General features: G+C 58.0%; 89 protein-coding genes and 14 pseudogenes (2 of these 103 cut by a window edge). 60 read left to right on the top strand and 43 right to left on the bottom strand.

The window, feature by feature from the left end; genetic code table 11:
* The 8 genes from virB5 to ASB66_RS23875 form a co-directional block, all read right to left on the bottom strand.
* Nucleotides 1–286, bottom strand: partial view of a pilin minor subunit VirB5 gene (virB5, locus tag ASB66_RS23910; RefSeq protein WP_060716607.1) — the 5' end (the start) only. It extends 383 nt beyond the left edge of the window; only the first 286 of its 669 coding nucleotides appear in the window; it begins with the start codon at nt 284–286; its stop codon lies off the left edge, out of view.
* Nucleotides 287–302: 16 nt separating this feature from the next.
* Nucleotides 303–2,672, bottom strand: coding sequence for a type IV secretion/conjugal transfer ATPase VirB4 (virB4, locus tag ASB66_RS23905; RefSeq protein WP_060716575.1), 2,370 nt, complete (start codon nt 2,670–2,672; stop codon nt 303–305).
* Entirely contained in the window at nt 2,672–2,998 is a 327-nt protein-coding gene (locus ASB66_RS23900) for a type IV secretion system protein VirB3 (RefSeq protein ID WP_060716574.1), read from the bottom strand. Before ASB66_RS23900 ends, virB4 begins: the two co-directional genes overlap by 1 nt.
* Nucleotides 2,995–3,360: a pilin major subunit VirB2 gene (gene virB2, locus ASB66_RS23895; RefSeq protein WP_060716573.1), complete on the bottom strand. Its 366-nt coding sequence runs from the start codon at nt 3,358–3,360 to the stop codon at nt 2,995–2,997. Before virB2 ends, ASB66_RS23900 begins: the two co-directional genes overlap by 4 nt.
* A gap of 24 nt (nt 3,361–3,384) precedes the next feature.
* Complete coding sequence (locus ASB66_RS23890; protein ID WP_060716572.1) at nt 3,385–4,092, bottom strand: type IV secretion system lytic transglycosylase VirB1; 708 nt, start codon at nt 4,090–4,092, stop codon at nt 3,385–3,387.
* 603 nt (nt 4,093–4,695) lie between these two features.
* Complete coding sequence (locus ASB66_RS23885) at nt 4,696–7,206, bottom strand: two-component system VirA-like sensor kinase (protein WP_060716571.1); 2,511 nt, start codon at nt 7,204–7,206, stop codon at nt 4,696–4,698.
* A gap of 239 nt (nt 7,207–7,445) precedes the next feature.
* Entirely contained in the window at nt 7,446–8,702 is a 1,257-nt protein-coding gene (locus tag ASB66_RS23880; protein WP_060716570.1) for a cytochrome P450, read from the bottom strand.
* Nucleotides 8,699–9,514 (bottom strand): aminotransferase class I/II-fold pyridoxal phosphate-dependent enzyme, encoded by an 816-nt coding sequence (locus tag ASB66_RS23875; RefSeq protein ID WP_158544235.1) that lies wholly within the window; start codon nt 9,512–9,514, stop codon nt 8,699–8,701. The genes ASB66_RS23880 and ASB66_RS23875 overlap by 4 nt, the downstream gene beginning before the upstream one ends.
* Before the next feature lie 495 nt (nt 9,515–10,009).
* Here ASB66_RS23875 and ASB66_RS23870 point away from each other — a divergent pair, with 495 nt between their 5' ends.
* From ASB66_RS23870 to ASB66_RS23855, 3 genes and pseudogenes are all read left to right on the top strand, one after another.
* Nucleotides 10,010–11,908 (top strand): potassium transporter Kup, encoded by a 1,899-nt coding sequence (locus ASB66_RS23870; RefSeq protein ID WP_060716569.1) that lies wholly within the window; start codon nt 10,010–10,012, stop codon nt 11,906–11,908.
* A gap of 418 nt (nt 11,909–12,326) precedes the next feature.
* A complete protein-coding gene (locus ASB66_RS23860) occupies nt 12,327–13,067 on the top strand; it encodes an AcvB/VirJ family lysyl-phosphatidylglycerol hydrolase (RefSeq protein WP_081088911.1) in 741 nt (246 codons plus the stop codon).
* A gap of 432 nt (nt 13,068–13,499) precedes the next feature.
* Nucleotides 13,500–13,820: pseudogene (locus tag ASB66_RS23855) on the top strand (transcriptional regulator TraR); the annotation flags it as partial.
* Nucleotides 13,821–13,955: 135 nt separating this feature from the next.
* Here ASB66_RS23855 and ASB66_RS23850 read toward each other — a convergent pair.
* The 5 genes and pseudogenes from ASB66_RS23850 to ASB66_RS23825 all read right to left on the bottom strand — a co-directional run.
* Nucleotides 13,956–14,105: pseudogene (locus ASB66_RS23850) on the bottom strand (IS66 family transposase); the annotation flags it as partial.
* A gap of 433 nt (nt 14,106–14,538) precedes the next feature.
* Nucleotides 14,539–15,030 carry a tRNA (N6-threonylcarbamoyladenosine(37)-N6)-methyltransferase TrmO gene (gene tsaA / locus ASB66_RS23845; protein WP_081088910.1) on the bottom strand — a complete coding sequence of 164 codons (492 nt, stop codon included), beginning with the start codon at nt 15,028–15,030 and terminating at the stop codon, nt 14,539–14,541.
* Between the two features lie 399 nt (nt 15,031–15,429).
* Nucleotides 15,430–16,062, bottom strand: coding sequence for an HAD family hydrolase (locus ASB66_RS23840; protein ID WP_060716566.1), 633 nt, complete (start codon nt 16,060–16,062; stop codon nt 15,430–15,432).
* Nucleotides 16,063–17,878: 1,816 nt separating this feature from the next.
* Entirely contained in the window at nt 17,879–18,487 is a 609-nt protein-coding gene (locus ASB66_RS23835) for a hypothetical protein (protein ID WP_060716565.1), read from the bottom strand.
* Between the two features lie 843 nt (nt 18,488–19,330).
* Nucleotides 19,331–19,639: a transcriptional repressor TraM gene (locus ASB66_RS23825; RefSeq protein ID WP_060716563.1), complete on the bottom strand. Its 309-nt coding sequence runs from the start codon at nt 19,637–19,639 to the stop codon at nt 19,331–19,333.
* Nucleotides 19,640–20,197: 558 nt separating this feature from the next.
* Between ASB66_RS23825 and ASB66_RS23820 the strand changes: the two genes are divergently transcribed.
* Both ASB66_RS23820 and ASB66_RS23815 read left to right on the top strand, forming a co-directional pair.
* The gene (locus ASB66_RS23820) at nt 20,198–20,452 is read left to right on the top strand and encodes an antitoxin (protein WP_060716562.1); all 255 of its coding nucleotides are present in this window, start codon (nt 20,198–20,200) and stop codon (nt 20,450–20,452) included.
* The gene (locus ASB66_RS23815) at nt 20,449–20,772 is read left to right on the top strand and encodes a type II toxin-antitoxin system RelE/ParE family toxin (protein ID WP_060716561.1); all 324 of its coding nucleotides are present in this window, start codon (nt 20,449–20,451) and stop codon (nt 20,770–20,772) included. Before ASB66_RS23820 ends, ASB66_RS23815 begins: the two co-directional genes overlap by 4 nt.
* A gap of 14 nt (nt 20,773–20,786) precedes the next feature.
* On the opposite strand, the gene ASB66_RS23810 is transcribed toward ASB66_RS23815, so the two are convergent.
* The 3 genes and pseudogenes from ASB66_RS23810 to ASB66_RS23800 all read right to left on the bottom strand — a co-directional run.
* Nucleotides 20,787–21,419 (bottom strand): TraH family protein, encoded by a 633-nt coding sequence (locus tag ASB66_RS23810; RefSeq protein ID WP_060716560.1) that lies wholly within the window; start codon nt 21,417–21,419, stop codon nt 20,787–20,789.
* A 13-nt stretch (nt 21,420–21,432) separates the two neighbouring features.
* Nucleotides 21,433–22,113: pseudogene (locus ASB66_RS23805) on the bottom strand (conjugal transfer protein TraB); the annotation flags it as partial.
* Nucleotides 22,094–22,510, bottom strand: a pseudogene (locus ASB66_RS23800) (MobA/MobL family protein); the annotation flags it as partial. The pseudogenes ASB66_RS23805 and ASB66_RS23800, both read right to left, overlap by 20 nt.
* A 284-nt stretch (nt 22,511–22,794) precedes the next feature.
* On the opposite strand from ASB66_RS23800, the gene traC reads away from it, so the two are divergent.
* The 6 genes from traC to ASB66_RS23770 all read left to right on the top strand — a co-directional run bounded on the left by traC (nt 22,795) and on the right by ASB66_RS23770 (nt 28,206).
* Nucleotides 22,795–23,091: a conjugal transfer protein TraC gene (gene traC / locus ASB66_RS23795; protein ID WP_060716558.1), complete on the top strand. Its 297-nt coding sequence runs from the start codon at nt 22,795–22,797 to the stop codon at nt 23,089–23,091.
* Nucleotides 23,066–23,311: a type IV conjugative transfer system coupling protein TraD gene (traD, locus tag ASB66_RS23790; protein ID WP_114386963.1), complete on the top strand. Its 246-nt coding sequence runs from the start codon at nt 23,066–23,068 to the stop codon at nt 23,309–23,311. The genes traC and traD overlap by 26 nt, the downstream gene beginning before the upstream one ends.
* The gene (gene traG / locus ASB66_RS23785) at nt 23,298–25,256 is read left to right on the top strand and encodes a Ti-type conjugative transfer system protein TraG (protein ID WP_060716556.1); all 1,959 of its coding nucleotides are present in this window, start codon (nt 23,298–23,300) and stop codon (nt 25,254–25,256) included. Before traD ends, traG begins: the two co-directional genes overlap by 14 nt.
* A gap of 136 nt (nt 25,257–25,392) precedes the next feature.
* A complete protein-coding gene (locus ASB66_RS23780; protein WP_060716555.1) occupies nt 25,393–27,267 on the top strand; it encodes a phospholipase D-like domain-containing protein in 1,875 nt (624 codons plus the stop codon).
* A gap of 262 nt (nt 27,268–27,529) precedes the next feature.
* Nucleotides 27,530–27,787, top strand: a complete 258-nt coding sequence (locus ASB66_RS23775) for a WGR domain-containing protein (protein ID WP_060716554.1) — start codon at nt 27,530–27,532, stop codon at nt 27,785–27,787.
* A gap of 140 nt (nt 27,788–27,927) precedes the next feature.
* Nucleotides 27,928–28,206, top strand: a complete 279-nt coding sequence (locus tag ASB66_RS23770; RefSeq protein WP_060716553.1) for an HU family DNA-binding protein — start codon at nt 27,928–27,930, stop codon at nt 28,204–28,206.
* Between the two features lie 301 nt (nt 28,207–28,507).
* On the opposite strand, the pseudogene ASB66_RS23760 reads toward ASB66_RS23770, so the two are convergent.
* Nucleotides 28,508–28,666, bottom strand: a pseudogene (locus tag ASB66_RS23760) (DUF736 domain-containing protein); the annotation flags it as partial.
* Nucleotides 28,667–29,197: 531 nt separating this feature from the next.
* On the opposite strand from ASB66_RS23760, the gene ASB66_RS23755 reads away from it, so the two are divergent.
* The 3 genes and pseudogenes from ASB66_RS23755 (at nt 29,198) to ASB66_RS23740 (ending at nt 31,836) form a co-directional block, all read left to right on the top strand.
* Entirely contained in the window at nt 29,198–29,953 is a 756-nt protein-coding gene (locus tag ASB66_RS23755) for a DUF4160 domain-containing protein (RefSeq protein ID WP_234614006.1), read from the top strand.
* A 71-nt stretch (nt 29,954–30,024) separates the two neighbouring features.
* A pseudogene (locus tag ASB66_RS26950) lies at nt 30,025–30,830 on the top strand (hypothetical protein); the annotation flags it as partial.
* 394 nt (nt 30,831–31,224) lie between these two features.
* Complete coding sequence (locus ASB66_RS23740; protein ID WP_060716550.1) at nt 31,225–31,836, top strand: ATPase; 612 nt, start codon at nt 31,225–31,227, stop codon at nt 31,834–31,836.
* A gap of 85 nt (nt 31,837–31,921) precedes the next feature.
* Here ASB66_RS23740 and ASB66_RS23735 read toward each other — a convergent pair whose 3' ends face one another.
* The 7 genes and pseudogenes from ASB66_RS23735 to ASB66_RS23710 all read right to left on the bottom strand — a co-directional run.
* Complete coding sequence (locus ASB66_RS23735; protein WP_060716549.1) at nt 31,922–32,239, bottom strand: DUF736 domain-containing protein; 318 nt, start codon at nt 32,237–32,239, stop codon at nt 31,922–31,924.
* Between the two features lie 221 nt (nt 32,240–32,460).
* Nucleotides 32,461–32,586 carry a hypothetical protein gene (locus ASB66_RS27060; protein ID WP_267967336.1) on the bottom strand — a complete coding sequence of 42 codons (126 nt, stop codon included), beginning with the start codon at nt 32,584–32,586 and terminating at the stop codon, nt 32,461–32,463.
* 318 nt (nt 32,587–32,904) lie between these two features.
* Nucleotides 32,905–33,844 (bottom strand): annotated as a pseudogene (locus ASB66_RS23730) (hypothetical protein).
* Nucleotides 33,844–34,146: pseudogene (locus ASB66_RS23725) on the bottom strand (zincin-like metallopeptidase domain-containing protein); the annotation flags it as partial. The pseudogenes ASB66_RS23730 and ASB66_RS23725, both read right to left, overlap by 1 nt.
* A 110-nt stretch (nt 34,147–34,256) precedes the next feature.
* Entirely contained in the window at nt 34,257–35,249 is a 993-nt protein-coding gene (locus ASB66_RS23720) for a tyrosine-type recombinase/integrase (RefSeq protein WP_060716547.1), read from the bottom strand.
* A complete protein-coding gene (locus ASB66_RS23715; RefSeq protein WP_060716546.1) occupies nt 35,246–36,184 on the bottom strand; it encodes a tyrosine-type recombinase/integrase in 939 nt (312 codons plus the stop codon). The genes ASB66_RS23720 and ASB66_RS23715 overlap by 4 nt, the downstream gene beginning before the upstream one ends.
* Nucleotides 36,181–36,930: pseudogene (locus ASB66_RS23710) on the bottom strand (site-specific integrase); the annotation flags it as partial. The pseudogene ASB66_RS23710 and the gene ASB66_RS23715, both read right to left, overlap by 4 nt.
* 3 nt (nt 36,931–36,933) lie before the next feature.
* On the opposite strand from ASB66_RS23710, the pseudogene ASB66_RS23705 reads away from it, so the two are divergent.
* Nucleotides 36,934–37,293: pseudogene (locus ASB66_RS23705) on the top strand (tyrosine-type recombinase/integrase); the annotation flags it as partial.
* A 331-nt stretch (nt 37,294–37,624) separates the two neighbouring features.
* Here the strand turns inward: ASB66_RS23705 and ASB66_RS23700 are convergent.
* The 4 genes and pseudogenes from ASB66_RS23700 to ASB66_RS23680 all read right to left on the bottom strand — a co-directional run.
* On the bottom strand, nt 37,625–39,385 hold the full coding sequence (locus tag ASB66_RS23700) for a ParB N-terminal domain-containing protein (protein ID WP_114386962.1): 1,761 nt from the start codon (nt 39,383–39,385) through the stop codon (nt 37,625–37,627).
* Between the two features lie 307 nt (nt 39,386–39,692).
* Nucleotides 39,693–42,528, bottom strand: a pseudogene (locus ASB66_RS23690) (Eco57I restriction-modification methylase domain-containing protein); the annotation flags it as partial.
* Nucleotides 42,489–43,796: pseudogene (locus ASB66_RS23685) on the bottom strand (PHP domain-containing protein); the annotation flags it as partial. The pseudogenes ASB66_RS23685 and ASB66_RS23690, both read right to left, overlap by 40 nt.
* A pseudogene (locus ASB66_RS23680) lies at nt 43,793–44,740 on the bottom strand (DinB/UmuC family translesion DNA polymerase); the annotation flags it as partial. The pseudogenes ASB66_RS23685 and ASB66_RS23680, both read right to left, overlap by 4 nt.
* Before the next feature lie 300 nt (nt 44,741–45,040).
* On the opposite strand from ASB66_RS23680, the gene ligD reads away from it, so the two are divergent.
* Both ligD and ASB66_RS23670 read left to right on the top strand, forming a co-directional pair.
* On the top strand, nt 45,041–46,102 hold the full coding sequence (ligD, locus tag ASB66_RS23675; RefSeq protein ID WP_060716541.1) for a non-homologous end-joining DNA ligase: 1,062 nt from the start codon (nt 45,041–45,043) through the stop codon (nt 46,100–46,102).
* Between the two features lie 57 nt (nt 46,103–46,159).
* Nucleotides 46,160–46,933 (top strand): SOS response-associated peptidase, encoded by a 774-nt coding sequence (locus ASB66_RS23670; protein WP_060716540.1) that lies wholly within the window; start codon nt 46,160–46,162, stop codon nt 46,931–46,933.
* Between the two features lie 345 nt (nt 46,934–47,278).
* Here the strand turns inward: ASB66_RS23670 and ASB66_RS23665 are convergent, their stop codons facing one another.
* Nucleotides 47,279–47,785: an FCD domain-containing protein gene (locus ASB66_RS23665; RefSeq protein ID WP_158544234.1), complete on the bottom strand. Its 507-nt coding sequence runs from the start codon at nt 47,783–47,785 to the stop codon at nt 47,279–47,281.
* A 5-nt stretch (nt 47,786–47,790) separates the two neighbouring features.
* The gene (locus ASB66_RS23660; protein ID WP_060716538.1) at nt 47,791–48,549 is read right to left on the bottom strand and encodes a GntR family transcriptional regulator; all 759 of its coding nucleotides are present in this window, start codon (nt 48,547–48,549) and stop codon (nt 47,791–47,793) included.
* 324 nt (nt 48,550–48,873) lie between these two features.
* Between ASB66_RS23660 and aepX the strand changes: the two genes are divergently transcribed.
* The 17 genes and pseudogenes from aepX (at nt 48,874) to ASB66_RS27215 (ending at nt 68,776) form a co-directional block, all read left to right on the top strand.
* A complete protein-coding gene (gene aepX / locus ASB66_RS23655; RefSeq protein ID WP_060716537.1) occupies nt 48,874–49,794 on the top strand; it encodes a phosphoenolpyruvate mutase in 921 nt (306 codons plus the stop codon).
* 59 nt (nt 49,795–49,853) lie between these two features.
* On the top strand, nt 49,854–51,041 hold the full coding sequence (locus ASB66_RS23650; RefSeq protein ID WP_060716536.1) for an aminotransferase class I/II-fold pyridoxal phosphate-dependent enzyme: 1,188 nt from the start codon (nt 49,854–49,856) through the stop codon (nt 51,039–51,041).
* 33 nt (nt 51,042–51,074) lie between these two features.
* Nucleotides 51,075–51,875: a phosphocholine cytidylyltransferase family protein gene (locus ASB66_RS23645; protein WP_060716605.1), complete on the top strand. Its 801-nt coding sequence runs from the start codon at nt 51,075–51,077 to the stop codon at nt 51,873–51,875.
* 32 nt (nt 51,876–51,907) lie between these two features.
* Entirely contained in the window at nt 51,908–52,864 is a 957-nt protein-coding gene (locus tag ASB66_RS23640; RefSeq protein ID WP_158544233.1) for an NAD(P)-dependent oxidoreductase, read from the top strand.
* An 11-nt stretch (nt 52,865–52,875) separates the two neighbouring features.
* Nucleotides 52,876–54,078, top strand: a complete 1,203-nt coding sequence (locus ASB66_RS23635) for a CDP-alcohol phosphatidyltransferase family protein (RefSeq protein WP_081088907.1) — start codon at nt 52,876–52,878, stop codon at nt 54,076–54,078.
* A 64-nt stretch (nt 54,079–54,142) separates the two neighbouring features.
* Nucleotides 54,143–54,586, top strand: coding sequence for a ParB N-terminal domain-containing protein (locus ASB66_RS23630; protein ID WP_060716533.1), 444 nt, complete (start codon nt 54,143–54,145; stop codon nt 54,584–54,586).
* Between the two features lie 13 nt (nt 54,587–54,599).
* Nucleotides 54,600–55,592 (top strand): ornithine cyclodeaminase, encoded by a 993-nt coding sequence (locus tag ASB66_RS23625; RefSeq protein ID WP_060716532.1) that lies wholly within the window; start codon nt 54,600–54,602, stop codon nt 55,590–55,592.
* Entirely contained in the window at nt 55,583–56,920 is a 1,338-nt protein-coding gene (locus tag ASB66_RS23620; protein WP_060716531.1) for an alanine racemase, read from the top strand. The genes ASB66_RS23625 and ASB66_RS23620 overlap by 10 nt, the downstream gene beginning before the upstream one ends.
* Nucleotides 56,917–58,002, top strand: a complete 1,086-nt coding sequence (locus ASB66_RS23615; protein WP_060716530.1) for a PLP-dependent cysteine synthase family protein — start codon at nt 56,917–56,919, stop codon at nt 58,000–58,002. Before ASB66_RS23620 ends, ASB66_RS23615 begins: the two co-directional genes overlap by 4 nt.
* Before the next feature lie 62 nt (nt 58,003–58,064).
* Nucleotides 58,065–59,021 carry a sugar phosphate isomerase/epimerase family protein gene (locus tag ASB66_RS23610; protein ID WP_060716529.1) on the top strand — a complete coding sequence of 319 codons (957 nt, stop codon included), beginning with the start codon at nt 58,065–58,067 and terminating at the stop codon, nt 59,019–59,021.
* Between the two features lie 130 nt (nt 59,022–59,151).
* Nucleotides 59,152–59,994 (top strand): MurR/RpiR family transcriptional regulator, encoded by an 843-nt coding sequence (locus ASB66_RS23605; RefSeq protein ID WP_147274076.1) that lies wholly within the window; start codon nt 59,152–59,154, stop codon nt 59,992–59,994.
* Nucleotides 59,995–60,259: 265 nt separating this feature from the next.
* Nucleotides 60,260–61,819: an ABC transporter substrate-binding protein gene (locus tag ASB66_RS23600; RefSeq protein ID WP_060716527.1), complete on the top strand. Its 1,560-nt coding sequence runs from the start codon at nt 60,260–60,262 to the stop codon at nt 61,817–61,819.
* Nucleotides 61,820–61,822: 3 nt separating this feature from the next.
* Nucleotides 61,823–62,785, top strand: a complete 963-nt coding sequence (locus tag ASB66_RS23595) for an ABC transporter permease (protein ID WP_060716526.1) — start codon at nt 61,823–61,825, stop codon at nt 62,783–62,785.
* Nucleotides 62,786–62,826: 41 nt separating this feature from the next.
* On the top strand, nt 62,827–63,642 hold the full coding sequence (locus tag ASB66_RS23590) for an ABC transporter permease (protein WP_060716525.1): 816 nt from the start codon (nt 62,827–62,829) through the stop codon (nt 63,640–63,642).
* Entirely contained in the window at nt 63,639–65,087 is a 1,449-nt protein-coding gene (locus ASB66_RS23585; RefSeq protein ID WP_060716524.1) for an ABC transporter ATP-binding protein, read from the top strand. Before ASB66_RS23590 ends, ASB66_RS23585 begins: the two co-directional genes overlap by 4 nt.
* 83 nt (nt 65,088–65,170) lie before the next feature.
* A pseudogene (locus tag ASB66_RS23580) lies at nt 65,171–67,852 on the top strand (ABC transporter transmembrane domain-containing protein); the annotation flags it as partial.
* Nucleotides 67,847–68,776, top strand: a complete 930-nt coding sequence (locus ASB66_RS27215; RefSeq protein WP_474368109.1) for an ATP-binding cassette domain-containing protein — start codon at nt 67,847–67,849, stop codon at nt 68,774–68,776. The pseudogene ASB66_RS23580 and the gene ASB66_RS27215, both read left to right, overlap by 6 nt.
* Nucleotides 68,777–68,950: 174 nt before the next feature.
* Here ASB66_RS27215 and ASB66_RS23575 read toward each other — a convergent pair whose 3' ends face one another.
* From ASB66_RS23575 to ASB66_RS23555, 4 genes are all read right to left on the bottom strand, one after another.
* The gene (locus ASB66_RS23575; protein WP_174084778.1) at nt 68,951–69,268 is read right to left on the bottom strand and encodes a hypothetical protein; all 318 of its coding nucleotides are present in this window, start codon (nt 69,266–69,268) and stop codon (nt 68,951–68,953) included.
* Nucleotides 69,269–69,418: 150 nt separating this feature from the next.
* Nucleotides 69,419–71,929: a S8 family peptidase gene (locus ASB66_RS23570; protein WP_060716522.1), complete on the bottom strand. Its 2,511-nt coding sequence runs from the start codon at nt 71,927–71,929 to the stop codon at nt 69,419–69,421.
* 3 nt (nt 71,930–71,932) lie between these two features.
* Nucleotides 71,933–72,919 carry an AAA family ATPase gene (locus ASB66_RS23565; protein ID WP_060716521.1) on the bottom strand — a complete coding sequence of 329 codons (987 nt, stop codon included), beginning with the start codon at nt 72,917–72,919 and terminating at the stop codon, nt 71,933–71,935.
* A 249-nt stretch (nt 72,920–73,168) separates the two neighbouring features.
* Complete coding sequence (locus ASB66_RS23555; protein WP_060716604.1) at nt 73,169–73,762, bottom strand: DUF6088 family protein; 594 nt, start codon at nt 73,760–73,762, stop codon at nt 73,169–73,171.
* Between the two features lie 280 nt (nt 73,763–74,042).
* Between ASB66_RS23555 and ASB66_RS23550 the strand changes: the two genes are divergently transcribed.
* Nucleotides 74,043–77,657 carry a DEAD/DEAH box helicase gene (locus ASB66_RS23550; protein ID WP_060716519.1) on the top strand — a complete coding sequence of 1,205 codons (3,615 nt, stop codon included), beginning with the start codon at nt 74,043–74,045 and terminating at the stop codon, nt 77,655–77,657.
* 319 nt (nt 77,658–77,976) lie between these two features.
* On the opposite strand, the gene ASB66_RS23545 is transcribed toward ASB66_RS23550, so the two are convergent.
* Entirely contained in the window at nt 77,977–78,915 is a 939-nt protein-coding gene (locus ASB66_RS23545) for a LysR family transcriptional regulator (protein WP_060716603.1), read from the bottom strand.
* A gap of 171 nt (nt 78,916–79,086) precedes the next feature.
* Here ASB66_RS23545 and ASB66_RS23540 point away from each other — a divergent pair, with 171 nt between their 5' ends.
* The 10 genes from ASB66_RS23540 to ASB66_RS26940 all read left to right on the top strand — a co-directional run bounded on the left by ASB66_RS23540 (nt 79,087) and on the right by ASB66_RS26940 (nt 91,598).
* Complete coding sequence (locus ASB66_RS23540) at nt 79,087–80,379, top strand: NtaA/DmoA family FMN-dependent monooxygenase (RefSeq protein WP_060716518.1); 1,293 nt, start codon at nt 79,087–79,089, stop codon at nt 80,377–80,379.
* Nucleotides 80,376–81,602, top strand: a complete 1,227-nt coding sequence (locus ASB66_RS23535) for an LLM class flavin-dependent oxidoreductase (RefSeq protein ID WP_081088904.1) — start codon at nt 80,376–80,378, stop codon at nt 81,600–81,602. Before ASB66_RS23540 ends, ASB66_RS23535 begins: the two co-directional genes overlap by 4 nt.
* A 10-nt stretch (nt 81,603–81,612) precedes the next feature.
* Nucleotides 81,613–83,100 carry a SidA/IucD/PvdA family monooxygenase gene (locus tag ASB66_RS23530; protein WP_060716516.1) on the top strand — a complete coding sequence of 496 codons (1,488 nt, stop codon included), beginning with the start codon at nt 81,613–81,615 and terminating at the stop codon, nt 83,098–83,100.
* Nucleotides 83,097–84,083 carry an ABC transporter permease gene (locus tag ASB66_RS23525; protein WP_060716515.1) on the top strand — a complete coding sequence of 329 codons (987 nt, stop codon included), beginning with the start codon at nt 83,097–83,099 and terminating at the stop codon, nt 84,081–84,083. Before ASB66_RS23530 ends, ASB66_RS23525 begins: the two co-directional genes overlap by 4 nt.
* Complete coding sequence (locus ASB66_RS23520; protein WP_060716514.1) at nt 84,083–85,024, top strand: ABC transporter permease; 942 nt, start codon at nt 84,083–84,085, stop codon at nt 85,022–85,024. Before ASB66_RS23525 ends, ASB66_RS23520 begins: the two co-directional genes overlap by 1 nt.
* On the top strand, nt 85,021–86,691 hold the full coding sequence (locus tag ASB66_RS23515; protein ID WP_060716513.1) for a dipeptide ABC transporter ATP-binding protein: 1,671 nt from the start codon (nt 85,021–85,023) through the stop codon (nt 86,689–86,691). Before ASB66_RS23520 ends, ASB66_RS23515 begins: the two co-directional genes overlap by 4 nt.
* A gap of 57 nt (nt 86,692–86,748) precedes the next feature.
* Nucleotides 86,749–88,344 (top strand): ABC transporter substrate-binding protein, encoded by a 1,596-nt coding sequence (locus ASB66_RS23510; RefSeq protein WP_060716512.1) that lies wholly within the window; start codon nt 86,749–86,751, stop codon nt 88,342–88,344.
* A gap of 87 nt (nt 88,345–88,431) precedes the next feature.
* Nucleotides 88,432–89,646: an acyl-CoA dehydrogenase family protein gene (locus tag ASB66_RS23505; protein ID WP_060716602.1), complete on the top strand. Its 1,215-nt coding sequence runs from the start codon at nt 88,432–88,434 to the stop codon at nt 89,644–89,646.
* Between the two features lie 72 nt (nt 89,647–89,718).
* On the top strand, nt 89,719–90,549 hold the full coding sequence (gene aiiB / locus ASB66_RS23500; RefSeq protein ID WP_060716511.1) for a quorum-quenching N-acyl homoserine lactonase AiiB: 831 nt from the start codon (nt 89,719–89,721) through the stop codon (nt 90,547–90,549).
* Nucleotides 90,550–90,674: 125 nt separating this feature from the next.
* Nucleotides 90,675–91,598 (top strand): hypothetical protein, encoded by a 924-nt coding sequence (locus ASB66_RS26940; protein WP_234823948.1) that lies wholly within the window; start codon nt 90,675–90,677, stop codon nt 91,596–91,598.
* A 218-nt stretch (nt 91,599–91,816) separates the two neighbouring features.
* Here ASB66_RS26940 and ASB66_RS23490 read toward each other — a convergent pair whose 3' ends face one another.
* From ASB66_RS23490 to ASB66_RS23475, 4 genes are all read right to left on the bottom strand, one after another.
* Nucleotides 91,817–92,221, bottom strand: coding sequence for a hypothetical protein (locus tag ASB66_RS23490; RefSeq protein WP_045023498.1), 405 nt, complete (start codon nt 92,219–92,221; stop codon nt 91,817–91,819).
* Between the two features lie 96 nt (nt 92,222–92,317).
* The gene (locus tag ASB66_RS23485) at nt 92,318–93,310 is read right to left on the bottom strand and encodes a hypothetical protein (protein ID WP_060716510.1); all 993 of its coding nucleotides are present in this window, start codon (nt 93,308–93,310) and stop codon (nt 92,318–92,320) included.
* Nucleotides 93,311–93,312: 2 nt separating this feature from the next.
* Nucleotides 93,313–93,813: an RES family NAD+ phosphorylase gene (locus ASB66_RS23480; RefSeq protein WP_234896629.1), complete on the bottom strand. Its 501-nt coding sequence runs from the start codon at nt 93,811–93,813 to the stop codon at nt 93,313–93,315.
* 92 nt (nt 93,814–93,905) lie between these two features.
* Complete coding sequence (locus tag ASB66_RS23475) at nt 93,906–94,622, bottom strand: antitoxin Xre/MbcA/ParS-like domain-containing protein (RefSeq protein ID WP_010974844.1); 717 nt, start codon at nt 94,620–94,622, stop codon at nt 93,906–93,908.
* A 233-nt stretch (nt 94,623–94,855) separates the two neighbouring features.
* Here ASB66_RS23475 and ASB66_RS23470 point away from each other — a divergent pair, with 233 nt between their 5' ends.
* Together ASB66_RS23470 and ASB66_RS23465 are read left to right on the top strand one after the other, a co-directional pair.
* Nucleotides 94,856–96,043 carry a hypothetical protein gene (locus ASB66_RS23470; protein ID WP_060716508.1) on the top strand — a complete coding sequence of 396 codons (1,188 nt, stop codon included), beginning with the start codon at nt 94,856–94,858 and terminating at the stop codon, nt 96,041–96,043.
* Between the two features lie 202 nt (nt 96,044–96,245).
* A complete protein-coding gene (locus ASB66_RS23465; RefSeq protein ID WP_060716507.1) occupies nt 96,246–98,756 on the top strand; it encodes a DEAD/DEAH box helicase in 2,511 nt (836 codons plus the stop codon).
* Nucleotides 98,757–98,937: 181 nt separating this feature from the next.
* Here ASB66_RS23465 and ASB66_RS23460 read toward each other — a convergent pair whose 3' ends face one another.
* Entirely contained in the window at nt 98,938–100,047 is a 1,110-nt protein-coding gene (locus ASB66_RS23460) for an RHE_PE00001 family protein (RefSeq protein WP_060716506.1), read from the bottom strand.
* 370 nt (nt 100,048–100,417) lie between these two features.
* On the opposite strand from ASB66_RS23460, the gene fic reads away from it, so the two are divergent.
* Together fic and ASB66_RS23445 are read left to right on the top strand one after the other, a co-directional pair.
* Nucleotides 100,418–101,521 carry a protein adenylyltransferase Fic gene (fic, locus tag ASB66_RS23450; protein WP_060716505.1) on the top strand — a complete coding sequence of 368 codons (1,104 nt, stop codon included), beginning with the start codon at nt 100,418–100,420 and terminating at the stop codon, nt 101,519–101,521.
* Nucleotides 101,518–102,438, top strand: a complete 921-nt coding sequence (locus tag ASB66_RS23445) for a recombinase family protein (protein ID WP_060716504.1) — start codon at nt 101,518–101,520, stop codon at nt 102,436–102,438. Before fic ends, ASB66_RS23445 begins: the two co-directional genes overlap by 4 nt.
* An 8-nt stretch (nt 102,439–102,446) precedes the next feature.
* On the opposite strand, the gene repC is transcribed toward ASB66_RS23445, so the two are convergent.
* The 3 genes from repC to repA all read right to left on the bottom strand — a co-directional run bounded on the left by repC (nt 102,447) and on the right by repA (nt 106,438).
* Nucleotides 102,447–103,766, bottom strand: coding sequence for a plasmid replication protein RepC (gene repC, locus ASB66_RS23440; protein WP_060716503.1), 1,320 nt, complete (start codon nt 103,764–103,766; stop codon nt 102,447–102,449).
* A gap of 214 nt (nt 103,767–103,980) precedes the next feature.
* On the bottom strand, nt 103,981–104,991 hold the full coding sequence (gene repB / locus ASB66_RS23435) for a plasmid partitioning protein RepB (protein ID WP_060716502.1): 1,011 nt from the start codon (nt 104,989–104,991) through the stop codon (nt 103,981–103,983).
* Nucleotides 104,992–105,220: 229 nt separating this feature from the next.
* Nucleotides 105,221–106,438: a plasmid partitioning protein RepA gene (gene repA / locus ASB66_RS23430; RefSeq protein ID WP_060716600.1), complete on the bottom strand. Its 1,218-nt coding sequence runs from the start codon at nt 106,436–106,438 to the stop codon at nt 105,221–105,223.
* Between the two features lie 364 nt (nt 106,439–106,802).
* Here repA and traI point away from each other — a divergent pair, with 364 nt between their 5' ends.
* The 11 genes in view from traI to trbH are tightly spaced (at most 17 nt apart) and all read left to right on the top strand, a layout consistent with a single transcriptional unit that may run on beyond the window.
* Nucleotides 106,803–107,438 (top strand): acyl-homoserine-lactone synthase, encoded by a 636-nt coding sequence (traI, locus tag ASB66_RS23425; RefSeq protein ID WP_060716501.1) that lies wholly within the window; start codon nt 106,803–106,805, stop codon nt 107,436–107,438.
* Nucleotides 107,435–108,406: a P-type conjugative transfer ATPase TrbB gene (gene trbB, locus ASB66_RS23420; protein ID WP_060716500.1), complete on the top strand. Its 972-nt coding sequence runs from the start codon at nt 107,435–107,437 to the stop codon at nt 108,404–108,406. The genes traI and trbB overlap by 4 nt, the downstream gene beginning before the upstream one ends.
* Nucleotides 108,396–108,803: a conjugal transfer pilin TrbC gene (gene trbC / locus ASB66_RS23415; protein ID WP_060716499.1), complete on the top strand. Its 408-nt coding sequence runs from the start codon at nt 108,396–108,398 to the stop codon at nt 108,801–108,803. Before trbB ends, trbC begins: the two co-directional genes overlap by 11 nt.
* Nucleotides 108,796–109,095 carry a conjugal transfer protein TrbD gene (locus ASB66_RS23410; protein WP_045023373.1) on the top strand — a complete coding sequence of 100 codons (300 nt, stop codon included), beginning with the start codon at nt 108,796–108,798 and terminating at the stop codon, nt 109,093–109,095. Before trbC ends, ASB66_RS23410 begins: the two co-directional genes overlap by 8 nt.
* A 10-nt stretch (nt 109,096–109,105) precedes the next feature.
* A complete protein-coding gene (locus ASB66_RS23405) occupies nt 109,106–111,574 on the top strand; it encodes a conjugal transfer protein TrbE (RefSeq protein ID WP_114386958.1) in 2,469 nt (822 codons plus the stop codon).
* A gap of 16 nt (nt 111,575–111,590) precedes the next feature.
* On the top strand, nt 111,591–112,355 hold the full coding sequence (gene trbJ / locus ASB66_RS23400) for a P-type conjugative transfer protein TrbJ (protein ID WP_409050128.1): 765 nt from the start codon (nt 111,591–111,593) through the stop codon (nt 112,353–112,355).
* Nucleotides 112,352–112,570 carry an entry exclusion protein TrbK gene (trbK, locus tag ASB66_RS23395; protein ID WP_060716496.1) on the top strand — a complete coding sequence of 73 codons (219 nt, stop codon included), beginning with the start codon at nt 112,352–112,354 and terminating at the stop codon, nt 112,568–112,570. Before trbJ ends, trbK begins: the two co-directional genes overlap by 4 nt.
* Nucleotides 112,564–113,760: a P-type conjugative transfer protein TrbL gene (gene trbL / locus ASB66_RS23390; protein ID WP_060716495.1), complete on the top strand. Its 1,197-nt coding sequence runs from the start codon at nt 112,564–112,566 to the stop codon at nt 113,758–113,760. Before trbK ends, trbL begins: the two co-directional genes overlap by 7 nt.
* 14 nt (nt 113,761–113,774) lie before the next feature.
* Complete coding sequence (locus ASB66_RS23385; RefSeq protein WP_060716494.1) at nt 113,775–114,437, top strand: conjugal transfer protein TrbF; 663 nt, start codon at nt 113,775–113,777, stop codon at nt 114,435–114,437.
* Nucleotides 114,438–114,454: 17 nt separating this feature from the next.
* The gene (gene trbG / locus ASB66_RS23380) at nt 114,455–115,309 is read left to right on the top strand and encodes a P-type conjugative transfer protein TrbG (RefSeq protein WP_114386965.1); all 855 of its coding nucleotides are present in this window, start codon (nt 114,455–114,457) and stop codon (nt 115,307–115,309) included.
* Nucleotides 115,309–115,343, top strand: partial view of a conjugal transfer protein TrbH gene (gene trbH / locus ASB66_RS23375; protein WP_045025162.1) — the 5' portion only. Its footprint extends 442 nt past the window's final position; the window shows 35 of its 477 coding nt (coding positions 1–35); it begins with the start codon at nt 115,309–115,311; its stop codon lies beyond the right edge, outside the window. Before trbG ends, trbH begins: the two co-directional genes overlap by 1 nt.

Below are 115,343 nucleotides of genomic sequence, written 5' to 3'. Positions count from 1 at the left end.
TTGTCGAAGCGGGCATCTGGGGCGAAAACATTTCCCTGTCGAGTTGATTGGGAGAAGGATATTGGTTCTTCTGATCGAGCGCGGACAACAGGCCGGTGACGCCAAACGACGATGTCAACATTGTCACCATCGTGATCAACTGTTCGAGGTTCGCCGCGGTATTGATGGCCGTTGTCAGCGTTTCGGCCTCCGTCGGAGGATCACTGACAACAAACTGTGCTCTGGCGGTCCCCGACAGAAGCAGGCATATGAATAGTGCGTTTATTGCAAGCTTCGTGGTTTTCATGACTTCGATCTCCAGATCAATCCTGTGCTTCATGGTAGCGCGTCATGAATTTTTCGAGCCAGGCAGAGGGATCCCCTCCATAGGTCTCGCGCAACTGTTCCGCCAAACGCACCGTATTGGCCCGCCCGGACAGCACAGCAACGTATTCGGGCATGTCGCGAAGATCAAATTCGCAAACGACACTTCCGCTCTCGCGCTTAAGCAGGAACTTGCGACTGCCGACTGCCATGTCCTCGCGGATAGCTTGAAATTCTCGCTCTGTGCACTTCAACCCGTCTATATAGGCGGACCGGTCGGCCGTGGGTGATGGATAGAAGATCTTTGTCATGCACTGTGCGACGAGGCTGGCGCCCAACGGGGAATCAAGCACGTGCTCAGGTTGCTGTGTCGCGAGAATTAGCATTCCGTTATTCTTACGAACAGTCAGCAGGAACTTGTCGACGACTGCTGCGAATTTCGAGTTCAGCAGGTAGGCGCGAAACTCGTCGCAGCTCATAACGAACCGCCGGCCATCAACCATGGCGCCTATTCGATGCAAAAGGTATGCCGCGGCTGGCGCGCATACCTCCTCATATTCAAGGAGGTGAGTCATATCGAAGCCCGTAATCGAAGGATCTAGCTTCACTTCATCAGACTCGCCGTCAAACGCCCAGCCAAGCGCATTCCCCCGGCACCACCGCTGCAATCTGGCTCCTGCACCTTCAGACGGCCCGTGCAACAAGAATTCTCGTAGGCCCACAAGCGACCGCATGTTCGGCTCAAACGATAACTGCCGTTGGATACCGCGCTCTAACCGGCGATTTTCTTCCGGTGAAATTCCGCCCCTGCCGTCGCTCTCAATCAGCGCCACGATCCACTCGCGGAGGAAATCGCGCGCCGATGCTGTATTCTCCAGGCCGCGCAAAGGTGCAAGGCCGCTTGGCACACCTCTAGGCAGCGTGAGATAAGTCCCTCCGGTAGCGCGCACCAGCAGTTCACCGCCACGATCCTTATCGAAGAAGACGAGCGTGCCACTGCGATTGGCTATGCTCTGCTCGAGCATCGCCAGGATAAAGGTCATAAGTGTCGTTTTTCCTCGACCGATAGGCCCGAATATTGCCGTCATGCCAACGTCGTTCTCATGCGGAATATAGTCGAAGGGAGTCCCGCCGTTCGTCCGGAAGCGTGCAACGGCACCACCCCAATGGCCTGAAGTCCTCCCGCCTGGGAAATTTTCGAAGGAGACCAGTCCTGCGAAGTTGCGCGAGGTGATAGCCCCAGGACGCGTACGCCATCTGCTGTTTCCTGGAAGCTGAGACCAGTACGCAGCCTCTATTCCAATGCTCTCCTGGACAATAACCGCTCCTACATCCGCCAGGCTTGTTCGGGCGCTCGCCCCATGGTCAGCAAGAGTATGGAGATGGTCGGCATAGACGCAAAGACTGAGATGATGCGAACCCATCACGAATTCGCTACTTGCCAATGAGTCCTCTGCTTGCGCGAGTTCGCCAATCTGGGTGACTGCTTTGTCACCGGAGCTGGTCATTTGGTTTGACTTAAGACTGAGCTTGGCGTGAGCCTGCGCGCGAGTGAGAAAAGAGAAACTCTGGCTCAAAACCAGCGGAAAATTTGAGGACAGTAGCGTGTTGAGCATACCAGGCCGCGTCTTCGCGGGATATTCACGGAATGAGAAAATTGATCCGACGTAGTGATCTTTCGGCGTTCGAATCTCTAAGGCACGTTTGCCGCAAATGACTCGATCAGTATAGATGGAGGCGCCAAGCGAACCGCTAACGACGGGGACCGCTGAAAAGCGACAAGTCATTATCAGCCGGAGGGCCTCACCAATCTCCGTGAAAAGCACCTCGTTTTTTTCTCGGATACCAAGGCGGCGGAGACCATAGGCATCAAGCGCGCCAGCGACAACATTCCAAAGGTCCTCCAGATGCCGGATCTGATGTGCAAGATCGCCAGCGTTCTTCCCATACAGCCTGGTGAACCTACTTCCCACTTTGCCGAGAGCAGTGCGAGGATATACCATGAGTGTGAGAAAGTAGTCGTTCCGAAAAAGCTTGCCGGCGAGAACACGTTGCTCGAACGTTTCGCTTAGGTTCGAAGCGAAGCCGCTTCGAAAATGCCTTGGGGGCGGTGCCTGCACATCGTTATGACGGACAAGATGGGCATACACCGAGACGTTGTCGTCGGCGATATTGCGAAAGAGCGTGTTGAAGGCACGGCAGCGCGCATTTCGGACTTCAACCTCCTCCAGTTCGAAGGGCACACCACTGATATGTGCCATGGTCAAGATGGAGCCGTCCTCCAAAAGGACGACATGGTCGCTGAGGTGTCCAATGTAAGGCAGGTAGATTTCACCAGATCGCTCGGTCGCTCCATTTGTTCCGAACATCACGCCATTCCTCTTCCTCGCGGCGGCACTCTGATTGGGTTGGGACTGACACTCGCCCCGCCCCACGTATGGCTGTCAACACTTCTCCCCGCCGTCTGGAGAAACAGAAAGACCACACTTGCGGCGTTGTAGTCGCGCTCTACGACGAGCCGGGCTCCAAGCCACAGCGGCAAGAGAACGATTTCGTAGAGCGGATTCTGGACAATAACGATAAGAAAGCCAGCCAACATCATGAACAATCCAGCCAGCGTAAGCGGCACGCCAAAGAACAATGCAGGTCTCGTCGCCGCTAAATAGAGTGTGGCTTCTTCGAGACGGTCCTTCATCCGCCGCCCCCGGTGAGCGTTTGGCCGAGAAAGCTGGCTCCAAACATAATAACGATCCCGCCGACGACGCCAGCTACGAGACCAAGAGAAGCTCGACCGAACATCCATGATATGCCGATGGCTACGATGCCAAGAACTGCGAGCGATTGACCAAACGGACCAAGAATAAAGGTGCAGATATTGTTGACCATGGTGGCGGGATCGGTTCCGCCCGCCGCTTGTGCAGCGGCTGGCTCAGAGAAAAGCAAACTCCAGCCGATCGCGCCGCTGAGGCTCGGCAGGTAAGTAACCGCCAGGCGCACAACCAACTCCCTGAGGCAACGCAACGTCGAACGCACGCGGTATTTTTCAAAGCATGCCATGAGGGTACATCTCCATTACTCAATTCAAAAAACTTGATCGTCTTCCGGAGTTCTGTGTTCATTCGGCTCCTGCGGCTCTGGCGAACCAGATGAACCGCCTGCCCCACCTGCTGAGCGGGTGTTGTCGTAAGAACGCCAGACATTCCACGGTTCTTCTGGGCTCTGCTCATCATGATCTTGATTTTTCGCCGACTGAGCCAGTGGAGGCACGAGTTGCTGAGCCGCCAACTCGACCCTTCGCACATATCCGTTCGTGAAGCCGCGCTTGAGATTGCCGGTATTGTACGCCGAGATTGCTCGCCGAAGCGCGAGCTGTTCTTCTTGCGCCGTGTTCCCGCCCGTAAAGTGCCGTACAAGCAGTCGCGCCGCGGCTGATAGAGACGCACAGGGCTCAAATGCATTGCTAGACGTCAAACCCAGCATCGCGAAATTGCTCGAGTTCACCTGCATAAGGCCGACATCGATTGAATGCCCTGCTACGAGACGATCTTCCACACTTCGCCTGGCATCCGCCTGATCAGTCCAGTGAAGAGTTTCATCGGTAGTATTGTCATGAAGCACGAGTGGATCGGATCGGCTTTCGACTTTGGCAATCGCTGCAAGCGTAGATGGAGCAACCGAAGGGGCGCATTCGCGAGCAAGCTGACTGAAATCGGCCGGAGAGAGCGGCGCGGCCTCGCTTGGCTGGACCATTAGAAAAATGATCCCGAAAGATCCTGCCGCCTTCAGCATTCTATATCTCCTACGTCTCGCACTGATCTTCGCTGCAGTCTCAAGATGACGTGACCGCTAACGATCGCGACTATGGGAAGGATCTGTTACTCTTGGGTTTTAATGTTTTCGTTATTGATTTCATTTGAAGCAAATGACGTCGTTGATGGATGCTTGTTTGGTTGGCCGAGCTGAGTACGAGCCAATTTCACCTAAAAGAGACGGTCGGGCGGATTGTTTGCGTGGGGCAGGTATTGCTGTCGAATCGTGCCTTCTTTGGTTCCGCTGCGGAGAAGCACATTTCTCTTTGTTTTGAGTTTTAACCGACGTTGACCGAGAAACGTCACAAATCTCGCGGGGCTGTCACGGCGGTGCAGTCAAAACAGATCATATAAATGCGCATACGGGATCATTCGAGTAATCACGACCAGCAGATTGATCGAGTCGGCCTATTCAACAATGCTGTCCCCTGAGTGTCTCAGCAACGCCATTGGAGGCATCTCGCTGCCGTAGCGCAGGAGATCTCGGGTCATCCGGAATCCCACCCAGTTCGTGCGTCATTGAAAGCTTTATTGCGTTGCATCTCTACCCGAATTATGCCGACCCCATCCTTAATCTGTCCATTTATTCCGTTCTGATATTCGCGCGAACCACATAGGCGAGAGCCTTGGATGACACCGGTTTTTGCAAAAAGTGGTTAGATGCCTCGCCGTCCGCCGAAATTGAAACGTTTTTTTGATGCTGCCCGATCATGATGATCGGCACTTTTTCTAGTGTCGCGACCCAGGAGCCTACACGTTCTCCATCGAGAAACGATGAATGATCAATCAGAACAATATCTGCCTCTTTGCCTGCCAAAACCCAGTCAGTCAGCCCTTTGAACGTGTTAAAGCCGACTGGCTCATAACCGAGCGCCGCGATCGTTTCCTCATACCTTTCAAGCGTCACCGGATCGGGTTCAACCACAGCGACAATCTCTCCGCTACCGAGCGGTATTTTTTCAGGTCCAAAAAAACTCTCTGAATTCACTGGCTTCTTCGCCGAAGTTGGCAGATAAATGTCGAAGCGCGTACCTCTGCCAACAGTTGAGATCACATCGACAAAACCCGCCATTGCGCTGACGTGGCCGTGCACGGTGGAGAGCCCCAGCCCAGTGCCGCCGCATTGCGCGCGCGTGGTAAAAAAAGGCTCAAAAATATGTGGCAATGCGGCTTCGCCTATGCCTCCACCGTTATCCTCAACTGAAAGAAGGATGTAATCGCCAGCGGGTATCGTGCCGTTCGCAAGTACCTTATGCTTCCATACAAACGATCTATAGACGCTGACCTCGATACGCCCGGAGCCTATACAAGCCTCTGCGGCGTTCTTACACAGGTTCATCAGTATCTGCTCAATTTCGAGCGGATTTCCTTCGACAATCATCTGAGCGCTTTGAATATTGAAATCGACCTCCACCTCTGAAGGCAGCGCAACACGTAACGAAGGTGCAATCTCCCTCACCAACGCCGACAGGTTGAACGGCCTTGCTGTCCGTTCACGTCGCCGGCTAAGCGCAAGAATCTGATCAATAATCAGTCTCGCTCGATTGCTTTCAGCATTGATGCGATCGATGTAGTGTCGAGCGTAAGTGCGGCGGTGTAGAATGTTTTGTGCCATTTCGGCGTAGCCGAGAATTACCCCAAGAATGTTGTTGAATTCGTGCGCTATGCCTCCTGCAAGTGTCCCAACGGCTTCAAGCCGTTCCGCATGTTTCAAACGACGCTCAAGAATGTCTCGCTGGGTTTGCTTGCACCGAATGACCACATAATGGCTGACACAGCCAGCGGCAAGTTCCATAAGTTGAACTTCACTTGACGCTGGCTGCACGGGGTCTCGATCGAACCTAAGGCCGAAAACAGCAACTAGTCGATCGGACACCTTGAACGCAACCAACGCCCACCGGCCAGGGGCGTCTTCATTAAAGCAACTTGCCTTTCGGGCAGGATAGTCTCGAAAGATCGATCCGTGCTCGTCGGCCTGGACCAGAGAAACAATTTTCCGGATCCGCCGCTCGTTCCAGCTCGGCGGAGGCGCGCTTGCGGAAAACGTCTCGGCAATTTCGTTTTCAGTAACGTTCACTAACCCTAGCACACACTGGTTAGCTTCAAAAAAATTCTCAATAGTTCCCAGTGCGGCTTCCGCTGAGGATTTCAGTGACTGCTTTGTTTCTGTAGAATCTTCGAAGCAAACCCCAATTTTCTTGATAACTTCTTCAAAATCCAGGCGTCTCGCCAACCTGTCGGTTCGTCGACGCAATTTGTGAACCAGAATTACTATCCCAAAGCAGAAGAATACTGAAACAGCACCGAGAAATGTTCGTACCCGTTGCTCAACCACTCTGGCCAAGCTGTCAGCTTCCAGGTATGCCCGCTGCAACTTCTTCGTATTCTCGAACGTTCCAGAGGCCTGAACCAGCTTTACAGTTTCATTCAACCTCGGCAGTACGCCTAGGATAACCCTTCCATTACGGACGACCTCCTGAATAGCGACCTTATCCGCGTTCGTCGACATCTGAAGCTGGTCTAGACTTTGAGTGATCTGTAGTGCGAGCTCGGTGTTTGGTCGAAACGAAAACTGCAGCATTAAATAGCCCAGCTCAGGCACCTTCGCTGCGTTCAAATCTCGGCTATCCGAGGTTCTCAGAAGCGAGCTTATTGACTGATTAAAGGTCGCCAATGAATCCTCGAACACCACATTTTGCGCCCCGAACGATGCAACCGCCGCGTCGGTCGTGTTTATCGAGGACTTCAGTCGCGCAAGCAGTTCGGAGAGTTCCCCTACATCTTCAAGACGCGCCTTCTTAAAAAGCTGCTGTAGATTTGCGATGCTCGAGCGCACTCGCCCCAGAGGAACGATAAGAGGACGGTAATTCCGAAGAAGGCCGGCGTGAGCACGCAACACGTTCCGCTGGAGCAGCGCACAATCGACGTCGATTGACTGCAACTCAGTTAGAATCGCTTCACTGCTTTTTTCATTTTTCCAGGGTCCAATGGCCAGAACCGCAAAAGATATAGCCGCAACTACCAATGCTAAAACGTACCAGGAATTGATAGCGAGCAGAACCTTCCGGGAAGGTAACAAACGATCCCAAGTCATTTAGTTACCTCTCTTTGCAACAGCCGACCCGATTATGCGGATGTCGAGGGATTAGCGTCACCCGATGATCTCACCCCGGAATTACTTATCATTCTTACATCCGTGATACGAATTGCCGCACGGAAGAAAATTCCAGCCAAACAAGCAGAAACCAAGCTGTCCATGCGAGACTATAGGCGGCGGCGCTTAGATGCTGTCTTCCTCACCTCCACGACGATCGGCGCCACGAGGCCCCGGTTTCAATTCTCCCCCCTGATGCAAACTCTCATTTCCGCAATTCGACGCACCCCTCCATGACCATGTAACGTCGGCCACGCCCCTTCGATAGAGAGAGCGGGAGCATGTCTGAGTATTGTTGCAAGTCCCTCCTGCAACTCTAAACGAGCCAGCGCTTCGCCAAGACATCGATGTGCACCCGCACCAAAAACCATATGCCAGCGCATCTGCTTGCGGTGGATATCAAAAAGTTCAGGGTGTAGGTAGTGTTTCTCGTCTCGTAGCGCAGACATCGTGCAAAGCGCGAGAAGACTACCTTTTGGTAGCAGGAACCCATTAAGGTCAATATCTGCGAGTGCGATCCTTGGGTAAGATCCGACTGGTGGCTCGAAACGCAATCCCTCCTCGACGGCAGCGGGCACAAGAGTCTCATCCTTCAATAGGGCTTCCCATGCCTGTCGGTGTCGCAAAAGCAAGCCGATCAATGCAGTAATGCCGGTTTTGGTTGTGTCACTTCCAGCCAAGATAATCAGCATCAGTTGCACGACCCCTTCATCGGATGAGAGATCTTCTGCTTCTCGCGTGGCATTTATGAACGATGAAAGGAAATCATCGCGCGGATCGTTTCGACGATCATCAATCACCGCCTGCACATAGTTTTTAAACTCTGCTGCTGAAGCCTCCATGTCTGAAAAATCTGCGTCTCGCCATGAAGGGCTCAGGCAGCGGGAAACCCGATAGACAAGCTGTGTAAAATAAGGAACGTCGCCTGGCGGAAGACCTAGCACGCTTGCTATAGCAGCGGCTGGGAGCTTAGAAGCATATTCTTCGACGAAGTTGAAGGAACCAACCTCTTTCAAATCTTGAAAAAGGATCTCGGTCAGTTGCCTTATTTTCGGACGCAGGTTTTCAATCATGCGAAATGCGAAAGTCCGGGTAAAAGGAGAGCGACGCCTGCTGTGGGTTTTATCATTTGAGAAAAGCATGCTGAAGCGAACGAAGTCGAAAACTGCTCCTTCTTTGACGCCACGATTGAGCATCAACTCCGTCTCTATCTGACGGGTGCGCGGATCGCTGCTCAAGCCAAATACATCGTCAGCCCTCAAAACAAGATATACGCCGTCCTGCCTACGAAGGAAGGGGCGCTTTGGCCGCCACTCGGTGAAAATAGCGTGGCCACAGCGATCCAAGTCTGAGACACTAACATTGTCCGGGTCGAGGAAGGCAGCTCTGATTGATCCGGCTTCTTCCGACGCTTCTTGAGGGACTTCGACACTCATAGCAACCTCCAGATGATATAGTCTTTGGCAAAATTCGAGCAGAAGCGCTGGATGCGGCGACAGGCCTGCTCGAGAGGATCTTTAGTCGCAGAAGCCTTGGAGGCGCCGTTCATCGTCAGCGTGGAGTTGTAAAGCTTGGGCTCGTCTTCGACGGGCGTGATGAACTTGAAGTCGCCATAGGTTAGTGCTCGTACATGTCGTCGGTCAGAATCCAAACATGCCGGATGCCTGACGAGCACTTGGGTCAGTGCCTTCATCTCGTCATGAGCATAGGCGGCACCCGTCGTGTTGGAAGGCAAGTGAAAGATGAACCACTTGGTCTTCGGCGTGATCGCCTTTTCGAGATCGGCGGCTTGGATCTTGAAGTTGTTCTCGTGCGTGACCGAAACGAAAGCCAGCGTACCGGCGCAAAGCGTCACCATCTTCGGATAGGAAACCCAGTAAGACGCCGAGATGGCGACTTCCTCGCCGAGGTTCGGCGTCGCCATGAAGGCGTCGAACAGGAAGTGGTTGCCGCCGGTGACAACAATCACCTGCCTCCAGGAATATTCGAAGCCGTGCTCGCGCTTGAACTTGGCGGCGATCGCCTTGCGCAGCCCAGGACTGCTGGAAACCGGTGTATACTTCGTCTCGCCGAGGTTGATCGCGTCGATGGCTGCCTTTTTGATGTTGTCGGCTGTATCTAAATCTGGCCCGCCGATCTTAAGGCGGACGAAGTCCCTATGCTCAACTTTAAGCTCACGAAATCTCTGCGACATGACGTTGGTGGCAGAAGGCTTTACGCTGGAGAGAGCATCGGCTCGTACGAACATGGCGGTCAATCCAAGCATTTCAAAAGGAAGCCTTCAGCCGTCTTCTATCTTAAACGTACTGCGGACTTCAATTGACTGGTGGTCGCTTGTTACAAACGAAACCAAATTTCGCTCCCTCGGCAAAATGCATGATCTTTGTCGATCGAAGGCGTATTGGCTGGCGGGTCGAGCGTGCTGCTTTGTCTTCGATCAAGATTGTCAAATAAGGAATATCTGGCTATTGCCGAGAATCTGCCGCTTTAGGATTCCGAAGAGCCCCCTCAAGTCAGCAATTCGGCCGACACATCTGCTACTTCTTATGCATTACAGATGAAGTTCGATTCAACTTTCCTTGTATTTTGACTTTGTGAGATAAGGCCTCAACGAACGCTCGCATCAGCGAGGAAAACAGCGCCGCGTCAATGATCGCCCGCCTCTACGAACGCCTTTTTTGCGTTAGGCGATCTAAACAATGTGGGAAAAAGAGGCTGGCTCTAAGGAGCCTGTTGCAACTTCATGTCCGAAGAGAGCCATCTGAACGAACGCCACATGACGCCGCGAAAGCGGTTCTGTCTTGCGCTGGGTTCTGTCGGTGTCGTCTACGGCGATATCGGCACCAGCCCGCTCTATGCCTTTCGCGAAGCGCTGAAGCCGGTGGTCCATGACGGCGCCACCCGTTTCGAGATCATCAGCCTGATCTCGCTGATGATTTGGGCGCTGACGATCATCGTCACCATCAAATATGTGCTCTTCCTGCTGCGCGCGGACAACGACGGCGAGGGCGGCACGCTGTCGCTACTTGCCCTGCTGATGAAGACCGCCAACGGCCATACCGCCATCCTGATGCTGCTCGGCCTGATCGGTGCCTCCCTCTTCCTCGGGGATGCGATGATCACCCCGGCTCTATCCGTGTTGTCGGCCGTCGAGGGTCTGAAGCTCGTCGCACCCCGCCTCGCGGGCTATATCGTGCCGATCTCGGTGGTGATCCTGGCGCTGCTCTTCGTCGTGCAATCACGTGGCACCGGCGCCGTCGCGAAGTTCTTCGGCCCGATCACCGCCATCTGGTTCCTCGTCACGGCCGCTGCCGGCATTTCTCATATCTCGGACGACTACGGCATTCTGGCCGCCTTCAATCCCTATTATGCCGTCAGCTTCCTGCTGCATGAGGGCTTCGATGGCGTCGTCGTGCTCGGCGCCGTGTTCCTGACGGTGACGGGCGCGGAAGCGCTCTATGCCGATCTTGGCCATTTCGGCCGTCGTCCGATTCAGTGGGCCTGGTTCCTGCTGGTTTTCCCGTCGCTGACGCTGAATTATCTCGGGCAGGGCGCGCTCGTTCTCGGCAATCCGGGGACGATGTCCGACCCCTTCTATCTGATGTATCCGAAATGGGCGCTGCTGCCTGTCGTCATCCTGGCGACCGCCGCGACGATCATCGCCAGCCAGGCTGTCATCACCGGCGCCTTCTCGATGGTGCGCCAGGGCATCAACCTCGGCTTCCTGCCGCGCATGGAAATCCTGTTCACCTCGGAAACCAATGCCGGGCAGATCTTCGTGCCTTCGGTCAATGCCGTGCTGTTCATCGGCGTCATCTTCCTGGTTCTGAGTTTCAAGACATCGGACGCACTGGCGACCGCCTACGGCATCTCCGTCACCGGCGCCATGGTCGTCACCTCGATCATGGCCTTCGAATTCGTCCGCGCCCGCTGGAACTGGTCGCTCCCGGTTGCGGTGATCGCGCTCGTGCCACTGGTAGTGCTCGAAATGATCTTCCTCGGCGCCAACCTTTTGAAGATCCACGACGGCGGCTATATCCCGATCATGATCGCCACCGCCTTTACCGTCGTCATGTGGACCTGGCGTCGCGGCACGGCGATCCTGATGGAAAAGACCCGCCACGCCGATATTCCGCTTGCCTCCTTCCTTAGCTCGATCGAGCGCAAGGGTGAACATTCGCCGGCCCAGGTTACGGGCACCGCGATCTTCCTGACCGGCGATCCGGAGTCCGCCCCCGCCGCCTTGCTGCACAATCTCAAGCACAACCACGTGCTTCACGACCGCAACGTCATCCTGACGATCCGCACGATCAGCAAACCGCGTGTACCGAGCCACGCCCGTTACAAGATAGAACAGATTTCCGAGCGTTTCTCTCGCGTCGAACTGCTCTTCGGCTTCATGGAACCGCATAATGTGTCTCAAGCCCTGGCGACGTTGCGCAAGGCCGGATTGAAGTTCGACATCATGTCGACCTCCTTCTATCTCGGTCGCCGTAAGCTCCTGCCGGATGCCAAGTCGGGTATGCCCTACTGGCAGGACCGACTTTACATCGTACTTGCAAATGCTGCCGCAATGCCGTCAGATTATTTCAGCCTGCCAGCCAACCGCGTGGTCGAACTGGGATCGCAAGTCATTGTTTGAGATCTGCCCCAGTTATGCCGATGTGGACGCCAAGGAGAGTTGAGTATTTTTCGGCGTCCGCCCGCATGGCTTTTGAGGTGGGGCAAAGGCCAGAGGCGCGATGAGGACTTTGGAGCAGACATGCTTCGGAAGCAATTCGGCGTTCTGGCGGAGAGCCCGCGCCAAAACATTGATATAGACGGAAATTTTCATTCGTCCCCAGCCAGCCAGAGGCTTCACCTTGTTGATCACCAAAGATTTGGCAGTGGCGCCGTCCTTTGATGAGCCACCTGGCCGCGAGTTTAATCCATCGCTGGTAAGATTATCTGCCTCTGTTTCATCTGTAACAACTCACAACACAGCCGACATCAACTTGAAACAGCAGTTGGAAATTATCCATATCCGACACGCAGGTTAACAACTGACGCAGGGTCTCGACATGGTAATAAAGTTGTTATTGGTATTCGCGTTAACACTTATTCCCGGAGTAAATTCCGCATACGCAAACCAACGCGTCAACCATGTCATGTGGTCGAATAGAGGCGCAAATCGACTAGGGATTCCTCTTCGCGTGTTTAGCGCCAATCCAACCAAGAACACGGTCGCGATCTTTTACTCTGGCGATGCTGGATGGCAGAATATCGACGAAGAGATTGCTAACTATCTGCAGACGGAAGGGATTCCCGTCGTTGGCGTCAATTCACTCCGTTATTTTTGGTCCGAACGGTCTCCAAGCGGAACTGCGGCAGATCTTGGACATTTAATTGATGTCTACACCAAGCTTTTCGGCGTGCAGAATGTTTTACTTGTAGGATATTCCTTCGGCGCTGACGTCATGCCAGCAAGCTTCAATCGGCTTACCCACGAGCAAAGAATGCAGGTTAAGCAAATCTCCCTCCTGGCATTGTCACATCAGGTCGACTATGTCGTTTCACTCAGGGGCTGGCTTCAACTCGAAACCGAAGGTAAAGGCGGCAATCCTCTGAATGACCTCACATCGATTGACCCAACAATCGTCCAATGCATGTACGGGCGCGATGACCGCAATAATGCTTGCCCATCGCTCCGGCAGACCGGCGCCGAAGTTATTGGCTTTAGTGGCGGGCATCATTTTGATAATGATTTCAATGGATTGTCTAAGCGCATCGTCTCAGGCCTCGTGACACGCCTAAGACATTAATAACGTTTAGAGTGCTTAGCTTCGCCCTTATTTAATGGTTTTTCCAATTCGGCAGTATTTTGATTCACTCATGGCGGGAGAAATTGGCATGAATGATTTGTTTTGTTGACCCCTTCACACTTCAGCCAGATCCAGCTGTTTTTGCCGATTGCTCGCGGCGTCGAGCGCGTGGATGGTCTGAGGGTGAGAGGTTGCATGGGCACGTTCACATCGCCCCTCCCCCCAACAGAAATTTGAGCGGTTCCGAACGCCGCTCGATGTTCATTTGATGAAGGAGATCATCGCTCCAGGGAGCAGTCGAGGTCGCCACCGCGAAATGTGCAGAAGCGAGCTTTTCTGCTCATGGGTGTCCGCGCCGACGGAGGCAGCGCTGGTCATGCCATGGTGCGGGACCTACGCCATGAGTCCGCATCTGGCCGAGCGGTCGCGGGCATACTGGCATCGGAGAAGCCCGCGATCGATCTCGATCGTGAGATCGATGCAGTTGCAGTAGCGGCGACCATTGGACAGATCCATGCCCGTATTTCATCCCTTCGCACCACGCCCAGTGCGGAAGGTGCCGTATGGCTCGATCCGAAGGATAGCGACCTATCTGAGATGGATTGCCTTGGGCAAGACGATGGAAGAAATCGCTGACGTGGAAGGCGCCAAATACAACAGCGTCCGCGTCAAGCTTCGCGAAACCATGAAGCGCTTCGACGTCTGCCCAACGCGCATCTTACCGCGCTGGCAATCCGACGAAAACTCATTTGAGGGTTAAAGCAAATCCGGCAGTTAACGCATCAATCGTGCTGTGACGGGGCGAACCCAATACGCGTAGGTTGTCCAGTTACTTCTCGACAAGGTGCGTCCGCGGGACGTCACATAGAAGGAGGGGCCGTGGCCGCACTCGCGCGGCAGATGTTCAGAAAATGGTTTGCGTGATGGGCGTTTGCGCTCGAACGCTTTGAGGGCTGAGGATTTGGCTGCACTTTCAGCCGCAAGTTCGTCTTCATTCGGGTCTGCCGCGAGTTGCAGTTCCATCTGCTCAAGGGGCCGTAGAGTTCACGGCGAACGTTGTCGATCCCCAGCATCCCCTTAACCGCCTAACAGCACGGTTCCGATCGAAAACGAACAATTTGAGCACACTTTGGAAGGAAACGCCGCTCCGGTACTTTCAGCAAAACGTTTATATCGCATGAATTGCTCAGTGGGCTCTTAAGTCCAGTCTTAACAGCTCAAACTCACGGGATAAATGGAATGTCGCGACTACTCGCCTCGGAGAAATCCTGGAGCCCATGCCGCAAGTTCATCAATTCGATTGAACGCGTTTGCAGCAGCAGCCACTTCTGCAATGATGGTGGAATTGGCAAAAGGTGTGCTTCCGTCGCTGCGCTGCTCGTCCGAAACCTCGCGAAAACCTAGTTCACCGTAAATGCCTATCTCGACCCGCGGCTTTCTCTGCGGAACGAAGGGTGGTGCATCATGCCAGTCAGGCGGCCGGAACCGAGGGACTTTTCCTCACTGGGGCTAGCGGCTTTGATAACGAGCGATCCGGTTTGATATCCAACAGCGGTGTTTCATCCAGGCAGTCAAGGCCACGTACGGCAATCGAGTTTCCAGATACTCGTTCCACCTTCACGATCGACGTTCCGATCGGATTGGGCCTCACAGGTGATCGCAGAGAGAAAGCGCCGTGAATCTCTCCATCGTCAGCGGGACTTAGTAGGACAATATCGCGCGGTGACTCGTGCAGCCAATAAAGAACTTCAAGCTTCGCATACACCTCGACACCCTTCAGCGCCAAGGCCCAAGGTTCCGAAATCTCAAGCGTGCATAGTGGCCCCGATTCACTGCCCTGCCGAGGAGTGTCAGCTCGACTTTTCCAGGGGGTCCGGATCTTTCCAACAAAGAAAAGCGATGCGTCACCGTCTTCGGGTAGCGCGACCGCAACTTCATTTGTTCGCAATCTGGTTGAGTGCATAACAGCTCCTGCCAAGTTTAGTGAGCCAACAGATTTCGCTTCGCTCCCAAATCTTGTAAGAGGTGAGTTAACCGGTCATTTCAGGTTCGCCGTATTTCATTTCAATTGTAATATGCTTCTGCCGACGCAGGCTGCGCGGCTTTGCGGTACTCAAACCGCCCCGCTCACCAATGATGACCCCAGATAATCCCGTCTAGCGCAATCGAACGGATGCCGTGACTGCCGTTCCAAGGCGATCACTCCGTTGGCTTAAAAGATGCGCGGTACCGCCGATGAGGGGGACGTTGAACGACTGCTGGCAAATCTGACGACATCTGCTTTCAGCCCGAAGCCCCGACATGTGAAGTAATTTCAATGTAAATATAACAGCATTAGCACTGCAAGAGTTGTTCTTCTTCTCTATAGAGGTTTCAAGTCTATTAAATCCTCAATATCTTCGAGAATGTGAGTGGGATTGCTGCAGGCCAAAGCCTCTCTCTTGGCATAACCCCACGTAACTCCCGCGGAGGCAATGTTTTGACTCGTCGCTGCCTCAATATCACGAACCTCATCTCCGACAAGAAGGACTTCATTCCGGGACTTTTTGCACCGGCGAAGTATCTTATTGATCCTTTTGCCCTTCCCAAATACCGGCGAGCTACCCTCTATATAAGCAAAGTATCTCTCCAATGGCCCGAGCACGCGCTGAATATTTTCAATGCTGTTCGAACTTAAGATTGCAAGCTCCACCCCTTGATCTTGGAGGAGAAATAAGACCTTTTCTGTCCTAGGGAACATATCGAACGTTGCTTCGCGAGCCAGTTTACGCAAATCTCTCACGATCAGAGGAACGCGCCATACCGGTACTCTCAGCCATTTCAAAACCTGGCAAACTGAAAGGCCACGCAGATATTCAATCTGAGTGTCGCTGGGCGTTACAAATCGGTGTCGTTCGGACATTTCCCTCAGAGCGCTTATCATCCAGGCGCTGCTGTCGGCCAATGTACCATCAAAATCAAATATTATTAGCCTATAAGCGTCACTTTTAGCCATACATACTTTCCATATTTGTATATACGCACAATTGTCATTATATATATCATGTTAATACGATATCTATATTTAGATAATGCTGTATCAATACAGGTTTACAAAACACATCTCTTCAGTATACCGATTTTGTAACAATATATTCAGGGATATTCGAATTGTCCCTGTTGGCCGCGATCTCGCTTCAGGACTATCATTCCCTGAATGCTGGTTAAACAGAAACTGTGTTTCAGCAGTAACGCCCGCGATCGGTTTGCTGCTGGGGGATACTGGGGAGCGACGTCGTTCGTTATACAACGCTACCGAATTCAATCACATGGCTAAGAAGTATCTGGTGATCCACGCACACCACCTCGTGACGGCGAGCTAAGTTAAAGACAGAATTTGCAGCAGCTCGACCATGAAATCGAGCACGCCATCTTTCGCCCTCCCATGCGAACTCGAGGCGACACGGGAGATCGATACCTTCACGAACGTCTGGAACACCGGCGATCTATGTCGCCTTGCTTTTTGTTTCTGCCGGAACCTGCCACAAAAACTTCAGTGTTTCAGTTGAAACCCGGTTTTTTCCAACATGGATTGCTAGGACAGCTCAATGCACCAATATGCCGTCCCAGAAAGAGGGCCAAGCATTGATGTGTAGATTTCTTGAATCAGCAAAAAACATGTTGATGAGACCGTGGCGCGTGTCGGTTAGACGGGAAAAGCCGTCGAATTCATCTTCGTGCACAATTGTCTATATCTGTGAGTCAGAGCTGCAGGTAAGAGATTGCGTGCAATTATGCATTGATCGGAAAGTCGACTATTTGATAGTCGACGAATTTAGCCACCATCGTTTTGATAGACATTCTGTTGTTGTCCGCAAGTATCGCGAGCTTTGCCTTGAGGTCGAATTTGCTGACTGTCTTGTTATTGTCCGTGACTTTTATGACAATGGAGTTGGCGTCCGAGGCGGCTGATTAGATGCATCTACAGATTGCGTTCGGTACAGCAGAGATCGATCATCATATAGAGCGAAGTCTCCGCCGTCTCAGCTCTTGCGCTGGTACGATGGCCACGAGAACCGGCGGAAGTCAAATATGCCCGTCATCAGGTCCGCCACCGCCAGTGCGCATCTCGCACGGAATGTAGGGCAAAGTCGAACATATATGCGATCGATATAAGCCTCTCATCCTGTTTGATTCGCGCACCGCCGGCCATTTTCATCTCCAACATTACTCCATCATGACGGTGCTTCTCGCATGGAAATACCAGGCGAGCGCTTCAGATTGTTCGGATGGCTGGGATGTTCGGCCAACCTGTTGCTGCTGTCATGGGCACCGGAGACGGCAATGCAGTTCATGCAGGCCTCGTCTTCTACCAAGGCAGCGACAGGGTTAGCGTTGTGTTTTGACCCTCCTCGCCTAATTCGCCTGCGATTACGGACCTGGCAAATCGCCGGCGGGCATGGCGGTGAATTTCCTCTATCTCGTCGCTCCCTGGCAACGCTGTTTGGCTTCGCTTCTCTCAGCGATAGTCCATCCATCTACACCATCCTCGGCGGCGCGATGGCAGTGCTAGGGACAATCATCGTCGCCCATTGGGAAAGATTTCATAACGGGCTCCACAAAATTACACATTGCCTTGGCCACGCCGGAAGAGCGGGCGCCGCATTGTCTGTGGCTCCATCTCCCCGTGATTTACTCAGACGCACGAAAGGTCGCGAGCACCAAGTCGCAAAACCTGGCCCCCATCAGATCAGGCCGCGTGTACCCAACCCGCCAGTCTTAAGAAGAGTGCGAGCAGGTCCTTCTAGGCGCGCGTCGAAGAGCGCATATAGTCATAGACCGCGCGTTCCTCGAGGCCTTTCCACCGACATCAATTCCGCTCGCGCATCGTCGTGGGCCTCTTTGATCGATCTGGCGATAGGCCGAACTTTTGCCATCACCTCGGTAGCGGAGATCTCATTAAACATAATGGGTTCCGCAACATTGAAGACCAAATCAGGAATATTCTCAATTTTACGGTTCAGGTCGTTCCCTGACAAACTCTCTCCTGGTTGGCCGTCGTGATGGGTATACGCTACGCCTAAGACTGGGCGAATTGCGACTTCATTTTGCATTTGCAATAGTTGCGCTTCACTTAGTTGTTCTCCATCCGGCAGTGTTGCTGCCTGCCGCACGGCATGACACAACAGTTTCGCCTGTGGCGCCAGGATCTTAAGGCGTGACGAGAATTTTTCTAAAGGTTCCGTTCGAACCACGTCCCTTGTCGAGCGATGGGATTTGCTAAAATTAGCTATATTCTCCGCGGACTCAACTGGATTGTCAGTCGCTAGACGTTTGGCAACTTCCGTCAGCACAAGGTCTGGCAGATCAAGCAATTCTGTTTTGTGGGGTACCTGTGCATCGTCGTTCCCAGATGCATCATGCAAACTCGAATTTCTCATGATATCGCTCCTTTGTTCATCAAAGGATAATATGCTACTCGGGTGGAGACGATTAAGAATTTTTCTGTTTCATTTGTAGTTTTACGGCACAATTGATCAGCTTCGGCATCATCAAAGCGTTGGTCTGGCCATCTTCCGACGCAGCTAAGAAAAAGATTACTGTTTTTGAATACTGAAGAGAAAAACTTATAAATTTAAGAGCAATCTGCGGTAGTCTGTCCGCTCTCTTTCTCCTGCGGTCAGTACTGAACAAACTGTTTGAAGATTAAGACATCAAGTTGTCGTCAACTGTCGTTTCTGTCATTCGCGCTTAGAGCCTTCAACGTTTAAGCAGACCTCCCCGTCGTCCCAGTCAGCACCGATGACACCTAGCAAAATGCCTTGTTGGTAGCGGCCACCGATAGGCAAACCAGCGAGGAGCGCTGGAAGGGTCGCTGTCAATCGGCCCTTTGATTGCGACTTAGTCAAGTCTGTTCTGTCCGTGCCGGGGTCATGGCCCTTTACTTTTACGAGAGTTCGGATGCCGCCCGTGAGGCAGTTTACCGGTTTAAGCGCGAGGCGGCCGAGTATCCTGAACATGTGTGGAAACCGGTTATCTCGTGAAAATTCAGATCCGCGCAATTTCGCCGAACGTGGCGCTTGTGTTACTAAATGAAGACATCTCGACGCTCATCAAAAGCTTCGAAATCATTGAAATGATCGACGACACAGAATAAGCTTGCTCCCGCCGGGGAGCACAATGGGCAACGCCACCACTAGATCGCGCAGCTTAAGCACGGAAACCAAACTATACAGCCATATCCGCCATCACACGATGATGTCGGCGCCTGACTTTGACCGCTGTCAGTTAACGACGACCTTGGGAATGAAGCCAAGAATACTGATCAGCGTGTTCAGGGCGCTCATCTGCGCATGCATTTCGATGCTCGCTTCAATGTATCGAATATGCTGTGGGCCGCCAGCTTCTTTTCCGGTTTTGTAAGTCTCCGGGAGAGCCTGGAAGAGTTCATCGGCTTTTTCCACCAACTGCCGGTGTGTCCGGATAGCATCGATCGTGATTGCTTCCAGGTCCGCCGGAGGTAGTCCACGCGTCAGCCCGATCAATGGGCGGAGCTCGACCCTATTCGTCACGATTGCATCTTCCAGTTCCATTCCTGACCTAACCCTGGTTAGTCTGCGGTACGCCCCCGCAAACGTTGAACCCTTTGAACCCTTGCCCGGGGGTTAGAATCCGAGATGAATCGGCCCTGCGACCTTTAGCCGGAGCCTGGACATACGTCACAGGCCCCCGGACACAAGGTCAGAGGGTTCCTGGCGCCATTCCGGTCAGCGCCAACCGTTCATCTGCGGATTCTAAGCCGCAACGCAGCACGTACTGCGTGCCCTCTTATAAGAAACATTCCAGAATGACGCCAGTGTCGATCGAAATCACCGCGGTGCAAATCTTCACATCCTGTCCTCGGCCAAAGATATTCAACACCATACAACGCCATCATGGGACAAACTTGTTCCAGCTTTACGACAAGTGGTGGAAATTCCTTCTCATGTGAGGCTGGCATCGCCTGCAGTTTGGCGAAACACACTATGTGGCCGGACCCAGCCGTAATGTACGCACTTTTCCGCTGCATGCGCCTCCCGAGAACAGCCCAATTGGCCAGATGCCAACATTTGTGCTAATGTGGGTTTGTGACAATATCCGGAGCTTGTTGTATGAGCCGACTGACAATCGATATTACCGACCAGCAGCATCAAAATCTGAAGGCCACTGCCGCTTTACAGGGAAAGACGATCAAGCAATATGCGCTGGAACGCCTGTTTCCCGGGGACGCGGATGGTGAAGTGGCATGGCAGCAGTTGAAATCGCTGCTGAGCGATCGCATCGGTGAAAGTCTGGCGGGAAAAGTGTCCACCCGTAGCGTAAGCGAGGTTCTTGACGAGGAACTGGCCAAGGATAGCCGCGGTTGACCACAACCTATGTTCTGGCGAATGGCGCGGAAGCGGACCTGCGCGGAATCATTCGCTACACGCGCAAACAATGGAGCGATGCGCAGGTGCGCCGATACATTACCAGGCTAGAGCAAGGTTTTGCCCGGCTTGCCTCGGGGCAACCACCGTTCAGAGACTTGGGCGAGCTTTATCCGACGCTCCGCATGGTCCATTGCGAGCACCACTACGTCTTCTGCCTGCCGCGCGACAACGAGCCCGCGCTGATTGTCGGCATTTTCCATGAGCGCATGGACCTGATGACGAGGTTGAGCGAAAGGCTGGGGATGACCACCACGTAAAACCAGGGTCAATCCTATGGTTTTCGAGCGCCAATCCCCGACAGATCGATGCGAATGTCGGAAGTGTTTGGATCGGACGGAGCGTCGTCCTGTTTTGCGTTTTCGGAGCCGTCACCGGCCGGAGCCTCATTGGTGGCCGGTTCAGCTCCGTCCTTTTTCACAGGCCCAGGATCGGCGAGTTTCATCTTTCCTGGATCTTCCGCTCGAAACACCGCCGTTCCTTCGAAGTATCCCGTCTGCCAGGCAATGATCGCGTCGTCGAACACTTGCGGTAGGACTTGCCTCTCGGTCGGATTGCCATACCATTTCGTGACAATCCGATAGACCTTGGCGAAGAGTGCCGTGCCCATGCGGATGTTCTCGCAAGCATCGACCAGGTCCGGCTTCAGCTGGCCCGCCTCCAGGATGCCGAGGCCGGCCGGATATTGTGTGATCCCGACGCGAACGGTATTGCGACCGAGGTTGTCTCTGATCAGCGCCAACGCTTCCTCCGCCGTCTTCGGCCTGGGCACCAGCACGACGCGGTTTCCGGAGCGAACCGTGACCGCCAATGGATCCTGCGACCCTGCCTGCTCGATGAACTGTTCGACGATCGCCGGCTTCAGGCCGGGATCGCTGCATTCCTTGATTAGGGCGGCATCGACCATCGCAAACAATTCCTTATCTGTTGAAAGACGTGACGACGGGCAGTCCGAAGAGTTTTGCCCAGGCCATCACGCTCACGTTTTGAATGGCGACGATCGACGTTCCCGCGGTCCACCATCCGTTGCCCGGGGCGACGATTACGGTGGGGGAATGCAGCATCGACTGCAGGACCGGCCAGAGGACAAGCTGTTCGTAGCAGATCAGCACGGCGACCTTCTGGCCGTCGTTTTGCACAACTGGATTGCCGAAGAGGTTGGCGCGGGCTCCACCGCCCTGCCCGGTCCATGCCCGCCATGGCTGCCACATGGACACCGGGACCGGCATGCGTTCGCGATAGAGAATTCGTGCCTCGTCAGCCGAAATCGCCACCATTACATTGTCGTAGCCGCCCGGATCGATGACGGCCGCGCCGGCGATCACAGTGAGCTCCGAGCCTTGCAAGCCTTGGCTCCAGAGCCTCGCGACGGTCGGCGTCCAGAAGCCCAATGCACTTTCGGGAAGAACGATGAACCGGGTTTTCTCTCCCGCAACCGCGCGCACCGTTGCGATCAGGTCACGGTGATCGTCAAGCGAGCCGTCTCGTCCGAGTTTCTGACCTTGTTCGAGGTCGACGCCCTTCCATCCCTCGGGTAGTTTCGGTGATGTCCACGTGGCAGTGGACCAGAGCCAGAATCCTCCCATGACGATGGCGACAGACCCAATCGGCAACCATGGCTTTGGCGAGGATGTGTTTTTCCACGAAGTCGCGAACTAACGCGATGTTCTGCTGCGGGGTGAGCTCCAGCGGAAGAGCGATTGTCAGGTCCCGGGCAAGTTGCGCATCAGAGCGCTTTTCGAAAGCCTCGACCTTGTTCCAGAAGGCTTCCGAAGCTCCGGCAACAGAGCGGTCAGCAATCAACGCGCGGACCCATTTCGGCGCGTCGGCCGGAAGCATGAATTCCTCATGCAGCAGCCCCTGTTTGCGGGTGTAGTCGATGGTGCGGGCCTCGCGCTCATATTCCATCTTCGCGCAGTGCCGATAGGCCGCAGACAGCACCACGCTGCGGCCACCGCCGCGGCTGACGATACTGGCTGCAAAATGGGCGATGGCCACGGCGTAAAACACTCCTGGTTCGAACCTCGTTCGTCGGAAGCGACAACCCTACGACGGCCCCGCCAGGGCCGTGGGCAAGCACGTCGCATCAGCGACGTATAATTGCGCCCTTGGATCCGCTCCTTCGGAACGGCGCCCTTGGATCCGCTCCTTCGGAACGGCGGGATCATCCTCCAAAGTGTCGGCTTTGCCGACGTGCAGATCTGCACATTCCTTCGGACGTGCTTTTGGGGAAATCTTGCAACGGAACAGACGCCCAAGATTTCCAGGGAGATGCGACCGGAATGAAGAAACCATCATCGAAGATCAGGGAAGAAATCGCCAGATTGCAGGACCAGCTGAAACAGGCCGAAACACGCGAGGCCGAGCGCATCGGGCGGATTGCGCTAAAAGCTGGGCTTGGGGAAATCGACATCGAGGAGGCCGAGCTTCAGTCAGCCTTCGAGGAAGTCGCCAAACGGTTTCGTGGCGGCAAGGGCTCGGCGACCGGAAAGAGACAAGCCGGAGAGAGCCGGACCGGTACCGAGCCGTCCGCGGCGCTCGCGTCTGGCGCGGATGAAGGCGGGTCTGGCGAGGCTTGAACGGATGGCAAAGTCGATGACGTCAGAAGCACGCAAGAAGGACTCCCGCGAAAAAATCGAGCTCGGCGGGCTGATCGTCAAGGCAGGACTGCGTTACGAAAAGCGGGCGCTGCTGCTCGGGCTGTTGGTCGACGGCGGCCGCCGGTTCAAGGGCGACGAAGAAGAGCGGTCACGCTTGACCGCCATCGGCGCGGAGGCCTTTGGTCGTGACGGTGAATAGAATTCTCCTCGCCGTCATCCCGGCCACAATCATGATCGCCGCGATGATGCTCATGCCGGGGATCGAGCGATGGCTGGCGGCGTTCGGAAGGACAGCGCAGACAAAGCTGATGCTCGGGCGGATCGGTCTCGCCCTGCCCTACATCACAGCGGCTGCGATCGGCACGATCTTCCTGTTCGCGGCCAATGGCGCTGCGAACATCAGGGCGGCCGGGTGGGGCGTTGTCAGCGGCAGCGTGGCGGCGATCTTCATCGCGGCGATCCGCGAGGCGGTCCGGCTTGCCAGCATCGCCGGCAACGTTCCGGGCGGACAGTCGGTATTCGCCTACGCGGACCCGGCGACGATGCTTGGCGCGTCCGTCACATTCCTTGCCGGCGTCTTCGCGCTGCGCGTCGGTCTTCGCGGCAATGCGGCTTTTGCCAGTTCGGCGCCGCGCCGTATCCGCGGCAAACGCGCCGTGCATGGCGAGGCCGACTGGATGAAGGTGCAGGAGGCGGCAAAACTTTTCCCCGATCCCGGCGGCATCGTCGTCGGCGAACGGTACCGCGTCGATCGCGACAGCGTTGCGGCTGTGTCGTTCCGCGCCGACGATCCGTCGACCTGGGGCGCGGGAGGCAAGAGCCCGCTCCTATGCTTCGACGGCTCCTTTGGCTCCTCGCATGGCATCGTCTTCGCCGGATCCGGCGGTTTCAAGACGACGTCGGTCACGGTCCCGACCGCGCTCAAGTGGGGTGGCAGTCTCGTTGTCCTCGACCCGTCGAGCGAGGTCGCACCGATGGTATCGGAGCATCGCCGCAAGGCTGGCCGGAAGGTGATCATTCTCGATCCCTCGACGTCAGGCGTGGGCTTCAATGCGCTCGACTGGATCGGGCGACATGGCAGCACGAAAGAAGAGGACATCGTCGCCGTCGCAACGTGGATCATGACCGACAATCCCCGCTCGGCCTCTGCGCGCGACGACTTCTTTCGGGCGTCGGCCATGCAGCTTCTGACGGCTCTGATTGCCGACGTCTGGCTGTCCGGTCACACGGACGAGCAAGACCAGACGCTGCGCCGTGTGAGAGTCAATCTTTCCGAGCCGGAACCGAAGCTGCGGGCGCGTCTGACCAAGATCTACGAGCAGTCGGAATCGGACTTCGTGAAGGAGAATGTTTCGGTCTTCGTCAACATGACGCCTGAGACCTTTTCCGGGGTCTACGCCAATGCGGTGAAAGAAACCCACTGGCTATCTTATCCGAACTACGCCGCGCTCGTCTCAGGCGACAGTTTTTCGACCGACGATCTCGCCGAGGGCGGAACCGACATCTTCATAGCGCTCGATTTGAAGGTACTGGAAGCCCATCCCGGACTGGCGCGAGTGGTTATCGGATCGCTGCTCAATGCCATCTACAATCGAAATGGCGATGTGAAAGGTGGCGCGCTCTTCCTACTTGATGAGGTCGCCAGGCTCGGCTATCTGCGGATCTTAGAGACCGCCCGCGACGCCGGACGGAAATACGGCATCACGCTGACGATGATCTTCCAGTCCATCGGCCAGATGCGCGAGGCCTATGGCGGGCGGGACGCGACGAGCAAGTGGTTCGAATCCGCGTCGTGGATTTCGTTTGCCGCGATCAACGATCCTGATACTGCCGACTATATCTCGAAACGCTGCGGCGATACGACGGTCGAGGTGGACCAGACAAACCGCTCGTCAGGGATGAAGGGATCGTCGCGCTCACGTTCCCGGCAGCTCAGCCGCCGGCCGCTGATCCTGCCACATGAGGTGCTGCGCATGCGCGCTGACGAGCAGATCGTGTTCACATCGGGCAATCCGCCGCTCAGATGCGGACGCGCCATCTGGTTCCGTCGTGAGGATATGAGGACTTGTGTCGGTGAGAACAGGTTCCATCGTCCAGCCAAGGCGCAAACGATGCTGGAGTCTCGGCAAGCCGACCAAAAGTGACGACGAGAAGCTTCACAATAATCACACCGGCTCGCGACCAAGACGAATGGCCACTTCTATCGTGACCGAAAAATTGTATAGTTGACAGCGCTCAACAAAAGCTTCGTTGGAACTCTTGATCACACGGGGGAACGGCATGCGGTATTTTGAGGAAAACAACGGCCTGAAGGTTCGCGCCATCACCGGCACGCGTTCGATCCTTCTAGCATTCGATGCCGATCGGGACACGCGAAATAGCCTGAGAGGATTTTCGATCCGCCGCTCCGAATATCTCAAGAAACCCGACGGCGAAACGGTTACAAGCGTGAAGTGGCTCCAGTCGAGCAAGGTGTTCAGGACGGTCGAACCCAAGCCGAAGGAGAAGATCAACGGAAGATTCAAGATCTTCCGGACGGACAAACACCCGATCCAGAAATTCTTCTGGTCGGATTATGGAGCGGAGCCGAGCACCGATTATCAGTACGAGATATTTCCCGCCTATGGTCCGGTAGGCGATCTTCAGCTTGATAAACATCGTATGATCGCGCTGAAAATCCGGACAGAAGACGAAGACGACGGCAAGCACGGAATCTGGTTCAATCGAGGAGCAATTGCGAGCCAGCATTATGCACGCGAGTTCGGCAATATCCCTCCGACAGAAGAAGAAGTGCTTGACCTCAACAATATCAAGACGCGGTGGCTCTCGCGTGGGCTACTCGAAGCCTGCCTTGCCTATATCAAGGCACCCAAGAAAGGGGAGTGGCTTCACGCCTGCCTCTACGAGTTCAGCTATCAGCCCATCATCGATGCTTTCGACGATGCGCTGAAGAGAGGCGTCAACGTTCGAATTATCTATCACGCCACCGAGGCGAACAAGAAGGCGATCGGCACGAAACTATCCGGCAAAGATGTCCTGATAGAACGGACACGACCTACCATTCCGCACAACAAATTCATCGTCCACTCTTCGAAATCCGACAAGCCACTGGCCCTCTGGACGGGCTCGACGAACATTACCATGTCGGGTTTTTTGGGACAGTCCAATCTTGGTCACCTGTTCCGCGATCCAATGCTGGCTGATCGTTACAAGAAATACTGGGATCTGCTATCGAAAAACCCGACAGGCGCACCGGTTAGAAAAGAAACGAAAACCATCTCGCCCCAACCGCAGGAGGTTGTTGAGCCCGGCTCAATCTCCCCGATCTTTTGCGCGCGCGACGATCTCGCAATGCTATTCTGGTATGGTAACAGGATTCTCGACGCACGCGACCTTGCGATGTTCACCGTCGCGTTCACTGTCAGCCCACTTCTGATCTCCGCTCTGGCGCAAAAGCGTGATTGCCTGCGCATGCTGGTGATGGAATCGCGTCCACCGGCAGAATTGATTGCGGCCTTTCGTAAAGACGGTCGTGACCCGATGTTGACCACCTCCTATGGGGCGGTGCTGGGCAAGAAGAAAATCATGATCACGCTGCCGAACGGGAAAAAGACCACCAGAACCATCGACATCAAAAATTTTCCGCTCGGGGAATGGTTCTGGCGCGAGGAACACACCCGTGAGAGCGGCAACATCTTTTTCATTCATACCAAATACCTGATGATCGACCCGCTATCTGATGATCCCCTGATCTGCACCGGATCAGCGAACTTCTCCGCCAACAGCCTTCAGAACAACGACGAGAACATGGTCCTGATCAGAGGCAATACCCGCGTCGCCGATATTTATCTGACGGAGTTCCTCAGGCTCCACGAACATTTCTATTTTCGGGACGCGGCCAATAGTCAGGCAGGCAAGGGAAAGGACGCAGAGGGCGCGTTTCTCGAAGAGATCAAAGACTGGACAGCAGATGATTTTCTCCCCGGAACCTATCTCAACGCACGGCGCGAGATGTTCTTCCGGGACGCTCCAGGTTCGTGGGGCGAGCAGGCACAAGCCCGCGATCCGAATGAATCCGCCGTCATGGCCCAGCAACAGGCGCTCGAGGACAAGCGGAAGGCCGCCGAGAAGCGACGAGCCGCCAAGCAAAGCTGAGCGTTGCCGATCGATAATGAGAGCTGCATGCGCAGTTTTGCCGATTGACTTGGGTGAGCCAACCAGAGTTGGGTGACGAGAGGATCGTGACCCGCATGGGACGGAACTGCTGAGCGGGTTCGGTGCGCTCGCGCATAGAGCCAGTGCGGCGAAGTCGCCTCGCCCATTCCCGATCGAACTCATCACACAGATGAATCGATACTTCCTGATTGATTCAGAATCGTCATTGGACGCTCCCTCCAAAGGAAGCGAGAATCCAGCCATGGAAAAAGACGCAACTGGCCTGGTTCATCTTCACCGCATCGATACGACGCAGAACATGCGGCGCTTCTATATGCTTGCGATTCAGCCAACGCTCTTCGGCGGCGCCTCCGTCATTCGTAACTGGGGCCGGATTGGATCGAGCGGGCAGACAATGGTTGATACCTTCGATAGCGAAGAAGATGCGGATACGGCACTTGCACGCATCGAGCGCACAAAGAAGCGACGGGGCTATATCAGCGTTCAGCCCAGCGAATAGCCGGCGCCCGCGATCCAAACCCGAATTTTCCTGTGGTTTTCGCCATTCTTGCAGCAAATCCAGCTTTTACGCCCCTATCCCCGCCACATCTTCGTTGTCATACCAGAAGAACACCAATCGATAGAGGAGACTATTCTTCCATGACCACCACCAACGAAATCGCCGACAAGATCGCGTCCGAACAGAACCTGACCAAGGTTCAGGCGAAGGCCATCGTCGAAAGCGTCTTCAAACAGATTGCGGACGCAGCCCAGGCTGGCACGGAAACATCCATCCCGTCCTTCGGCAAATTCAAGGTCAAGGAAACCCCGGAACGAGACGGACGCAATCCGGCGACGGGTGCTACGATCAAGATTGCGGCGTCTAAGAAGCTGACATTCACGCCAGGCAAGGCGGTAAAGGACGCGCTCAACGGCTGACGTCCCTGTGCTGCTGGTTCGGTGGCGTTTCCTTGACGTTTTTGAAAGAAGACGCCGCAGGTCGGGAGGCGATGGCGGGGTCAAGGATCGCGAACGCGACTCACGGAGCCGGGAGTGGAGAGCCGAAATGCGCTGGCATTTTGGGGGTACCGCTCTCCTTGATGCCGGCATTGGCTCCCGGCACCATGGGTCGATCTGATGGCACCAGAAAAGTCGGGAACGGGCTCGATACCCGCGACCGGTTTATCTGTCGCAAAGAGAAAGAGCCCCGCCTTGTCTAGCGGAGCTCCTCGGTGGAAGCTCAGGCCTCCCGCTTCGGTCGGTTCCAGATAAGGGCGTAGTCGCCTTCCTTCTCGCTCGGCCACAGGGCTGCGGTGATCGGGGCGTTGAAGCTTGGATCGTCCAGCTTGACCGAGATGTATTCCTCGCCGTCGTTGGAGACCGCCTTCCAGCCTGCACCGGAGCCGTTGCGGGATGACGATCGAGACGAAGTCGTCCTTCGGTCACACCAGATCCATCGAGGTCCGCGCAAGTGCGCCCAGTCCGGGACCGGATGGGTACAGTTGCGAAAAAAACATCGGCGAATTCAAGACCGATCCGCCACGGTATCGTCTTTGGCCTCGGGGCTCTTACCATGTCACGGCTGTGATCCTACCAGTCCCGTCGATGAGCTGATCGCAAGTCGGGCCGGTTTCTTTATGAAACTCCCGTGGCGGCCTTGCGGAGAAGGACAATAGACACGACAAAGCATCGAATCGGAATTTCTTGCGTTCCCTTTCATGCACATGGTTTCGCGCCAGACCAAAGTGACAATAACTCTATTAGGGGTAAACAATCTATTCTCGATGGTCTATAGGACGTTTCAACTCCAAGTCTTCTCTGTTCCGAGATATTAATGATCCTCTTTCATCATACTTCCGTTTCCCTCGCTGAGGGGATTTTGGCTTCTCAGCTCAACCTAGGTCACGTCAAGAGACGATCTGGAGAGCCGTTGCGCGATGTCGTTTGGCTGACAACCGATGAAAGCCACGAAGGTCATGGGCTGACGACAGGAGAACAACTCGATCCGGTTCATCGTCCGTATGTCGAAAAGGTAGAGCAAACGAAGCTCCGCCAGGGTCGTGTCTGGACGGCTGATAAGACGCGCATCAGAATTAAGGTCAAAATTCCGACTCGGGATCGCAAGCTTTACAACTACTCCGCCTGGTCCCGAAAAAATGACGGTCCGAAATTCGCGAAGCTCATGGGCCTTTCCTGCGTTCAGACCGTCGCCGGTCTGAACGCCTCGGAGCTGGAAAGAATGATGTCGATGACAGCAACGAAGGAAGAGACATGGTTTCTTTCGTTTCGGCCCATTGTTCCCGAGGAATTTGAAGAAGTATTATACCGGACCGAAGACGGCTACGTGCCTTATGACTTCGAACAACACGGCCGTCGCGAGCTTGAGGCGGTTGGAATTTACGCCGCAGACGAAAAAGCTCTCTCCGAATTGCGCGATCTTCTCGGTTCTCGGCACAGATATGACCGCGCCAGCGCCGTTGTGACCTGCGCCAATCTTGCAATGCCAGCAAACGTTGTCGTTCGCGGCGGAGGAATCAACGTGGCATTCAACCTCGTGACCCTTAGAGTGCTCGAAGGTAGTTCCGGTCGATATGGGGAAGAGATTGTCGCCTGGATCGAGCGGCATCTCAATGACCTAAACGAGGCTTGGGAGAAGAGCAGGACGCAGCTCATCAGCAATTCGTGAAATCTGGTCAACAGCGACCCGTTGCCGGTTCGCTTGGCGTTCTCTGTTTAATCGCTAATCATGGTGAGCAGTTGCGTCATCCCACAATCGCCACAGTCGTCACTCCGCAGTCGAAGTCGGTCAACCAGTCCGACGCTTTCCTTGCCAGCAAACACAATCAGCTCAACCTGTTCAACTCGCTCGATCATCTGGTTACCGATGAGAAGAAACTCAGCGACAGCGAACGTGGCGCAATCGAGCACCATATCGTAAATATTCGCGCGGCGATGGCCCGATTGTTATGGTCCAGGGAGATCTATGTCGGAACGTCTCTCCTGGATGAGCACGTTTTCGCCTGCGCCAAGCAAGGTGGTGGTGGTGTTCCGGCAAAAATCCTGAGCGGTCTCGCGTCGGCCGGGATCGAGCGCCCGGGGTTCGTACTTTACCCGTTGACCAGCTTCGGCATGAAGATGGAAACGCTGCCGTGGATGAATTCGGGACTAAAAAGCCACATCGTGTTTCGAACTCCGGGTTTGCGGTCAGCGCCCAGACCAATTCCGTTGCCCGGGCTTATGATCGACTGGTCGAGATGGCGCGTGGTTTGGGCATATGCCAGTGCATAGAGCGCAGCGGCATCGAGCATTTTTTTCATGCTGCGCAGTGGCTCAAAACCAACCCCTCGATGTTGGTCAGACTGACATCGCACACAGGGGATATGTATGAGAACCAGTTCGTTTACAGGCTCAATATCCGATCTGCTGCGTCGGCACTGTTGATGCTTCACGCGTTGTCGGTTAAGCGCGATGGCACCATCGACAAGTTCAGTTCGTCGGCACACGTCAACAACTGGGAAACACTCGATATTCGTCACTATCTGATCGGGGAGGGTCGGCCTTTGCCAGATGCTTCTGCAGCCTCCTCGCTCGGCTCTCAATCACCCGGCTACCGACCAGCGATCCCGTCCGCAACTTGCTCGGCGACACCTGATCAATTGCGAGTGCTCCTTAAGAGGATTGGCCTTTTCGTCCTCGATAATGCTTGCTATATTAAACGAAAGATTGGAGCAGACATGGCAAAAGTCGTCGTCAAAAAGCTTGGTGGCCCAAAGTCCGGAGTGCGTGGCAAGGCGGTCACGGAGAAACGAGTTCGCGATTCGAGTAGCGGGCAGTTCGTCACCGTGCGCACGATCGACGCGAAAAGCCAAACATTCGGACAAGATCTTACCTATGTATTTAGCAAGAATGTGGCCAAGGCGCGCCGTGACAACAAGGCTGTGACTGGCGTCGTCGATCGTGCTCCTGCAAAAGCTTGAACAGCCCGTCTTTCTGATCGTCGCTGGACCGAACGGATCCGGCAAGAGTAGCGTCTACGCAAATGCGGATCTCGAATTGGAAGGGCGGTCCGTATGGATTGTCAATCCGGATCTTCTAGCCGCCCGGATCAGTGAAGTGGAGAAGGAGCCACTTCCCGAAGCCAACTTGGTTGCAGTTCAGCGCATCGAAGCGTGGATCCAGTCATCCATAGCCGTTCATAAAACAATCGGTGTCGAGACCGTATTATCGACGGATAAGTATCGGCGTCTGGTTGAGGCAGCTGAAGCTTTGGGATTTGCCGTATGGCTTTTCTACACCGTTTTGGACAGCCCGGAGCGGTCGATCGAGCGTATCAAACTTCGTGTTGCGAAGGGTGGGCATGACGTGCCTGCCGATAAGGTGCGTGCACGCTACGTAAGATCTCTCGCTCAACTCCCTTGGTTTCTCGAACGAGCTGACAGAGCCTGGATTTGGGACAACAGCGGTGCAACGCCAAAGCTGATCGGCGAAAAACAGGATGGTATCATTACTCTTGACGAGAATGCCCTTAGCGTCATCTCGTCTGCTGTGCAATCTATCGCGACTGAGTGAATAGCGCGCCGCAGCCACGCGACTTTGTTGCAGCTTCCTTTCACTGAAAAGAGCCCCGCCTTTCGGCGGAGCTCCTCGGCGTGGATCAGGCCTCCCGCTTCGGGCGGTTCCAGATGAGGGCGTAGTCGCCTTCCTTCTCGCCCGGCCAAAGGGCTGCGGTGATCGGGGCGTTGAAGCTCGGGTCGTCCAGCTTGACCGAGATGTATTCCTCGCCGTCGTTGGAGACCACCTTCCAGCCGGCGCCGACCTCGACGCCGTTGCCGGCGGTGATGCGGAAGTCCGGAGCGTCGCGCGAGACGCGCTCGATGGGGTTCAGGCGGGCCTTCATGCTGACGGTGAGCGTGCGCACGTTGCCGATGATCGAGTTGTTGCCGTTGGTGGTGAATTCGCCGATGACTGCCATTGTCGTAACCTTTCCGGTTTGCTCGGGTCGCGCCCATCGCGTCCTCGATGACGGTGTTAAGACCGACGGCGATCGACGCCGCACCGCTGGCGGCCGGAACGAAGTGGAGGACGGCCGGGAGCGGCTTTCTTGGCCCGCGAGGAATGCGAACCTGTTCGCAGGGGAAGAAAGTTGCGTATGGCCGTTGCGGCCAAGGCGATCGAGACGAAGGCGTCCTTCGGTCACACCAGATCAATCGAGGTCTGCGTGGGTGTGGCCTGTCCGAACCGGATCGACCACGACATGCCGCGAGACCAATCGTTGAACTCACCACCAGCACGCCGCTGGCACAATCGTTTCGGGACCATGCTCACACCACGTCACGGCTGCAGACCTGCAGTTCCCTTCGACGCCATCGCCGATGGGTGCGTCTGCACTACCGACTGTTCGACAGCAGAGCCATCTTCGACTGGATGGTGTCTCCTCCCAACCGGCAAGGCCTCGGCTATGCTGCAATCGCACTCGCCCTCAGCGCCCCACACCCCAACGGCTGGTCAGCATGGAACATGTCCCCCGCTTCAGGAACTGACTGGGCCGGCGTCTTTCACGGCAGAGTTCCACCATATGGCGGTGCCTCTTCCGCTCCAAATGGAGCGGATCCGTCACCGCAGCGCCAGAAGGCTGCCCTAGACGCCACACATGCCTTCGCATTCGATGGGCCAGAGATCGAGTTGGCCATGATCGGCGGCCGTCGACAGGTCGGCTTCGTCAAGAGGAACACATGAGCGATGAAGATAAACTTCGCCACGGATGCGTCGAATGCCGGTCCGCAGTGCTCGATCGACTATCACCGCTTCTGCCCAGGCTTCCGGATCATGATCACGCATGTGGCGCCAGCGTCCTTTATCGTGAAACGGGCATCCGATGCAGGCCGATTTTGGGGGCGTCGGATAATCATGACGGCGCAACCAGGCCAGGCAATCGCGCCTGCTCATGCGCTGTTCGATCAACGGCCAACGATTGATCTGCCAGTCCTCGAATGAGGGTTTGATCCGGCTGACCTCGTCTGTCGAAATGCCAATCCACTGCTCCGCGACCGCATGATCAGGTGATCGCTTGCGCCTGAGGCCCGAACAATTCCGGGACCTTCCTCCGGATCGGCACGATCTTGTAATCCGCAGTGCAGGCCCTGCGCATCATGCCGATCGATACGGTCTCGCGCGATGTCGCGCGGGAACCGATCTGGACGAGTTCGCCGTCGTCGTCCTCATCGAGAACCGGTCGTGCGCTCCCGGCTGGCGTCACGGTTTTTGCAAAAGCCGGAATCGAAGCCCACCGTTTGCCGGCGACGGCGTCCATGAGATTGTCGCGAATATTGCCGGCCGACACCACATGGATCGGGAACGGAACGACATTCGGCGACATCAACCATTCAAGATGATCGTAGACGGCTTTTGGCTCCCAACCGGTATCGGCAAAGATCGCGCAATCGGGCATCGGCCCGATCTTACCATGCGCTGCCATCAGCGCCATGGTGGTGGACTGGACGCCGGCGCCGAGCGAAAGCGCCCGCAGCCGGATCGGCGAGGACGCGCCCTCCCCGGTAAAGTTCGACACCTGGAGCATCAGGCCGCCTCCTGTCCGGAGGCTGCCTGCGGCTGAAGGTCGTGCAGATAGGCGACAGCGCGCTGCGCATGCGCCGCCGCATTGAAGATCGCCCGCTTGTCAGAGCCGAGGATCTCGGCCCAACTCTGGATATAGGCGGCATGATCCGGGCGCGGCTCCAGCTCCGGCACGATACCCAGATCGGCGCAGATCATCGCTGCCCCAAGCTCCACCAGCATCTCTTCGAAGGCCCTCTCGCGGCGATCCTTGTGATAGCGGCTCAGGTCCCTGTTCAGCCGGGCAGGACCGCCCGCCCAATGGACATTATGCCGATATCGGCATAATGTCCATTATGCCGTAAGTCCGATTATGCCGCATGGCCAATTTTCAGCGCGGAGACTTTCCCATTCAGCCATGCGGCGGTTCGGCATAATCAGAGCGATTCAAGGAACGCGAGCAGTTCGTCGTTGGGTCGATACCGCCCTAGATGGGCCTCCGGTCTCGCGACCTGAGAAAGCGCCTTCTCCTTCAACCGCATGTCGGCGTGGATGTAGATCTGGGTCGTTTCCACGGATTCATGACCAAGCCAGAGCGCGATCACGGATTGGTCGACGCCGTGATGGAGCAGTTCCATCGCGGTGCTATGCCGCAAGGTGTGCGGTGTAACCCGTTTGCTTGCCAGGCTCGGGCATGCTCGGGATGCCGTGAGGCAATGCTTGCGCACCAGATGTTCCAATGCATCACGACTGAGCCGTTCGCCCCGGATCGAGGGGAACAGGGGACTGTCGCTGTCACTACGCTCCCCAATCCAACCCCGGATCAGCTTTGCCGTATCGCGACGGAGAGGCGTACTACGCTCCTTTCTCCCCTTGCCGATACAACGGATGTGGGCGCCGTCTCCCAAAACCACGTCCTTACAGCGCAGACCGATCAGCTCGGATGCCCGCAATCCGGTCTGAAGCGCAAGCAACAGCAGGGCGTAATCGCGGCGCCCCACCCACGTCGTCCGATCCGGCGCGGCCATGAGGGCTGCTATTTCGTCTGCGTCGAGGAACGTCACGCTTCGCTTGACGTATCGTTTGCTTGGCATCGAGAGAATGCGCTGGCAATGGAGAAGCCAGGTCGGATCGGTCATCGCAACGTATCGGAAGAATGAGCGGATTGCGGCAAGGCGCGTATTGCGGGTTCGTGCCGTGTTACCGCGCGCCGTCTCGACGTGGGTCAGGAAGTCGGCGACAAGATCGGCGTCAAGATCTTCGATCGTCAGCTTCGTGGGCGGCTTTCCACGCCGTGAGCCAGCGTAGCGTATCAGCAACCGGAATGTATCCCGGTAACCGGCGATGGTGTGGGGACTTGCCTCCATCTGTGTGCAGAGCCGGTCAGTGAAGAAGCGTTGGATCAGCGCGGGGAAACTGCTCGCCTTCATCGAATCCCCTCCGCTGCGCTTGCTATGCGGGCGGAAGCCAATTCCAGCAATTCCGGAACCGCCTCCAGGTACCAATAGGTATTGGCGGGGCTCGCGTGACCGAGCCAAGTCGTGAGTTTGATCATCTCGCGCCCGACATCCTGGCCGGAACGATACCAGTTTAGCAGCGTCCGAACCGCGAAGGTGTGACGAAGGTCGTGAATGCGTGGCCCGCGCCCATGGCGCTTGTAAGCCTGCCTCGGCCTCAAACCAATCTGTTGGCAGACCAGCGCGAAGTTGTAGCGGGCGCCGCAATCGCCGAGACGATGGCCATCGCACGTGACGAACATAGGCTCTGATCTGTGACCTAATAGCCGGTCCCGTTCACGCCCGTAGGTCTCCAGTTGGTGCACGACGGTTTGATCTAGGGGCAACATTCGTTCCTTGCCGAGCTTTCCGAAGCGAACACGAAGGACGCCGGATTCAACATCGAGATCGGTCTGGTCGAGACGCAAGGCTTCGTTAATCCGAAGTCCGGTCACGGCGATCAGGCCGAAGAGCGTCGAACAGGTGAGACCGCGCATGCCGTAGACTGATGGCAACGTGCGGGCATGCTCGATAATCGCAATGATTTCGGCGTCGCTGTAAATGTGTGGATGTACACGTTGGACATGAGCAGGCACTAATCCCTGGGGCGGAACCTCGTGCCGAGGATCCATGCCGTGTAGCCAGAGGGCAAATTGACGAGCCACCCGGAAGCGAGTGCCTCGTGTTCCTGCACTGGCGGATGACAGGCTTTCGAGCCAACACATGATCAATCTGGTATCGACGTACTCGGCACCATTGCTGTCGGCGAAGGCGGAGAAGCGACGCAATATGCGTTCGTCTGTACTCAGGTCGGCACCCAGCCGCCTTCTCATACTGATGTAACGGTGCTGTTCAGCAATGAAGCTCATTGTGCTGCCTCCGTGATCGGCCAAGGCTGGGCGATGGAGCGCAATCCATCCGTGTCGAGCTTCGCATAGATCATCGTTGTTGCACGCGATCGATGCCGCAACAGATCGCCGATCTCCTCCAGCGAGGCACCGGAGCGAACCAAGTTTGTCGCAAGGCTGTGGCGCAGGACATGCGATCCGACATATGGTGTTGGCGGCTTCACCCCGGTTGCCGCGAACGCCTCCCGCAAAATCGAGTTGATGATCTGGCTATCCTTGAACGGGCGGTTCGGCGCCCGATGGCTCACGAACAGTGTGCGGGTTGTCGTCGAAGTCCGCTCCTCCCGCAGATACCGGCTGATTGCCTGACCGACGTCGGGCGGGATTGGCAGCCGGTCGTGACGTTGACCTTTTCCGCGAACGAGAAGCTCTCCAGCTCGCCAGTCGATATCATCGAGCTGGATCGCCATGACCTCCGGAGCGCGGATACCGAGCCTCGCCATCAACAACAACATGGCGTAGTCGCGGGCGCCTCGCCGCGGATTGGTCGCGACCGATGCCAGAACGGCCTCCACTTCATCGGGCGACAGATATCTCGGAAGCCTCTCGCCCCAGGGCTTGTGCACCCTGGGCACGCAGAGCGATAGGTTGGCGGTAGTGAGACCTTGGGCGAACAGATACTGGAAGAAGCCGCGCAGATGCGTGGACAACGTCTTGTCGCGGTAGGGCGTCTTGCGCGCGATAACATGCTCCATACCAGCGAGCAGACCCTGCTCCTAAATCGGCTTGGCGAGCCGCTTAGCCGCGACGGTCTCGCATTGGTAGTAGAGAAGCATGCTCGTCAGGCGGCGATAGCGTGTCCATCACTCCTGTCAAAGCGGGTGACACCGCATGTCCTTCGCCACAGCTGTGCCGCTCATACATTGGCGGCTACCGGCGACATTCGGAAGGTCTCGCTATGGCTTGGGCACGCGTCGCTTCGGAGCACCGAAATCTATCTACGCTCCGATGCGGCCGAGAAGCTTGCCATTCTCGCCGCCCATGCACCGCCGGGTGTGAAGCCTGGCCGGTTCCAACCGCCTTCGGACAAGCTGCTCGCCATGCTCGCGACCGCCAGCAACGGCACCTGACGGCTGAACAGATCGATATTATGCCGAGCATTTTGGACCACAACCCATGCCCTGACGTCGCAGCTCATAAGATGCTCGGCATAATTACGACCTCGGCATAATGGGAATTATGCTGACGTCAGCATAACTTCCACGCGGAGAGCTTTTTGCGATGGCGCTCCGGCGGGCGCGGCTGGCCGTTGGACCACGCCAGAACGGTACCGATCGGCGCCAGGAATGCGAGATGTGCGGACATGTTGATCTCCTTGATCTTTAGGGCAGGAAACGAAGCCGCCGCCGGTGGAAATCACCGGCGGCGGACAACCATTCGGAAGGGGAAGGAGGGACGCGGCTACTCCGCGGCGATCCCGTAAGCATCCTGCTCTTCGTCAGGATCGACGGCTTCGGGAGCGTCGTCGGCGCTGCCCGGAAGATCGGCCTCGTCTTCGGGGGTGGCGAGGGCTTCTTCTCCATCAAGGGCGGGCTCATCGACGTCTGCTTCTTCCGCGCTGTCGTCGTCATCGAGAACCTCGCCACTCTTGATGAGATCCACGATGTCCTGCGGATCGGGCGCGAAGAGTGCGGCCGTGTGAACGAAGCGCTCTTGCCTGAAATGATCAACGAGAGCCGCACGGGTCTCCCGCACCTTCTGGCGCGGAAGTACGTTCGCATCCTTCGCCGCTGCTTCCATCGCCTGACGAGACAGGCACAGCAGAAAGTCCTCCGAGCCCATGTTCGGCAGGAAGTTGTCGGCGCCGATCGCGTCACCTGCGATCCGGGAGATCACGCCGCTGTTGGACATACCCCGCCGGCACGACAGCACATCGATCAGCATCGAACGCGCGGCCACGCGCAATGTCTCCCCGTCGAAGGCGAGCCTGCCGTCTTCGCCGATCAGCCGGGCGGCGTGGCGCTTGAAGCGCTTCGACCCGAACACGGTATCGGTCGCGCCGGAATCCACGCGGACGTTCAGGCCGGCGAACGCAAGCACGAGCAGGGCCATCAGCATGTCGTCCTCGATCGGGGCGCGTCCAAGCGCCTCATGCAGGGCGTCGGTGCGGAAGTCGCCGATCATGTCCTGCCCCTTCTGAGTCACATCGGGGCGCGGTTTCGGCGCGTCGACGATTGCATCATCGGCTTCGGCCAGAGCGCCCATCGTGGACGAACCGCCCTTCTTCGTTTTCTTGTCCTCCGGCATCCGGTACCCGACTGACTGCACCTTGCCGTCACGGTCGAGATACATCCCGACGTGATCGGACTTGGACGGCTTGCCGTAAACACGCTCCGCTTTCTTCGGCAGTTCCGGCTGGCCCCAGTTGTTGACCTCGATGATCGACCCCTTCTTGGGAAGGTTGTTCGTCATCCATTCCTGCTGGGCGCCGAGAAACGCTTCCGCGTTGGTGGTGTAGCGGCTGTCCTGGTCGGCCGGAGCGAACAGATCCTCGACCCATTCGATGCCATAGGCAGCGGCGAGATCATCCCCGAAGCTCGCATCCTTGGCGAACATGCGGGTCTTGGAGAGTGCTCGAGAGATGTTGTACCAGTCGGCCCGCTCGGACTTCTTCGGCTTGTGAGCTTTCCAGACTTGCCTCTGCTCGTCGAGCGAGGCTGCGGCAATGGTGCGGAGCTGCTGCTCGTTCGGCATGTCGCCGAGCGCCATATGGTCGAGCATGGCAGGCAGCACGTTGGCCAGGAGCCTGAGCTTCCTGATCTGGCGGACCGGCAATGCGAGCGCCACGCCGATCGCTTCCTCGGTCCAGCCGAGCGCAACCAGGCGTTCGATGCCGCGCCATTGGTCGACGGGGTTGAGCGGCTCGCGGGCGATGTTTTCCACCATCGAGCGCATCGCGCCATTGTCGTTGGCCGCTGCGACGACGAGGACGGTGATTTCCTCCAGTCCCGCTGCGATCGCCTGCTTCACGCGGCGGTGTCCGGCCTGGATGATGTAGCCATTGCCACCGTCGACTTCCGGCGAGATGACCGGCGGCTGGATGATGCCGACCGCTTTCACTGTCGCAAGCAACAGCGCGTCGGATTGTTGCGAGGATTTCGAGCGACGCGTGTCATCGGGATTGTCTTTCAGCGCACGGGGATCGAGTTTGAGGATTTGCATGAGATTGGCTCCTTCCGGGATTGATGGGCCAGCGCCTTGCCAGCCCTCTTCCGTCTTCAGTTCTTTCCAAAGACACTTCCCGGACCGCGGAGCGGACGGGCCGGTGCAACTGCGGCCGAGCATCCCTGCCCGGCTGGCCAAGCGGGGCTTACAGCCCTGCGCAGGACGACGGGCCGGGATCGCGAGTGGCGCGGTTGAGCGCAAGCGTCAGCGGCCTGCCCGATCTGCGAGCAAGCTTCCCCCCTTCCCTATTTTCTCATTTCAGAAGAGCGTCCGTGCGGGCGAATGTTGTCACGAGTGTCGCTTCTCAAGCCACGATCCGCTCACCGACATCAGCCGCCAGTGCCGCCTCGACCTCGGCAAGCTGCCGGTGTTTTTCGGCCAGTTCCCCGGTGAATGCGAATTCACTGCCTTCGCCGCGCGACTGGTACGACGCAAGCCTGCGGCGGGCGTCGCCGAGACGCTGGCGATAGCGCTCCCGCTCGCCTTCGAAATCGTCGAGTGCGTGTCCGAGGCGGGAAACGGCCCCGAGCGGCGTCACCGTAATCGGAAGCTCGACCTCGTAGTCCGCGCCGGTTCGCTTCATCTTGGTGGTGTAGCGATAGCCATCCTTGCCATAACGCCGGCCGTCAAATTCGAGCTCGAAACCGCCGATCGAGGCGATGACGGCCTTGCCCTCCTGGCTGAGCTGAACAAGGATCAGGATCTCCTTCATGAGGGCGCGACCCGCGTCCTTGCGTTCGGAGTAGTCTTTCCCCGCGACCGTCAGGGTGAAGGCCTCGCCAGCGGTCGGAATCAGGCGCGTGATGTCCTGATCGATCTCCGCAATCCGCCGTGTCGATACCTCGATGTCGCGCTCGGCATCGCGAAGCTGCCGGCGAACGGCGTGCTGGTCGTCTGTATGCGCTGCACGGAGCCGCTCCAGCCGGGCGATGTCCGCTTCGAGCCCGGCCTTCTGCATCAGCCGCTGATCGCCCGACGCGATGGCCTTGGCCATTGCGAACTGGTTGGCCTGCCCTTCGCCCATATCGTCCAGCCGCCGGATCGAGGTGTCACCGGAGAGCGCGGCCGCGATAAAGCGCGCCTTGCGCTCGTTGTTCTGCCACATCGTCGCGTCGAGCGAACCCTCGGTGGCATAGGCGAAGATATCGACCTCATCATGCTGGTTGCCCTGCCGCACGATGCGGCCTTCCCGTTGCTCGATCTGCGAGGGAAGCCACGGAACATCGAGATGATGAAGCGCCCTCAGGCGGAGCTGGGCATTGACCCCGGTCCCCATCGTTTCCGACGAGCCGATCAGGAAGCGGACCCTGCCGGCCCTGACGTCGCCGAACAGCCGCTGCTTGGCCTCCGACTTCTTGAAGTCCTGCATGAAGGCGATTTCCGATGCCGGGACACCCATGCGGATCAGCTCATCGCGGATCCAGCGATAGGCGGAAAAGCCCCTCGTCTTCTCGACGCTGATGGTGCCCAGGTCGGAAAAGATCATCTGCGCAGCACCTGGCAACTCGAACGGCTTGCCGTCATGGCGGAGATAGGTGCTAGGCGTCGGCCATCTGCCAGGATCCGTCGGCGGGATCGCGGAAGATCGCGCTGCCGAGCTCAGTGACGACGTCTTCGGGATCACGGTGCAGAAGCTCGGCGATATGATCGAGATCAACGCGCCCGCGTTCGTTGAGCACCACGGCGAGCGCATCTGCGGCACTGGTGATCACCGGCGGGGCGGGCGGCGAGATGACACGGTCGGTGAAGATCGGTCCGGGCCTCGCCGTATCGTTTTCGAGGTCATAGTCCTCGATCGAGGCGACCAGCCAGCAATCGGGATCGTCTGCGAACGGCTGGAGATTAGGCCGGCGATGGCTCTCGCGCGTCTCGCCTGTCTCCGGATCCTCGTTGATCGAGACCGTGGTGTGGTTGATCGGGCCGAAGTCGCGCACGAAGCTCGACCAGGCAATGCGCAGCTTGACCTGCAGATCCTTCCAGGGTTGGTCCAGCTCCTGGGCCTTCAGCACCTGACGTACCGCGTCACGGACCGGGATCAGCTTCCTGATGATCCGGACGTGCTTCTCCGGGATACCGTCCGCGCTGCGGCCCTTTCGGACCGTAATAGTGACCGGCTGGCCATCGATCACCTGCATGAGGCCTCGGGCGTTATCGACGAAGAAGCTACCTTCGCGGACATGCTGGCCGGACGGAAGATCGACAGGACTATCGTCGGTCGCGCCCTCAAGATCGAGATCGATCGCGGTGGGCTCGCCGTCATAGCGGCCTTCCGGAAGAAGATGGACGGCGGCCGACAGCGCCGCGTCGAGATCCTCGCTTTCACGCGGAAGGCATGTATAGGTCTCGCCGAAAGGACCGACGGTCAACGCGTGGGTGCCGAGCACGAATTCCGGATGCTGCGCGAACCACCTGTTGACGCGGATGGCGCCCTCATCCTCCGTGGCAGGCCGGATTTCGTCCGTGTCGAGCCAGGAGAGATCGCCCTCGGGCTCGGCGACCTTGCGTTTACGGAAGAAGAGGATGTCCACGACGACGTCGGTTCCCGCGTCGGCCCGGAAGCTGCCTTCCGGCAGCCGGATGGCGACAATCAGGTCCGCCGTCCTTGCAATATATTCGCGCGCGGAGGAATCCGCCTTGTCCATCGTGCCGGAGCTGGTGACGAAGGCGGCGAAAGCCCCCGGCTTTAACAGATCGATCGACCGGGCAATGAAATAGTCGTGCAATCGCAGCCCGAGCGAGCGATAGGCGCGGTCGGAACGGACGGTCCGGTCCGAGAAAGGTGGATTGCCGATGGCAAGGTCGAAGCTTGCCGGCAACTCCGTGCGCGCAAAATCTCCGGTGAGGATCCGCGCCCGGGGCTGCAACAGCCGGACGATGCATGCCGTGACGGGATCGAGCTCGACGCCGGTAACGTGCGAAAGATCACGAAGCGCTTCCGGCATCAGCGCCGGAAACAGGCCCGTGCCGATCCCCGGCTCCAGCACCCGGCCGCCGCGCCATCCGAGACGCTGAAGCGCTGACCAGATCGCCCGGACGATGAATTCCGGTGTGAAATGGGCATACTGGGTGCAGCGGGCAAGCGAGGCATAGTCGGTCTCGCCGACCGCATGCCCGACGACAGCGCCTTGATCACGTCCTCCGGCAGGCCGAGCGCCTTGCCCACGTCGCGGATCGCGCCGCGCGCACGGTAGCGGGTTACGGTGGCGCAGAGCGCTGCCTTTTCTCTGGTATAGGTTTGGTAGATCCACTGGATCACCTCTTCGCGCCGCTCGTGCTCGAAATCGACGTCGATATCCGGCGGCTCGTCGCGCTCCTGGCTGACGAAGCGTTCGAACAGAAGATCATTGGTCGAGGGGTCGATACTGGTGATGCCGAGAATGTAGCAGACGGCGCTGTTGGCGGCGGAACCCCTGCCTTGGCAGAGAATGCCCTGTGACCGCGCATAGCGCACGATCGAGAAGACGGTCAGAAAGTACGGGGCGTATTTCATGGTGCGGATCAGATCGAGCTCGTGCCGCACGACCTTCAACACATCGGGCGGCAGACCTTCGGGATAGCGATCGGGCACGCATTGCCAGACATAATGCTCCAGCGATGCCTGGGCATCCTTGCCCGGCACGATCGCCTCCTCCGGATATTGGTAGGTAAGCTCCCCGAGCGAGAAAGTGCAGCGACGGACAATCTCCATGGTTCGTGCCAGAGCCTCAGGATATCGCGGAAACAATCGCTCCATTTCTTCCGCCGGCTTCAGATAGCGGTCGGCGTGGCGCTCGCGCTCGAAGCCGACCTCGTCGATCGTCGCGCGGGTGCGAATGCAGGTGACGATGTCCTGCAACTGCCGGCGGCCTGGTTCATGGAAGAGGACATCATTGGTGACGACCGTCTTCACCTTGAACCGCGCCGCAAGATCGGAAATCTCATGCAGCCGCAGCTGGTCGTTCTGCCGGCGCCGCAGGCAGAGCGACACATAGGCGCGATCACCAAACAGCTCGGCCATTTTGCGCAGCTGGATCGCGCAGACGTCATCCGGCAGATCCGGCACCAGGATGCCGATCATGCCGTCGGCGTAGGCGATGACATCGTCCCATTGCAGGACGCAGTTGTTCTTGCCGCCGCGGGACTTACCGAGCGTGATCAGCCGGGTGAGCCTCGAATAGGCAGCGCGATCGGTCGGGTAGACCAGCAACGACATGCCGTCTTGCAGATCGAGCCGGCAACCGACAACGAGGCGCAAACCGGTGGCGCGCGATGCTTCAAGCGCCCGGACGATTCCGGCAAGCGAATTGCGGTCAACAACGCCGACGGCTTCTATGCCGAGAGCCTTGGCGGTCTCGAACAGTTCCTGCGCCGAGCTTGCACCGCGCAGGAAGGAAAAATGGGTCGTGACCTGCAGCTCGGCATAGCTCATGCGAAGATCCCGTGCACGAACCAGCGGTGACTTCCGGTTTCAGGATCGATGCCATCACCGGAGCGAAACACCCAGAGACGCTCGCCGGCCTCGTCTTCGATGACGAAATAGTCCCGCACCGCCTCCATCTCCGCGTCGCGCTGCCACCACTCGCCAAAGATCCGCTCGGGCCCATCGGCCCGCTTGACCTTCCGCCGCTTGCCGCGCCAGGTGATCGAAACCGGCGGGCGGTCCGGTAGCAAGGCGATGGCCTCGATCAGCTCCGGACAGGCCAGCAGCCGGACCGGCCGGCGCCAATGGCTGACCCAGGTAACCTCGACCGGATCGGCAGCAGGACTGATGCGCTGAACGGAGCGCTCTGGAACGTCGGAGGCAACCGGTGCCACCCGATAGACGCGCTGCCCGCGGTTGCCGTAGATATCGATCAGCGGCGTCACGTCCTTCACTTCCTCCTCGACCAGCGAGGAGGATTTCTGGCGCTCCTCCAGGGGCTCAGCCATCACCGCGACCAGAGTGAGCTTTTCGATCCCGAAGCCCGGCTCGATCTTCTCCGTCCGGTCGCGAAACAGCTTCGTCAGCCAGGCGACGTCGCGCACCGGCTTCACGGTGCCAGCGCGGATCGCCTGCCGTGTGCCATCGACCTTGTCGACGATCAGGTCGGCGCGCCGGACACCAAGGCCGCGCCTTTGCAGCTCCTCGATCAGTTGCACGATCAGCCGGCCGACATATTTGTTGATGGTTTCGGCAGCACCGATCGGTTCGGCGAAGGCGCGGCTCACCTCGATGAGCTCGGCGGTGCGGATCGGATCGATCGGTTCGCAGGCGCGGCCAAACATCTGGTCCAGCCGCCGGCCAATCTCCGGGCCGAAACGAAGCGTCAGCGGCGCACGTGGAGTATTGGCGAGTTCTCCGATTGTCTGGAAGCCAAGCGTGCGCAGATCGCTTTCGCGGGCAGCAGTCATTGTTCACGGCTCCCTTCAAGGTCGTGTTGGCAGGGCGACTTCATGTCGTGCAAATGTCGATGTTCTGTTTTTGTTCCCATATGGGAAAGGAGTCAAGGCGGCAAAAACGTACGAGTATTGTTCCGAACATTAGAAGTTCGAGATTCTTCATGAGAATCAGGTGAATAGCTGCGACCAAGAAATTTCGCTGGCTTCTACAGTCTTATGTCCTGATCGGTGAATAGCGGGGACAATATAGGGATAGTCACAGTATTATTAAGGTTTTTCTGATGAACTGGCCGGATGACGAGGCCTCCGAGATCAAAACCCCTCCTTCGCGACACCGAGCCGCCGATCCGCTCAAAGCCGCGCAGGAAGCGCAATCCAGCTCAACCACAGCTCCTCTTCGATCCCATACCTGATCGCGTCGAGCCGGCGCTGGCCCTATTGAAGGCTAAGCCTCCCACCGGAAACGAATGGAGTTGGGAGCTGAAATGGGATGGCTATCGCCTTGCGGTCCATATCGAGCCCCAGCGGATCCGGATCCTTACCCGCGGCGGCCACGACTGGACACATCGGTTTCCGGCCATAGAGCAGGCCGCCCGAGCGCTGGGGCCGGCGACGATGATCATCGATGGGGAAGCCGTCGTGCTCGACGATGAGGGGCGGCCGGATTTCGGGCTGCTGCAGCAATCGCTGGGTGCATCCGGCAAACAAGCTGGCAAGCGCGCCTCCCACGCCGTCCTTTACGCTTTCGATCTAGTTTATCTGGATGGGCACGATTTGCGCGGAGTTGAATACCGTTCGCGCCGACACCTTCTCGAGGACACGATAAACGGCCCAACGAATGAAGCCAGCGCCATTCGGATATCAGAAACACTGGATGCCGAGCCAGCTGTCCTGCTTGAGCATGTCTGCCGCCTCGGCCTTGAAGGCATCGTCGGCAAGCGCCTAGATCAGCCCTATCGTTCGGGCCGGACCGGGAATTGGGTAAAAGTCAAATGCATCCAGAGCGAGGCTTTCTTCATCATCGGCTATGAGAGGTCCGCATCGTACCCAGCCGGCTTCGGCTCGTTAGCGCTCGCCGCCTACCGCGATGGCGATCTCGTCCACGTCGGAAGCGTCGGCACGGGCTTCAAGGGAGCCGAGATCATCCGGTTGCGGAAGATGCTGGACACGCTGCGATGGAAGCGAAAGCAGCCGCCCCTGCCCCATTCCGGAACTGCCGACATTGTCTGGGTCCAGCCTACCCTGATCGCCGAGATCGAGTTTCGCGCCTGGACATCGGACGGGAAACTCCGTCATCCGTCGTACAAGGGCCTGCGGGAACGGCAAGACAATGCCGACGTTTACCAGCTCGACTAGCGAAACAAGCGACATGCGCTAGAGTAAGCCGTATTTGGTCGAAGCGGAGGGGGTCGCATGTGTAATCTCTATCGGATGGAGGACAAGGACTGGGTTTCAAAATGGGCTCAGGACGCCGAGAGCCTCATCAACCTCATGCCAGCCTATCAAATGAACCCCGATCAGATGGGACCGATTGTCCGCAACACCGCTGATGGGAGGAAACAATTGGTACATGCGCGTTGGGGTCTTCCCTCGCCGCGGTTCACTTTGGAAAAGGCCGCCAAAGTCAAGGCCGAAAAACTGAAAGCCAAAGGGAAGCCCGCCGATCTTGAAGAGCTCATCCGCATGGAGGCGGACCGCGGCACGACCAACGTCCGCAAGCTCACCTTCCCACACTGGAAACGATGGTTTGGTCTCGAGCACCGATGCCTCGTCCCGGTCACCAGCTTCGCCGAGCCCGATCCCGCCAGCCAGCAACCCGGCGGGAAAGTGCCGAACGCCTGGTTTGCGCGGGACGAGGAGAAGTCGCTGATGTTCTTCGCCGGCATCCATGTCCCGCAATGGCAGAGCGTCCGGAAGGTGAAGGATGGGCCGACGACCGACGACCTCTATGGGTTTTTGACCACTGATCCCAACAATCTCGTGAAGCCGATCCATGAGAAGGCGATGCCTGTTCTTCTCCTGACCGAAGAGGAGACCGAGGTGTGGATGCAGGCGCCATGGGACGAAGCCAAAGATCTGGCACGGCCTTTGCCAGATGATGCGTTGATCATTTCGTCGCGCGAACCGTACGGATCCACGATCGTGTCCAAATCCGGAGAGCCCGTGGGACAGGGCAGTCTGCTTTGAGGCTAGAGCTCAGACGCTCAGCATGGCGCCTCGTAAGAAAGGACAGCGTGATCAGTTTTGCGGCCAACCCGCTTACCCAGAAGGCCATTTTAATGTTTAGGCTGGTTGGTCGCCTTGCTTTCCACCCGTGATCAAAATTCAAGGCGATGGTGATCAGGCGCGTGTCGATCACTGAGTGATCCACTTATGTTTGACGAGCGCCGTCGAAGGCACCAAGGCGCGCCTTCAAAGGGACCGAGCTCACGATCCCGCTGCCTTCAGAAACGTACCCTTTACCCTTAGATGATTGTCCGGTCGCGCAATCGACGACAATCATTCAGCGAGGTTACGGTGAGTGATGATAGTTTAATAAGGAGCTGCTTCGCGTGGGTTTTCGCCGTTTGAGGTATCGGGCGAGACAACCAATAGCTTATAGCGCCGTTCTGCGCACTGCAGCAAGATGGTGCAACAGAGTTGCTCATCCCGATTAAACAAGGCGTTCACCAAGGCTGCCGTCCTATCGAGAATATCCCTTGCGGCTTCCGGCCTCCGCAATTCATATTCGCGAAAATGGCGCGTGCTCTCGTTCAGGCTCCACATCGTACGAACCATTTTCCGATTGTCGGCGAGCGCCACAATGCGTTCGTGCAGATGTTCCTGAAAAGTCGCCACTTCCGTTGCAAAACTCTCAACGTCCGGTAATTGCCTGCCAGGCTCCCAATCCTGGATGATCCACGGAACTCGAAGACCTGAAAATCGAAAGCCGCCCAGATTCCTCCTGATGGCGTAGGTCATGATGGCCGTAGCAATCTCCAGATCCTCACGAACCTCCCGCGTTGAGATCTCGCCGTTTGAATTCGAATGGAAGGACAACTCGATCATCCTTTCAAAGGACTTTCGGATATCAATGCTTCGATAGACTTGTTGTCGGCGGCCGACCTTTGCATCACACCATGTACCAGTTCGGGAAGCAAGCCTGTCTTGATCGTAAGCTGTTGTTCAAGATTCTTAATCGCGTCCTCAGTTCGTCCGCCTTCAAGCAGATCGATGAATTGCGTCATATGATCCACAATCTGGTGTTGGCGCTGAGGTGTAAGAAGATCGAATTCGCGGATGAAGCTCGTACGGTCGAGGAAGTGTTGCACATGAGCTTGTAATATTGCGTTTCCCGATATCCCAACGAGCCGTTGATAGAGCGTTTCCAAAAAGACCACAAATGGAGACGCACCATTTGCAGCTAGTTGGAAAGCCGAGACGTCGGCCTGAATCTCCTTGAGCGGCCGTAGACCTCTTAGGGAAAAGCCTCGAGCATTCTTTCGTATGGCGTAGCAAATGATTGAGTATGCTGCCTCGTATTCAGCGGCGAGCTGATCGACACTTGGTACTCGCGAAAAATATCCCCGCCCAGCTGGAGCTTGCAGAACCAGCTCTTCATTCGCCAAGCGGATCAGCGCTTCCCTCACCGGTGTAGGACTGACATTCAAGGCTTTAGCAATCGTCCGGATATTCAAAAATGTCGACGACGGAACCCGATAGGAAATAAGAACCGACCTGATACGCGCATATACCTGACCAGCTTTGTCGTGATCATCGGTCACGTCTACATCACTGGCAAACAGCGGCTGTTGCTTTTGCATTTCGACACCCCCTCCGAACGCGCGTCATCTCCAGCGAGAACACAGATGTTCCCGCTCATACAATCTGAGAGAAGACGGTATCAGCTTTGTTCCCGCTATGCTTGCTATATCGATAATATTTTGACCAAATTTGTCAAGTATTTCAGCCAACCCTTTGAAGGCCTACGGATATTTCTTCGATATAGCCCCCCTATATTGCACCACACCGATATATCCTCCATATCTCATTGAAATAGCTTGATTATTTTCCATTTTTTCCAAATATTTCTCTTGTGTTTCATCTAATTGTCACACATCGTTGCTCCAGTTGAAGGAGACGCGGCAATGAACGAACTGGTTTCTTCTCTGCACGACACGATTGTATCTCTGAATGCTTCGGAAAAATCGCTATCCGCGCTGATCCGCTCGCAAGAGCTGGAATTCGTCATGGAGGCGCATGATGGGCTGTCTGCAGCAATCTCTGCACGAGCCGGGTTCAAAGCTCTTTGGGCGTCTGGCCTCTCAATTTCCTCGAGCCTCGGTTACCGGGATGCCAACGAGGCAAGCTGGACACAGGTAGTCGATGTTGTCGAACGTATGGCTGATGCCAGCGGGTTGCCTATTCTCGTCGATGGCGATTCCGGTTTTGGGAATTTCAATAATGCTCGATTGCTGGCAACAAAACTCCAGCAGCGCGGCGCCTCCGGAGTGTGCCTAGAGGATAAAGGCTTTCCGAAGATGAACAGCTTCATCGGCAACCGTCATCCGCTGGCTGATATTGATGAGTTCTCCGGCCGTCTCCGAGCAGTGAAAGATGCTGTTCCTGAAATGGTGCTCGTTGCTCGCATCGAAGCACTGATTGCGGGGTACGGGTTGGAAGAAGCTCTGGTTCGTGCTCATGCCTATGCGGACGCAGGTGCTGATGCCATCCTGATCCATTCGCGCAAAAGCGATGCCGCAGAGATCCTCGAATTCTCGAAGCAGTGGGGCGGGAAACTGCCCGTCGTGATCGTCCCGACGAAATACTACAAGACCCCGGTATCGGTCTATCGGGAAGCCAGGATCTCCACCGTGATCTGGGCCAATCACAATATGCGGGCTGCAATTGCGGCCATGCGTGCCACATGCGGCCGCATACTGGCGGAAGAAAGCATTGCAAGCGTAGAACCGGATGTAGCGACGTTGGAGGAAGTTTTCGGCCTCCTGCGCTACGACGAGCTCGCGGCCGCAGAAGACCGTTATCTTCCGAAACACGCAGGTACCTGAGCGTTCGTCGGCCTTAAAGCGGCCTGTTCAACCCCATTCAGTGATGTGAGGAGGCGCACATGCTTGCGCAACGCACCGACATGTTCAAGTCATCGGGCACAGCTGCAGCACGAGCGGCGGCAAAAGCCGCCGCCGACGCGGGTAAGGAGATTGTCGATCTTACCGCCGGAGAAATCTGGTCTGACCTTGCACCGACGATCCGCGATGGCGCCATCGAGGCAATTCAAAAGGGCATCAACCGATATACCGATACGATCGGACTGATCGAATTGCGCGAAGCTCTCGCTAGAAAAGTTTCACTGGAGACGGGCCAGCTGTGGAAGCCGGACGAAATCGCCGTCACCAGTGGCGCGAAGCAGGCGCTCTTCAATACGGCCATGGTGCTGCTTAATCCTGGTGACGAAGTCATCATTCCGTCGCCATACTGGACCACTTTCCCGGCCCAGGTGATGATCGCCGGCGCGACACCTGTCTTTGTTGAAACGCGCTCCAACGGTTATGTCCCCCTCATCGAGGATATCAAAGCGGCCGTGACGGAGCGGACCAGAGCGATTGTCATCAACACACCTGCCAATCCGACTGGTGCCGTCTATGGTGTTAAGACGCTGGTGGCGATCGCCGAGCTCGCCCATAACCGAAATTTCTGGATCATCTTCGATGAATGCTACGGCGATTTCGTACATGTCCACCAAACCCACCACCCAATCGTTTCACTGGTACCGGAAGTTCGCTCGCGGACTGTGATCATCAACGCTTTCAGCAAGTCTCTTGCCTTGACCGGATGGCGCATCGGATATCTCAGCGCGCCCAAGGATGTGGTCAACGCGGTTAAGGCTCTGCAGTCTCATACGACCTCGAATCCAAACGTGATTGCACAGCACGCTGTGCTCGCCCACTTGCGGCAGGACGACGGCGTCTACCAGGCCAACCTTCGCTCTCAGCTCGCCCGGTCCAGGCAGATCGGACTCAGCGTGCTTTCCGGCCTTTCCCATGTTCCCGTGCCGAATGCACAGGGCGGCTTCTACTTCTATCTTGATCTGTCGGAGCTGCTGAAAACGAAAGCGGGCAGCGTTGCCGTCACCGCAGATGACGTTGTGAATTCGCTTCTGAGTGAAGTCGGCGTCGCCGCAGTTTCAGGCACGGCTTTCGGCGATCCATCGGGCATTCGTCTCTCTTACGGGATCCCACCGGAGACGCTCGAGACCGGGCTTTCCCGTCTCGTTGAGATGCTCAACGCCTGGAAATGATCCAATTCTCCTCATCTTCATAAAGGGATGCAAATGACAAACTACCATCCGAAAAGAGCCGTTATTCTCGCCGCAGGCTTCGGCTCCCGGCTGCGCCCTCTGACCGATCTTCGGCCCAAGCCGCTCGTCGAGGTCAACGGAGTTCCTATCCTTCACAATGCCTTGCGGAACCTCGAAGCGGTCGGTGTCGAAGACGTCACCATCGTTGTTGGCTATCGCAAGGACGCGATTCAGTATGCCTGCGGCTCGCGGTTCGGCAGACTTGAGATCAGCTATGTCGAGTCTGCCGTGTTCGACAAGACGGGCAGTGCGTATTCGCTATGGCTAGCACGCGAGGCACTTCTTCAAGGCGATTGCTATCTTCTGGAAGGCGACGTCTTTTTCGAGGTGAATGCTCTCCATTATCTGACGATCAACGACGTCCCAAACACGTCCGCCGTCGCACCGTTCGACGCTTCGATGGAGGGATCTGCGGTCGTTCTCGGGGAAAACGACTATATAGCCGAAGTCCGCATGAAGCAGACGGCAGCAAATCTCGCCGACGGGTCTCCGCAGCTCTTCAAGACAATGAACCTGATGCGCCTGAGCTCCACAGATCTCAGGGGCAAGATCGTTCCGTTCCTCGATGATTTGATCGGTACCGGCGCCGTCAAGGCCTACACGGAGGAGCTTTTCGCAAACCTGATTGAACGGCGTGGACTGCGGGTGGCCGCAGCCCGCTGCGATGACCTTCGATGGTACGAGATCGACAGCGCTGAGGATCTGCGGATCGCGGAAAGGATATTCGCCGCACCCATGCGCCTGAACACAACGGTCGAGGCTCGCAGCGCCTGACCGAGGCCTTACTCTCACTGCGGATGTGTATGATGAAAATCCTACTCCTTGGTCACTATCATCAGTCCATGATTGACGAGCTTGCTGCCCGCCATGCGGTGGAACAGGTCAAAGACGGCGACTTTACAAAACATCTTCATGATATCGACATCCTCGTTTTGCGCAGTCACGTCGGGGTCACCACCGCTGACATCGATCGGGCCGGGCGGTTGAGCCTCATAATCAAAGCAGGCTCCGGCTTTGATAACATCGACGTCAATGCCGCTCGCAACCGGGGCATCGTAGTCGATTCTACCCCGGCCGCGTCGAGATCTGTCGCCGACCATGCGGTTGCTTTGCTTCTCTGCGGTTGGCGACGTTTGCCGCTGTTTTCATCCGAGCTTCGCGCCGGAAACTGGGGGATCAAATACGCGCAACTGGCTCGGGATATTGAAGGACACACGCTCGGTATACTTGGCTTCGGCCAGATAGGTCGCCTCATGGCAAAGCGCAGCGCCGCCCTCGGCTTTAATATCTCTGTCTTCGATCGTTCGCCGATGAAACGGGAAAAGCAGCTGGTGGCCGAACAGACGGGCGCATCATTCACAAACCTGGAGGAACTGCTCAGCAGATCGTCCGCATTATCGATCCATCTCCCGCTCACCAAGGAGACGCAGGGGATGATTGGAGACGTCGAGTTCGACCGCATGCCAGACGGCATAGTACTCGTCAATACAGGCCGAGCGGGCGTCGTTCAACGGCCGGCACTGTTGGCCGCCCTGCGTTCTGGCAAGATCGCCAGTGCCGGGCTTGATGTATTTCACTCCGAACCGCTGGATCCAGCAGACGAGCTTCTCAACCTTCCGAATGTGTTGTGCACGCCCCATGTGGGCGCCCAGACCAGCGAGGCGATGGAGAACGTTGGGGCCGCAGTTGTCAGGCGGATCGAGATCCACGCCACGGCTTTGCTCAGTGTCATCAAACAACAAAATTCGGTTGTTTCCGGTTAAGGCGGTTCAAAATGCAGTCAATTATATACGCGATCGATTTCGACGACGTTTCCGATCCGCAATTGATATCGGATTACTTCTTCGCGCGAGCTTATGGGTCCTCTTGCTTCGAGAGGAATCTACAGCTTCTGAGGCGAACATTCCAGGAAGTGTCCGTCTCCATTGTCGGCAAGGAGCTTTTTAGCTCGGAGACAAACGAGAAACTACTGCTGCTCGCGAAGAAGCTCAATTTCTCGTTTGTCTCCAGGCAACTCGATCAACTCCCACAGGGCGACAAGCGTTCGGCCATTGTCATTTATCAGTCGGGCCTCGCCTTGCTGACGAAATTCACGGCACTGGAAACCACTGACATGGAAGCTCCCCGCAAGAGCGATAACGGATCCGAGGAATCGAGCTTGCTGCAATCGATCAAGGCGGCGTGCGACCACCATGGGGCAGAGGTTTTGCTTTGCCATGTTTTTCCAAGCCATAGCGAGGAGGGAGTACCCTTCATTCTTTACCGACCGCAAGAGGCGGTGAATATCACATCGATGGGTCCAGACCTGGTAGCGGGCGTCAAGCGCCATTTGGAGATCCGTGCCTCTCAGAGATCCATGGATGGTCCGGTATCGCGCCTGATCGTGCGGCATCTTTGCCGTCTCGCCTCCAAGCCGCTCGCGGCGGCTGGAATACACCCCAATTACGTCACGCTGGCGGGCGCCTTATCCGCCTTCTGTGCAGTTCTGCTATTTCTGGACGGACGAGCGTCGCCGCTCGCGGTTGGCGGAGTTTGCTGGCTCATCGGAGGTATTCTCGATGAAGCCGACGGCGAGGTGGCACGGCTTCAGGGCAAAGAATCGACATTCGGTTCCTGGCTGGATCTGACGTTGGACCGCGTCCTCGATGCCGCTATGTTGCTGGCACTTGCCTGGCCACTCACGCTACATGAGCCCTACGGTGAGCAATATCTCATTATTACGCTCTGTGCTTTGGTAGCTGTTTCTGCCAGCAGTTACACCGGCTTGCTCTACGATAGCTGGATGCGGTCCAAAGATCGTCATACCTATTTCCGACTGGGGCGCGACGTCAGAATTTTGATCATCACGCTCTGCGCACTTTTCGGCTTCCGGATGCTGCCAATCGTTCTCTGCGGTGTTTTTGCCGCGACGGAAATTGGCCGCCGGTTCTGGGTATGTTGGCGCGTCGAGCGGTCGGTTCAAGGTATTTACGAATAGATCCGACGTTCGTTGGGAATCGCAACATGTGTCGCAAGATCCGCGTGGTCGAAAGGAGCCCGAAATGGCCTCTTCATACTGCCTGTTTGACCCCCATTTGCTCGTGCCTACCGAAGAGGTGGATCTTTCGAGAGTACACGATCTTGAAGCAAAGATCCTGTCCGACGGGCATTGGATCGAACCGATCACGGCACACAGGGATGCGCACTTTGTCATGGACGGGCATCATCGGCTCACTGTCGCGAAACGGCTCAATCTTAAATTTTTGCCTGTTGTTTTCCTTGGATACGAACAGGTGGAGGTGACGTCGTGGCGTGCGGGAGAGACGGTGACGCCCGAAGAGATCTTCGCCATGGCCCGCAGCGGTCGCCTGTTCCCGTTCAAGACCACGCGACACGTCTTCAATCGGCCGATTCCGGCTTGCGCCATTCCACTTGAGCGCCTCGGCTACACGTTGCGATCGGACATGCTGACCGCCCCTCCCCAGGTTTTCAGAGCTCGATTTTGAAGAGGAAAAGCAGATGACCAGATCCTATCTCCATACGCCAGCCCTGCACGTATTGACCCGGGCAGAACTCGCCGACATCGAGCTGGCGCCGTCGGAAGTCATCCAGATCGTCGAGGAAGCTTATCTGTCCTATGCAAACGGCCAGTCGGGTTGCCCGACGAAACTGATTTTGCCGCTTCCAAACGACCGGGACTCGCTGTCCTATTCGATGCTTGGCTACGATGGCGGGACCGAGATGCTCGCTTTCAAAACGTCATACCGGCAGGGGAACACGAACTATGAGAAATATTACCCCACGATAAGCCTCTATGACGACACGACGGGCATGCCGTTTGCGTTCATGGACGGCCTGAAGGTTGGTGGCTACCGGACGCCCGCGTCAACGGCGATCATCGCCAAATATTGTGGCAAGGACGGCGCCCGCTCGGCTCTGATGATCGGGAGCGGCCGCTCAGGCGTCAACACGCTGCCCTATCTGTTGACCGCCATGCCGCAGCTCGAAACATTGCGCCTGTTCGGCACCCATCCGGAAGGGATCGAGCTCAGCATCGCAACCTTCAAAAGATACTTCCCGGATCGCGAGGTCGAACTGGTGGGTGATGTGCCCGAAGCAGTCGCGATGTCGGACATCGTCGTGGCGGCCTCCGGGCGCGCTGCCCACCCCAGGGTTCAGACCAAGTGGCTTGCTCCCGGTGGGTTGTTGATATCGGTTGCCAGCAAGGGGGTGGAGGACGGCGCTCTCGGGGAAGCCGATTATAAGATCGCGACCAACAAAAGTCAGATGTTCGAAAAGCACCGACGGCTGGCTAGTCCAGACGGCATTCTGGACGTCGATGCAGAACTGCCAGACATCATCGCAGGTCGCCAATCGGGGCGGCGCAGCCAGGAGGACAAAGTCTTTGCCTTCAACAGCGGCATGGTGATCACCGACATTCCGATCGCACACGCTTTCGCGACGCTGGCAATCGCAGCGGGCCGCGGCAGGAGGATTGAGTTGTGGAGTTAGCAGTTCCATCCTTGCGGGCCTTGGAGCGGCAATGGGCGGTTCAGGTCCGGCACGATAACGGGTTCTTGCGGCAGATCGGCCATGCAGTCCAAGGTCCTTTCCATCTCATTCATCCCGAATGCTTTGCCGAGAATCTTTTGGCTTTTCAGGCGGTGCTGAAACGGCACGAGGTTCGCGGCCGTGTCTATTTTGGCAAGAAGGCCAACAAGGCTGCCGCTTGGCTTCGCGAAGTTGCGAACCTCAACGGGGCTGTTGATGTGGCCAGCATTCCTGAATTCATACATGCCCTGGCAAATGGTATAACTGGTGCGCGCATCGGAGTTACGGGCGCTGCAAAGAATGACGAGCTCTTATGGCTGGCGTGCCGGCATAACGCCATTGTCGCCATTGATGCGCTCGACGAACTTGAGCGGGCGATCGCGATTGCAGCCCAATCCACTACTCCCATGCCGGTTCTGTTGCGGGTTCTCCCGCCTTCGGCCCAGGACAGCCGCTTTGGGCTGAATGAAAGAGACCTCGGCCTTGCGCTCAAGAGGTGCGCGGAAACAAAGCAGCATATCGCAATGCAGGGATTTTCCTTTCATCTCGACGGCTATGCCGTCGAGCCCCGAGCGGAGTTGGCTCTTACCTTGATTGCAAGATGTCTCGGTGCGCGGGCGATGGGTCTTGAGGCATCGGCTATATCAATAGGCGGCGGGTTTGCCTGTAGCTTCGTTTCCGAGGAGGACTGGCTGGTGTTCAAGGAGGCTTGCAGCCCGGAGCTCTTCCACGCCAACAAGACCTTTTCTCAATTCTATCCGTTCTACCAGTCACCTGCGGGCGCAGACATGCTCGATGCGATCCTTAGCAGCTCGTGCGCAGCCGGAAATCTTGCTGTTGAGCTTCGTAGCCACCAGATTGAGCTTTTTCTCGAGCCAGGCCGGGCGTTGTTAGATGGCGCAGGCATGTCCGTGTTCCCGGTGCAAGGGTTCAAGCAAAACGGGGACTATGGTCTCGCCACGGTTGCAGGCCTCAGCATGAGCATGTCGGCCCAATGGGTCAACAGCGAGTTTCTGCCGACACCAATGCTTGTCCAGATGGGGCCAGAGCGCCGACAGGAACCGACCCGGGCCGCAATCGGCGGATCAAGCTGCATGGAGTACGACGTCTTGACGTGGCGCAAAGTCGCGTTCGAGGCGCCGCCACGCTACGGCGATCTCATCCTTTATCCGAATACCGCTGGCTACCAGATGGACAAGAACGAAAGCTCTTTTCATCAGCTTCCCCTTCCGCCCAAGATCGTCGTCTCACGGCAAGACAATCAATTCGTTTGGAGGATTGACCAATGACGCTTCAAGACCGACACGTGGGGAGCAACATCGCCACAGCCGGATCGCAGCTGATCGGCGATACCCCTTTGTTCGAACTTGCGCGCGTCGGTTCGGGCAGTCGCCTTCTTCTGAAGATGGAGCAACTCAATCCAACCGGATCCTGCAAGGTGCGGATGGCCCGCGAGATGATTTTGGCCGCCGAACGGGACGGGCGTTTAAAACCCGGCGGGCTGATCGTGGAGTCGAGCTCAGGCAATACCGGAACCGGCCTTGCGTTTATGGCGATCGAGCGTGGCTACAAATTCATCGCCGTGGTCGACAACAACGCGTCGCGCGCAAAACTGAGCGCCATGATGGCCTTGGGCGCCGAATTGCGGTTCGTGGGCGGCCAAACGAGCGACAAGGCGAGTACAATTGAACGCATGCGGATCGCAAACGAGATCGCCGAGACGGAAGGAGCTTTCTGGCCGGACCAACACCATAACCCAAATAACAATCTGGGTTATGCCGGACTGGCAGAAGAACTGGTTCGCGATCTGGGCATTGACATCGGATATCTGGTCGGTGCCGTCGGAACTGGCGGTACGCTTTGCGGGACGCTGAGTGAACTAAGACGGCTGGGGTCAAAGGTTGTCAGCATCGGCGTCGAACCCGCGGGCTCGATAATATTCGGGGGTCCCGCGCGCCAGCATTGGCAGACCGGAGCAGGTGCTCCGGAAGGTTTCTGCGTGGGCCCGAATGTCGATCATTCCCTGATCGATGAGGAGCTTACCGTTCGCGATATCGACGCCTTTGCAACAGCGCGGGTTGTTGCGCGGAAAACAGGATTTCTGGTCGGCGGGACAGCAGGCATGGCCATCCATGTCGCCATGAAGCGATTGCCCCTTCTGGAGCGCCGGAGCACCATCGTCGTTCTCGTCTGTGATGCCGGGGAGAAGTATCTCGACACAGTCTACAACGATGACTGGTTGAAAGAACGGCAATTGCTCAGCGAACCCACCCACCGACGGATCAACCGTATGTTTGAAGCCTATCGTGAATCTATCCGGATGGCCACGCAAGCTTCCGGACCAGCAGAGCAATCAAGGCTGGTCGGGTGATCATTGAGTGGTGTGCAGTTCGACGCCTGCCTGCTTCAACGACTTCGCAAGGAGCGAAAACGATGGATACCTGCATTACAGTCTGGCAATGGCCACAGGAAGAACGCTGGTACGACGAAGGGGTCAGGCAGTCCTTGCGGCTGATCTCTGACGCGGGCTTTACCCATATCAACTGGAACCCTGACTCCGGAAATTCCTACATGCTCAGCGACGCCGAGATTGCCTTCACCGCTGAGATGGTCCACGCATCCGGACTTAAGGTGAAATCTCTTCACGGCAGCAACGGACGCAATCCGATCAGCGAAGTGCGATGGCGGAAAGACCGGCGTATAGGTATGGAAACCCGCAGGGACATTCTGTCCCCTCACGAGTGGCAGCGGAAAAGCGGTGTGGAGCTGGTCAGGAACCGGATCGACCTGGCCTGCGCGTTCGGAGCGCCCGATATCGTCATGCACATCGATATCACGGATGAGGTGTTCCGCTCCAGAGAGGTAGAAGATGCCTTTTTTGCCCCCTTATGGAGGTCGCTTGAGGAGCTTCAGCCATATTGCCTGGAAAAGAAGGTCAAGATTGCGGTCGAAACTCTGTTTTGCGCATCGGCTTCGAGCTTCCTGCAGCTTTACGAGCGGCTTTTTGCGCGCTTTGCGGCTGAGTTCATTGGCCTCTGCCTCGATACAGGTCATTGGGAAATGATTGCGCCCGGATCATGCGCCGTAGTGGAACAGTACGGAGATCGTCTTATCACCACGCATATCAACGACAATTTTGGCGCAACCGATGATCATCTGCTGCCCTTTGATGGGCGGATCGACTGGGAAGCCGTGACACGCGCAATCGCGGCAACAAAATACGAAGCACCGCTCAATCTGGAAACCCACATTGACCGATATGGCATGGCCGAGGGGGCATTTTATCAGCGCGCTCACAAAGTTGCGGTTCGGCTTGAAGAGCAGATTTTGGCCTATCGAGGCATGCCTCGCAATGATCGACAAGCTGGGCAAGTCCGCGGGGTCTTGTGACGCTGTCCTCCGGCGAACGGCATCGTGAGGGGATGCGACACATTCCTGCTGCTGGAATTCGTTGCCTGTTCGGGCTAGTTATGGCGCTCAGCCCCTCGAGGGAACCTCAGAACGGATAGTGGAATATTATATGCTTGAAGTGCAGCAGAGACAAAATCTCAGCGCCGCGGCTAGCCGGCTTCTCGATTACATCGAGCGACACCCGAACGCCGTGCTTGTCAGTTCCGCACTCGAGCTTGCTGCGAAAATCGACGCTTCCGATGCAACCGTTATCCGGTCGATCCAGACGCTGGGCTTCGATGGACTGCCTCACCTTAAGACCGTGATCGCGGAGAAACTCGACGAGGGTGCCCGTACGCCGGTAGAAAAGGTCGGCGTGACCGTGAGTGAGCTGACACAGGATGGAGGCCGGCCTCCGCTCCAGATGGTGGTCGAGGCCTATGCCAGGACACTGGAGAGACTGTCGCGACCGACATTGCCAGAGCAGTTTCAGTCTGCGGCGCTGCTCCTCAACGATGCCAGCCGGATCGGCCTTCATGGCGGCGGGCCCCTTGTCCGTCTGGCGCAACAGACCTCAACGCATCTTGGCCGGATAGGCCGCGCGAATTTCGTGATGGAGGGCACCGGCCACGCCTTCGCTGACGCTCTGCTCGGCCTCCAGCCGGACGACGCTGTAATCCTCCTCGCCTACGGCAAAGTACACAAGGAAAGCCTTCTCATCAAGGAGGAGCTTCAACGTATCGGTGGAATGCTCGTCGTCATTACCGACAACCCGACTGGTCGCCTCGCGGTAGGTGCTCAGTCCGTTCTGGAAGTACCAAGAACCGAGGTCGGCAATATGACATTCTATGGAACGATCCTGCTCGCCCTTGAGACCCTTGTCCTGTCTCTTACCCAGCTTGGCCCGGACCAGGCCATGGAAACGGCGCGCCGACTTCGCGATTTTCGCAGTGAACTGGATCGCAGAACCTGAAAGCCGGACACTGCGTCGTCAACACTACGCCAATGATGAACGGGGATGACGAAGAATGGGGCCAATGGCTGGAAAGCCGACGGGTCGAGCAATCCTGGCAATATTTAAACTTGATCGTTATTATCATGAATGGTAACAGCTACTACGCTGCGTAGTGGCTGGGCTCCGGAACACGGCGCCATTCCACGGGCAGCGACGCGCCGGACAGGCTGGGGCTTCGTTCGGGCATGGTCGTCATGTCGAGTTTAACCCGAGGAGCCTATTCATGATTTCCCGAAGAGCGGTGCTTGCCGCGTCCGTGGCGCTCGGCGCCGTATCGACCGTATTCGGCCGCAGCGCGTGGGCGACGGAAGAACGTGTCCTTCAGATCACTTCGCCTCGCGAGATCACCAGCCTCGAACTGGCTGACACCAGTTATCATTTCCGCCGGCTGCGGGTCGCCGAAACCCTGGTGACGATCGATCCCGACGGCAAGCTCGCGCCGGAACTCGCGAAAAGCTGGTCTGTGAGCGACGACGGCCTGAACTGGACCTTCGTTATCCGCGAAGGCGTGCGCTTCCACGACGGTAGCGCGTTGACCCCCGAACTGGTTCGCGATGCCATAGAAGTCATGCGCAAGTCGCGCAACAACACCGAAATGGTGCCGCAACTGCCGATTTCGTCCGTGAGCGTTGCCGGTCAGTCAGTGGTTGTCTCTCTGACGAAACCGTTCAGCCTCGTGGCGGACTTCTTCACCGATGGCCCGGCCGTTATTCTGGCAAAATCCTCTTTTGCGCCTGACGGAACCGTCAAGCAAATCATTGGCACCGGCCCGTACAAGATCACCCGGATCGAGGGCAAAACCTCGGTGGATCTGGAAGCTTTCTCCGATTATTGGGGAACCACGGCAAACATCTCCAAAGTTCATTTCACCGGCGCGACGTCGCCCGACACGATTGCCAACATGGCAGAAGCGGGTCAGGTCGATCTGGTTCTCGGCCTGCCGCAGGCGCTGCGCGACAGGGTCGAAGGCAGCGGAAAGGTCAAGGTCAAGCAGGTCCAGACGGCCCGGATCAACGGCGTGTTCGTCAATGCGGGGGACGTGCGTTTCGATGACCCTGTCGAGCGTCGGGCGATCTCCCTGGCCGTCGATCGGCGAGGGATTGCCCAGGCACTGTTCGGCAATCCAAAAGCCGCCGCCAACCAGCTCTTCTCTGCTGCCTTTCCCGACTGGTACGATCCCAATCTGCCGCAGATCGAACGCGACGTGAAAGAAGCCGAGCGGCTACTGGCCGGGGCTGGCTGGACCAAGGGGTCGGACGGCGTCCTGACCCGCGATGGAACGCGCTTCTCGTTCACGATGATTGTCGGCAAGCAGCCAGAGGTCAAATCTTTGGCGGAAGCCATACAGGCACAGCTCGCCGACGTCGGTATCGAGGTGAAACTCGAAAACGGTAACCAGGGTCAGGTCCTCGAGGCCGTCTCGAAGGGCAGCTTCCTCTTCGGCCTCACGCGACGAAACTATGGTGCCGTGCCTGATCCCGTCGCCACTCTTGTGCTGGATTATGCCGAAAGCAATGCGGCGAACGCGGTGTGGAGCGGTGTGAATTACCGCAATCCGGACATGGAACAAGCCCTCAGCGACTATCTTGCCGCTCGCAACGAGGACCAGCGCGTAGCGGCTCGAAAGAAGATCCGTGCGCTCGTCAATGCCGATCTGCCGGTCATTCCGGTGGTCTGGTACGACTACAATGTCTCGATTTCCGACCGGATTGCTTTCGACAGCGTGCCAATCGATGCCCTCGAGGTCAGCTTCTGGATCGACCGCGTCAAATGGGCTAGCTGAGGCATGCCTGCCATGCGCGGCATTGCCGGAGCGGTTATCGGTCATCTGGTGGCTGCGGCAGGCGTTGCGTTTGCCGTTGCGAGCCTCGCTTTTGTCGCTGTGCAGATGGCCCCGGGCGATATTGCGTTTCGGGTTGCGGAAGCTCGTTACGGCGAGCGGATTTCCCTGCAGACCGTGGATCAGGCGCGCCGGATGACGGGACTGGATCAGCCCGTCATTCTGCAATATGGCCGGTGGGTCGGGTCCGTATTTACCGGCCAGCTGGGACGCTCCATGATCAGTGGCCGCGAGGTCACGCCGGAAGTGTGGCAGAGTTTTCGGACGACGATGAGCATTGCGATCATCGGTGTCAGCGTCGCTCTTGTCCTGAGCCTGATGGTAGGATTTGCAGCCGGGATGCGGCGCGACAGCGTTGTCGATCGAGGGTTTCTCGCTGTTTCCGCGGTCCTGTCATCAGTGCCGTCGTTCCTGCTCGGTATCATTCTGATCACGATATTTGCCATTGGTATGCGCTGGCTGCCGGCGGCCGGTAATAACCTGCCTGGTTACACGATCCTTCCCTCCTGCACGCTTGCGCTTGCGCTGCTTCCGGAGCTTTCGCGCGTGGTCCGTAATGCCGTGGTCGCAACGATGCAGGACTTCTATCCGACCTATGGGCGGATCAAGGGCCAGAGCTGGTTGCGGATTATCTTTACACATGCGCTGCGGCCGACACTCGTTCCGGTGATCGCCTATTTCGGGCCGCTGGTTGCCCATACGATCGGCGGTCTTGTCGTCATCGACGTACTGTTCAACCTTGACGGTCTCGGAACGCGGCTGATCGACAGCGTTCTGGCGGCCGACATACCGATGGCGATGGGTGCGGGATTGCTGATTGGCATCTCCGTGGTCGCAATCAATGGTATCAGCGACGTCACGGTAAGGCTGCTCGATCCGCGGCTGTTTGTGGCGGGCCACCAGCCATGACGTTTTCACCGCTCGATCGAGTTACCATGAGGCCCCGGCGCATGCCGCCACTGTCGATCGTGCTCTTTGGATTCATGCCTTTGGCTGTGATGCTACTGGTGGGATTGCTCGGGTCACTCCTGCTGACGGTCGACCCCAACCGGCAGGATCTTGGTGCAGCCTATGCTTCTCCGTCTGCCGAATACCTTCTGGGCGCAGACAATCTTGGTCGATCAATTGCAGCCCGGCTGATTGCGGGCACACGCGTATCGCTGGGGATTGCCTTTGCCGGCGTGGTCGCCTCGCTGGCCACCGGCCTTGCGCTCGGATTTCTGGCAGCGTTCCGCACCGGCTGGACGCGGCAGGTCATCATGCGGCTTTCCGATGTGATCATCGCCTGCCCCAGTCTCCTGTTTGTCATCCTGGTTTCGGGTCTGCTGGGCGGCGGTGTCGGTCCGATCCTTTTTGGCTTGTGGATGTCGCAGTGGCCAGGCTTTGCCCGCCTTACCGCTGCGATTACCGCGCGTGAACTGGCCACCGATCATGTCGAAGCCTCCCGCCTGCTCGGATTCGGTTCGGCCTACATCTTCCGCACCCACGTGTTGCCGGCGATTGCCCCTTATCTTACGTCCTTGGGAGCCCTGACCGTCGGCGCCAATGTCCTTACGATCTCTTCGGTCGGCTTCCTCGGTCTAGGCCTTCGTCCGCCGGATGCCGAATGGGGCGGGATGATCGCCAGCACGATGACCTTCTTCCGCACCTATCCCCACATGGTGCTGGCTCCGGCTGGCGCCATTCTGGTTTGCACGCTCTCGGCAACGCTGATCGGCGAATATTACAGCGCCCGCCGCCAGGGGATCGAGGAGGTCGCCTTGTGAGTACTCTTGCTGTCGAACGACTGACAATCGCAACGCCCGATCGTGTCATCGTGGAAAACATCTCGCTCAGCGTCGCTGCTGGCGAGATTCTCGCCGTTCTCGGGGAAACAGGCAGCGGCAAAAGTCTGATCGGCAGTGCCATCATGGGTCTCATTCCGGGCGGCGTTTCGGTCTCTGGCCGCATCATCGTCAACGGGCGCACCTATGACGCCGCCGACCGCACAGCACTTAGGTCTCTATGGGCGAAAGATCTCTTCCTGCTACCCCAGGAGCCGCTCAACGCATTGGCGCCGCTGCTGAGCGCAAAGTCTCAGGTCGCCGAGCAAATTCAGACACCACGACGATCACATGAAGCGGGCGCAGCACTCTCGGCCATGCAACTGGATGCTGAACATCATGACAAGCGTCCATTCGAACTGTCCGGAGGCATGGCGCAGCGTGTCATGGCCGCGATCGCTTCAGTGACCAGCGCCGGCATCATCCTCGCCGACGAACCGACCAAAGGTCTCGATGCGGACCGGCGCGACGTCGTGGCGCAGGTATTCAGCGCGTTGCGGAACAGTGGTCGCGCGATCCTCCTCATCACTCACGATATCGCGCTTGTCCGGTCACTGGCGGATCAGATCGCCTTTCTCGACGAATGCTCGATCATAGAGTCAGGACCTGCGAAGGAGATCCTGAGAGACCCCCGCACCGACTATGCGCGTCGGTACATAGCGAGCGATCCCGCAACGTGGGATGCCCGCCCCTATGCGCGGTCAACGACTGCGAAAGTCATTGAGACCGATCACCTGCGCATCGGTATCGGCAAAAGAGTTCTGGCGGACGATGTGAATTTTCATTGTCATGCCGGGCATATTTCGGCGCTTCTGGGCAAGAGCGGTATCGGAAAGACAACCCTTGGCCGAACGCTTCTTGGTCAAACCTCTCCACTTGGGGGGATCATCCGGCGGCCGACGGCCGAACGCGGCGGCTCCCTTCAAAAACTTCATCAGGATCCGACGCGGGTGTTTGCGCCATGGCAATCCCTCGGGCGGAGCCTCGAAGACCTGCGCCGCCTGCCAGACGGCGACCGTGGGTTCAGACAGGTTGAGGGATTAATGCAGCGCTTTGGCCTGCGGCATGACCTGCTTCATCGCCGCCCAAGCCAGATCAGCGGCGGCGAAGCGCAGCGCCTGGCACTTGTTCGCATCCTTGCGATGAGGCCGACGATGCTGATTGCCGACGAACCCACCTCGCGCCTCGATCCTCCGGTGCAGGAGCAGGTTATCCGGCACCTGCGCAAGGTCGCCGACAAGGATGAGTTGGCCATCCTGCTCATCACCCATGATCAGGACCTGAGCACGGCGATCGCGGACCGCCGTATGCTGATGGTGGCGGATGACAACGCCCCGGCGACGTTGATCGATGTCACGAGATCGAGACCGAGCACTCTTCCCACCTGACGTAATGGACATTACGTCACCCGTAGTGTAGATAGTAAACGTAGTTATCACTACGCCCGCAAACGCCTCGTTAGGACATAAACATGCATTTTGACCCGCAACTCTGGGCGGCGACGAAGGGCTTCCGTGCCCGAATCGCCGCAGCCATTGCCCTCGGATTTGTTTCGCTGGCACTCGGCATCGCAAGGTTCATTATCCTCGGCTGGCTGATCGCGCGTCTGTTCGAAGGCGCGCCACTGGCCGACCAATTGGTTGCGATCGCCATACTCGTGGCGGTCATCCTGTCGCGCATGGGTCTTGAATACTGGCGCGCCATGGTGGCACATCGTACGGCAGCACTTATTCAGGACCGGGTACGGCTCAGCCTCTTCGACCAGATCGTGCGGCTGGGACCAGCATGGCTCGCCGAGCGACGGACAGGCAGCATCGCCCTTTCGACAATTGATGGCGTCGAACAACTCCAGGCGTTTTTCGGTCAGTTTCTCCCCCAAGTTGCCATCGCGTTTCTGGCACCAGTGCTCCTGTTTGCGGTCCTGTCGTTCTGGGACGTCCCCGTCGCGGCCGTCATCTCGCTGGCCGCCATTCTCGCCTTGATCTTTCCGGTGGTCCTCAAGCGTATCGGCGAACAGTCGACGTTGCGCCGCGTTCGCTCCTTCAAAGCCTTCGGCGCGGATTTTCTCGATGCCGTCCAAGGCTTGCCGACCCTCAAGGCTTTCGGCCAGAGCGCCGCGTTCGGCGAGCGGCTTGCCCTGAAAGCAAACCAGTTGGCCGACAGCACAATGTTTGTCCTGCAAGCCGCCCTTATGAGCCGGGCATTTACGGACCTCGCCATCGCTGGCGGCGCTGCGGCTGCCATTGCGCTCGGAGCATGGCGCGTCAGCCAAGGAGACATGAGTATCGAGGCTTTGCTGATCGTTCTGATGGCAGGGACCGAGGTGTTTCGTCCCTTGCGCGATCTGCGCTCCCTCCTCCACCGGGGCATGATGGCCAATGCAGCCGCCGTTGGCATCAAGGCGTTGCTTCAGGCAACACCACCGCGTCCCCCGCGCGAAACCTCTGCCACTCCGGATATCGAGCCGTCTATATCCTTTGAGAATGTACGGTTCGGCTATTCGGACGAACGCGGCGCAGCCCTTAAGGGCGTGTCTTTCGACGTCAGGGCAGGTGAGCGCATTGGCATCGTCGGCTACAGCGGCTCGGGCAAATCGACCATTGTCAAGCTTTTGCTGCGATTTTACGACGCAGATGCCGGCACGATCCGGATTGGTGGGCACGATGTCACAACGCTTGCTGCCGATCACATCCGCGATCAGATCGCCGTCGTGCAACAGGACACCTATCTTTTTTACGGATCGGTCGAAGACAACATCCGCATCGCCCGTCCCGACGCGACACCGCAACAGGTGGAGGCCGCTGCGCATGCCGCCAACGCCCATCAATTTATTGCTTCGCTTCCGCAGGGCTATCGCACAATCATCGGGGAACGCGGCCTCCGACTGTCGGGCGGTCAACGACAGCGAATAGCAATTGCCCGTGCGGTCTTGAGGGACGCGCCCATCCTCGTCCTCGATGAGGCCCTCTCGTCGGTCGATGCCGAGAACGAAAGCATTATTCAGGCTGCTCTCGATGATCTTTCCAGGGAGAGGACAACCATCGTGCTGGCGCATCGCCTGTCGAGCGTGATCGATGCTGACCGTATCCTCGTGGTGTCCGATGGACTGATCGCCGACAGTGGCACGCACGCCGAACTGATCGCCCGCGACGGGCCGTACCGGAAACTCATGGCCGAACAGATCCAACTGAGCGAGAGTGACGCCTTGGTCGATTTCAACACCGTCATAGCGCCCCAAAACCAACGTTCGGCCGACATCGTAAAAACATCCCCGGCAAAACCTCAACTGACCGAAGGGGAAAGAATTGCCGCAGGCCTGACCTCATTCCAGACCCTGGGAACGCTGTTCAAACTGATCGGGCCATGGCGCAAGCAATTGATCCTGACCGTCACTTCCGGCGTGGGACGCGTCTATGCCTTGATCGGCGTCAGCACGCTCAGCGCGCTGACGGTGGCGGCAATCAAGACGGGCGCGCCATTTAGTGCGTATCTCATGTGGATGGCGGCACTGGTGCCTCTGGCAGCGTTTCTGCAATGGAATGAATCGTGGCGCTCCCACGACATGGCCTACAGACTGCTCGCCCAGATGCGCGTCGATCTCTACTACGTGCTGGAAAAGCTTGCGCCGGCCTATCTTCTGAAGCGGCGGTCAGGCGACCTCGTCTCCCTCGGGACGCAGGATGTCGAGACGGTCGAATACTTCTTCGCGCACGTCGTGGCGCCAGCGATGGTCGCACTCCTGATACCATTAACCGTTCTGATCGCTCTCACCTTCATCGCCTGGCCAACGGCGCTCGTGCTGTTGCCCTTCCTGTTCTACGCGGCCCTCGCACCGGTGTTCGAGCGTCGCAAGGTTGATGCTCTTGGCGGCCAGGCTCGCGCCGAACTGGGTGGCCTCAATGCCTTTGTCGTGGACACAGTGCAAGGCATGGGCGAACTCATCGCCTTTCGCGCGGTTGCTGCGCGCCGGAAGGTCTTTCACAATCAGACGGCCGAGTATCAGCGCACGAGGGTCGCGCTCAATTCCGACCTCTCGTTCCAGACGGCCAGGCAGGAGGTGGTGTCCGCCCTCGGATCTGCGGCAGTGCTGGTCACTGCGGCCTTCATGATCCATAGCCATGCGTTCGAACCGACACTTCTGCCGCTCGTGGCCTTGCTGTCTTCCGCGGCCTTCCTGCCCGTATCGGAGCTTGCCCAGGCAGCACGACAGCTTGCGGATTCGATCGCGTCTACGCGGCGCGTCCATGCCGTCCATGTCGAACCCGTTCCGGTTGTCGACGGTCCAAAGCTCCTGCCGGAGTCTACCGGCGGATCGGAACTGGAATTTTCGAACGTAACCTTCTCCTACGACAAGGCGGGATCGACCGTACTTGAGGAGATTGACTTCAAGGTGCCGGCCGGCGCGCGGATCGCCCTCGTCGGCTCGTCGGGCGCCGGCAAGACGACGATCGCAAACCTGGTCCTCCGTTTCTGGGATCCTCAGGAGGGGCGCATTACGATCGACGGCCATGACCTCCGCGATATCACACTGGACAGTCTCCGAGAGCATATCGCACTCGTCGCCCAAGATACGTATCTGTTCAATTCGACGTTGGCAGAAAACATTCGGCTCGCTCGTCCAGATGCCACTCAGGACGACCTGGATCTGGCGATCCAGCGGGCTGCCCTCACGGATTTTGTTGCGTCATTGCCCGCTGGACTGGAAACGCCGGTTGGAGAGCGAGGCGTCCAGCTCTCCGGCGGGCAGAGGCAGCGGATATCCATTGCCCGGGCATTCCTCAAAAACGCACCAGTCTTGATCCTGGATGAGGCGACATCGCACCTAGATGCGGCGAGCGAGGCTCATGTGCGGGCAGCACTCGACGAGCTTATGGTCAATCGGACAACCCTTATCATCGCCCACCGCCTGTCGACCATCCGGGCGGCCGATCAGATTCTCGTGATGCGGGATGGGCGGATCGTCGAGCGGGGAAAACACCGTGATCTGATGAGCCTGGGTGGATTTTACGCCGAACTGATCGGCCATCAGTCCGTTGGATTGGCTCAGGTCGAATACGCAGCGCTTGCGGGTCAGTGAATGGGCGCCTTGAAATATGAATCTAAATAGAAGCCGACAACCGACGATACTGACGTTTCCCCCTCGGGTTTGTAGTGCGAATGTGGGGATGAGCAATGGCGTCGATGGTGGGGATCCAGAATGCGCCGAGCCAAGACACATCAGCCCGATTGAATGTCAGAGACAATGACACGTTCAGCGTTCGAACCGCTCCAGCATCCTCTTCAGTTGAGCATTTTGCAGTTGAAGCTTGCGCGCCCACTGGTCCCGCAGCAGCCTGATCTCTTCATCAGGGCGGATTGCATCGTCAGAAACGGCGGCAACGCCTGGAGAAGGTGGCGGAACGGCTTCAATCGGTTCCGTTCTCTTGTGCCGCGTGCAGCGCTTTCGCGTTGCACCTTCGCCAGTCTGGGAAGGTTTCAGTGCGTCGTGTGCGGCCGTACCGGTGTCATCGAACAAGGCCGGATCAGCCGCCTCCACTGGCCCGGCGCCGTCGATATCTGACGTGCACACGCGTGGCCGATCAGTTGGGGAAAGCCACACATCTCTCCTTCAAGGCGGTGGGGCCGGAACCCGACCATATGAGCTGCCGAGTCGGATGACTGACCGGAAGGCCACCTCGTCTGGGACGTACACGGTCCAATGCCCCCCATGCGGGAGGGTCTAAGTCTCAATCAGAATTTCGGGCGCCACCTCTGGAAGGATGGGGGTGCTGATCGGGGTGTAGAGATCGACATCAGCCGCAGTTCGCAACGTTGCGACAAGTGCATAACGAACCGCTGTATTACCCCTTCTCTGACCGGTATTCTCCCGCCACCATCCGCCAGTCGGATAGATGGCGATAGCGTCACGCTGGGAGAGCTCGACGGCGTTTCCCTCCCAGATATCCCCATGCAGCGATCCCCGATTGCGAAGAACGGGACCAAGCGTCCAGCCTGCGTCTCCCGCCGCCCTTGCCGGCGGCCTGACCCCGGCCGCGGCATTGATGCGACGCAAGAAGACATCGGGGCGCTCGTCGCCCGGTTTCAACGCAAACCGCAATCCATGCGAAGCGTAGCTGTGACGGCGTGTTTGGCCACGCTCCCCAGGATTGGGCTCAATGAAATAGCTGAGCGTGATCCGCAACTGAACCTGGGTTTCACCAAGAGCTTCGAGCTCCTCCGTCGGCCAGGGAAGCGCGTGCAGGACCATGTCCTTGGTCTCGATCCTGCTGCCCACGGTCTTGAATGGTTGCATCTCGTTCTCAATGACCATGGTGACATCGTTATCGAGACTTCCAAGGGCGCGCACCAGTGATGGAACCCCGAAACCGTAACGCCGCATCAAGGCATTCTTGTTGATCCCGCCAAGATGGGCTTTCATCGTCGGTGTCCATTCCGCCGAATGGACGATCAGCGCCCTGACCGTCTCGGACCACAGATCAGGACGCTGAGCCAGGATCTGCGCACCCATCCTTGCCGCGAGCGCGGTCGCCGCACTGGTCTCGCCCGTCGTGGTGAACGCCCGGTTCTCGGGCGTCCGATAGGTCGTCAGCAGCGCGAGATCGTCGAGGTGATCGCCGATTAGCGTCGCCGGATCTACGCCCAGATTGCCGCCCTCGAAGACGACATCGGGTTTGAGAGGCCAATCGTAGTTCCAAGTGACGGAGGTACGGCTACGTGGCATGAGATCGCCAACCTGGGCCATGACACCCCATCCGTTGAAGACGGGGTCGGTGATCGCCGTCTTCTCGGTAAATGCCCCGACCGTGAGCACATTCCACGCCTGGGCAGGACTTTCGATCGGCGTGATATCGTTGCGGACGAGATAATCGTTTTGATGGATATCCTCACGAATGTTGCCGGCGGAGACCGCAATCAGGCGTGGCGCATTATCGGCGCCATAGGCGAGTGCGTCGAGAGCCGCAGACCACGACGAAGGACGGCCGCGCCAGTGATCGCCATCACTGGTCAGGGCAAGGCAGATGGCGCGAGGCCGGTTCGGTGCAACGATCTCGGCACGCGCTATCGATTGGGCGGTGATGGCGCCGAAGAGATCGGGGTCATTTGCACCGTGGTCGGGCAGAATCTTTACCGACTCCAGTCGGTGCGTCAGGATGATCTGCCCCGCTCCGGCGAGAACATCGGTCAGGTCACCATAAATGGCAACGCCGGAAAGCTGGGTCCCATGGCCGCCGTGCCCCTGATTGCTCGTGTCTTCGACGTTCCAGCCGGGATCGAATGCCTGCTGATCCACTGCTGCGAGCGCCGGGAGGATCAAAGGGTGACGGCGGGTAGAGCCTGAATCGAGCAGGCAGACGGCGGGACGGTCACCATCGGGGGGCACAATGCGGCCCGCCGTCTCCGCGGCCCAGGCGCGTTGCTCGGCGCCGTCCATCTCCATAAAGAAAGCCGGTGTATCGCGTGCGGTTCTTAGCTCTGCGATCGTGTCTGTGTGCGCAATGATCCGCCCGAGGGTTTCAGCGCTCGCGTGGACGATCAACACCTCCCGCTCCGGAAACTGAAGGGCGTGTTCACGCACCGGAAGCTCCAGTCGCTCAGCCGCAGCCGCAAAGGTGTCTCTGGTCCCGAGACGCAGCCAGACCTCCCACCAGATGGCCGTACCGGGTACCGGAAAGAACGCCTCGTCATCCGTATAGAGGGATCTGGCCACCGCAAGGCGCGCGGTCTCAAGCGAGGCCACGAGCACTTCATTCTTGGGTCCGTTGTTTCTTTCGACGATCTCACCGTCGACCTCGACCTTCTGGATCCGGTTCTGGTCGCGATATTCGGCCACCTTCTTCAGGTAATAGTCGCGCTGCCGCTCGGGAACGAAGACAGTGGCAGCAATCGTGTTTCCTCCCTCGCCTATCGGGCGGACGCTGACAAGTTCGATCGGAAACTTGCCCTGGCGGTTTTCGAGCTTGTCGACGATCTCGCTCTGAGACGAAGGGAGTTCAAACTCAAGATAGAAACCTGGCGTTCCACCCGCAAGGTCGGGCTCGCGAGCTCTTAATTGTGCTTCCGCGTCTGCCACCGCGCGGGTAAGGGCTTCTGTCAGCTTTACAGCATGCTGAGCCCTATCGCGCACCGGCACGGTTGTCCCGCCACCTCCGCCTCTGGCGGTGTAGTCCTGGATGTTCCCGTGACCGGGCAAATAAACGTGTGGGAGTGGACGCGGTGGTTCTTCTGCCATCGATTATTGCGACGCCGCTCCTTTGCGTTCGGCTATCGCGATGGACAGATCGTTCTGGGTGATGCGGTCCCGGTCGGACAGGACGACGAGTTTCGCGGCGTCGGCCGCAGCGCGGGCAATCTCGGCCTGGCTCAAACCGGCAGCATCTGTAACCGCTTTTTTCCAGTCGATATCCCGAGTGTCGAAGCTGGAAAGGCGCGCCTGCAAAATCCCGGTCGCGACCTCAACGCTCGGCAATGCATACTCGATGACGTCATCGAACCGCCGGAAGAGCGCTGGATCGAGCAATTCCGGGTGATTGGTCGCCGCCACCACCAGACCGTCACTCTCATCCTCTTCCAGGAACTGAAGGAACGAATTGAGGATACGCCGGATCTCGCCCACGTCATTGCGTTCTGCGCGCTTCGCGCCGATGGCATCGAACTCGTCGAAGAAGTAGACGCCTTTGGTTTCAGCCATCGCCGAGAACACCAGCCGCAACTTCGAGGCGGTCTCCCCCATGAACTTCGTCATCAAGCCATCGAGCTGAACGGTGAACAACGGCGTATGGAGTTCACCGGCGAGCGCAGCCGCGGTCATTGTCTTTCCGGATCCGGGGGGACCGATGAGCAACAGTTTGCGACGTGGGGCCAGCCCATGGCTGCGAAGCTTATGCTGTTGTCGCTGCTCGAGAATGACTCGTTTCAAACGAGCTTCGAGCTCCGCAGGAAGGATCATGCTTGACAGCCGAACGTCAGTATAGCGAACTGCAACGAGGTTTGCGAGGTCACCGCGTGGCTGCGCAATAGGAACAGGAGCCTTCTTACGCCCGGAGGTACGATCCTTGTTGGCGCGCGCTGCATCGACAAGTTCGCGGAGTTGCACAGCCACCTTTCCATGACCCCTGCGCGCCTCACTTGCTGCAGCCTGCAATGCAATCGTCAGGAACTGCTCGTCGTCGCCTTCGACGTGGCTCTTCAGCAGCGAGATCAACTGCTGCGCCGTGGTCATGACGACTGAGCTCGGTTCATAGATCGAGCTCCTTCTGATTGAATGGTCCACATTTGCGTCATCGTGTTCCTCTCGCGGCGACTTTTGGGCACTTTCGAGAGATAGACGCCTCTCCCCAAGAACTGGTTAAAATCCAGTTTATTGAGGGCCATTGCGAAAAGCAATTTGAACGACGCAACAGTTACCAACATTCGAGACTGTAACGAGAGCAAACTTTTTCGCATCAGCTTAATGGACACATTCGCACGGTTAGCCATCGAACTCACCCGTTGCTGCGTTGGCGATCGAGGCCAGCGTCGGCCGCATCCATGCGGGGGCTTGGATCGCTTTGGAGGCAAGCGTCTTCTTGTCGCTGGCTGACAGCCGACGCGCCGCAATCTGCGCAACGTCGGCGGCACGTACCGCCCCCAGGTGACGAAGGGCCTGGACGACAGTGCCGACCGCACTTCCCGGAGCAATAAGATGCTTGGGCGAAGCGTGTCGCAGATCGATGATGCGCTTGCCGAGTACGACACGGCGCGACGGGCCATCAGTCAGATAGATGCTCTGCGCCTGGACCTGTGTTGACAGGCCAAGGGCGTTCGCCGCGCGCGCGCCGGAGATCTGCACCTGAGATCCAGTCTCCCGCGCCAACGCTTGCGCAACATCGTCAGGGGCCGGCGAAAGTGCTCCAAGTTGCGGATGAACCTTCGGGAAGTCGTAAAGGCCTCGCGCCAGGCGGCGGAGTTTTCCATTCTTGGCCAATCGGGAAAGCGCTTGGTCGACGGTTGACCGTGCGGCCACGTCCAGGAAGTCACTGGGCGTGAAGACGCCGCCGCGCCCGCCAGTACGGGCACGCATCATAATTCGCTCTGGAACTGATATTGCAACGGTTTCCATGTGTCAGCAAATAGCCTATCTTTTCCTGACAAACAAGGTGGCTGCCGTTTCAGACGTCAGCGCGCTCCACGTTACGCTAGAGAAGTGTGACGGGATGATTTATGAGTTTAGACCAACAGGGGCATTGCATAGTTGAAGATCATTGACGACGGATCGCGGACCCATCCGTCATCCACGCATTCATCGCCCTACGGTAGCAACCGGCACTTCGAGCCTGGTGATGTGCTGGAGAGAACGGATAGTTATGGCGACAGGTGAGCTTCGACACTACTTCAATTCCTCAATTGCACAGCTTGAGGACCTGTTCGAGCGCTCGCAGGACGACTCGCAAGTTCTTAAAGCGCTTGAGCGTGAGCTTAACGAACATCGAAATACCGACAAAGCCACGCGGCTGCTTGAAAGAGTCAGGCGATCCCTGTCCAATCTGGGTCCGCCTGACAATGACCTGGCCAACCACGTCGAACCGAAGAGCGCTGCCGAAACTACTGCTTCGCCTTCGGCGGCTCCCACTGCGCGTCAGGACCGGACAGTGAACAGCAGTCAGGACAATGCTCTGCCACTGCAACTCGATCTGGGAGCATTGCCGATATTCTCCCCGGCGGAGGCGGACAATGAGCCCAGGGCCATACTGGCGGCGTGGACTGCACTCGAATCCCTTTCTCCCCAAACCTATCGGCGGCCCGAAGACCTTGCTGCGGGCGATCGCCGAAGCGTCGCTAGTCTGGGGGGAGGCAACGTTCCCTGGGGTAAAGGCGAGCGATCCAAGAAGAACTACCAACTCTATTATCAGGTTGTACTCGGCTCAATCGCAATGGATCGGGCGACGGAGGAGCTTGTCAAGGCGTTCGGACGGGAGGAGGAGTTGAGTGCGCGTGCCCGCGAGAAGGCGGCCATCGGCGCCATCCTCCTTGATAAGGATGGTTTCCTTCTTGAAGAGAAAAGCGTTGCCGTTTCGAGCTTCGCCTGGGCCTTGCCACTGGCCCTGAAGCTTGAGCTTGGCGCACTCGGCGCATGGCCGAAGATCGAGGAGAAGATTACCGCGAGGGTCGAGGAGATCCTGCGTCGCACCGACCGAAATGGAAAACCGCTTCCTGTCGACCCGGCTGCGATGGGGACAGCCTACCGCTGGCTACTACGCCAGTTCGGGCTCGCGGCGGAACTCGTCGAACCCCCGAGCTTCGCGCTGCGCGTCTACCACTACTATAAGGCAAAGAACCCGCCCGAGGTCGCGCTCCTCAACTCCTTCTATCTCAACGATCTTGGCAAGGCGGCATCGCTGGTCGCAACCTCGGAAGCTCCCGCCGGACTGCGTGCGTTGCTGGGTGTCGATAAACCGGCTTCCGTGATCGACCTGCTCGCCTCGCCTGCCGCGTTGGAGGAGGCTGTGTCTCCACTCAAGATGCCGGCTGCACGCTGGCCGGCGCCAGGCGGCCACCCCTTGGTCCTGCTTCAGCAGGCAGCGGTGAACATCGCCCGCAGCGAGCTTTCCGGAAAAGAAGGCATGATCGCGGTCAACGGCCCCCCTGGGACAGGGAAGACGACGCTGCTTCGCGACATCGTCGCCGCAAGCGTACTCGACCGCGCCATGGCCATGGCCACATTCGATGTCCCTGAAGCTGCCTTCACCGCCTCTGGGCTGAAAATACAGACGGGCGACGCAGGCTATCTCCATCTCTACCGGCTCGACAAAAGTCTGAAGGGTCACGAAATCCTTGTCGCGTCGAGCAACAACAAGGCGGTCGAGAACGTCAGTCGGGAGCTTCCCGCGAAAAAAGCGGTCGGACGAGACATTAGCGAGCTCAGCTTCTTCCGAACCGTGAGCGATTTGGTTTACGGGCCCCGCGAACGGGAGGATGACGAAGAACAATCGCGACAGGAGCCGATCGAGACCTGGGGTATGATCGCAGCAGTGCTCGGCAATGCCAGGAACCGTGCTGCGTTTCAGCAGCGATTCTGGTGGCACAGGGATCGCGGTCTTCGCCTTTATCTGAAAGCTGCCAAGGGCGATTCCGTCGTTGAGGAAATCAAGGATGAGGAGACAGGACGAGTCGAACGACGAACTCCCTCCGTTATTACGATCGAGAAACCGCCTTCGCCACAACTGGCGGCGGCGAATTGGCGAAAGGCGCGTACAAGGCTTCTTTCACTCAAACAGGAAATCGATGCCGATCTCAAGGCTATCGAGGGCGTACGTGTGCTTTGCCTTGAGGTTTCGGCCCTCAAGCGAAAGATGGTGGAGCTCGAAGCTGGGAAAGCCCGCCTTGAAGCCGAGCGACTGAACGAGGAAAAAAAGCGTTCGCCTGCCGAAGCCGAGGTTTCGCAACTCAGGCTAGCCCATCAAGCCGCCGCTGAGAAAGTAGCGCAGCTTCGCAAGACCCGTCCTGGGTTGTTTTCGCGTCTCTGGCGATCGCGTGCGTGGAAAGCATGGCAACAAGCCAATACGCCGCTGGCGACCGCGGCGGCAGCATCGCAAAGCGCGATGCGTGACGGTGAGCAACATCTGGCGTCTGTCATCGAGAAGATCGGGCAGTTCTCGAACGAAATCACATCTGTGGAGGCCAGACAGCGCCCGCTATCCGAGGACATTTACCGCCGCTCTCAAGACCTTGAGCCGCACAGGCGCGCGTTCGGAGACCGCATCGTCGATGATGCGTTTTTTGCCCGAGGTCACGAGATGTCAAACCTCGCATCGCCTTGGGTGCCGGATCGTATCCACCGAAAGCGGGAAGATCTGTTTATTGCGGCGATGGAGGTGCATAAGGGGTTCATTGACGCTGCGGCGCAGAAGATCCTGCATAATGTCGGGGCGCTGATGAACGTGTTCAGCGCCGGACCACCAACTGACGATGCCAGGCGAAACATGCTGGGTGATCTCTGGTCGACGCTGTTCATAACCGTGCCGCTTGTTTCGACGACCTTTGCTTCGGTTGACAAGATGTTGGGTATTCTGCCTCCACGCAGCATTGGATGGCTGCTTGTTGACGAGGCAGGCCAGGCGCTTCCTCAAGCCGCCGTCGGCGCCGTGATGCGTGCCCGTCGTTCCATCATCGTCGGCGACCCGCTTCAGATCCCGCCGGTTGTCACTCTGCCGGAACGGCTCAACGCCGAGATATGCCGGTTCTTCAGGATCGACATGCCGGTCTGGGCAGCGCCCGAGGCCTCGGCCCAGACGGTTGCCGATCGGGCGTCCCGGTTTCAGGGAAGCTTCCGATCCGATCAGGGTCCGCGGCGCGTCGGCATACCGCTCCTGGTCCATCGACGTTGCCAGGACCCGATGTTCGGTATTTCTAATCGAATCGCCTATGACGGGCAGATGGTCCATGCGCCGGGGCTACGCTGTGAAGGTGCCGTCGGCGCGACACTCGGCCCCTCAAAATGGCTCGATATCGATGGCGAGGCGGACACCAAATGGTGCCCCGCCGAGGGCGACGTCGTCATCGCGCTCCTGAGGAAATTGGCAAATGCCGGAGTCACCGGCCCCGATCTCTTCATTATCACCCCGTTCCGGATCGTTGCCCAAGAGATGCGCCGCCGCCTCAAGCAGGAGAAGGAACTCGTCGCCCGTCTGAATATCGACATCGAGGAGTGGACTGAGGACCGCGTCGGTACGATCCACACTGTTCAGGGCCGCGAGGCAGACTCTGTCGTTTTGCTGCTCGGTGCTCCGAAGGCTGCCCAACATCCCGCAAGAGCATGGGCGGCTGGCACGCCGAATATTCTCAATGTCGCTGTGTCGCGTGCCAAGCAGAACTTTTATGTGGTTGGCTCTTATGGCGCGTGGTCGGGCGTCGCCCATGCGCGCGAGCTCGCAACTCTGCGCCGTGCGCCAATCGGCAAGAGGGCGGTGCCGACGACATAAAGCGGCCAGCTCAACTCATCGAGATCGACAAGGACGAGGTGGCCGACGCCAGCGGTTCGGGGGTCCTGCCATCGTCCGTGTGTCCAAGCCGCATCCACGCACAGCACGGACGATCACACCTCGGATGTCCTCCTGAAGAATCGCTGACTGATTAACATTGCCGGTGCCGGCCTTGGCGCCTATGGAAAAGTGCTGACTATTCTCACATCTACCAAGATTGGGCTGGAATTGGAGCCTGACAAAGATGACGAGCAGCAGGAACTGATCGAGAGCTGGACGCCACGCTTCAAGCATTAAAGGGAATTCAGGGCCGAAGAATTCAAATTTGACCATTCAAACGGTCATCGTTGAGTCTACTACCGGCACGACTCTGCTTTCTGACATACGAAATCAATGCCTTGAGCGCGGCGGAGATGTTCCGGCTCGTTGGGTAGCACAGCATGAACCCAGGATGCGGGGCGACCCAGCCATCCAGGATTGAAATCAGACTGCCGTCGTCCAGAAACGGTTTCGAAATCGGCTCTATGCCATAGCCTATGCCCTTGCCGCTGAGAGCGGCTGAAAGGGTGTAGGTTGAATCCGACACGATGAGCGAGCCGCTGACAGCAACCTCGAAGCGTTCCTGACCGCGCTGAAACTCCCAAGGATAGATTGCTCCGGTGTGGGGGCCTCGAAAGTTGATGCAATTATGATGAACGAGGTCTCCCGGTTCGGAGGGCGCCCCGAAACGGGCGAGATATCTTGGTGAGGCATAAACGATGCGCTTCAATTCCGGTCCCAACCGAAGAGAGACCAAATCATCCTGGATGTTCCGGTTAGGGATGACCGCAGCATCAAACCCGGAGACCGCGATGTCGACGAGCACATCTCCAATCGTGAGATCGATTGTAATGTCCGTGTAAGCGGCTTCGAAGCCATTAAGAAGCGGTTCCATATAAAGCCGCATCGGCATACGCGGGACGCAAAGCTTCAGCGTCCCGGAGGGCTTTTCCCGAGGCTCCGTCAGGTCCTCCATCAAGGTGTCGAATTCGGACATCATTGGCCCGAGGCGTCGGGCCAATCGACTTCCAGCTTCGGTCAATCTGACCGTTCTCGTCGTACGCTGCAGCAGTTTCGTCCCAAGCCGCCCTTCCAGAACCTGGATTGTGTAGCTGAGAGTGGAAGGCGCGATTTTCAGGGCTGCTGCGGCCCGAACGAAACTGCCGGAATCCACGATCATCATAAAAGCACGCAGATTGCCAAAGTCGGTGCCCCGCATTCTTCGAACCTCTCGAATAGTGAAATCGAAAACAAACATATAATCGACAGGAATATGCACCAAAGTCTATATATTTAGTAGACTTTTGCTTCCTAAATAGGCCCGCCGCCCGCAATTTGAAACCGTCTGTCATGGGCGCGGCACCTCCTTATTCCTGAAGCAAAGAACGATATGCAACGAGAACTTCATTTCACCGCAAATTACAATCTTGGCCTCGGCTTGCACCCAGCGCGATGGCGCCTCATCGACAACCCCGCGCAGTTTCTCGATGTGAACGCTCACATCGAGGTCGCGCAGATAGCGGAGAAGGCAGGTTTCGACGCTGTTTTTCTCTCGGACTTCCAGAGCCTTCCGATGGAGCCGCCAGTCGAACCGTGGCACGCGCTCGATCCATTGCTGGCACTTTCGGCGATAGCGGCGAGAACTGAATCCGTGGGACTGATCGCTACCGTTTCCACGACATTTTCCGAGCCCTACGAACTCGCCCGCAAGCTCTCTTCGCTCGATCATATCAGCGGTGGCCGTGCTGCCTGGAACATTGTGACAAGCTATCTTCCGGAAGCGGGCTGGAACTTCGGCATGGACCTGCCGACGCATGACGAGCGTTACGACCGTGCGGAGGAGTTCGTGAGCGTTGCAAAGGCTCTCTGGGCAAGCTGGGGAGACGGTGCGCTATTACTCGACCAGGCTGGCGGCACTTTCGTCGACTGGAAGAAGGTCAGCCATCTCAACCATGTTGGAAAACATTTCAAGGTCCGCGGCCCCTTGCAGGTGCCGACCAGCCCACAGGGAAAACCCATTCTAGTGCAGGCGGGGTCCTCCGAGGTTGGCCTCAGCTTCGGCGCAAGGCACGCCGACCTGATCTACAGTCTCCAAACCAACCTTGAGGCAGCCCAAGCGGGCTACAGAAGGACGAAGGACGCGGTACGCAAGGCGGGTCGCAATCCTGACCTGACACTGTTCATGCCAGGAATCTATCCGGTCGTTGGTTCGACAGAGGAAGAAGCGTTCAAAAAGGTCGAACGCCTCGATGCGCTTCGCGACCTCGCCGCCGATGCGCGGTGGTTCGGGATCCGTCTTGGTGTCCCTCTGGGGGGCGATGACCTCGACAAACCGGCTCCGACGCGTGCGCCGGCTGAGTTCACACCAGCCGTTTCAACCGGAATTTCCGAATCCACCTGGCAAATGATCGAACGGCGCCCGGGCGCGACGCTGCGCGAGATCCTGCTCAGTTCTCAGGGGCGCAACCGCTTCATTGCCGGCACGCCAGAGAAGATTGCCGACGAAATCGAGTTGTGGTTCCGCAACGGTGCGGCCGATGGCTTCAATGTCAGCGCCACCCATTTTCCCGACGGCTTCAGCTCGTTTACGGAAAGCGTCATCCCGATCCTTCAGCGGCGCGGCCTCTTCCGGTCGGAATACCGGCACAGCACGTTGCGCGGAAATCTGGGACTCGGTGAATGATGGGCGACACGCACCATACGCTGACGTCCGAAGGATCGCCGCGAAACGACCCGGCCCCCTCCCCTGCTGAGTTTGCCGAAAGCCCGGTCGCGCGTGCTTTTCGCCAGCCGACGATGCTCGGACTGTTTTTGCCGCTGAACGCCGGTGGCTGGAGTGCGTCGCATCTGCCGCGCACAACGTCCTGGGATTTCGACTACAACCGCAACCTTGTGCGGATCGCCGACGAGCTCGGCTTCGACATCGTCTTTGGACTGTCGCAATGGCTGCCGAAAGGTGGATTCGGCGAGGTACTGAACGGCACCTCTCTCGATCCATTCGTCACCATGGCTGCGCTGGCGACAGAGACGAGGAATATCCTGCTCGCTTCAACCGTGCATATCCTGTACGGGCCGTGGCATCCGCTTCATCTGGCGCGCGCCGGCGCCACCCTCGATCACATCACAAATGGCCGCTGGGGCCTCAATGTCGTGACCGGTCATCGCCGGATCGAACACGAGATGTTCGGCAGCTCGCAGATCGAGCACGATCAGCGTTACAGGTTCGCCGACGAATTCGTCGATGCGCTGAAGGCATTATGGCGCTCGGACGAGCCCGTCACCTTTTCCGGTAAATCGCCATGGCGGATCAAAGAGGGTTTTATCACGCCGAAGCCGCTTTTCGGCCGACCCCTTCTGATCAGCGCGACAGGCTCGCCGGCCGGCATAGACTTCGCCGCGCGGCAATCGGACATCGTCTTTGTCACCAGCCCCGGCGGGGGCAGCTTCGAGGCAGCGCGGGCGTCGCTCGGTTCCCATACCGCCACCGTCAAGGCAGCTGCGGCTCAAAACGGACGCACAATCCGGGTCATCCTCAATCCAATCATCGTCTGTCGCGACACGGATCAGGAAGCTCAAGAATACTATGACGCGATTGTTGCCGCCGTCGAGCATAGGAATGTCGGCGGGCTGCATAACATTGCTGACACGAAGGATTTCGACAAACGGCTGGTTAGCGACGCGCAGGCGTGGGCGAAGAGCAACGATGTAAACTCGGTCGATGCGATCGCTGTCGGGGGAAATGTCAGGCTTGTCGGCTCGCCTCAGCGGATCGTCGACCAGCTTGCCGCTTTGCATGCCGAAGGTGTGGACGGTTTCCACATCTCCTTCTTCGACTACCTGCCCGACCTGACCCATTTTGGACGAGCCGTTCTCCCGCTGATGCGCGCCGCCGGTTTGCGGCTTTAGGAGTGATGAGATGACAGTTCAACAAAAGATTGCGTCGGGCCGATCGAGCGAGAGAACGGTATTGCAAGAGCGCCTCAACCAGCTCGGTGAGCAAGCGCACCGTGCGATCGCGCAGCTCGAGCCGGTTCGTCTGGACTGGGTTGCTCCAGCCGGGACAGATATGGACGTTGCCGTCATCGGCGGTGGTCAGAGTGGTGTCGCGATTGCGTTTGGATTGCGCCGCGCGGGCATCCGACGGGTGCAGGTTTTCGATGCCGCCACGCCGGAAACCGCAGGCGTCTGGAATACCATAGCCAGGATGCACACGCTTCGCGCGGGCAAGGGATTTACCGGTCTCGAACAGGGCATTCCTGAACTGACATTCGAGCACTGGTACGTTGCGCTTCATGGTGACGCCGCATTTGCCGCAATGGCGGAAATCCCCCGCACCGTCTGGCTCGACTATCTCAACTGGTATCGCGAAACGACCGGGATCGACGTGCGATGGCAGCATCGCCTGATTTCGATCGATCCGCGTTCGGACGCCGAAAACGCTCCGCTCAATCTGCGCTTTGAACTGCAGGACAAGGGCGTGATAGATCTGTCGACACAGACGATCGTACTGGCAACTGGCCTGGACGGCTTGGGCGAACCCTATATACCGTCGGTTCTTTCCCATACTCTTCCTCCCGACCGCCTTGTCCACACGAACGACCTCATTAGTTTCTCTAGCCTTCGCGGCTTGAGCGTGGGTGTGGTCGGAGCGGCCGCATCCGCGTTCGACGCAGCGGCTGTCGCGCTGGAACATGGTGCAGCGAGTGTGCATCAATTCGTCCGACACGGCGATCTCGTACAGGCCAACGATCAGGCTGCCGCCAGACCCTCGGCCGACAAGCTGTTCTTTCCGGAATTCGATGATTCGACGCGATGGCGTTTGATTTTGGAGCGCCGGCGACGCAGCTCCGCGCCGGATGCGGCCATCGCCCGGGCCAGTCAGCATCCGAACCACTATCTCCATTTCAACGTTGCGGCAGAACAGATTGTAGCTCTTGGCGACGATATCGTAGCGAGAACGACGACGGGCGATATAATGCTGGACATGGTTATTGCCGCGACCGGCTATCGGCAAAACGTTTATGCCCGGCCGGAACTGACCGCCGCGGCTCCCCACATTCTCCTCTGGCAAGACCGCGTTGCGGCGGCGGAGAGGGAAAGCGGCTGGTCTTCGCATCCCTATCTTGGGAAAGGTTTTGAATTGCAGGAGATAGAGCCTGGTTCGGCGCCATGGCTTAAGCGTATCCATGTCTATACCTTCGCGGCGATCATCAGTCACGGCATCCATGCTGGCGATATCGGCAGCGCCGCGATCGCACTGCCCCGCCTGATCGCGGCAGTCGCTCGCTCACTCTTTTTCCATGCTCGCGCGGACTACGAGCGGCTTGCGAGCCTCGGGCCGTCCATCGCGGTCGACCGCGTCGCTCCCTCACCCGTCTCCGGACCTTGGGAGGCAGCTCCATGAAGAGGCTTACGCGGGTTGGCCGCAGTCTGCTACGCAACCTCATTCAGGCGGTCCCGACGATGTTCGTCATCGTCACGCTCGGTTTCTTCGTGCTGCAGCTCGCGCCTGGGGATGCCGCCGATTACATGGCGGCCGAATCCGGTGCCGCCACGCAGGAAACGGTGGCCGACATTCGCCGGGCTTTCGGGCTCGATCTGCCGCTGCTCGATCAGCTTGCGAACTACTATACAAGTCTGGCGCACTTCAGTCTCGGCATATCTCCCCGCTACGGTGTCCCCGTCGCCGATCTCATCATGGAGCGTCTGCCGGGAACTCTGACGCTCATGGTTCTTGCGATCGTCATCGCCCTGCTGGTGGGGATCGCAGCTGGCACGATCATGGCACTGAACGCAACGCGCGCGGCCGATCGCATTCTTTCGGTGGCATCGCTGCTGTTCTACTCAGTCCCGACATTCTGGATCGGATTGATCTTCATCATCGTCTTCTCGGTGAAGCTTGGCTGGCTACCGGCTGGCGGCATGAAAACCATCGGCGCTTCCTCGGGGGGCTTTGGCTGGCTTATCGACCGCGCCTCTTATGCATTGCTCCCCGCGACGTCACTGGCGCTCTATTACGTGGCGATCTACGCACGTCTCACCCGATCTTCTATCCTTGAGGTCATCGGGCAGGATCACGTCCGCACCGCAAAGGCGAAGGGTCTGGCGCCACGACAGGTTGTCCTTCGCCACGTGCTGCGCAACGCGCTCATCCCGATCACCACGGTGGCCGGTATCCACGTGGCCGGCATTCTTGGCGGCGCCATCGTCATCGAAACGGTCTTCAGTTGGCCAGGCATGGGTCGGCTTGCCTTCGATGCCGTCATGGCGCGTGAATATACGCTGTTGCTCGGCATCATGCTGGTCTCGTCTGTCCTGGTGATTTGCGTCAACGCTATCGTCGACATCATCCAGGCTGCCCTCGATCCCAGAATCGAGGTGCGCTGATGAGCGGCTTCGATATCGAATCCTCAACCGAACGCATGGCAGCCGGTGAAGCCCCCTGGAGCAACATCGGCAATCCTGTCATTGCGCGCTCGGTCCTGCGCGACTTTCTCTCGAACCCGGGCGCGACAGCCGGTCTCATGACACTCAGCATTATAATGCTCCTGGCGCTGTTGGCCCCGTGGCTGGCTCCGGGCGATCCGCAGTCGATTGTCGGCCCTGAGCGTCTTTGGCCCGGAGTCAATCCGGACTTTCTACTCGGCACGGATTCACTCGGTCGAAGCGTCTGGGCGGGACTGGTACATGGCGCCCGTGTCTCGCTGCTGGTGGGGATTTCCGCAACAATCCTCGGTCTGGTGTTCGGTGGACTTATTGGAGCCATCGCCGGCTATTGCGGCGGCTGGATCGACGATCTCATCGTCCGGTTCATCGAGATATTCCAGACCATTCCTAGCTTCGTCCTGCTGGTCGTTCTCGTCGCCTTCGCGACACCGACAATCGGTACGGTCATCGTCGGCATCGCACTTGTGTCCTGGGCGATGATCGCGCGTCTCACCCGCGCCGAGTTCCGCTCGATCCGGGAGAAGGATTTCGTCATGGCTGCCAGGGCGTCTGGCATTTCGGCGCCACGGATCATTCTGCAGGAAATCCTGCCCAACGCCCTGCCCTCGCTCATCGTGGTCTCATCGATCATGGTTGCCTCGGCGATCCTGATGGAATCTGCGCTGTCCTTCATGGGGCTTAGCGATCCGAATACCGTCACCTGGGGATCAATGATCGGTGCCAGCCGCGAGGTGATCCGCAGCCACTGGTACCTCACGCTCATGCCCGGTGGGTGCATCGTCCTCACCGTGCTGGCGCTCAACCTCATCGGGGATGGCCTCAACGACGCGCTCAACCCGCGGATCATGCGCAAAGTCCGCTCGCGGAAAGGAGTGGAATGATGGCGATACCTTTGCTTGGTGTCCGCGACCTCTCAGTCCGATATCACAGCCGGAGCGGTGAAGCGGTTGCCGTAGAGAACCTTTCCTTCGACATCGCCGCCGGCGAGGCTGTCGCTCTTGTCGGCGAATCCGGTTGCGGGAAGAGCACGACCGCCCTTGCCCTGTCCAACCTCCTGCCCGACGAAGCGACGAGCAGCGGCGAGGTAACCTTCGATGGCCTGGATCTCTTCCGCCTTCCACCCAAGGCATGGCTGTCCATTCTCGGACCCCGGATCGGCATGATCTTCCAGGAGCCGATGAGCGCGCTCAATCCGGTCTATACGGTCGGAGACCAGATCGCCGAGGTACTGCACGCCCATGAACGGCTGTCCCGGAAGGCTGCACGTTCGCGGGTGCTGGAATTACTCGATCTGGTGTCAATGCCGGAACCACACCGTCGTATCGCGTCCTATCCACACGAACTATCCGGGGGCCAGAGACAGCGTGCCATGATCGCCCAGGCGATCGCGCTCACGCCGCTCCTGCTGATCGCAGACGAACCTACCACGGCTCTCGACTCGACGATCCAGAGCCAGATCCTCGAATTGATCGATCGTCTTCGGCGCGATCTGTCCATGGGCCTGCTTCTCATCTCCCACGATCTGACACTGGTGTCGCGCTGGACCGACCGCGTGGTCGTCATGCACAACGGCAAAAGGATGGAAGAGCTCAAGGCAGAGCATCTGTTTCAGGAAAGCCAGCATCCCTACACGAAAGGGCTGATCGGCGCATCGATCCGTCTCGGCGATGGGCACCACGCTTCATCCGAGCGGCTGAACGAGATCCGGACCCACAGGAACAGCAACGGCACAACCAGCTTCGAGATCCGTAGCCCGCCGGTTGCAGCGGAACCGCGCACCAATGCAACGGCAGATGCGCTTCTGGAAGTCGAGGATCTCACGGTTCGCTATGACCTCGCTAGCAAGACACCGCCTGCCGTCGATCGTGTGACCTTCGAACTCCTGCGCGGCGAAACGCTCGGGCTGGTCGGAGAATCCGGTAGCGGCAAGTCTTCGCTTTCAAAGGCGCTCAGCCGTCTGATACCCGTTGCCGGCGGACAGATCCTGTTCGAAGGTCAGGACATCACCCACGCAGGTGGAGCCGACCTGCGCGCCTTCCGCGGGCGCGTGCAGATGATCTTCCAGGATCCTTATTCGTCCCTAAACCCGCGCCGGACCGTTGGAGATATTCTCGATAGCGTGCTGCATGCACACAAGTATCGCAATTCCGCCGACAGGCAATCGCGCATAAGCGAAGCTCTCGACCAGGTCCGCCTGCCACGTTCGGCGGTGGAGCGCTTTCCCCATGAATTCTCCGGTGGGCAGCGTCAACGGATCGCGATTGCCAGAGCCCTGATCGTGCGGCCATCGCTCGTCATCTGCGACGAACCGGTATCGGCACTCGACGTGTCCGTTCAGGCGCAAATTCTCAACTTGCTTGCCGATCTCAAGGAGGAAGCCGGTCTTTCCTATCTCTTCATCTCCCACGATCTGGCTGTCGTGAAATACATCTCGGACAGGATCATGGTCATGAAGGATGGACACATCATCGAGCGCGGCAACCACCAAAATCTATGGAGCAATCCCTCCCATGAATACACGAGGAAGCTGATCGCAGCAGCTTCGTAACGGCAACGGACTCCCTAAAACAACAGAACCCGAAACTTCACGAGCCAGGAGAATTTCATGATCAAACTATCGCGCCGGACGTTCAACGCCGCGCTTGGGTTTGGCGCATTGAGTACCGCCCTACCCGGTATTTCCTTCGCGCAAACTACGCCCGTGCGTGGCGGTACCGCCCGCATCGTTGCTGCCAGCGAACCCGCCATGCTCATCGAACTGTTCCAGAACACGGGCAACGCCGGCGTCGGTTCCCGCGTCATCGAAGGGTTGCTGAAGGTCAATTTCGACCGGACCTTCAAACCCCATCTCGCGGAGAGTTGGGATATCAGCGCGGATGGAAAGACCTACACATTCCACCTGCGCCCGGACATCAAGTGGCATGACGGTCAACCGTTCACATCAGCGGACGTTGCCTTCTCGCTGCTGACGTTGAAGGAAACCCATCCGCGGCGGCGTGTGACGTTTGCGTCCCTCGAAAAGATCGACACGCCCGATCCCCTGACGGTCGTCGCCCATTTCAAGACACCGGTTCCATTCCTGTTGCCGGCCCTTACCGGCATCGCTTCGCCCATCATCCCGAAACGCCTCTACGAAGGGACGGATATCCGGGCGAACCCCTATAACGCAAAACCGATAGGCACGGGTCCCTACGTGTTCAAGGAGTGGGAACGCGGCAGCCACATTCTGCTCGAACGCAATCCCGATTACTGGATCAAGGATCTGCCCCTGCTCGATGCTGTGGTGACACGGTTTATCGTTGATGTCAGCGCCCGCGGGGCGGCTTTCGAGGCGGGAGACGTCGATGTAGGCTATCACACACCCGTGCCGCTCGACGAGATCAAGCGCCTTGGCGACGATCCGCGCTTCGGCGTCGAGACTCGCGGTTACGAGCTTGAAGGCAGTCTGAACCAGTTGTTTTTCCGTCTGGATCATCCGATTCTCAGCGATCTGCGTGTTCGCCAGGCTTTTGCTCACGCCATCAATATCGACGACTACATCCGTCTCGTCTGGAAGGGATATGCTGTGCCGTCCCCGACCGCGATTGCACCGTCGATGGCAGAATATCACGATCCGAGCATCGGCTTCTATGCCTTCGACAAGGCCAAGGCGGAAGCGCTTCTTGATGAGGCCGGCCACAAGCGCGGTGGTGATGGCAAGCGGTTCGCGCTGCGGCTTACCTACAATCCTGTCTACGGCCCAACCCGTGTCGGCGCAGAATTCCTCCGATCCGCCTTCGGCGACATCGGCGTCGACGTGGCGATCCAAAGCTACGACTACGCGACCTACATCAAGAGCGTCTATACCGACGCGGCATTCGATATCGACCTCCAGCATCTTGCCAACGGTTATGATCCGACGGACGGAATCCAGCGCGGCTACTGGTCGAAGAACATCAAGAAGGGCGTGCCGTGGTCCAACCACTCCGGCTACAGCAATGCCGAGGTCGATGAGATCTTCGAGAAAGGATCGATCGAAATCGATCCGGCGAAGCGCAAGGAATACTTCATCAGGTTCCAGCACATCCTTCACCGCGATCTGCCGGCGGTAAACCTCGTTCAGTTTCAGAACCTGACGCTCTATCGCAAGACGCTGCACAACCACACCGAAGATTCGTCCGGGCATTCGGTCGACTTCGCCGATGCGTGGCTGGGAAGCTGAGCTTTATCCGGCAGGCGGGCTTCACAGGCGCCGCCTGCCCCGTAGCGCGACGACACCGTCATTATTTCCAAATTGTAAGTGACGCCCTTGACCCATCATCCTCATCCCTGGCCGACGATCGACACACCCGCATTCCGCACACTCGCGGCAATTTTCCGGCCTGTGTTCGCCGAAATCGCCGAAGGCTCGCGCCAAAGAGATGCGACACGCACACTCCCGCGCGATGAAGTCGCAAGGCTGAAAGCGCTCAAATTCGGTGCGCTGCTTCTCCCCAAAGATAAAGGCGGTTTGGGAGCGACACCACTGGAACTCCTTGCATTGCTCGTCGAGCTTGCAGAGGCAGACTCGAATGTCGCGCAGATCTTCCGCGCCCATTTCGGATTGCTCGGACAGCTTCTCGACGAACCATCCAACCCCTGGACTAGGCGTTGCATCGACATCATCGGATCCGGGGAGATCATCTCCGCTGCAGCGACGGAGGTTGGAAATGCCGCGCTTGGCAAATTTTCGACTTCCATCATGCAAACGAATGAGGGCCATCGTCTCAACGGCCAGAAATTCTATACGACCGGCGCTCTGTTCTCGGAGTGGATGACAGTCAGCGGCCTGAACAATGCTGACGAGCCGATCATGGCGCTCATAAAAACGACGGCGCCAGGAACGTCTATCGTCGATGACTGGAATGGGTTCGGACAGAGGCTGACCGCCAGTGGGACGGCCGTATTCGATCAGGTCCTACTCGACGATAACGATATTGCGCCATCGGCATCGCGGTGGCCGTTCCTGACGGCCTTCGCTCAACTGGCCCACCTGGCAACGCTTGTTGGAATTGGACGTGCGGCCTCCAGCGCCATTGCTGGCTATGTACGGTCACGCAAACGAACATATTCCCACGCTGCTGCCAGCATCGCGAGCGACGATCCGCAGGTGCTTCAGCTCGTCGGCAAGGTGTTTGCCAATGCGCATGGGGGAAACTTGATCGTGCTTTCAGCCGCCGACGCCTATCACCGCGCCATTGCTGAGGGCTCCAAGGACAGAACGGAGATCGGCAAACTGGAGGTGCAGATATACCAGGCACAGGTCGTCGTCCATCAGCTCATTCTCGATGCAACGACAGTCCTCTTTGATGGACTGGGAGCTTCCGCGCTCAGCAACGAGTTGGGTCTGGATCGCTATTGGCGAAATGCCCGCGCCATCTCCTCCCACAATCCGGTCATCTACAAGGAGCGCCAGATCGGTGATTTCGCGGTCAATGGCAGCCTGCCGCCGGATCTTTGGACCACCGGCATTGGGAAGGCCTAGCGGATGTTTCGTGGTTGGTCGGCGCAACCTCCCAAGTCGAGACTAAACCACGTGACGTAATTCGGAGATCTTATGGGAAACAAGCTATTCGTTCTCGACCTCGGTGAAATTCGTGTCGACGAGAACTTCATCATCGCCAACTCTACGTTTGTCACGCCGCAGAAGCCGACTGTGAGCAGTCGTCTGATCGACATTCCGGTCTCCGCCTACCTCATCCAATGCACCGATGCCACGATCCTCTACGACACGGGTTGCCACCCCGAATGCATGGGAACGAATGGCCGGTGGCCCGAGCAGTCGCAACTGAACGCTCCCTATATCGGGGCGCGGGAATGCAATCTGCCGGAACGGCTCAGGCAGCTTGACCTTTCACCGGACGATATTTCGACGGTCGTCCTGTCGCATCTTCACAATGATCATGCCGGCTGCGTGGAGTATTTCGGAAAGTCGAGGCTGATTGCGCATGAAGATGAATTCGCAACCGCAGTCCGGTATTTCGCGACAGGCGATCATTCGTCGCCTTACATCGTCAAGGACATCGAGGCATGGCTTGCGACCCCGCGAAACTGGGATCTCGTCGGTCGCGATGAGAGGGAAAGAGAACTCGCGCCCGGAGTGAATCTGCTCAACTTCGGAACCGGCCATGCTTCAGGAATGCTGGGCCTGGCTGTCAGGCTTGAGAAGCAGCCCGGGTTTCTGCTCGTTTCAGACGCTTGTTACACCGCCACGAACTATGGTCCCCCTGCCCGCCGAGCAGGCGTTCTCCACGACACGATCGGTTACGATCGGACGGTCAGCCATATCAGGCAATACGCCGAATCCCGTTCTCTCACAGTCCTCTTCGGTCACGACCGGGAGCAGTTTGCCAGCCTGATCAAATCCACGGACGGATTCTATGAATAAGGAGCTCGCCAGAACTGGCGGCGCGCCGCGGCCGTGAAAACGCCGATGCTACGATCCCGACAGAACAGCCAACTTGCCTCAACCTCAACCATCTACGCCAATTCACCCTATGAAAGGATCCATCAATGACTGCATCAAAAGTAGCTTCTGCACCCTTATCCGGCTCGCTTTCTCGTCGCCATCTGCTCCAGGCAGGGGTGGGTCTTGCCGTGACCGGGAGTGGCCTGTTGCCCGCCTGGCACGCGCGTGCTCAAAGTTACACAACCGCTCCGCTGCATCAGCTCTTACTGCTGAGCAATGAATGGAACACCATTATCAACGACGCTGCGAAGCGGGCTGCAGCTATCCTTGGCCTCCCCTACAGCTCGACAACTTTCAACCTGAACGATGGCACCGCTGTTACCCAGGCACAATCCGCCGCTGCGGCAGGTGCAAAGCTCTTTCTTATCGTCAGTGCCGATGGCAGCAGCCTGAAGCGGATTGCCCGGACGGCGCAGGAGGGTGGCGGCTATGTGGTCAATGTTGGCAACAACATTCCCTGGACATCTCCGATTGATGCCGGTTCCGGCTTTGCGCAGGCAGATGCCGAAGATGTCAAGAAACTCGCTGCCGAGCGCCGGGCCAGGGCCGAAGCGCTCGCCGGCCTTAGCGAAGAGGTGCCTAAAGTGAACGTCGACACAGCCGAACGGATCGCGAGGGCGATCGCCGAGCATGGCTCCAAGGCTTACATTACGCCCTCGGGCGCCGTCCTCGAATTGATGAAAGAACTCGCCAAGGAAGATGATTTGGAAAGTTTCGCGAGTGCGTTCGTCATCATAGCAAGGGCAAAGCCAACCAACGCAAAATTCATTACCGCACGCGTGCCGGCCATGATCAGCGAGTTTCTTATCCGCCATCGCGGAATCGACGGGGGTGCGATGGGCAAATGGGGCATTTCAAACCCGGGCTGGGCCGATGAGATCAAAGCGGCCATACGCGATCCGGAACGGTTCCCGCAGGTTGTCGACGCCCTGGCGCAAACCATTAAGCGCAGTCAGACCGTGCAATAATGCGAGAAGCGGCCGTGCAGCATTCGCAAATTCCGGATAGGGGATTCGTCTTACAGCGGCAACATCCGAGCAACTCTATTGCTAGCGGTGGCGTGACAAGACGTGGCCACTCCGCAAAGCGCGCCGGGCGTTCATTGCGAAGCCTCATGGTGGCTTCACGACTTCGATGGTCGTCGACGGAGAAGTCTGACAGGGGGCGCTTCGGCGCCGTCTGTAGTCTACAGATCAAAGATTTCGAGGCCTGGAATTATCATTTGCGCCGTTCCCAGCAATGGTCTGGGAAGTCTCGCTGCAAAGGCCTGCCTACCGCTATCGACAATTGCCATTATGCGATGTCGGCCGTCCATGACTGAGATCCATCCCTCCTCTTTTGAGGTCGATGTCAGCACCGGAAAACCTATTGGTTGGTTGGAACCGATCCGGCGCACCCAATAGTCATATTTCCCTTGCTTGAAATCCACGCCGCCGCCGCCTCTCCTATCGATCGACCAAAACCATGGTGCATGATTTCCGAGGTGCTGATCAAACCCAGCACTCGGCACGTGGACGGTTACATAGTCGTCCAGGTCCGCGAGCGGCACTTTTTCATTTGAGATATATGTGAGGCCGAGAAGGGTCGTCATGGAGCGAGCATCTCTGATGGAATTATGGGATTGTAGTAAATCACATGATTTGCTGGTCAGAAGGTGAAACCAACACACCGACATAAAGTCGGCCATTTAACCCTGCGTCCGGAAGCGTCGAAGGGCGCGCGGCGAACGGCGGTCAAGAAGCAGGACCCCGTCAAGGCCGGACGAAACACTTCTATCCTGCCGACCCGCATAGTTCTGCGACCGATCTTCAAGAGCAGAGAAGACCTGGGCGACACGCCTGCGACGCGTTGCTTCAGTCGGGGGCCGCTCTCGTACCAAGGCAAGGATTTCCTTGTCGATACCCAAGAACACACCATCATCGATCTCGCGTCCGACATAACCCGCACCAACCTGATCGGATAGATCAAGTACCGGCTGATCGAGGATAATGGAGTAGGCTCGTGTAATCGCTTCGAAGAGATCAAACGTCACGGTGATGTCGTCACCCTTTGCCGGCGGATCCAGCACTCTGCCCTCTGCACCACCGGCCTTGAACATGAAGAAGTTTGCACAGCGTGTGGTCGGCGCCCGTCCGTTGACCGTGTGAAGCGCCGAAACCTGCCCCAGTGCCTTCGCAACGGTGCTTGCGGCTGGCGCTCGGATGCGACCCTTGCTCTCGAACACATGGCGTTCCCTTCGCTTGATGCCGATAAAATCGGGACGCGATTTTGGAGGAGGAGGCGCTGCGCCAGCTTTCGGCGCGACCGGAGCCGTTGGGGATCCCCATCGACAGGAGGCAAGGCCGGCGACATGCACGAGATACTGCACGCTCATCTGACTCTGAGCATACCAGTGCGTGAACGCCTCGCCGAAAAGGAACGAAACCCCCACCTTCTCCGACTGCTCCAAACTCCGAAAATAGGCCGTCGTGTTCAAGGAGGCATCCAGATAGCCCGTCGCCATCGCGACCAGCATTTTCTCCCGCCAGGGGCCAACGGTGCGGACAGCGGCTCGACGGCTGGGATAGCCGACGGTCAGCAACGAGCGGATGATGTCGGCATGTGTCGCTGGCAACGTTTTCGTGCCATTCAACGCCGTAAATCGCCCAGAGAAGTTTGCGGAAGTGACTGTAACGGACATGCTTATCGCCCGGCCCGGATCGACACCCCGATAGACCGCAGGGCGGCTATCAAGTCGGCTTGACGAACCAGCTCGACCGCCGGAGAGGCGACAAGTTTCGCAGCGACAGCCCGATCGTAGACCGCCACGCAATCTGCCGCCGTGAGGCGTGAGGAATAGAGCAATCCATCGACAGCATAGGATCGAAAGATCGACTCGCTCAGTCTCTGCCCTTCCTGATGTTCCTTGCCCCGGGCTGCGTCCGTGCTGACGCCCAACCTCAGGAGGCCGGTCGTGCGCAGGTCGAGAAGAATGAGAGCATCCGTGGCCGTCACCTCAGTGACCGACCAGTCCTCGATTTCGCTCTCATCCAGCACTCGCTCCTGGGTCCCCTCGAAGCGGTCGCGCACAATCGTCTCCGCAATCGCGGTCGCGAGATCATATGCGGCATAAAGCAGTCGGAACATCTGGTTGGGGCTCGAGAATCGCGATTGGCCGAAACCCATGCCAAGCGGGGTCGACATGTGGGCTACAGGTATAATGCGGACATAAGATTGCGGGAGAAAGGCAAGCGCGAGCTCCCGAACCGTTTGGGGATCAAGTTTCACGATTCAGCTCAACCAAAATCGCGCTCGGCCGCATCCAGAACTTCGTCTAGATTGCCCATTTTGAGATTGTCGAGCGGCGTTCCGCCAATGCTCGGCTTCGGCTGGATCAACCATTGCCACGCCACACGCGGATTGCGGATGATTTTGGTGACCTGAGGCATGCCCTCGACCGGCCGGCCATCGACAAACTGAGCCAGGGGAAAGACATGCTTTCGCTCGCCCTTGAGCAGACCGACGACAGCTCCGCGCTTGTGCCAGTCGTGCAAGGTCGATCGCTTCGTGCCGAACTTCTTCTCGATATCGCCCGGACCAGCGACCGGACCGGCCCAGTCTTCGATGCGGGTTGGCGTCGCAAATTCGTCGAGCCTGCGGCGCCCTTCCTCCATGTCTACCGATTGCCCCAGACCAGCACCTCGGCTGACCTCCACAGGCTTTTCGACCGATACCTCCGCGAGTACATGACCTGGCTTCGCAGCCAGTTCGGCGACGGCGGCTTCCACAATATGGGCGAGTTCCGTTTCATCGTCGGCAATCCGATGCTGTTGCTCGACAGAAAGGCGCGCTGCCACCGCAGAGACCACGGCCATGACCTTGCCAGTCGCTGCAAGCGCCGGCTTTGAAAGGCCTGGATTGTGTCGGGCCAAAACCTTGAGAACATCGGCTACCGCAGCCGGATTGACTTCTAGCTTTGCGCGCATCTGCGATTTACGGGTGACAGCAACCATCTTCGTCTTCCTTCTTGACTACAGCCAAGATAATGCGGATTGTCCGATTTGTCCAGATTGTTGCCCTCAGATTCGGGAGCGGCCAGCACTGAGGCCCTTAGAGATTTGATGGCGAACTTACCCTCTTTTTATCGACCTGATTTACAGACGGGCAGTTAGGCTTATTCGCGTATTACTATCGGACTTTTTAGTTTGCGTATTTTTCTACTTGGCACGAGGGTTGTCGTTTCGCAATGGAAGAGCACGAAATACAGAAATGGCTGAAGGAATTTCCCGGGGCGCGCCGCGCCGCGAATGGTTTCATCATCGGCGATGAACTTGGCGAGTTCTACGTCACAGGGATCGAACCACTCGATCCAGATCTCAGCAATGAAGAACTGGTTTATGCGCCCTTCTGCTCTAAGAATGAGATTCTCCGGCTGAGGTCGTTGAGAAGCGCGCATGACTACTTGCTGCGAATTCGGGCTAACTCCGTTGCCGATTCTCCTCGAGTTACGAGGGTGCTTGCCCACCGGAAGCGTGCATTTCAGCAGAACGGTCGCCCTTGGACTCTGACATCCTACTACGAAACCGTCAATTTGGCTCCGAGACGCTATCTTGAGCGACTGCCGAAGGCCTTACGAAAATCCGCTCGCTCAATCCCCTATGGCTACGTCCCAACCCTGGAAGTGAACGCCGCTTGCTTAAAGTCCCTGGTAGGCGAGGTGATCATCGTCTCCGAAGCGTTGCGCTACTTCCTCTATTTCATGACTGTATGTTTTCATGGCGCACACTATGAATTTCCGATGGGCGACCGGATTGATGCAGCCTTAATCGCCCTGCGGACGATGATAGGGTCAGAAGCCCAGGACTTTGACATCGATCCGCGAGCTAAACTTCCAGCGAGTGTGGACGCTGCTATCAAGCGCGATGTAGACGACATGCTCGAATTCACATTCGGGCATGAGTTTAGTCATTTGCTTCTAGGTCATATGGAAGAAGCATCTTCGACCGAAAATCTGGAGGATCTAAAAACCTATAACCACGATCTAGAATTCAGTGCTGACCTCCACGCGATTACAGCCATCGGGTCGGATAAAGATGCAAAACTCCGCCTTTCCAACGGCGCCTATCACATATTTCTCTTCCTCCACTTAATTGAACTTTTGGGCTCCCGATTTCTCGACATACCTCGGTTTTCGGTATCCGAGACCCATCCAGCGCCGCTTGAACGGCTGTATGCGCTGAAGGCAGCGCTTGGAGATAGGAACCAACCAACAAAGCAACATCTGGACGCACTCGTAAAGCACGTCGGCGTGGTGGCCGAGGCGCTAACACAACGAATCGACGGTGCGCCGCGGAGCGATCTGTTGTCATTTTATGGCTCCATGTATTTATTTGGCCTTGGTGGTGAAATGCGAGAGGACAGAATTGATTTCTGACTTTCAACCTTGGACGTCTGTGAATTAGTGGATGCAGAAAACATGGTTTGTCATCCTGCTCCTGCCATATCGTTAGGCGTCAGTAACGCCCGCCGAAAAAATAACCTGCAACACGTCTTTCTAAGTAGTAGGTATTTTCAATGCCTCTCTCTTGGGCATACATCTGTTAAAGCAGAACTGTCGGTAAAATGGGGGGCAAGAGGTGGTCGATTTCAAAAAGCTTCGCGAGGACAAGGCAAAGCCGAAGCCCGTCGCCCCACGAGATATCTTTCATTCCCTGCCGAAAGCCGTCGGGATCAATGACCTTTATGTTAGCCAAGCCGAAGCTCTCGATGCTTGGTATCCATCCCGGAGAAACGACAAGGATGTCGTTGTAAAACTGCATACGGGGGGAGGAAAGACCCTGGTTGCGCTTCTCATGGCACAATCAACCATGAATGAACTCGGTGAACCCGTTCTTTATCTCGCACCAACTACCCAGCTCGTCGAACAGGTTATTGCCAAAGCGACTGAATATGGAATCCGCGCGGTGCCCTACACGAGGGGGCAGCCTTTAGCCTCCGAGTTTCTTGATGGTAACGCCGTTCTCGTGGGGGCCTACGAGAGCCTTTTCAGTGGTCGCAGCAAATTTGGTGTTCGAGGTTCCGCCAAACCGGCAGTGAAAGTCGGAGGCATCATCTTAGACGACGCGCACGTCGCGCTTTCCTCTGTTCGTAAAGCATTCAGCCTGACGATCACATCGAAAGACCACCTCGAGGTCTATCAGGAGATGGCGGATCGTTTCAGGGGCGCGTTCGACGAGGTCGGACGAGGCGGCGCCTTTGCTGACATCACGAGGGGGAAGGACTTCGGCGTGATCGAGGTCCCCAGCTGGGCTTGGCTGTCCAAGGTCCCCGAAGTTCGGGAATTTCTTTCACAGCATGTCGAGGGCGTCGATCCCTACATATGGCCTCTCCTACGTGACAATCTGGCCATGTGCCACTGCCTCTTCAGCCGCAAATCGGTGACGATCACCCCCACCTTTCCGCCGGTTGATCTTCTTCCGACGTTCGATGACGCTAAACGCCGGATCTACATGTCTGCTACGATTTCGGACGACAGCGAGATTGTTCGCACATTCGGTGCCTCCCCTGCTGCAGTTGGCAGACCGATTCAGTCTTCATCGCTCGCGGGTGTAGGCGAGCGCATGATCTTGGTGCCCGAGCTGATGCCGCTCGGCAATGTCGCTATCACACCGATGGTTAAACAGATCGCGAAATGGATTGCCGGTTACGCCGGCGTCGCGATTTTGGCGCCGTCCGGGACCGTTGCGAAAGGATGGTTGGATACTGCGGAATATCCAGAGACAAGTGAAGCGGTTAGCCACCGCATAAAAGATATGCAGGCCGGATCGTTCAAGGGTCCGATCGTTCTTGCTAACCGGTACGACGGCATTGATTTGGCTGGTCAGTCTTGCCGCCTGCTGATTATGGATGGCCTGCCACAGGGTACGACCGACTACGATATGTTTCGGACGAATGTCCTTGCAGATTCCGCGGTCAACTCGTTGTTGGCCCAGCGGATCGAGCAGGGCCTAGGGCGCGGCTCCAGGGGTGGCGGCGATTTCTGCGTGGTCGTCCTGACGGGAAGCGACTTGGTTGCATGGATCGGACGCAAGAAGAACCTTGAGCATCTGACCGCGAGCAGCCGCGTACAACTCAACGTGGGACAGGAAGTGAGTGAGGCTGTCGCCAGCTATCAGGAAATTGGCGAAACGATGCTCAAGTGTTTGAACAGGGATCCGGATTGGGTTGCCTACCATGCGTCAGAGTTGGCAGCCGCCACCCGGCCCCCGGGGATCGACGAACTGTCGCTGAAGGTCGCCGGTGCTGAGCGCAGGGCTTTCCGGCTGGAAAGAGTGGGACAGTATGAAAGCGCCATTCAAGAACTCGAACACCTGATTTCCTCACCAGACCTAGTCCAGGATGGTCAGAGAAGGGCATGGCTTTCCTCGTTGGCAGCTCGCATCGCTTTCCATATGAATGACGATCACAAGGGTCAGCGACTTCAGACGTCAGCTTTCGCAACCAACAACAACCATATCCCACCTCGCATCCGACCCGCCTATATTCCGCGACCAATGGCAGGTCCACAATCCATGGCGATTGTTAGCCGAATCCTCGAATATCAACGTCGTGGATCGCTCATTCCTGCTTATAACGAAGCGGTCTCGGCTCTAGTGCCCGACGCCTCCCCATTCCAATATGAGGAGGCGTTAAAGAACCTTGGAGCATATCTTGGTTTTGACGCCGAGCGGCCGGAAGCAGTGCACAAAACAGGGCCTGATGTATTGTGGCGAACGAGCGGTTTGTTCGATTTCGTCATAGAAGCCAAAAGCGACAAGGAGAAGGACAACCCGCTCTACAAGAACGACCATGCTCAACTCCTAGAAGCCGAGCAATGGTTCAGGCGATGCTATCCCGGAAGGCAGTCTTTACGGGTTTCGGCGCTTCCGGAGCCCATCGCCGATCGGAAAGCAAGCACCCAGGGAACGTACGCCCTTAAATTGGAGGAAGTGACAAAGCTCGTCGGAGCGGTCCGGAATCTCTATGTCTATCTAATTGGGCAACCCGGAGACAGGGAGGTTCTTCAAGAGCGCTGTGAGGCTGAACTGCGCCGTACTGGCCTAACGCCGGACGGCATCAAGACGATCTATTTAACTGAGTTCAAATGAACGTTGCCGCCCTCTCCCGCGGATTTTGACTGCGGCGAATGCGCTGTCGTTTGCGACATGCGTCGCCACGAACGAGCCGCGAAACAAAAGGAATTCTATGACCAGAAACATCTAAACGCGCGAGGACCCGACCGCCTCAATTCGTTCAATTCTCGCACCGACCATGTTTGCTGCCTTCACATCAAATCACACCCCATGCACGGAAGCTTCCTCTCCCCGTCACTTCCCGAACGCCAAGTTCGGCGACGAGATCGAGCGCCGCACGATGGCTAACCTTCAATTCCTTGACTATCATCGACGAGGACACGATCGGTCGCGCCATCAGCAAGTCCACAACGCGCGGCAAACTGCTGGACGAGCGCTTTCCCTTCAGTTTTCGCTCGAGGTGCTCCCTCGCCTGTCCCAGCCGAATGACTTCCTTCATGGCCAGTTCAGCGCTGCTCGCCATTGCATCCAGCCCGGCAAGCATTCGTGAAGCGCGATTGTGTGATCGCCGCCGTTCCCGCGGCACAGCTTTAAGACCGGAGCAGATGCCAAACAGGTGCGAGGACACCTTTCCGCGCACCCGGAAATATGAATTCACGAGTTGGGTACCAAGCCAATGCTGCCGCTGCAATGGCTCCATGCTTTCCCATGCGTCCCATATCACTGCGGCCGCCAAGGTAGTCGGCAAGGCGTCAGCCTGAGCCAGAACCGCTCTCCAAGCCGAAAGGCGCCCTTCCTCGTCCCATCCCGGATCCCGGACAACGAGCTCACCGACCATCAGAGGATCCGCCTTGCTGCCCTCCACCGTTACCACCGCTTCGAGTGCGCGGGTCGACCGATCAAGAACTGCATCGATTTCGGCCATCTCCGCGGCGAAACAGTTGTCCTCTTCGTTCAGCGTCAGTTCGGCGGGCAAGGGCGATCTCCCCTTCCCTACCGACTCTCGTTCCGCAGAGCCCTCTGACCGCCCCACCAGGTTTACGATCCCAGCCCTGCTCGTCGCCCAGTCAGGGTCAGCTTTTTCGATGCGCCGCCGCGCTCTCAGGATCGAATGTGCGATGGTGATTTCGTGGGTCGGGGTACGCACATCCCGATTTGCGTCGTGGAGAACGAGATCCTCGATGTGGACAAGCTCGCCTGCGATCCACATGCTTGCGGCCGCCTCGGTGAAGTGAGACCTTTCGGTAAAGCCCTGCCTGACGGGGCTGCGACGAACAATTTCGTCCAGACGCGCGATTTGATCTTCTGCCCTTGCGATAGCCGGAAGCAGCACTGTCAAAGGCAAATCGCCAATTTCATATCTCATTGTTTTAACGTATCTATTTAGACCATCTTGAAGCTATAATAGCATACACTTCAATCATAGCAGATACTTTTTCTCGCGCGCGTACTATTTAGAGCTGCCAAGGCGTTCGAACTGTACAGGATTAGCGCCGATGGACGTGACATCGATGAAAACCACTGTTTTCCAGCCACTTGCGACGTGTTTACTTTGACTCCAAAGGACCAAGAGACGTTTACAAACGATCGTTTGTTAGTATCTTCTGCATTTGTACAAGGCGCTTGCGAGACGCTTAATGTGTCGTTATATTTTGATTCTATCGACATGAATTAACGATATGTCGATACCGACGACATATCCACCCGACATGTCGATCGCATGAGGATTAATCGACATGCCGTTTCAGCCGAACCGCCCGTTTAACGACCTCCCCACCTTGCCGCCACGCGAGGACGTGGAAACGAAAGCCGTGCTGAAAGCCTGCATCTCGGCACGCGCGGCGCTGGCGGAACTGCGTGTGTCCGGCCAGCTCATTCCGAACCAGGCGGTCCTTATCAATTCTATTCCGCTGCTGGAGGCGCAGGCGAGCTCGGAGATAGAGAACATCGTCACCACGACCGATAGACTGTTCCGCTTCGCCAATGAGGCCAACAACCAGGCTGATCCGGCGACGAAGGAAGCGCTGCGGTATCGTACCGCCCTCAGTGAAGGCTTTCAAACGCTCAAACAACGTCCGGTGTCGACGTCGACAGCGATCGCCGTCTGCAGGACCATCAAGGGCGTCGAACTCGACATCCGCGCGACGCCGGGAACGGCGCTGATGAACGAGGCGACCGGCGCCGTCATTTATACTCCGCCAGAGGGGCAAGCACTGTTGCGGGACAAGCTCTCGAACTGGGAGCGGTACATTCACGAGGCAGAGGACATCGATCCGCTGATCCGCCTCGCCGTGATGCACTACCAGTTCGAAGCCATCCATCCATTCACCGATGGCAACGGTCGAACGGGCCGGGTGCTGAACCTGCTCTACCTCGTCGACAAGGGCCTGTTGGACATTCCGGTCCTCTATCTCAGCCGTTACATCATCGGCAACAAGCGCGCCTACTATGACCGCCTGCTCGCCGTGACGACAGACGCTGCCTGGGAGGACTGGATCCTCTACATGCTTGAGGCGATCCGTGAGACTGCAAACTGGTCGACCGCGCGCATTCGTTCGATCCGGGATTTGCTCGATCAGACCGCGGAGCGCATCAGGCGGGATCTGCCGAAGATTTATTCGCGCGAGCTGGCCGAAGTGATCTTCGTGAACCCTTATTGCCGTATCGGCGATCTGGTGGCCGCGGACATTGCGAAACGACAGGCCGCATCGGTCTACCTGAAATCCCTTGCTGAACTCGGCCTGCTGAAGGAAATCAAAGCCGGCCGGGAGAACCTCTACATCAATCCGGCGCTGCTTGCTCTTCTCAGCGATCTACCGTCGGCGAAGCTTGCCCAATGAAGCGTCCGAGCGCCAGTCATCGCCTGATCGGCTACGCCCGCGTCTCTACGGACGAGCAGGCGACAGAAGCCCAGGAAATCGAGCTGCGATCGGCCGGGTGCAATGTGATCGTCCAGGAACACGGATCCGGCGCGTCGCGTGCCCGGCCTGCCCTTTCCAAACTCGTTCGCGAGATCGGCGCCGGAGACACGCTCGTTGTGGTTCGGCTTGACCGTCTGGCGCGCTCGGTCAGCCATCTGCTCGAGGTGATCGAGAATCTGACGGCGAGGGGCGCGCATTTCCGATCGCTTCGCGATCCTATCGACACAACCACGCCGCAGGGCATGTTCTCGCTCCAGGTTCTCGGCGCCGTCGCGCAGCTCGAACGCGCGCTCATTTCCGAACGAACGAAGGCCGGCATCCGGGCAGCCAAGTCCAAAGGAAAACTTCCCGGCAACCCCGGCATACGAGAGAAACGCCCCGAGGCGTTGGCCAGGATGACGGCCGCCCAGAAAGCGGCATACGGCGATCGCATTCAGGCCTCCGCGAACCAATGGCTTCCGACCGTTCGGCGCATGCGGCCCGATCACACATGGGACGACATAACCCGAGTGCTCAAACAGCAGGGCCTCGACTGGACGCCGGAACGGCTTCGCCGGGCTGTGAAGTGGATGGTGACTGAACGCATGGCGGACGCAGCGCTGCTGAAAAAATCTCCGCCCCGGCTTCCCGAGGATCGCCTGATGACGCTTGTGGCCGGCATCCATTCTTCGAACGCAGACCTCACCCTGCGCGATATCGCCACCCAGCTCGAAAGGCTGCACGAGCGCACCCCGCGCGGCGGCTCCAAATGGTCGCCCTCGTCCGTGAAGAACCTCATCGATCGCGCCCGACGTTCGGGGTTGATCACCGACGTCGACATCGCCGCGGCCGAGTAACGAGGAGATCACCACGACCTCGGCTTCTGCAGGCTTTTCAGCAGCGAATCCGATACGTGGACGCGGCTATCGTCTTCTGCATCCTCATCCGTTCGTGGTTTTCCGACGCTGGCTGCATTCTTCTGCTCGTCCAGCTTCGTCCGTAGCAACGCCATGACCATCGGCCAGGTCGAAAACTTCCCGTCCCTGGCCCGATCGGTCAGGCTGCGCAGATAGCCGCCGGCGTTGTTGATCTGACCGGCCCGCTGATAGATCGCCGCCAGCGTGATCGCCGCGTGTTGCTCACCCATGGTTTCTCGGGCCTCCCGCCAGGCGCTGGGGCTAATCCCCAGCATCGGCCGGGCAAGGTCAGCCGCCGCCACCAAGTCGCGCCAGTGCCGGATTGTCCCTGCCTGGGCCAGTTCCTGCATTTCGGGGCAGGCATCCAGCACGATTCCCAAAGGCAGCTCGCGTTTCGGCAAGCTCCGCACGTTGTCGGTTTCCGCAACGCCGCCGCACGCTTCTTCTATTTCTCTAAAGCCGTGTTCAGATTCAGATTTAGAGTCTGGTTTTGAATTCTGTATGTGACGACCGGAATGGGACTCATTGGCGTCCGGATTCATTGTTTTCGTAAACGATTCCAATACGTCACGGATCTCAGCGCAGAGTTCCTGAAGTTTCTGGGCAATACTCTCTATAAGCTGACGGGGTGCAGAGCGCGGCAGGCGGCCGATGATCCCCTGATAGGTCTGTGTAACTCTTCCCCAGTTTCCCGGAACGCTCTCTTCAATGCCAGTTTCGATCATTTTGACGATGTCGCGGCGAAGAAGAGTCAATCGCTCCTTCGCCACCCGGAAAGCCTTCTTTTCAGCTTGCACCGCCTGGGCCAAATCTCGGAACTCTTCGGCCCGCGCTACGATTGGCGACAGATCGAAGCCGTAGGCCTGCTCGATCTCCCCTCCCCTTCCCTTGCGGGCGAACCGCTTGCCGTTGGGGCTGTCGCGGCGAATGATGAGCCCGCAGTCAACCAGTACGGCAAGATGCCGGCGCAGTGTCGTGGCAGGCATGCCGTTTGCGCGAGCCATCAGCTGCTCGTTAGAAGGCCATACGACCAGTTCGGCGCCACCAGTCAAGGCGGTCTCCGGGTAAAACGTCAACAGCGCGTTCAGGATCGAGAGTGAGCGGTCCGTGGCTCCGATCTGTTCCCGGGATTCACGGATGTGCTGGAAGACCTGCCATTTGTGGGCGACAGCGTCCAATGCGACCGCTTTTGCTGCCATCTGGCTTGCAATATGGCCGAGTGTCATCGGCCGCCGCCCAAAGGACGTCGTTGAAATATGCGTCTGCATTTCCTTTTACCTTTTGTTAGGCAATAGAAATCCGCCCGTCGAAATGACGCTTTCCCTCACGGGACCCTTGACTACGATTCCTGGAAATGCGATTCTCTTAGCTGCGAGACTACAGAGAAGGTCTTCCGGAACGCCGTTTCGGGGGCCTTTTTCTTTTGCGGTGAGAGCCAGTCCATCTCAATCGAGCGAAGCTTTGAATTGGATGAAATCCTGGCTATTGGTCGAGCTTGCCTCCTCCTGTTGTTTCAATGAATTGGGCGTACAGGCCATCCAACTGGTCAGCGACATATTCGCCGAAAGTTGGCACCAATCTCTCATCGAAAACCAGAGCCGTTCGTCCGGCTTCTTGTCGGATCGTCGCAGCCTTTTTCCCCTTTGGCGTGCTCCAGGCCCTTACCTTTTTTGGAGCCTTAGCGGGCGGCTTTGAAACGGCATTGAAAATGAGGGCAAAGCGGGTATCGCTATCTGAGTGCTTGAACTGCTCCGACTCAAGCACCGCGTCGATTGCGTCTGTTGCCTTGGGCTTCCCAAGCCCCTCGGCAAGTGCGACCCAACGCGATCGACCCGCTTTCGACGCTGGACCGATTTGTGTGGCGAGGTTCAGCGGTATGCCTCTGGCAACAGTTATGTAACGGCTGAGGTCGGCCTTGTCAGTGGAAAGCGCGGCAATGATGGTGGCCCGATCAAAACCCGCATCTTCGAGGCGCAGGGCGAAGAGAGCCTTTTCAATGAAGGAAAGGTCAGCACGGTCAAGATTTTCTCGGCCCTGGGCCACGACTAGTTCACGGTCCGTGAGATTTCGGACAATTGCAGAAACCTCTCTCCGCAGATTTACTGCCGCGCGCAGTCGCCGCCTTCCATATACGATTTGATATCGACCGGCAGCCTCAGGATGCGGCCTGACAAGAATCGGTACCTGCTGCCCCTCCTGCGAAATGCTCGCCTCAAGCTGCTCGAACTTCGGATCCACGTCCGCGGGCAGCCGATCCGCGATCGGAGACCCGTCGATCATTGATGGATCCAGGGACACGACGGCTTCGCCCGCAGCCAGTTGATCCTGCAGCCGAGCTGCAGCTTTTGCTCCCTCGGCCATCTCTTGCAAAGACGAACCCATGGCCGAAATCGCGCCTGTACGAACACGAACGGCTGACTTGTCGACTGCTGTTCTATCGGTTGCAGGCTGCTTCTTGAGGAACAAGGTATCGATTGCGTCTTTGCGGCTCATGTTATTGGCCTCTTGGGTTTGGCGTCGTGGCGTCGCATTTTTGATTGCAAATGCGCTTGGTTGGGAGCTCCCAACAAGAGAAGACAATTGCACCCTGGCCAATTAGCGATTGGCATGCATCGTTGTCTCAAATTTCTCCGGTTTCTCCAGTGCCCCATGTCCAAGGGGCGACTCAACACCTCTCGGTTGGGAGCTCCCAACAGACCTGTGAGGAACGCAAAGCCTTTCATCAGACCCGCCCCCACGCCATCTTGATCAAAGCCTCGATCTCCGAGTTCACCGCATCTAAAGATTCCATCGCCCGGTCGTATGTCGACCGCGTAAGGTTCTCTCGCCCTATCTCATAGAGCGTCTGCTTGGTTAAACCGGCATCAGACACCGCTGCCGACTTAACCATTGGATTTGTAAGGACGTGATCCTCGAACATGTTGCGCAGTAGTGCCGTCACTTTCGTCTGCGGCGCGTCCTGGGGCTCATAGCGCGTCAAGAGATAGCGTATGAAATCGTATTGAAGATTGCCACCCGCCTCTTTCACGACGCCCAGAAGGTCGCGTGTCATGAGGAGAAACTGGCTCATGGAAGCGATATCTAACATCTGAGGATGTACGGTGATTACCATTGATGTTGCAGCACACAACCCGCTGAGCGTCAGAAACCCAAGCTGAGGAGGGCAGTCAATGACCACGACATCGTAATCGTCGGCCACCTCGTCAAAGGCTTGGGCCACGCGAGTAAAGAATAATCCGTCGCGTGTACCACGATCAGTCAAGGCTTTCGGCGTGGTATGCTCGAACTCCATGAGCTCGAGATTTCCAGGAACCAGATGAAGACCGTCAAAATACGTCGGTCGGATCACATCTCGCAACGGACGACGTGTCTCGTCATACCGAATAGCCGCATAGAGCGTTTCGTTCGCACCGACATCAGTTTCTGGCAGAACGCCGAGGAGTGCTGAAAGACTGGCCTGCGGGTCGAGATCGACTGCGAGCACCCTGTAACCTTGCAACGCCAGATACTGTGCAAGATGAGCCGACGTCGTCGTCTTCCCGGAGCCGCCTTTGAAGTTGGTTACGGCAATGACTTGCAAATGCTCAGAACCGCGGCGATGAGGCACAAACTCGATGCTTTCGCGTCCACGAGCCGAACCTGCGAGCATATGCCGGATCTCGTTTATCTGACCGAGCGTGTAAAAGCGTCTTCCGTTGCTGGCAAGCTCAGGCTGGGGGCCTTCGCCTGCCAACGTCATCTTTCGAAGCGTTGAGTCAGATATTTTCATCAAGCGTGCGGCTTCACCCGAGGTGAATTTGCGAAGGCTCTTGTGCGACGTCGGAGGAAACAAAGCCTCGCTCATCGCTTGAAGCTGAGAGCTGAGCTGCTCAGCATGCTCACCAATGGTAACATCTACCGACGGGCGATCATTTCGGGATATGGCAGCGGCTTTGCTCACGGTGTAATCTCTTGTCACGGTTAATTGGCGCGTATTGCCATTTATCCGTGACGATTACCCAATGCGTGTGAGGTTGCAAGACGTTTTTGGTTAATGAAAGGTTAAACACGTTTCAATCGAAATCATAAAAAATGCCGATTCTTCAAATGCTATCTGTTAGTTAGACAGATTCCCTCCTTCTGTGCGACGTGTCACCACGTGCAGATTTGCACAACCTTGTCGGCATCTAGCCGTTCTCACCCACTCGCATTCTATGCCCTGGAACACCGACTCGGTAGAATCACCTCAGGTGCAAATCTGCACGTAGGCACACGCGCCGCGAGATGATTTTTTGTTCGCATGACCTGTTCATGTGGAGATCGTGATGCAGATACTGACAGTCTCGCCGGACCAATACGAACGTAGTCGAAGCTTCCTCAAACAAATGCACCGTCTTCGCGCGACGGTGTTCGGCGGCCGCCTGGAATGGGAAGTCTCCATTACAGCCGGGCAAGAGCGCGACCAGTACGATGGTTACAAGCCGACCTACCTTCTGGCGATTACCGATAGTGGACGTGTCGCAGGTTGCGCCCGTCTTCTTCCGGCTTTCGGCCCTACGATGCTGGAGCAGACTTTTCCGCAACTCCTCGAAACGGGTTCGCTCGTCGCGCATTCCGGGATGGTCGAGAGCTCGCGCTTCTGTGTCGATACCGCGCTTGTCTCGCGGAGGGACGCAAGCCAACTGCATGTCGCCACGCTCACCCTGTTCGCCGGCATCATCGAATGGTCTATGGCCAATGGCTACAACGAGATCGTCACCGCGACCGATCTTCGCTTCGAGCGCATCCTGAAGCGGGCGGGCTGGCCAATGCAACGGCTCGGCCCACCGGTCGCAATCGGCAACACCATCGCCATTGCGGGCAGCCTGCCGGCAGATAGGACGAGCTTCCGGCAGGTTTGCCCACCGGGCTATCATTCGATCCCCCGGATCGACGTGGCAGCGATCAGGAGTGCCGCGTGACCCAGTTGCGCTCCCATTCGCGTCTGGTCCGGAAACTCCAGGACGCCCTCGGCGATCAGCTTTGCGTCGCGCTTGATGATGCGATGGTGGTCGAGATCATGCTCAATCCCGATGGCAAGCTCTTCATTGAGCGCCTGGGTCATGGCATGGCCCCGGCTGGCCAACTCAGCCCCGCCGCCGCAGAAGTTATCATCGGCAGCGTCGCCCACGCACTACAATCAGAGGCCGACGACGAGCAACCGATCATCTCTGGCGAACTCCCGATCGGCGGTCACCGCTTCGAGGGTTTGCTGCCGCCGGTCGTTTCCGGGCCGAGCTTCACGATCCGCCGGCGTGCTTCACGCCTGATCCCGCTCGACGACTATCTGAAACACAAGATCATGACCGAGGCGCAAGCGTCGGTTCTGCGCAGCGCAATCGCGTCTCGCATGAATATCGTGATCTCCGGCGGTACTGGCTCCGGCAAGACGACGCTCGCCAATGCCGTCATTGCCGAAATCATCGCGAATGCGCCGGACGATCGGATCGTCATGCTGGAGGACACCGCCGAGATTCAGTGCGCGGCCGAGAACGCCGTGGCGCTCCATACAAGTGAAACGATCGACATGGCCCGCCTGCTCAAGAGCACGATGCGCTTGCGGCCCGATCGCATCATCGTCGGCGAGGTCCGCGACGGGGCGGCGCTTACACTGCTCAAGGCGTGGAATACCGGCCATCCTGGCGGTGTCACCACCATTCACTCGAACACGGCGATGTCCGCTCTCCGTCGACTGGAACAGCTGACAGCAGAAGCGAGCCAGCAGCCGATGCAGGAAGTGATCGGCGAGGCAGTCGATCTGATCGTCTCGATCGAACGAACGGGGAAGGGGAGACGGGTTCGCGAAGTGATCCATGTCGAGGGCTTCACCAACTCCCGTTACCAGACCGAACATTACGCCCAGATCGATGAGGACAGCCATGTCGCGTAAGACCGAGACTGCCATTGCACTTGCGGCGTTCGCCGTTGTCTTCTGCGTCAATCTGGCGGACCCAGCCTTCGCCTCTTCGGGCGGGGGTGGGTTGCCGTGGGAATCTCCGCTCCAGCAAATCCAGCAGTCGATCACGGGACCGGTGGCCGGCTTCATCGCCCTCGCAGCGGTGGCGATCGCCGGCGCAATGCTGATCTTCGGGGGCGAGTTGAATGATTTCGCAAGGAGGCTTTGCTACGTCGCCCTCGTGGGCGGCGTACTTCTCGGCGCGACCCAGATCGTCGCTCTCTTCGGAGCGACAGGCGCTTCGATCGGCAAGTTCGAGGCCCGACCCGCGTCTGGGAATGTCAAGATGTCGGCGGCACCTCGACCGGAAGGGGAGGGGGCTCATGGCTGAACCGGGCTCCAACCTCGCCCGCTCACGGGTCCATCGAGCGCTGTCACGCCCGAACCTGCTGATGGGCGCCGACCGCGAACTGGTGCTGCTCACCGGCCTTACCGCCGTGATCCTGATCTTCGTGGTGCTGACCTGGTACGCCGCACTGTTCGGCGTGGCCATCTGGCTGATCGCGGTCGCTGCCCTTCGTATGATGGCGAAGACTGATCCGCTGATGCGCCGCGTATATCTGCGGCACGTGTCCTATCGATCTCTCTACCGGCCGACCTCTACGCCGTGGCGCAAGTTCTGAAGAGGCGGACATGGTGGCACTGAACCTCTTCCGACACTCCGGACCGTCATTCGCCGATCTGGTTCCCTATGCGGGCCTGGTCGACAATGGCGTGATCCTTCTGAAGGACGGCTCACTGATGGCCGGCTGGTATTTTGCCGGCCCGGACAGCGAAAGCTCGACGGATGCAGAGCGCAACGAGGTGTCGCGGCAGATCAATATGATCATGTCGCGGCTGGGTTCGGGCTGGATGATCCAGGTCGAGGCTTTGCGGGTTCCGACGATCGACTATCCGGCAGACGACGCCTGCCACTTTGCTGATCCCGTCACGCGTGCGATTGATACCGAGCGCCGGACTCATTTCGAGCGGGAGAGCGGGCATTTCGAGAGCCGGCACGCGTTGATCCTGACCTGGCGGCCGCCCGAGCCTCGGCGCTCCGGCCTGGCGCGCTACGTCTATTCTGACACCGCCAGCCGTTCGGCCACCTATGCCGACACGGCGCTTGAGAGCTTCCGGACCTCCATCCGCGAGGTCGAACAGTACCTCGCCAATGTCGTCTCCATCCGCCGCATGGTGACGCGCGAAACCGAAGAACGCGGCGGCTTCCGGATCGCCCGCTATGACGAGCTGTTCCAGTTCATCCGCTTCTGCATTACCGGTGAGAACCATCCGGTCCGGCTCCCGGATATCCCGATGTACCTCGATTGGCTGGTCACGGCTGAACTCCAGCACGGCCTGACGCCGACGGTCGAGAGCCGATTCCTCGGCGTCGTCGCCATTGACGGCTTAGCCGCGGAGAGTTGGCCGGGGATCCTGAACAGCCTCGACCTGATGCCGCTCACCTATCGGTGGTCGTCGCGCTTCGTTTTTCTCGACGAGCAGGAGGCACGCCAGAAACTGGAGCGCACCCGCAAGAAATGGCAGCAGAAGGTCCGTCCGTTCTTCGATCAGCTTTTCCAGACCCAGAGCCGCTCGCTCGATCAGGATGCGATGATGATGGTCGCCGAGACGGAGGACGCAATCGCCGAGGCATCGTCGCAGCTCGTCGCTTATGGATATTACACGCCGGTCATCGTGTTGTTCGATGAACAGCAAGAACGGCTTCAGGAAAAGTGCGAGGCGATCCGCCGATTGATCCAGGCCGAAGGATTCGGCGCCCGGATCGAGACGCTGAACGCGACCGATGCCTTTCTCGGCAGTCTGCCGGGAGTTTCCTATGCCAATATCCGCGAGCCGCTCGTCAACACGCGCAATCTCGCGGACCTCATTCCGCTGAACTCGGTCTGGTCGGGAAGCCCCGTCGCGCCATGCCCATTCTCCCCGCCGGGATCGCCGCCGCTCATGCAGGTCGCCAGCGGCTCGACGCCGTTCCGGCTCAACCTCCATGTCGATGACGTCGGACACACGCTGGTCTTCGGCCCGACCGGTTCGGGCAAATCGACTTTGCTGTCGCTGATCGCGGCGCAGTTCCGACGCTATGCGGATGCGCAGATCTTTGCGTTCGACAAGGGGCGGTCGATGCTGCCGCTAACGCTCGCCATAGGCGGTGATCACTACGAGATCGGCGGGGACGCGGCCGAAGGAGGGGAGAGGGACTCGCCACGACTAGCCTTCTGCCCGCTCGCCGAACTCGCGTCCGACGGCGACCGTGCCTGGGCGGCGGAGTGGATCGAGACGCTGGTCGCCCTGCAGGGCGTCACGGTCACGCCTGACTATCGCAACGCCATTTCCCGGCAGCTTGCCCTGATGGCGGAATCCCGCGGCCGCTCGCTTTCGGATTTCGTCTCAGGCGTGCAGATGCGCGAGATCAAGGACGCGTTGCATCACTACACGGTCGATGGACCGATGGGCCAGTTGCTCGATGCAGAGCAGGACGGGCTGGCGCTCGGCGCTTTCCAGTGCTTCGAGGTCGAGGAGCTGATGAATCTGGGCGAGCGCAATCTCGTACCGGTCCTGCTCTATATGTTCCGGCGGGTCGAGAAGCGGCTGACGGGGGCGCCCAGCCTTATCATTCTTGACGAGGCCTGGCTGATGCTCGGTCATCCGACGTTCCGCAACAAAATCAGGGAATGGCTGAAGGTGGTGCGCAAGGCCAACTGCGCCGTAGTGCTCGCGACCCAGTCGATCTCGGACGCCGAGCGTTCCGGGATCATCGACGTGCTGAAGGAATCCTGCCCGACCAAAATATGTCTGCCCAACGGCGCGGCACGCGAGCCAGGGACGCGCGAGTTCTATGAGCGCATCGGTTTCAACGAACGGCAGATCGAGATCGTCGCCACCGCACTGCCGAAACGCGAATATTACGTCGCCTCCCCCGAGGGCCGCCGGCTGTTCGATATGTCGCTTGGTCCCGTGGCGCTTTCCTTCGTCGGCGCTTCCGGCAAGGAGGACCTGAAGCGCATCCGCGCCCTTCACTTCGAACACGGGGCGGATTGGCCCAAGCACTGGCTCCAGCAAAGGGGGATCGCCCATGCCGAAACACTTTTCCAGGCCGCTTGAAGCGGCGCGCGCCGCTATGATCACGGCCATCATGATCCCGGTCGCTCTCCCGGTTCCGGCCTTTGCCGGCGGCGTTACCGGACAGGCAACCGAATGGACGCAACTCGCCAACAATGCGGAGCTCATCAGTCTTGTCGGCAAGTCGGCCGAGCAGGTGAACAATCAGATCACCCAGATCAGCCAGCTTGCAGAGCAGATCCAGAACCAGATCAACATCTACAAGAACCTGCTGCAGAACACCGCGCAGCTGCCGAACCATATCTGGGGTCAGGTCGAGAACGACCTCAACAAGCTCCAGAACATCGTCGCGCAAGGGCAGGGCGTCGCGTTTTCGATGGGCAACGTCGATGACGTCCTGAACCAGCGGTTTCAGAGTTTCGCCGACATGAAGAGCAACCTGCCGGACGGCCAGAGCTTCTCAACGACCTATCAGAACTGGTCCGACACCAATCGCGACACGATCGCCGGCACGCTGAAGGCGGCGAACCTCACGGCCGAGCAGTTTTCCAGCGAGGAATCCACCATGTCCTCGCTGCGCTCGATGTCGGAGAGCGCCGACGGCCAGATGAAGGCCCTGCAGGTCGGGCACCAGATCGCAACGCAGCAGGTGGCGCAGATGCAGAAGCTGCGCGGGCTGGTGTCACAGCAGACCACGATGATGGGAACATGGTTCCAGTCGGAACAGGCACAGAAGGATCTTGCCCAGGCCCGGCGCGAGAAATTCTTCAACGCGCCAACCAATAACATCCGCGGCGGGCAGACTATGGAGCCCCGCTGGTGAGCCCGCGTATCATCATCGCCCTCGCAGTCGCGGGTGTCGTCGCCTTCGGAGCCGGCATGATCGTCTGGGTGGTGGTCCAACCGGATGCTGCGACTGAAACACCGGCCGGGACGTCGCGTTTTGGCGCAGCGCACCGTGAGCACCGGGAGCGCTTCTTCGGGGGCGACCCGGATCGCGACGTGCGTGGCGGGCAGGAAATGAAGCCGCGATGGTAGTCATTCGCCCGTCCCGCAAGCTCGAAACCGCATTCATCGTCGTCGCGATCCTAGCTCTCGCGACAGCGCCGGCGCTCGCCCAACAGGGTTCCGTGCTCACCACCTTGGAGAACCAGGTCGTCACCGCCGCCAAGGGCTGGGAGACGACGATCATGAACGCGGCGCGCTCCCTGTTCTGGATCCTCGCCGGGATCGAGATCGGCATCGCAGCCGTGTGGCTGGCGATCAATGCGGCAAGCCTCGACGCCTGGTTCGCCGAGCTCGTGCGTCGGATCATGTTCATCGGTCTCTTCGCCTTCATCCTCGATCGCGCCCCTGCGCTCGCGAAGGCGGTGGTGGACAGCCTGTTCCAGATCGGCGCCGGCGGGGGCTCCGCTTCGCCGGCCAACATTTTCGATGCCGGTATCCGCGTAGCCTCCAAAATGTCGGAACAGGCGAAGTTCGGGCTTTGGGAGGATAACGCACTGGCGATCGCCGCCGTCTTTGCAATGATCGTGGTCGTCGTCGCCTTTTCGCTCGTCGCAGCGATCTTCGTCGCTGTCATGGTCGAAATGTATGTAGGACTGCTGGCCGGCATGATCATGCTCGGTTTGGGTGGCAGCTCCTATACCAAGGATTTCGCGGTCCGTTACCTCGTCTACGCCTTCTCCGTCGGCATGAAGCTGATGGCACTGGTCATGATCGCCAAGATCGGTTCCGACATCCTGATCGGGCTGGCCGAAGCGCCGACGGCGACCTCCGACCAGTTCATCACCACAATCGGCATCGCCGGCATCTCCGTCGTCGTGTTCATCATCGCCATGTATGTCCCGCCGATCATCCAGGGCGTCGTCCAGGGAGCATCGGTCTCGGGCGGCATGGAGGCGATCCGGCATGGCGGGCAGGCGGCTTCGTTCGCGGCGGGCGCCGCCTTCCTCACGGCAGGCGCTGCCAGCAAAGGTTTTCAGGCGGCGAGCGCCGCAAGGGCAGGGGGAGCGTCACTTGGCTCTGCCGCCATGCGCGGCATGGAAGCTGGCATCGGCGGCGCGAGCAGCGCAGTCGGTTCGGCAGCAAGGGAAAAAGCAATCGGATCGCCCGGCGCCTATGCCGGCTCACTGCTCGGTCTTGCAAACGCCAAGCTTGATCAGACCCGGCAATCCGGCAGGCCCTCGGCGCCTCCTCCGCCTCCACCCGTCAACGAAAACAAGTAAGAGGCTGACCGCACATGGCCGGACGCACCCCGCCCGACAATCCCTATATCGCTGCGAGAACGGAATGGAACGAGCGCTACGGCTCCTATGTGAAGGCAGCCGCGGCCTGGCGCCTGGTCGGCGTCACCGGGATGACCATGGCGGTGATCGGCTTCAGCTACGCTCTCTACCAGAGCACGCAGGTCAAGCTGGTGCCGTATATCGTCGAGGTCGACAAGCTCGGCACGGCCTCAAGCGCCGGGTTCCCGCAGCAGATCGAATATGCCGATCCGCGCGTGGTGCGCGCCACGCTTGGCAGTTTCGTCTCGAACTTCCGGTCGGTGTCGCCGGATGCGGTCGTGCAGAAACAATATATCGACCGCACCTATGCGCTGCTCCGCACCTCGGATCCTGCGACCGAAAAGGTCAACGCCTGGTTTCGCTCCTCGTCGCCCTTCGAGAAAGCGAAGAACGCAACGGTCGCCGTCGAGGTCAACAACATCGTCGCGCTGTCGAACCAGTCCTACCAGATCGATTGGACCGAGTTCGAGCGCGATCGCCGCGGCAAAGAGACAGCCACGCGCCGGTTCCGCGGGATTGCTACCGTGACGCTTACACCGCCGCAGGACGAGGGCGTCATCCGGCTTAACCCGATCGGACTCTATCTCAGGGATCTCGACTGGACCGCGCAGCTTTGAAAGGCATGGCCTCGAACATGAACATTCGACTGAGACGTTTTTCGGCCACGCTGACTGCTGCCACGATCGTCGTTGCTCTCGTGCCGTTGTCGGCTTCTCTTTCCTCACGCGCGCTCGCAGCCGATGGCGTCACCGCCAATGAGGCGAAGGGGATGGGGATTTCCACTCAGTGGCGCGGCTCACGCGGACTTGTCACGAAAGGACCGGACGGGAAGGTGATCTTCCTTTACGGCGAGGTGCAGCCCTCCGTCGTCTGCTCGCCGCTGCAGGTGTGCGACATCGAGCTTCAGGGCGGCGAAGTGGTGCGCGACGTCCTCGTCGGCGACACCGTAAGGTGGAAGGTCGAGCCGGCGACGTCAGGTGCTGCGGGTGGGCAGGCGATCCACCTGATCGTCAAGCCATCAGAGCCGAACCTCGTCACCTCGATGGTGGTGACGACCTCGCGCCGCACCTATCACATCCAGCTCAAGTCGCATCAGACACAATACATGGCCCGCGTCGGATTCGAATATCCGGAAGACGTGTCCAACAAAGTCGCCGACATCAATGCACGGATGGAGGCGAGCACGATCCCCGGCGCCGGCGTACCGGCCGAGCAGTTGAATTTCTCCTATTCCGTCTCCGGCAATGCCGGCTGGCGGCCGACACGGGTCTATAGTGACGGGGAAAAGACCTATATCCAGTTCCCGCGCTCGATCTCCGGCCAGGACGCGCCGGTGCTGTTTGTCGTCTCCGGCGGTCAGAACCGCATCGTCAACTACCGGATGAAGGGCGATATGATGGTGGTCGACTATCACGTCGATCGCGCGGTTCTCGTTTCCGGCGTCGGCTGGAAACAGGAGAAGGTGACAATCAAAAGGGGAGGGCGGTGATGCCAAGCCTGCCCTCCCGCACGCACCCCTTGCG

The sequence above is a fragment of the Gillisella vitis genome, assembly GCF_001541345.2.
GTDB classification, from domain to species: domain Bacteria; phylum Pseudomonadota; class Alphaproteobacteria; order Rhizobiales; family Rhizobiaceae; genus Allorhizobium; species Allorhizobium vitis.
Note: the sequence above shows the minus strand (reverse complement) of the source record. Positions and strands in the feature narration are given on the sequence as shown.

What these genes read in the sequence shown, in the direction of transcription:
- virB4 (WP_060716575.1), bottom strand. Translation starts at nt 2,672, where the DNA reads ATGTTCGGAACAAATGGAGCGACCGAGCGATCTGGTGAAATCTACCTG.
- ASB66_RS23900 (WP_060716574.1), bottom strand. Translation starts at nt 2,998, where the DNA reads ATGAAGGACCGTCTCGAAGAAGCCACACTCTATTTAGCGGCGACGAGA.
- virB2 (WP_060716573.1), bottom strand. Translation starts at nt 3,360, where the DNA reads ATGGCATGCTTTGAAAAATACCGCGTGCGTTCGACGTTGCGTTGCCTC.
- ASB66_RS23890 (WP_060716572.1), bottom strand. Translation starts at nt 4,092, where the DNA reads ATGCTGAAGGCGGCAGGATCTTTCGGGATCATTTTTCTAATGGTCCAG.
- ASB66_RS23885 (WP_060716571.1), bottom strand. Translation starts at nt 7,206, where the DNA reads ATGACTTGGGATCGTTTGTTACCTTCCCGGAAGGTTCTGCTCGCTATC.
- ASB66_RS23880 (WP_060716570.1), bottom strand. Translation starts at nt 8,702, where the DNA reads ATGAGTGTCGAAGTCCCTCAAGAAGCGTCGGAAGAAGCCGGATCAATC.
- ASB66_RS23875 (WP_158544235.1), bottom strand. Translation starts at nt 9,514, where the DNA reads ATGTTCGTACGAGCCGATGCTCTCTCCAGCGTAAAGCCTTCTGCCACC.
- ASB66_RS23870 (WP_060716569.1), top strand. Translation starts at nt 10,010, where the DNA reads ATGTCCGAAGAGAGCCATCTGAACGAACGCCACATGACGCCGCGAAAG.
- ASB66_RS23860 (WP_081088911.1), top strand. Translation starts at nt 12,327, where the DNA reads ATGGTAATAAAGTTGTTATTGGTATTCGCGTTAACACTTATTCCCGGA.
- tsaA (WP_081088910.1), bottom strand. Translation starts at nt 15,030, where the DNA reads ATGCACTCAACCAGATTGCGAACAAATGAAGTTGCGGTCGCGCTACCC.
- ASB66_RS23840 (WP_060716566.1), bottom strand. Translation starts at nt 16,062, where the DNA reads ATGGCTAAAAGTGACGCTTATAGGCTAATAATATTTGATTTTGATGGT.
- ASB66_RS23835 (WP_060716565.1), bottom strand. Translation starts at nt 18,487, where the DNA reads ATGAGAAATTCGAGTTTGCATGATGCATCTGGGAACGACGATGCACAG.
- ASB66_RS23825 (WP_060716563.1), bottom strand. Translation starts at nt 19,639, where the DNA reads ATGGAACTGGAAGATGCAATCGTGACGAATAGGGTCGAGCTCCGCCCA.
- ASB66_RS23820 (WP_060716562.1), top strand. Translation starts at nt 20,198, where the DNA reads ATGAGCCGACTGACAATCGATATTACCGACCAGCAGCATCAAAATCTG.
- ASB66_RS23810 (WP_060716560.1), bottom strand. Translation starts at nt 21,419, where the DNA reads ATGGTCGATGCCGCCCTAATCAAGGAATGCAGCGATCCCGGCCTGAAG.
- traC (WP_060716558.1), top strand. Translation starts at nt 22,795, where the DNA reads ATGAAGAAACCATCATCGAAGATCAGGGAAGAAATCGCCAGATTGCAG.
- traD (WP_114386963.1), top strand. Translation starts at nt 23,066, where the DNA reads ATGAAGGCGGGTCTGGCGAGGCTTGAACGGATGGCAAAGTCGATGACG.
- ASB66_RS23780 (WP_060716555.1), top strand. Translation starts at nt 25,393, where the DNA reads ATGCGGTATTTTGAGGAAAACAACGGCCTGAAGGTTCGCGCCATCACC.
- ASB66_RS23775 (WP_060716554.1), top strand. Translation starts at nt 27,530, where the DNA reads ATGGAAAAAGACGCAACTGGCCTGGTTCATCTTCACCGCATCGATACG.
- ASB66_RS23770 (WP_060716553.1), top strand. Translation starts at nt 27,928, where the DNA reads ATGACCACCACCAACGAAATCGCCGACAAGATCGCGTCCGAACAGAAC.
- ASB66_RS23735 (WP_060716549.1), bottom strand. Translation starts at nt 32,239, where the DNA reads ATGGCAGTCATCGGCGAATTCACCACCAACGGCAACAACTCGATCATC.
- ASB66_RS27060 (WP_267967336.1), bottom strand. Translation starts at nt 32,586, where the DNA reads ATGGTCCCGAAACGATTGTGCCAGCGGCGTGCTGGTGGTGAGTTCAAC.
- ASB66_RS23720 (WP_060716547.1), bottom strand. Translation starts at nt 35,249, where the DNA reads ATGAAGGCGAGCAGTTTCCCCGCGCTGATCCAACGCTTCTTCACTGAC.
- ASB66_RS23715 (WP_060716546.1), bottom strand. Translation starts at nt 36,184, where the DNA reads ATGAGCTTCATTGCTGAACAGCACCGTTACATCAGTATGAGAAGGCGG.
- ASB66_RS23700 (WP_114386962.1), bottom strand. Translation starts at nt 39,385, where the DNA reads ATGCAAATCCTCAAACTCGATCCCCGTGCGCTGAAAGACAATCCCGAT.
- ligD (WP_060716541.1), top strand. Translation starts at nt 45,041, where the DNA reads ATGACGAGGCCTCCGAGATCAAAACCCCTCCTTCGCGACACCGAGCCG.
- ASB66_RS23670 (WP_060716540.1), top strand. Translation starts at nt 46,160, where the DNA reads ATGTGTAATCTCTATCGGATGGAGGACAAGGACTGGGTTTCAAAATGG.
- ASB66_RS23660 (WP_060716538.1), bottom strand. Translation starts at nt 48,549, where the DNA reads ATGCAAAAGCAACAGCCGCTGTTTGCCAGTGATGTAGACGTGACCGAT.
- aepX (WP_060716537.1), top strand. Translation starts at nt 48,874, where the DNA reads ATGAACGAACTGGTTTCTTCTCTGCACGACACGATTGTATCTCTGAAT.
- ASB66_RS23650 (WP_060716536.1), top strand. Translation starts at nt 49,854, where the DNA reads ATGCTTGCGCAACGCACCGACATGTTCAAGTCATCGGGCACAGCTGCA.
- ASB66_RS23645 (WP_060716605.1), top strand. Translation starts at nt 51,075, where the DNA reads ATGACAAACTACCATCCGAAAAGAGCCGTTATTCTCGCCGCAGGCTTC.
- ASB66_RS23640 (WP_158544233.1), top strand. Translation starts at nt 51,908, where the DNA reads ATGAAAATCCTACTCCTTGGTCACTATCATCAGTCCATGATTGACGAG.
- ASB66_RS23635 (WP_081088907.1), top strand. Translation starts at nt 52,876, where the DNA reads ATGCAGTCAATTATATACGCGATCGATTTCGACGACGTTTCCGATCCG.
- ASB66_RS23630 (WP_060716533.1), top strand. Translation starts at nt 54,143, where the DNA reads ATGGCCTCTTCATACTGCCTGTTTGACCCCCATTTGCTCGTGCCTACC.
- ASB66_RS23625 (WP_060716532.1), top strand. Translation starts at nt 54,600, where the DNA reads ATGACCAGATCCTATCTCCATACGCCAGCCCTGCACGTATTGACCCGG.
- ASB66_RS23615 (WP_060716530.1), top strand. Translation starts at nt 56,917, where the DNA reads ATGACGCTTCAAGACCGACACGTGGGGAGCAACATCGCCACAGCCGGA.
- ASB66_RS23610 (WP_060716529.1), top strand. Translation starts at nt 58,065, where the DNA reads ATGGATACCTGCATTACAGTCTGGCAATGGCCACAGGAAGAACGCTGG.
- ASB66_RS23605 (WP_147274076.1), top strand. Translation starts at nt 59,152, where the DNA reads ATGCTTGAAGTGCAGCAGAGACAAAATCTCAGCGCCGCGGCTAGCCGG.
- ASB66_RS23600 (WP_060716527.1), top strand. Translation starts at nt 60,260, where the DNA reads ATGATTTCCCGAAGAGCGGTGCTTGCCGCGTCCGTGGCGCTCGGCGCC.
- ASB66_RS23595 (WP_060716526.1), top strand. Translation starts at nt 61,823, where the DNA reads ATGCCTGCCATGCGCGGCATTGCCGGAGCGGTTATCGGTCATCTGGTG.
- ASB66_RS23590 (WP_060716525.1), top strand. Translation starts at nt 62,827, where the DNA reads ATGCCGCCACTGTCGATCGTGCTCTTTGGATTCATGCCTTTGGCTGTG.
- ASB66_RS23570 (WP_060716522.1), bottom strand. Translation starts at nt 71,929, where the DNA reads ATGGCAGAAGAACCACCGCGTCCACTCCCACACGTTTATTTGCCCGGT.
- ASB66_RS23565 (WP_060716521.1), bottom strand. Translation starts at nt 72,919, where the DNA reads ATGACCACGGCGCAGCAGTTGATCTCGCTGCTGAAGAGCCACGTCGAA.
- ASB66_RS23555 (WP_060716604.1), bottom strand. Translation starts at nt 73,762, where the DNA reads ATGATGCGTGCCCGTACTGGCGGGCGCGGCGGCGTCTTCACGCCCAGT.
- ASB66_RS23550 (WP_060716519.1), top strand. Translation starts at nt 74,043, where the DNA reads ATGGCGACAGGTGAGCTTCGACACTACTTCAATTCCTCAATTGCACAG.
- ASB66_RS23545 (WP_060716603.1), bottom strand. Translation starts at nt 78,915, where the DNA reads ATGCGGGGCACCGACTTTGGCAATCTGCGTGCTTTTATGATGATCGTG.
- ASB66_RS23540 (WP_060716518.1), top strand. Translation starts at nt 79,087, where the DNA reads ATGCAACGAGAACTTCATTTCACCGCAAATTACAATCTTGGCCTCGGC.
- ASB66_RS23535 (WP_081088904.1), top strand. Translation starts at nt 80,376, where the DNA reads ATGATGGGCGACACGCACCATACGCTGACGTCCGAAGGATCGCCGCGA.
- ASB66_RS23530 (WP_060716516.1), top strand. Translation starts at nt 81,613, where the DNA reads ATGACAGTTCAACAAAAGATTGCGTCGGGCCGATCGAGCGAGAGAACG.
- ASB66_RS23525 (WP_060716515.1), top strand. Translation starts at nt 83,097, where the DNA reads ATGAAGAGGCTTACGCGGGTTGGCCGCAGTCTGCTACGCAACCTCATT.
- ASB66_RS23520 (WP_060716514.1), top strand. Translation starts at nt 84,083, where the DNA reads ATGAGCGGCTTCGATATCGAATCCTCAACCGAACGCATGGCAGCCGGT.
- ASB66_RS23515 (WP_060716513.1), top strand. Translation starts at nt 85,021, where the DNA reads ATGATGGCGATACCTTTGCTTGGTGTCCGCGACCTCTCAGTCCGATAT.
- ASB66_RS23510 (WP_060716512.1), top strand. Translation starts at nt 86,749, where the DNA reads ATGATCAAACTATCGCGCCGGACGTTCAACGCCGCGCTTGGGTTTGGC.
- aiiB (WP_060716511.1), top strand. Translation starts at nt 89,719, where the DNA reads ATGGGAAACAAGCTATTCGTTCTCGACCTCGGTGAAATTCGTGTCGAC.
- ASB66_RS26940 (WP_234823948.1), top strand. Translation starts at nt 90,675, where the DNA reads ATGACTGCATCAAAAGTAGCTTCTGCACCCTTATCCGGCTCGCTTTCT.
- ASB66_RS23490 (WP_045023498.1), bottom strand. Translation starts at nt 92,221, where the DNA reads ATGACGACCCTTCTCGGCCTCACATATATCTCAAATGAAAAAGTGCCG.
- ASB66_RS23485 (WP_060716510.1), bottom strand. Translation starts at nt 93,310, where the DNA reads ATGTCCGTTACAGTCACTTCCGCAAACTTCTCTGGGCGATTTACGGCG.
- ASB66_RS23480 (WP_234896629.1), bottom strand. Translation starts at nt 93,813, where the DNA reads ATGTCGACCCCGCTTGGCATGGGTTTCGGCCAATCGCGATTCTCGAGC.
- ASB66_RS23475 (WP_010974844.1), bottom strand. Translation starts at nt 94,622, where the DNA reads ATGGTTGCTGTCACCCGTAAATCGCAGATGCGCGCAAAGCTAGAAGTC.
- ASB66_RS23470 (WP_060716508.1), top strand. Translation starts at nt 94,856, where the DNA reads ATGGAAGAGCACGAAATACAGAAATGGCTGAAGGAATTTCCCGGGGCG.
- ASB66_RS23460 (WP_060716506.1), bottom strand. Translation starts at nt 100,047, where the DNA reads ATGAGATATGAAATTGGCGATTTGCCTTTGACAGTGCTGCTTCCGGCT.
- fic (WP_060716505.1), top strand. Translation starts at nt 100,418, where the DNA reads ATGCCGTTTCAGCCGAACCGCCCGTTTAACGACCTCCCCACCTTGCCG.
- ASB66_RS23445 (WP_060716504.1), top strand. Translation starts at nt 101,518, where the DNA reads ATGAAGCGTCCGAGCGCCAGTCATCGCCTGATCGGCTACGCCCGCGTC.
- repC (WP_060716503.1), bottom strand. Translation starts at nt 103,766, where the DNA reads ATGCAGACGCATATTTCAACGACGTCCTTTGGGCGGCGGCCGATGACA.
- repB (WP_060716502.1), bottom strand. Translation starts at nt 104,991, where the DNA reads ATGAGCCGCAAAGACGCAATCGATACCTTGTTCCTCAAGAAGCAGCCT.
- traI (WP_060716501.1), top strand. Translation starts at nt 106,803, where the DNA reads ATGCAGATACTGACAGTCTCGCCGGACCAATACGAACGTAGTCGAAGC.
- trbC (WP_060716499.1), top strand. Translation starts at nt 108,396, where the DNA reads ATGTCGCGTAAGACCGAGACTGCCATTGCACTTGCGGCGTTCGCCGTT.
- ASB66_RS23410 (WP_045023373.1), top strand. Translation starts at nt 108,796, where the DNA reads ATGGCTGAACCGGGCTCCAACCTCGCCCGCTCACGGGTCCATCGAGCG.
- ASB66_RS23405 (WP_114386958.1), top strand. Translation starts at nt 109,106, where the DNA reads ATGGTGGCACTGAACCTCTTCCGACACTCCGGACCGTCATTCGCCGAT.
- trbJ (WP_409050128.1), top strand. Translation starts at nt 111,591, where the DNA reads ATGATCACGGCCATCATGATCCCGGTCGCTCTCCCGGTTCCGGCCTTT.
- trbL (WP_060716495.1), top strand. Translation starts at nt 112,564, where the DNA reads ATGGTAGTCATTCGCCCGTCCCGCAAGCTCGAAACCGCATTCATCGTC.
- ASB66_RS23385 (WP_060716494.1), top strand. Translation starts at nt 113,775, where the DNA reads ATGGCCGGACGCACCCCGCCCGACAATCCCTATATCGCTGCGAGAACG.
- trbG (WP_114386965.1), top strand. Translation starts at nt 114,455, where the DNA reads ATGAACATTCGACTGAGACGTTTTTCGGCCACGCTGACTGCTGCCACG.